Raw genomic sequence first — 115,343 nt, forward strand, 5'->3', positions numbered from 1 at the left:
GCCGGGTCACTCACGCTGCCGGTGGCGGCACCGGAGCGCGCCTCGGCGAGTACGAGGGCGCGAACGGCGGGGTTCGAAGCCGTGAGCGACACTCCGTTTCCTCGCCAGAGCGTGGCGTTGACTGTGTCGTTCGTCGGGTCGCCATCGAGGACGAGGATGCGTCCGGCGCGCGGCGAACGCTGCGCCTGCGAGGCGACGGCGGAGACGATGGGCGAGGAGAGCGCCGAGACAGTCTCACGCTGGGACATCGTGAAGGTCGGAATGTCGTCAGGGTTGGATCGACCAGCGACGGCGGCCACGCTCGCGGCGGACGCAGATCCGGCAATCGCGACGGCGATGAGGGCGCCCAGGGCTCGCAGCGCGAAGGGCCGGGAGGCGTCCCACGCGGCGGCGTCAGCGGCGGCATCGGCACGAACGAGGTGACCCGAGCAGGACAGGACGACCAGGATCATGAAGGCGAGGGACAGGGCGGGCGAGGCCCACGCCGAGGCCACGGACGCGCCGGACATACCAACGCCGATGTGCGAGGCTCCCCACGCGAGAGCGGAGGCGATGAGAGCCCACCCGTATGCAATGCTGACGGCGCGCGAACGCGCGCGCAGGAGGGCGATTGTCCCGAAGAGCGCGGCGCCGCCGCCGATGATTCCGAGCGCCACGGCCTCGAGCATGCTCGACGGGGCCGCGGGCATACCGAGGGCCGCCATCCACGAGGGCGCGCGGGTGTATGCGTGCACTCCCCCGCTCGTCGAGGCAAGGGCGGGCCACGCCGCGGGGCGCGCGAGGATGGAGACGTAGGTGGGCACGAGAAGCGTCAGAGCGGGCAGCGCCACGAGGAGGCGGCGCCGGGACCGCCACGCGAGCGCGAGTGCGCCAACAGGCAGCAGCCACGGGGCGCAGCACGACAGAACAACGAGCGCAAGCGCCGCGCACCCCGCGTTCACTCCGCGGGGCTGCAGGGGTGCGGCCTCAACGCCGGATGCACCGGCCACGTACAGAGGCCGGGGCATCCCGAGGCAGAACGCCGCGAAGACGGGCAAGGCGATGTGGGCGAGAACGCCCGCGAGGACACCATGGGTCGCGCTCAGGAGGAGTGCGGGGGCGAATGCCCACGCCAGCGACGCCAGGAAGCGCACGCGCAGCGACGTGGCGAGTGAGCGGCTCGGAATCCATGCGATGACGGCCGCGATCGGGCTCGACGCCACGAGCAGGAAAGTCGCGAATGCCCCGGGGGTAATGCCGAGCGGCGCGACGGGGGCACTCAGGAGGGCAAGCAGAATCGTCAGGGGGTCCGCGCCACCGGCATAGCCGTCTCCACCGGGCACCCACGCGGCCCACGCGGCGTTCCACAGCTCGGTCCAGGTCGCGGGCAGCGACACCCATGCTCCGCCGACGAGGCCTGCGGAGGTTCCCCACCACTGCGCGCCAGCAATCAGAGACGTCACGATCGCGAGCCCCAGGCCGACGGAGGCAGAACGGAGTCGGTAGCGCCGCATCGAAGCGACGATGAGCGGATCGATGCGCTCGCCGTTCTCGTCCTCATCCACGCCGGCCGGTTCCTTGCGCAGCGAGGCGGGTGCCGTCTCGAGGCCACGCAGGGCGGATCGGGGAACGGAACGGGACTGAGCGGCGCGGGCGCGACCGGCGAGCAGGCGCGGGGTCGCTGCCATCAATGAGACGAGGGCGCCGATTTCGGGCAGCGCCAGGGACGCCCGCCCCGTGAGGATACGTCCCAGCGCGCGCGCCGGACTCCACACGAGGAGCCACAGGGCCAGGAAGGGCAGGACGAGGGTCGGCACGGCCTTGCACCAGTTGTACATCTGGGCGTAGCGGCGCTTGCGGAAGGATCCGTCGGTCGCGGCGTTCCCGTCGATAATCGCGTCGGACACGTCGCCCGTCGGCTCATTGCGATCCGACTCTGGCCCGGAGTCGAGGCCCGAGTACAGGGAGACGCGGGCGTGACGCACGCGCGCCTTGGGCGCGACGATGACGCGGTACCCCGCGAGGTGGAGCCTGCGCCCCAGGTCCAGCCCGTCGCCGAAGGGGCCGAGAGCGGTGTCGAATCCGCCGACGGCCTCGTAGGCCTCGGCGCTGATGAAGAGCCCGGCGGTGCCGACGCCGAGGACATCGCTCGTTCCGTCGTACTGCCCCTGGTCGATGTCGTCGTCGCCGACGCGTTCGAGCCGTCGGGCGCTCGCCGTGGCGAAAATACCCAGTTCGAGGAGTCGGCTCCCGTCCCAGCTCATCTGCTTGACGCCGACGGCGCCAACGGTCTTGCCGACGGTGGCCGCCTGGATGAGTTCATCGAGACACTCGGGTTCGGGGGCCGAGTCCTCGTGCAGGATCCACCACCAGTGTTCCGAGGTGAAAGCGGCTCCCTGTGCGCGCGCACGCTTGATTGCATCGCCCAGGTTGCGGGCGCGGCCAACGCGAACGAGCTGCGCTCCCTCGGGAACGCGTTCGGACGGGAAGGGGGTGACGTGGCGACCTGCGACGTCAATGATGGTCAACGAGTGCGGGGCCATCGATTGATTCTCGATGGCCCGCAGGACGGACTGAGTGAGCGGCGCCTCTCCCCTCGTGACGAGGATCGCGCCGACGGAGCGCTGCGAGGGGCTCAACCGGCCATACGGCGCAGGCGCCGCCTCTCGCGCTCGGACATGCCACCCCAGATGCCAAAGCGCTCATCGTTTGCCAGCGCGTACTCCAGGCAGTCCTCGCGCACCTGGCAGGCCTGACAAACAGCCTTGGCCTCGCGGGTGGAGCCGCCCTTCTCGGGGAAGAAAGCTTCCGGATCCGTCTGTGCACACAGCGCGTGCTGCTGCCACGCAAGGGGACCGTCAATGCGGGCGTACAGCGCCGCGTCGGCGTCCTCGGACCACTCCAGGGGTCCGTCACCGAAGATGTTCCACATTGCGGGAGCTCCTTATAACGAATCGATCAATACGAGAATTACACGCGTGTCATTGCAGGAAGTCAAGCGGTTTCGCGATATTGAGACCTTTCCCGTAGCACTTGACCCAACGGTAAAACAGTGCCTGTTTTCAAGGACTTCACAGTTACTAAGTACTTGGAACACATAGGACCTTCGATATACTTGAAACCATGAACAATACGTCCTCAGAAACTATGAGCAGGCTCACCCACTGTATCACAGCGATTAACGAATGGTCAGGGCCAGCGCTCACCCAATACGGCCAGGAGCGAGTTGAACTGGGAGGACCCGTGGTCAGCAGGTGGCTATCGAAGATCGCGAACTACCTGACAAACGAACTCGCCACCGATCTGTTCGGCACAGGCGAACCGACACCGACTCGCATCTACACGACTCTTCAACCCTGGCAGGACACCCTCTGGCAGATCGCCGCGCGAGCGATGGGATGGGAGCTCCTCGATACACGACGCCCACTGCCCGGCGACCTTTTCGTCACGAATATTCTCGGCTCCGAAGCCTTTGACGCAATCGACGCTGGAGCACATGTACTCGCCCAGCCCGCACAGTACCTGTCCTTCGCATGGGACGGCCCCTTAGGCGGGGCGCTCGACGGCCTCGCGGAGATCGCCACGCAGCCGGACGCCCTCATCGTCGACACTCCCCCGCTGCTCATGCAGGCCCGGGACGAGGCATTGGCGGGCTCTCACCCGTCAGCCCCGGTGCGCGGTCGCCGCGTCGCGCTGCTGTGGGACGTGCGAACGGGCGCGGGACAGGTGCTCGATCAGTGGATGCAGGGACGTTCGGTCGTCATCATTGATCCGCGCGAGGTCTCCCCTGACAAGTTGGCGCAGATCCTCGCGACGGAGGACGCGGACGGCGGGCTCGTCACCTACCAGAGGTAGTCATCACCACACGCCCAGAACGCGGGCGGCGGCGAGCTTGAGACCCTCCACGGGGTCGCGGCGGATCTGCCGCCAGCGCAAGGCGAATCGCAGCCTTGACAGTGCGCCCTGCCCCTCGAGCTCGCCCAGGATGGCGCGCAGCTGGCGCGCACGGCGCTCATCGAAACTGCCGACCTTCTGGGCGGCGCGGGCCGTCAGGATGAACTGCTTGCGGTAAAAACCATTGCGCAGCTTGGCCATGCGGGCATCGCGTGCGCCGGAACCGGAGTTCGCGCCCTGCACGTTGCCGCCGTGCTGGCGATACTCCAGGGTCGGCTCCTCACCAATGACCCACGTCAGGCCGATCGACCGCGCCAGCGCATAGACGTACCAGTCGTGCACGCCGATGTCGCTGTAGTCAAGGTCGCTTAAGACGCGCACGAGGGTCTCGTGGGCCTTCGGACTGAAGACGTAGGTCGAGCCGGGTCCCGCGGCCTCGAAGAGGAAGTCCCACCCGCGCTGGGGCTGCGATTTACGGATGAGGCGCCGCTCCCCCACCCCGCCGCCGGGCAGCGATTGGAATGAGGTGACGTTCGAGGACACGACGTCGGCCCCGCGCGCAGCCATGAGCGCCAGCTGAGAACTCAGCTTGTCCTCGTGCCAGACATCGTCCTGGTCGGTGAAGGCGACGTAGGAGCCGTCAGGGGTGTGCGTTGTGAAAAGATGCAGGAAGTTGCCCGTCACGCCGGGAGTACCGTCACGCTGGGGCAGGACCGTGATCCGAGGGTCGGCGGCCGCACGCTCCTGAAGGTGCGCGCGCGTCCCGTCGCTCGACGCGTCGTCGGACACGACGAGGCGGACCTCCACGCCCGCCTGGGCGAGCACGGAGTCCACCTGTTCGTCGAGCCACGCCCCGCCCTCGGCCATCCCGTTGTAGGTGGCCATGAGGACGGTGACGCGGGGGCGAGGCGAGGCCTCGTCTCGGGTCACGTCAGCCAAGGAATCAGTGTCCTTCGGCGGCGTACTTCGCCTCGACAGCTTCCTTCAGCGGGGCCCACCACGCCTCGTTCTCGGTGTACCAGGCGATGGTGTCGGCCAGGCCGTCGCGGAAGTTCGTGAACTTGGGCTCCCAGCCGAGTTCGGTGACCAGCTTGGAGTTGTCGATCGCGTAGCGCAGGTCGTGGCCCGGACGGTCGTTGACGTGATCGAAGTCGTCGGGCGCGTAACCCATCAGCTCGTTCAAGATGGCAACGACGTCGCGGTTGTTCGTCTCGCCGTTCGCGCCGATCAGGTAGGTCTCACCGATGCGACCCTTCGTGAGAATGTCCCACACGGCCGTGTTGTGGTCGCGCACGTGAATCCAGTCGCGCACGTTCAGGCCATCTCCGTACAGGCGCGGGCGCACACCGCGAAGGCGGTTCGTGATCATACGCGGAATGAACTTCTCGATGTGCTGGTACGGGCCGTAGTTGTTCGAGCAGTTCGAGATCGTGGCCTCGACGCCGAAGGAACGCACCCACGCGCGCACCAGCAGGTCCGATCCAGCCTTGGACGAGGAGTAGGGCGAGGAGGGGTTGTACGGCGTGGTGGGCGTGAACTTCGCGGGATCGTCCAGCTCAAGGTCGCCGTAGACCTCGTCCGTGGAGATGTGGTGGAAGCGGACCTTGTGGCGGCGCACAGCCTCCAGCAGGGTGAAGGTGCCCACCAGGTTGGTCTGAATGAAGGGCGAGGGATCGAGGAGGGAGTTGTCGTTGTGCGACTCGGCGGCAAAGTGCACAACCGCGTCGGCGCCGGCGACGACACCATCGACAAGGTCCGCATCAGCGATGTCACCCTCAACGACGGTCAGGCGGGCAGCGAGCTCGGCGGGCACGTCGGTCAGGGATGCGCGGTTGCCCGCGTAGGTGAACTTATCCAGGACGACGACATCGACGTCCGGATGATCCTCCAGCAGCGTGTGAACGAAATTCGCTCCGATGAAGCCAGCACCGCCGGTCACAACGATCTTCATAAGGTCTTCTCCTTTGCGCGCCCGTGGGCGTCCGAGGGTGTTACTCACCCAATTCCTGCCCCTATTATGCCGTAGTTCTCACGCTTTCCCTGACACTGGCCTCCACTACCCCGTCGGATACGTCACTATTCGCCACGGCGGAGGTCCCCTGACCAGCCGCTCCACACTGATAAATTGGACGCATCCCCAACAGAAACGGATCCCTCGTGACTCGCCTCGTCCCCTCCCTTGCCTTGCTTGCGCTCTGCGCGCTCGCCACGGCCTCGTGCTCCCTGTCGGAGGACGCCCAGAGCACACAGTCGACTCCTGCTGTCTCTGTTTCACCCGGAGATCCCGGTCAGCCCTCAAGCTCGGCCAGCCCGACTCTGCGCGCCGCGTCGCCCGGATGCGCTGCCATGGACGCGATTTTCACCGAAGCCCTGAACGGCTCCGAGACCGGCCAGGCCTACCGGGCGCTGGCAGCCAAGCGCTCTGGGGAAACCAACGCGGACGAGCGCCACCGCGCATGGGAAGCCTTCGCAGCCGCATTCAAGAACGACTATTCCGACCGTCTCGCCCAGGCAGCCTCGGACGAAACCTCCAAGCAGGCCCTTGACGCCCTCTCGGTGTACGTCGCGCGCAACGCGGCCCTCGACTCCGGCGCCATCCCCGAGTTCGCCGATCAGCAGGCCGCCGAGGAAGCACTCAAGCGCGGCGAACAGCCCGAGACGAACCCCGCCTACACCCAGGCCCTCGCCGAGGCCACGGACGCCCATGCCACGCTCACGACCTGTATGCCGCACTGGCCCGTCGTCTTCTAGCTTCTCCTCCCGCTCGCGCTCACCGGGCAGGGCCCGGACTCGTGTACATTAGACGTACCTATTCCGGACAGATTGGCTCGATTCATGGCACGTGCGTTCGCCGACCACCTTGCCTCTGCGCGAGAGCGTTTCGTCTCCACCGCAGCACGACCCCTCGCCTTCGTCCTCCTGGTCCTCGGCGTCCTCGCCGTGGCCACCGGCTGGATCTTCGCGTCCCCTCCGGGGTCCGCACCCGACGATGACTACCATCTCGTGTCCGCGTGGTGCCCGCGACCCATCGAATCCTCCTGCCAGACGACCATGGTCGAGGGACAAGTGAATGTCCTTGTCCCCGAGACCGTGTCGCATGCGCAGTGCGAGGCTTTCCACCCGGAAACATCTCACGCGTGCGTCAAGAAATACTCGGACGACACCTTGTTCCCGTCGTATCGCTACGATGATGGCCAGTATCCGCCGGGTTTCTACCACTTCCACCATCTGCTGACGGGGCACAACGTGGAGAGCTCCGTGTGGCACATGCGCGCCGCGAACGTTGCCATCCTCCTCATTCTGTTGGGGGCGATCATCGGCCTGTCACGCCGTGAAGTCAGAACCAGTGTTGCGCTGGCAGCACTCATCGCGTGGACGCCGATGGGCCTGTATTTCATCGCTTCCAACAACCCCTCGTCCTGGGCTATCACCGGCGTCTTCTGCTACGGCGCAGCCCTGTATGCCGCACTGCACGCTCAGGGATGGCGACGTTGGACCCTGCTGGGCGTGGCCGGCCTGTCTGCACTCCTGTGCTATGAATGCCGTGGCGATGCGTCCTTCTATGTGTTCGTTGCATCCCTGGGCATCCTGATCCTGCAGGCTCGCAGGCGGCATCTGCCCGAAATCGGGGTTGCCACCGTTCTGAGCGCGATTGGCGTGTGGCTCATGCTCGGCAGCGGCCAAGCATCCAACGTCTCTCACACGAGCGACGCAACCGTGGCGTTGCAGGATCGTATCGATATCGCGGTGATGAACGTGCGCTACCTGCCCGATTACTTCGCGGGCTTCCTCGGACTGTACTCCGGGCCGGGCTGGCGCGACACTCCCCTGCCGGGCTACACGACCATCCTCGGGCTCCTCGTCCTGGGTGCGGTGCTCTTCTACGGCGCGCGCACCGTGAGCCTGCGCAAGGCCCTGGCTGCTTTCATGGTCTTTGGCGCGATGGCGGGAATCCCGCTCTTGATCGCGACACCCACCGCCTTCCCCAACCTCGGCGGGTATCACTCGCGCTACGCGTTGCCTCTGCTGGGCACGTGGCTGATGATCTGGGTGACGTCAGCCGTGAAGAAGCCGTCCCCGACTAAGGGACAGTTCACCTTCTTCGTCGTCTTCCTCAGCGTCGCACAAGCGGTCGCGATGCACACGACGATCGCCCGCTATGTCCGTGGGCTCCTGTGGATTCCCCACATCGGATGGATCGCACCGGGTAATCTGAATGGTGACATCCAGTGGTGGTGGGCCGACATGCCGCTGAGCCCGATGGTCCTGTGGGGCCTCGCCTCGCTGGGATACACGCTTGCCCTGGTGAGTGCCATCTACCTGTTGCGTCACCGCCAGGTGGAGGCGCCCGCCTCGTCCACTCCGAATGAAGAGGAAGAAACCGCATGAGCGCAACAGTCACCGTCGTCGTGCGCACGCGTAATCGCCCGGCGATGCTCACCCGTGCCCTCGCGTCGATCGCTTCGCAGAGCTTTGACGACTACGAGGTGGTCATCGTCAACGACGCCGGCGACGAGGCCGAGGTGCGCTCGATCGTCAAGAAACAGAAGAGCGCCGTGCGTTCGAAGATCACGATCGTCACGAACGAGGTCTCGAATGGTCGCGAGGCGGCGCTCGAGTCTGGCCTGGCCGCCTCGCACTGCACCTACTACGCGGTCCACGACGATGACGACTCCTGGCACCCGCACTTCCTGAAGAAGACGGTCGCCTACCTGGACGAGCATCCGGAGGCGGGCGGTGTTGCGACCCGCTGCGAGATCATCCGCGAACGCGTGCGCGCCGACGGTACCTGTATCGAGATCGAGCGCGAGGTCCTGTCGACGGACAACTACGGCCTGTCCCTCGTGGACATGATGGTGGAGAACTACACGCCACCGATCTCGCAGCTGATTCGCCGTGAGGTCGCGGACCGCGTGGGTCACTGGGATGGGTCGCTGCAGACGCAGGCCGATTGGGATTTCAACCTGCGGCTGTTGGCGGATTCCCCGGTCGGTTTCATCGACGGGGAGCCGCTGGCCTATTGGCATCACCGTGACACGATGGATGCATCGCTGGGCAACTCCGTCGTCACGGACGCGTACCTGCATAAGTGGGATAACCTGCATATCCGCGACCGCTACCTGCGCGCGATGCTGGCGACGGACGATCCCTCGTCCCCGCACTTGGGTCAGGCGCTCCTGTCGGCGGAGTACTACCGCCGTATGCGCGAGGAGCTGGGGCGCGTGGATTCGGGTTTCCATTCCTCGTTGAATCTCGTGCACGTCAATATGCTCAACACGATGACGTCCCTGCACGAGCAAGTGCACGAGCTGCGCGGCGAGGTGAGCGCTCTGCGTGCGCAGCTCGAGGCGGGTTCGGTCCTGCAGCGGTCGCTGCGTCGGACGGTCTCCTTGCCGAAGCGCGTCCTGCGCCGCCTGCTGGGGCGCTGAGCGACGCCACTGCGACGAAGGCGGGCCGGTCGTGGGAGAACCCACGACCGGCCCGCCTTCTTGTCTCTCTTACGGCAGCGGCCGCACGACATCTGACGTCATGCGATCCCACCCGTATCCGGCGGTGATGTGCTGCATACGGGCGGGGCGCCCCATCCAGTCGGTATGAACGATCAAGTCGTCTCCGAGGTAGATGGCAACGTGCGTGACGGTCCCGCTCGTCGTGTAGAAGATGAGGTCGCCGCGCTGGCGCTGAGCGAGGGGCACGTGCTGGAAGTGCGGGTAGGCGTAGAGCTCCTGCGACGTGCGATACGACGGCCATGCGTGCTTGATGACGTTGATGGGCTGGGGGTCCAGTCCGGCAGCGTAGAGGGACTGGAGGACCAGGCCGGAGCAGTCAAATCCCTGGTCGTAGGGGCCGGCCCCTCCCCACGTGTAGGACGATCCCGTCTGGTTCCACGCGTAGCCGATCATGGCCTCGACGCGCTCGTTGCGCGTGGCGGTCAGGGGCAGGGGCGTGGCCTGGTATTGGTCGACGGTCCACGGGTAGCCGGTGTCCATGGCGTCCCAGGTGGCTTTGTCGACGACGCCGGTGACGGGCAGTCCTGCGCGCTGTTGGAAGTTCTTGACGGCGGCGACGAAGGGTGCGTCGACGGAGGCGAGCTTGTTGGAATGCCACAGGCCGAGTCGGACCTGGGCGATGCGCACCTTGGTGCCATTCATTCCCCACGTGAGCGTATTGGTCGCGTCCCCGAGGCCCGTGATGTGGTCCGTGGGCTGCAGGTAGCCGGCCGGGGCCTCGTACCCGCGCCATGCGCCCGAGGCATCGAACTCGTAGCGGCGGCCACCGACCTCCAGGGGCTGCGTGCGCATGACGCCCGTGTTGGGGTCCAGGTAGTACCACTGTCCCCCGTCATGCAGCCAGCCGCCCATCTGCGCGCCGCTGGAGGCGAAGAAGTGCCAGCCGTCGGCGAGGCTGACCCAGCCGGTGCGCATCGCGCCCGAGGAATCCATGTAATACCAGGTGCCGTCCACCCCGGTCATACCCGTGTGCATCACGCCGCTGTTCGGGTCGAGGTAGTACCACACGCCACCGTCATGCAGCCAGCCGCCTATCTGCGCGCCGCTGGACGCGAAGTAATGCCAGCCGTCGGCGAGGCTGACCCAGCCGGTGCGCATCGCGCCCGAGGAATCCAGGTAGTACCAGGTGCCATCCACTCCCGTCATACCCGTGTGCATCACGCCGCTGGTGGGGTCCAGGTAGTACCAGGAACCCCCGTCTCGCACCCAGCCGCCGAGCAGCGTGCCGGAGGACGCTAGGTAGAACCAGTCGTTCCCGTCGCGGACCCAGCCGGTGGCCATGTAGCCGTTGGCGTTGAAGTAGTAGCGGCTGCCCCCGATTGCCACCCACTGGGAGGCGGGGTAGGTGCCATCGGCGCGCCGCCACCACCAGCCGATCGAGTCGCGCACCCACGCTCCCCGACCGGTTTCGTCCGGGGCCGTCATCGTCGGCGCTTCGGTGGTGACCGACGAGGCCTGGGCACCCCGTTCCTGCCCGCTCGCACTGGGGTCGGTGGCCTCGGGCGCGCCCGTGGGCGGGAGGCTGGGCGTCGCGGACGGCGTCGTCTCGCCGGCGGACTGGGCCGCGGTGGAACTCTGTGCGGAGGATTGCGGCGCGGTCTCCTCACCTGCGTCAGCGCGGGCCTGTGCGGGCAGGGCGATGAGGGCGAGGGACAGGGCTGCGATGAGGGCGCGCGCGGAGGCGCGGCGGGCGAGTGTGGGCGTCGGTGCCATGGCTGTGCCTTGTCGCTGGACAACAGTTCTCCTATAAGTGTAGGACGATTGTCGCAGCGCGCGCGGGCGTTTGGGCCCTCCAAGCAGACAAAGGCCGGGCTCAGCGGTATGACTCCGCTGAACCCGGCCCTCCATCGACGTCAGTGGGTCAGTCCTCAGTCTCGAGCGCGTCGGCCTGCTGGGCCTGCATGCGCGCGAGGTGCTCGTAGTCGGCGGCTCCGCGCTTGGGTACGTCGCGCATGGGGCGCGCAGGCGTCAGGCCCGTGAAGGAGGCGCCCAGGTTGACCAGTCCACCGGACTCCATGCCGGGGCCGGGCAGCACGTCGAAGCGGCGCGCCTTCTGGAGGGCGTCGATGACGCCTGTCATGTCGTGGTTCTGGATGGCCGCCGAAATCGTGTAGGCGCCCGGGTTGAAGGTCAGGCGCGGGATCTCGATGTCCAGGTGGCCCGTGCCCGGTTCGATCGAGGTTGGCACGTAGCAGGCATCCATGCCGTGCAGGCCCCACACGAAGACGCCCTCGCGAGTGTCGATGGAGGCGCCGAAGACCGGGGATTCGATGCGTTCCTTCGCGCGGTAGTGCAGGCGCAGGCGCACGGGATCACCCGGGTAGACGAGAGACGTCGGCTCGCCCGAAGCGTTGAGCAGGTCGATGCGCTCGATCATGGCCTCACCGCTGCCAAAACGCGTCCCGCCACCCTCGACCTCGACGGCGTGGTGGGCGACATCGGAGTAGGTGTCGATGACCTCGGCGGCGGCTCCCACGTCGACGAGGGTGCCGTGGTCCAGCCATGCGGCCTGGTCGCAGAAGGTACGCATCTGCTCGAGGCCGTGGGACACGACGACGACCGTGCGTCCCTGGTCTTTGAGCTGGGCGAACTTATCCATGCACTTGTTCTGGAATTCCATGTCGCCCACGGCCAGGACCTCGTCGACGAGGAGGATATCCGGCTCCACGTGGATGGACACGGAGAATCCCAGGCGCACGTACATGCCCGAGGAGTAGTTCTTGACGGGCTGGTCGATGAAGCGCTCAACGCCGGAAAAGTCGATGATCGCATCCAGCTTGGAGTCGATCTCCTTCTTGCTCATGCCCAGGATCGCGCCGTTGAGGTAGATGTTCTCGCGGCCCGACAGCTCGGGGTGGAAGCCGGAGCCGACCTCGAGCATGGCGGCCATGCGGCCCGTCGAGGAGATCCTTCCCTTGTCCGGGGTGAGGATCTTCGCGATGCACTTGAGCAGCGTCGACTTGCCCGAACCGTTGTGGCCGAGCAGGCCGAAGGTCTTGCCCTGCGGGATATCAAAGGAGACGTCGTCGAGGGCCCAGAACTCCTCGAACTGAGCGCGCGAACGCTGCAGGAACGCGCCCTTGAGGGACTGGTTGCGGTTCTTGTAGATGCGGAAGCGCTTGGAGACGCCCTCCACCGAAATCGCGTTCGTCATCAGAGTTCCTCCACGATTCGTGCCGAGAAGCGGCGGAAGATCAGCGAGCCGAGGCCGAAGATACCGAAGGCCCAGGCGGCGCAACCGAGCCACACCTGCCAGGACGGCATCGCGAAGCCGTACAGCGTCGAGCGGTAGGCCTCGAGGAAGAGCTCGGCGGGGTTGAGGCGGAAGATCGTGACGATCGGGAGGGGCTCGCCACCCCAGGTCCAGCCCTTGGCCGCCAGGTCGGTCTGGACCTTGTTGAGCATCGACAGGGAAAAGACGACGCCCGAGGCGTACATCCAGATCTGGTTGAAGATCTGCCACAGGTGCGAGATGTCGCGGAAGTACACCGACGCGATCGACAGGATGAGGCCCATGCCGATGACGAAGAGCATCGCGAGCGCCGTGATCACGATGACCGCGGGGATCATGAGCAGCACGCCGGGGCCACCGGCGATGCACATGATGACGATGATGACGGCCAGCTCGAACGCGAAGTCGTAGGCCAGGGCCAAGACCGAGGAATAGATGAGGACCTGGCGCGGGAAGTAGACCTTCGTCAGCAGACCCGAGTTGCCCACGAGGGAGTCCATGCCGCGCTGGATGCCGCTCGACATGAAGTTCCAGGCGATAACACCCACGCCAATCCACAGCGCGAAGGACGACAGCCCCGAGTTCACGCCCTTGTCGGCCTCGCCGCGGAAGACGACGCCGAAGATCAGCGCATACACGGCGATCGTGGCAACCGGGTTGATGAAGGACCAGAGGCGGCCGAGCGCGGTGCCCTTGAACTCCGAGGAGATCGAGCGCTGCGCCATGCGCATCGTCAGGTCAACGACCCGTTTCGTCTCAGACACGGCTACTCCCATCGCTTCTGTCGTGGTCAGGAAAACTATTCTACTTGCGATCAGCCGGCGTGAGCGCGAGGTAGCGCTGCGTGAACTCCACGATCACGACGCTGGGCTTGTAGGCCTCGATGAGGGAGGCGACATCCGTCGGGTTGTCCGTGTCGAGACCGTGACCGACCTGGATCGTGTACTCGAAGGTCGCTGCGACCTCGGGACCCAGGTTGTTGCCCTGCGAGTCACGCACGATGAGCGCGGTGCCGCGCCCGTTCGGGTTGTAGGTGAGCGCCGGCTTGTTCTGGAAGTCGACGGGGCTGGCCAGGGACACCTCGGGGGCACTCGCCACCTCGGCCAGGCGCGCGGTCGTATCAGCCAGCTCGTCGCGGCTCTCCAGCTGCAGGAGGTGGACGCTGCCCGGGTCCTGCTCGTAAGTGGGCACAGCCCACGGCCCCACCTGAGCGGGGCCACCCAGGGCCTCGTACTCGTTGGGAGCGTCCGCGCTGGTCATGCCTGAGGGCGACAGGGACGGCAGATCCGCGAGCTGCGGGTTGACCGCGCCCAGGCAGGATAGCGTCTGGTTCCACGCGACGTGCGCGGCGTAGGGCGACCAGTGCGGGTTGACCGTCGAGTACAGCGGTGCTTCGCTGCCCGCTCGGGCCTCGCGCAGCCCCTCACGCACATCCACCCAGGCGTGGGTGGGCAGCGCGGAGCGCATGAGGTCCAGGGAGGTCGTTCCCGTCAGCGGATCGGCCCACTGCGGGAGCTTATCGGAGTAGACGTCCCACGTGGCCGGGGCAGGCAGGAACAGCGCGGTCGCCCCCTGCGCGTTGGCTGCGGTTTCGATGCCGCTCATGTAGCGGTCCCACGCGCTCACCTGGTCGGCGGTGGGGCGTACGCGGCCCAGCGCCTGGGAGAAGTTCGCGTTGAAAACGTCGGAGAGGAACAGGTAGCCGTCGCGCCCCTCGACGTAGGTGGTCACGCCGGTCATGCCCTTCTCAAACGAGGCCTGCGCGGCGTCGGTCGGCAGGTATCCCGCGGTGCCCGCAACACCGGGCGTCCAGGGACCGACGTCGGCGCGCGGGGTGGGCGCGCACACCTCGGGCAGGGCCTGGGGCGTGGTGCGTGCAAACGACGAGGCCTGGGCGGCGGGCGCCGCTGCCACCTGAGGGGCCGGGTGGGTGGCCTTGTACCACACGCCGACCGTGGTGGCCGCGCACGCCCCTGCGAGGAGAATCGCGAGGGGCACGTAGTGGAGGCGGTGCTTCCACGAGCCGGTGGGGACTCCCTCGTCGAAGGAGATGTCGCGCAGACCCGACTCGGATTCCTTGAACTGGCCGGTAGCCTTCTTCTCGCTCACTTGGTCTCCCCCTCGGCTTGCGCGGACGCCGCTTCGGCCTCCATGACCGTCGCGATCCTGGTCGAGGACAGGGCCGGCGTCACGATGCGGCGCGCCACGGCCTCGTACGCGGGACGGAAGTGCTCGATGAGCTTGTCCATCCATCCGGGCAGGTAGTTCTTCTGGCTCATCGCGGGCTTCTCAATGAGGTGCCACGACAGGTAGGCCAGGATGTGCACGGTCACGACGACCGTCAGGTGGTAGGCGAGCCAGCCGCGATCCTGCAGGTGGAAGTACGCGGCGAAAGCCATAATCGGCCACGCGTAAATGTAGATGCCGTAGGACAGGTCGCCGTGCTTCTCCCAGTTCTGCAGGGGCAGGCGAATCGCCAGGTACATGAGGAAGTACAGGAAACCGTACTGACCGATGATGTTCCAGCCGCCCGACGCGTAGGACAGGACGCCGAAAATCAGGCCACCCCACGCCAGGCGCGAATCCATGGGGATCTTGTCGCCGTAGAGCGTGAAGAGCATACCGAAGGCGAAGGGCCCCATGAACATGAGCATGTAAGGGTCGCGCAGCAGGTAGTTGACGCTAGCGACCTGCCCCGCGCCCATCCACTGCAGGGCGTTGAGGACGATGAGGGCGAGGGCGAAAGCGCCGCCCACCTTGCGATTGGCCAGCGCCCCGAACAGGCCGAGAATCGCCACCAGGATGTAGGCCTTGAACTCATAGATGAGCGTCCAGGCCGAGCCATTCCAGTCACGTGCGCCGTGCAGGATGTAGTACGGCAGGTTCTCGCCCATTCCGGCGATGTTGCGCTGTCCCAGGTGGAGGAACATGTTGTTCACGAAGTACGTGAGCGGGGACTCGGTGGCCGGGTGCAGGTAGCCGGAGATGTTGTGGAACGTGTGCCAGTAGGCGATCGGAGCGAGGATACCGACCGTGAACAGCAGGGCCGCCCAGAAGGCCGGGAAGATACGCAGGACGCGGCGCCACATGTAGCGCCAGATCGTGGCGCGTCCCATGCGCGAGCGCGTGATCAGGAATCCCGAGAAAAAGAAGAATCCCGCGACGGCGACGCCACCGATGGACTGTTCCTTCGAGATCTGCACGCCCAGGTCCTCGCCGCCGTAAAATCCGGCGATCGGTCCGGCGTGCGAGAAGATGACCATGAAGGCCATCAGCCAGCGCAAGAACCCGATCGAGTTGGACCTGGAGTTGAATGCCTGCGCGACGGACTGGGGCGTGTGCGGGGCCGCAGCCCGAATCGTGGAGGCCAGGCTCATCGCTCACCCTTCATGGATCGGATCTTGTGGGCGAACCCTCGGGCCGCTCGGTACGCCGGCTTGAGAGCGTTGCCCAGGCCGGGGGTACGCACCATGATGTTGGTCTTGACAGCACCCAGCAGGTTCGGGACCGTTCCCATGCGCGCCTTGAGGAAGGGCACCTGGTCGATCGCGAATGCGGGCATCATCGACGAGGTCGCGGCCAGCTTGTACTCGAGGTAGCCGTAGTACACGCCCGCCCACTTCGGGGTCATGACGGGGCGGACGTAGTAGCCGCGCGACAGGACCGCGTAGGCCAGGAGGCGTTCGATGACGTGGGCCAGCGATCCGTCCTTGTAGCCGCCCTCTTCGGGGAAGTCCTCGGGGACGAGGCCGGCGCCGGTCAGCAGGGACAGAGCCTCGGGGCGCGCGATGAACATGGAGCCGTAGGGGGCCAGCGGCTGGTCGTCGTCGAAGGGGACGGTGATGCCGACCCTCTTGGCGAACTCGCGGGCGGGCTGGCGGTTCGCGAACCACGCGTGGCCCATCGTCGGGTACCCCATGTGGGGCATAGGCGCGATGGCCATGCCCAGGCCCGGGTGGGCGGCGAAGTCGGCGAGGATGCCGGCCACGTGATCGGAGGAGGCCAGCAGGTTGTCGTAGAGGTGCTCTTTGAAGAGCTGGGCGGCGTTGTAGTCGTCCTGAACGGACTTCTTCGAGTGGATCTTCACGACGATGTCGTACTCGCCCGACGTGAGCACGTCGCCACAATCCACGAGGAACGCGCCGATGTCGCGGCCGCGGTTGGAGGACACGACGCGCACGTCGGCGTCCACGCCTCGTTCCTGGGCGCGCGCCTCGATGAGCGCCTTGTTCTCCTCGTTCGAGGTCGTGGCCACCAGGTGGTAACCGGCGGGCAGGACGCTCAGGCGGTCGAGAATCTCGTCGGCCATGTCGGCGTAGAAGATGTGTGCGACGGCAAGGACCTTGAGGGAAGCGGCCGCATCCAGGGTCGCCTGGTCGGCGCGCGGCGGGACGACGGTCGTCAGGCCCGCGTTCGTCACGAGGTCACGCGGACGCGAGGTGCGCGCGAGGTTTGTCAGGATCAGGTCGGTGTCGTAGCCCGCCCGCTCGGCCAGCTCCAGCATGTCCGCGCCGATGATGGCGTGGCGGTCCAGGTAGAGCGGGTCGTGGAAGAGGTTACGGCGTTTGAGGATCGGGCAGCCGTCCGCGAGCAGCAGCGAGGCGTTGTCGAAGACGGGGTTACGCGAGGGGTAGTCCTCGCGCGGGTAGGCAACGACATGCGTGTAGCCGAGGTCCCCGAAGTACTCCGTGAAGCGCGACTCGTGCCATTGGATCGAGTCGTTGTAGGAGCGGATCGGGGGCATCTCGTCCCAGTACTTGCGGAAGTCCGGGGAGCTGAGCAGCGGGTTGCGCACGGCGATCCAGTGAGACTGGATGTGCCGGGGCATGCGGGTGGCTGCCAGGAAGGGGTGGGGGCGCACCTCGTCGTGTTCGGTGATGCCCCAAAAATCCACCGCCCCGGCGGCCTCGACGCGGTCGAAGAGGTTCTTCCACGGGTTGATGGGTGCGAAGAAGGTGTAGTTGAAGAGGATCAGCTCGTCGATCTGGCCGAGGCGATCCCAGCCAAAACGTGCGATGCCGTCGCGGTATCCGCCCACGTCGAAGCCGGTGTTTTCCCGCTCGAAGACCTTGGTGGCGCCCTTGAGGAGGCGCTCGCGCGCGGTGTCGTCCAGAGGTGAATTGGAGACGACGAGGATCTCATCGAGGTACTCGCGCAGCGAGGTCAGGCACTCGACGATGTAGTCGTCGACGAGGCCCTGCGGATCAAAGAACAGGAAGATACCGGCGCGCTTCACGGTCTCACTCCTCCGCAGCGTCGACGGCGGCCAGGATCTGGCGGATCTTCGTGGCGTCGCCCCACACACCGGGCGAGTCGTAGGGACGATCCGGGAACGCCCCGTATTCGAGCGTGATGTCCAGGTCGTTCTCGCGGATGTAGGCCTCGACGCGGTCGGCGAGGCTCATGGGTTCACCGCTGCAAATGTTGATGATGCCGTCGATCTCGTCCTGGGAGACGGCGGCGGCGATCTGGTAGGCCAGTTCCTGGATGGAGAGGAAGTCGTAGAGGTTCTTGCCCGTGGTGAAGGGGAAGGTCTTCTTGCCTTCCTGGGCGGCGGCGAGGAGCTTGGAGAAGATCGAGGAGCCGTGCGCGTCATCGCCGACGATGTAGTAGCCGCGCAGCCACTGCATGGTCGCGCCGTGCTGGGCGGTCAGCAGCGTCGTGATCTGTCGCAGCGCGTTCTTGGAGATGCCGTACAGCGATGCGGGGTTGCACGGGGAGTTCTCGTCGATGGCACCCTCCCAGTAGCCGACCTCGTGCATGGAACCCATGACGGCGACGTGGGTGCAGCCACCCTTCAGGAGGTTCTCAATGAAGTGGTAATGGGCGGGCAGGTCCTCAATGTGGGCCGGCGAGTTGTGCACGAAGCCGTCGCGCCACGCGAGGTGCAGGACCACGTCCGGGCGTCCGAGCTGGTCGTAGATGTCAGCGTCTCCGCTGAAAATCTGGGTATCGATGCGTCGCGCGCGCTCGTCGACACCGTCGAGGCGGAAGTCGACGACGCTGACGTCGAGGCCGCGCTCCAGCAGGGCGTGAACAATGTGGCGGCCGATGTAGCCGCCGGCTCCGGTAACGAGGACAGTCTTCACCATGTGAGTCAGTCTATCAAGGCCGTGGCGCTGCGCAGCTCCGCCCCGCGTTGTGTGCCGTGACGCACCCGCCAGCCCAGGCCTCGTTCACGAGGCCGACTCTCCTATCGTCGGGGGCGCGCGGCGGTGCGGTGGCGCAGTGCACGGGGCAGGGCGAGGAGTCCTTGGAGGACTCCGCGGGCGACGGGACCGCGACCGCCCGAGCGCACGGCGCGTGCGATGGAACGCGCAATCGCGCGCGCGACGACACCCCAGGGGGCGTGCTGGGCGGCAACGATGATGCGATTGCGGGCGTTGACCCTCAGGAACATGGGCGAGGACGTCCCCGAGGAGGCGGCGTGCTCGTGGTCGACGATGGCTCCGGCGACGAAGCGCACCTCGTATCCGGCCTCGCGCAGCTTGTAGGACAGATCCGTGTCCTCGTAGTACATGAACAGGTCGGTGCGCACGCCCCCGACAGTGCGCCACGCGTCGGCGTCGATCGCGCACGCGCCGCCACATAGGCCAAAGACCTCGGGCGCAGGCAGCGGGGAATCGGCGGGGGCCAGCCAGGAGCGGTCATACCCGTTGCCCGCATTGTCGACCTCATTGCCGGTGGAGTTAATAAGGACCTGCCCGCCGCCCTCTGCCTCGGTGACGCGCGTCCAGCGACTGCCGTCGCGGGCCACGAGAAACTCTGCGTCGGAGGGGGTGGAGGGGCGCCAGGTACCCGTCAGGAGAATGAGCGCGGTCGTGGCACCCACGGCCTCGCCCAGGGGGGCCAGGAGCGCGTCGAGGAATCCGTCGCGTACGGTCGCGTCGTTGTTGAGCAGGACGACGGCCGACTCGCTCAGGCCGGCCGCTCCGGCCATGACGCCGGCACCGAAGCCGTCGTTCGTCCCTGCGTTCACGAGGGACACACGCGCGGGATTGGCGCCGCCGCGCAGCTCGCCCAGGCCCTCACGCAGGACGGTCAGGGAGTCATCGTCGGATCCGTTGTCGACGATGACGAGGTGGTCCCCCTCCCCCATCTGCGGGGCGATCGAGTGGGCGGCACGCAGGGTGAGCGGCGCGTTCTTCCAGTTGACGAGGATAACCCTCGCGCTGCGCGCCCTCATCGCCCACCCGCCAGGTCTGCGTAGATGGCGGCGTGCGCGGCGGCGGAGGCTTCCCACGTGTAGTCGCGGGCGCGTGTGACACCGGCGGCGGCGAGGCGGTCGTGCTCGCTTCCGGCAGCTGCCTCAAGGGCCTCGGCGAGGGCCGAGGCGTCGGTGGCCGGCACAAGGATTCCCGCGTCGTCTCGCGTAATCTCCGCCATGCACGTGTCCGCGCTGGTCACGACGGGGGTGCCGTGCGCCATGGCCTCGAGGACGGGCAGGCCGAAGCCCTCCCAGATCGAAGGGAACGTGAAGACGCGGGCGCCCGCGTACGCGCAGGCCAGGTCGGCGTCGTCGAGCCGCCCGAGGACGTGGACCCGCTCGGGAGGCAGGGGCGCGTCCGTGGGGTCGGATCCCCACCCGGCGGGTCCAACGAGGACGAGGTCGAGGTCGGTGCCGCCCAGCTGCTCGTAGGCCGCCAGGAGGGTGGGCAGATTCTTGCGCGGCTCGCGCGTGCCGACCCACAGGATGTAGGGGCGCACCAGGCCGTGGCGGGCGCGGAACTCCTCGACCTGTGCCGTCGTGACGGGTGTGTGGCTCAGGCCGTGCGGGATGACGGTGATGCGCGAGGCGTCCAGGCCGGCCTGAACACAGTCGTCGGCGGTGGCCTGCGAGGGGACGATGATCGCGTCGGCGCGCTTCTTCGTGATCTCGAGGGCGCGGTGAAAATAGGCCGAACCGTGGGCCGTGAAGTGGTCGGGGTCGCGCAGGAAGGCGACGTCGTGGACGGTGACGGCCAGAGGAAGCGAGGTCGGCGGGATCGCCCAGGTCGTCGCGTGCACGACGTGGGCTCCCCCGCCCGATCCGACGCCGAGCATCCGGTCCACGCTGGGCATACTCAGGCGGTCCCACGCGGCGTAGAGCGCGCGCCGAGGCAGCGAGGAGTTGAGGACGGGAATGGTCAGTCCCACCTGGCGCGGGGTTGGCTCACCCGCGCCGTGGCGTGCGGCGACACCGATAGCACGCACGCCCTGGTCTGCCAGGCGGGAGGCTACTTCGACGATGTACCGGCCGGAGCCCCCGGGCACCGGCTGCCACATTTGTTCGACGACCATTCCAACGTTGACGCTCATACGCCCAGGGTAGTTCACGGGCGCGCAGGGGCGGGAACAAAAGGATGAGTGAGCGCAAAATGGAATACGATAAAGGGACCAGTTGTTGCTCCCGACCCAATGGGGATGATCGTGGCCCACTTCGCTTCTCACTCGCAGCCGATCCGCGTCCTGCTCGACGGGACCGCGATCCCCGCAGACCTGGGCGGCGTCGGCCGCTACGTGGACGACCTGGTTCCCGAGCTGGTCGAACAGGGCGTGGACCTGACGATGGCCGTCCAGGAGCGCGACGCGGAGCACTTCGCGACCCGCCTGCCCTTGGCGCGCATCATCCCGATCTCTCCGCGTTTCGAGTCACGTCCGGCGCGCATGGCATGGGAGCAGACGGGCCTGCCCAAGCTGATCCGCAAGGTGCGCCCCGACGTCCTGCACTCCCCCCACTACACCTGCCCGCAGTTCCCGGGCGTCCCCGTCGTCATCACGCTGCACGACGCGACCTTCTTCTCACACCCCCAGGCGCACTCGCCTCTCAAGCAGCGTTTCTTCACGGCCGCGATTCGCCGCGCGATTCGCCGCGCGGACGCCCTCGTGGTGCCTTCGCTGGCGACGCGCGACGAGACGATCAAGTACGCGGGTGGGGATCCCTCGCAGTTCTACGTCGCCTACCACGGCGTGGATCGTTCGATCTTCCACCCGGTCTCCGACGCTGAGCGCGAGCGCGTCAAGGCCTCGCTGGGCCTGGAGGGCCGCGACTACATCGGCTTCCTGGGCACGCTGGAACCGCGCAAGAACGTCCCGAACCTGGTGCGCGGCTGGGTCAAGGCCGTCTCCGACCGTCCGAATCCGCCCGCCCTCGTCCTGGCTGGCGGCAAGGGTTGGGACGAGGACATCGACCCGGCCCTGGCCTCGGTCCCCGAGCACTTGACGGTCCTGCGCCCCGGCTACCTGCCCCTGGAGGACCTGCCCGGTTTCCTCTCGGGCTGCGTCATCCTGGCCTACCCATCGATCGCGGAGGGCTTCGGCCTGCCGGTCCTGGAGGCGATGAGCTGCGGCGCCGCGACGCTGACGACTCGCCTGACCTCCCTGCCCGAGGTCGGAGGCGACGCCGTCGCCTACTGCGACATCGACCCGGACTCCATCGCCTCGGCCCTCACGGAGCTGCTGGACGACCCGGCTCGCCGCGAGGCCCTGGGGGCTGCGGCAATTCCGCGCGCCGACGAGTTCACGTGGGCCCGCGCCGCTTCGGTTCACATCGAGGCTTTCCGCGCCGCCGCCCATTCCTGAGTCGACCGCGCCCGAAGGAGGCCGACGCATGCCCACGTCAGCGTCGCAGCGCCGCACGTTTGTCGCCGCGCTCATCCTTGTCGCCGCGGCGATTGTGGCCTCACTGGCGTGGGTCGTGGCATCCCCGGTCGGGTCTTCCCCGGACGAGGACTTCCACGTTGGCTCCATGTGGTGCCCTCCCCCGGTGGACAAGACCGGCTGCCAGATTTCCACCGAAGACGGCGAGAAGGCCGTCATGGTACCGCAGTCGCTGGCCAAGGAGTACGTCACCTGCTACGCCTTCGATCACAATAATTCCGCGCAGTGCACCCTCAACGCCTCGGACGAGGAGCTGGCGCCAACACTGCGCTGGGACGACGGGAACTACCCGTGGGGCTACTACCAGTTCGCCCACCTCTTCGTTCAGCACTCGACGAGCCACGCGGTCCTCGCGCTGCGCACGGTGAACACGCTGCTGGCGATCGGCCTGATCGGCGCGATCATCGCCCTGGCTGATTCGGGCCTGAAGCGCGCGATCAGCGTCGCCGTGACGGTGGCGTGGCTGCCGATGGGCTTCTACTTCGTCACCGGCATGAACCCGTCGTCGTGGGCGATGACGGGCACGTTTGCGTTTGCCGCTGGGCTACTGGCCGCCACCCGTTCGGTGGGGCGACGCCGGGTGGGCCTGATCGCCTGCGCCCTAGCCGGCGCGGTCTTGGCGTGCACGTCGCGCGGTGACAGCGCCTTCTTCCTCTTCGTCGTCACGGTCGCCCTGGCCTTCGCGGTGCCGCTGAGTAAGCGCATCATTCCCGAGGCCGTGGTGGCCTGCGCGGCATCGGTCATCGGCGTGCGAGTGATGTCCTCGACGAACGTCTCAGCAAACCTGGCGACGGCGCAGAAGGGTGTCGTGACCGCCGGTCGGCACGAGATTCTCATGCAGAACCTGGATGCGCTGCCCAACTACCTGCGTGGCTTCGTCGGCCATTTGCTGGGGCCGGGGTGGAACGACGTGTCCTACCAGGGCACCGTGTCCTACGGCGCCTCCGTCTTGGTCGTCGCCGTCCTGTGCTGGTCGCTGCGCTCACTGTCCTGGCGCAAGGCCCTGTCGGCGATCACGGTGGCCGGTGCAATCACTGGCGTTCCCGTGGTGATCGGCCTGCGCGGACACTTCAACAACGTCCTCACCTACCAGCCGCGCTACATGCTGCCGCTCTTCGCGGTATTCCTTCTCATGCTTCTGGCTCCCTCCCCCGCCCGTGCGGACGAGGCGGGGCAGCGCGTGGGAAGCGCCGCCTTCCGCGTCCCCACCAGCTTCGTCGGGCGCGTAGGCACGGGCCTCGTGGCGGCGCTGTGGGCACTCACCAACGCCCGGGCTCTCTACCTCGTCATCGAGCGCTACGCGTTCGGGCGCACGGCTCACGCAATGCCCATCGACCTGTCGATGCGGAACCTCAGCGAGGGGAACGAGTGGTGGTGGCCAACGGCTCCGATCGGCCCAATGGCCGTGTGGATCCTTGGCGCTCTCGCTGGCGCAATCGCGATTGGCCTAGCCGTTGTCCTATGGCAACGCTTCCCCGGAAAGGCGCCCAAGCCTCGTCGATAGACACTTCACACCCAAACTGTTCACAAATCTAATTATGAGTGCTATGCTCGAACATGTAGCACTCAAACAACCTTGTGAACGAAAGGTGGCGGCATGCCCACAACCAATGTCGGCACGCTCAGCGAGCCCCAATTCAACATCCTGACCACACTGGCCAAGGCCGACTCTCCCCTCACGCAGCGGGCATTGTCGGAGGCCACCGGCATGAGCCTGGGGCGCGTCAACACTGCCACCCGCGAATGCGAGGCCGCCGGCTACATTGACGACCGCACAATCACCGATGCCGGTCGCGAGGCACTCGAGCCCTACCGCGTCACGGGCGCCGTCATCATGGCCGCAGGCCTGTCCTCCCGCTTCGCCCCCATCAGCTACGAGCGCCCCAAGGGCACGCTCAAGGTGCGCGGCGAGATCCTCGTCGAGCGTCAGATCCGCCAGCTCCACGAAGCAGGCATCACGAACATCACGCTCGTCGTTGGCTACAAGAAGGAATACTTCTTCTACCTGGCCGATAAGTACGGTGTCGACATCGTCGTCAACCGGGAATACGCCACCCGCAACAACAACGGCTCCCTCTGGCTCGTCAAAGACCGCCTCGACAACACCTACGTGTGCTCCTCGGACGACTACTTCACCACGAACCCCTTCGAGCCCTACGTCTACAAGTCCTACTACTCGGCGAACTACGTCGAGGGCCCCACCGACGAGTGGTGCATCAAGACGGGTCCGGCCGACCGCATCACGGGTGCGACCGTGGGTGGCGCCGACGCGTGGGTCATGCTCGGCCACGTCTACTTCGACCGTGTCTTCTCCGCGACATTCCGCGAGATTCTCGAGCGCGTCTACGACAAGCCCGAGACCGTGTCGAAGCTGTGGGAGTCCATCTACCTGGACCACATCAAGTCCTTCGACATGGTGATTCGCCGCTACCCGGACGGCGTCATCCACGAGTTCGACTCGGTCGACGAGCTGCGCAGCTTCGACCCCCTGTTCATGGAGAACGTCGACTCCGAGGTCTTCGATCACATCGTGGCCACCCTGGGCTGCCAGAAGTCGGACATCCGCGACTTCTACCCGCTCAAGCAGGGCATCACGAACCTGTCGTGCCACTTCGCCGTGGGCGACAACGAGTACGTCTACCGCCACCCGGGCATCGGCACGGAAAAGATCGTGGACCGCAGCGCGGAGTTCGCCGGCCTGCGCCTGGCCGCCGAGCTCGGCATCGACGACACCTTCCTCACGGGCGACCCTGCGGCCGGCTGGAAGATCTCGCGCTTCGTGCGCGACGTGCGCAACCTGGACGTCACCCGCGACGAGGAGCTCAAGGCCGCGATGGAGATGGACCGCGCGCTGCACACCTCCGGTCGCGTGCTGGACCGCTCCTTCGACTTCGTCACCGAGGGCCTGCGCTATGAGGGGCTCCTCAAGGCCTTCGGCCCAATCGACGTGCCCGGATACTTCGAACTGCGCGACAAGGTCCTGCGTCTGAAGGCCTTCGCGGACGCCGACGGCTTCGACAAAGTCCCCTCGCACAACGACTTCTTCCCGCCGAACTTCCTGGTGGACAAGGACGGAAAGATCAGCCTCATCGACTGGGAGTACGCGGGCATGTCGGATGTGGCCGCCGACTTCGGCACCATGGTCGTGTGCACGGCTGAGATGACCCGCGAGCGCGCGGCCGCCGCCCTGGAGTATTACCTGGGCCACGCGCCCAGCGAGGCCGAGGCGCGCCACTTCTTCGCCTACGAGGTGTTCGCCGGCTGGTGCTGGTACCTGTGGGCGCTGGTCAAGGAGGCTGAGGGGGACGACGTGGGCGAATGGCTCTACATCTACTACTCGCACGCGACGCGCACGCTCGATTCCCTGCTCGCTTCGTATGAGGCCGCCTCGGCCTCGGGCGCACAGGCTGTCAAGGAAGGTGAACTGGCATGAAAACTCAGCACGGAGGCAAGCGTTACGGCATCTTCTCGGGCGTCCTGTGGGGCCTCGACACGGTCGTGCTGGCGATCGCGCTGGCCATGATCCCATTTGCCGACTTCGGCCAGTCGGCGCTCGCTGGCGCGGTCCTGCACGACGTTGCGTGCGCCGTGATCCTGCTCGTGTACATGGCGGTTCGAGGCCGCCTGAAGGACACCTGGGCGGCGCTGCGCACGCGCCCGGGCAAGTCGGTGATTGCGGCGGCTCTGCTGGGTGGCCCGATCGGCATGAGCGGTTACCTGATCGCTATCGACAACATCGGCCCTGGCCTGACCGCGATCATCTCGACGTTCTACCCGGCTCTGGGAACGCTGCTGGCGTTCGCCCTCCTGAAGGAGCGGATGGCCCCTCGCCAGATCATTGCTCTGCTGGTCGCGCTCGGTGCCATCGTGGTGACGGGCTTGTCGGCGACCTCCGACCCCGTTGAGGGCGGCAACGCCATCCTGGGTGTCGCCGGCGCGCTGGCGTGCGTGATCGGCTGGGGGTCCGAGGCCGTGATCCTCACATGGGGCATGCGCGACGAGGCCGTGGATAACGAAGTGGCGCTCCAGATCCGCGAGACGACCTCGGCGCTGGTCTACCTCTTCGTTGTCGCCCCGATCGCGGGGGTCTTCGGCTTCACGCTGCACTCGCTCGCTCACCTGTCCGCGGGCGTGGTGGCCCTGGCCGGCCTGGCGGGCACGGCCTCGTACCTGTTCTACTACAAGGCACTGTCGGCGATCGGCGCCTCGCGCGGCATGGCCCTGAACATCTCCTACTCAGCGTGGGCAATCATCTTCGCCCTGGTTCTGCAGGGCACGGTACCCACGGCTACACAGGTCGTGTGCTGCATCGTGATCCTCGTGGGCACGGTCCTGGCGGCCACTCCCTCGTGGGGTGACCTGCTTCCCAGGCGCGCGAGTACCATCACGGACGACAAGGCGTGAGACAATGGCGGGTGGGTGCACGTGCACCCACCCGCTTTCCGCATTCGGAGGACTTATGACGACGCCCCCCAGCGACCTGCGCAAGGTCCACATGCTGCTGACCTACATCCTGTCAGAGTTCGACCGGGTGTGCGGCCAGATCGGCGTGGACTACGCCCTGTACGGCGGTAGCGCCATCGGAGCAGTGCGCCACGGCGGTTTTATCCCGTGGGATGATGACATTGATGTCTTCATGCTCCGCCCGGACTACGAACGATTCCTGCGCGAGGCTCCCGCACATCTGTCTGAGGGTTTCCGCATCGATAACCAGACGAGCGTTCCCAGATACCACCTGCTGTTTTCCAAACTTGGCTTGACTGGAACGGTTTTCCGCTCGCAGGGCGAGGTCAACCCGGACTACACGCCGCCGATCTTCCTCGACATTTTTCCGCTCGATACGGTGCCTGCGGACGCCAAGCGTTTCCGCTCCATGTGCCGCAAAACCTGGTGGTGGGGCCGCCTGCTGTTCCTCTCGGGCATTCCGACCCCCGGTTTGCCCGGCATGGTGGCATGGAAGCGCTCACTCATTCACGCGGTGACACGGAGTGTCAACCTCGCACTACGCGCCGCGCAGATGTCGCCACGCGGACTCTATGCACGGTGGGAGAAGGCGGCACGCAGCGCCGAAGGCGAAGCCACGGGCACCTACGCCGATTTCACGATGCGTGACCCGTGGAATTGGATCGTACACCGCGATGAGTTCCTCCCCACGCGCCGCGTCCCCTTTGAGGCAATTGAGGCCTCAATCCCCCACGATGTCGATGCCCTGCTCACTCGCGGTTACGGCGACTACATGCGCGTCCCGGATCCGGCGGATCGGCGCACGCACCTACCGGAAACGCTAGAGTTTGGTCGTTTCGACCCCGATCAGGGCGGGGTGCCGGATCTTCTGGCTTCCCGCGATGAGGAGGATCCTCGCTCGGAGCCTACGACCGGTCAGGAGCAGTAAATGCGTATCGCTTTCATCGTCAACAGCTACCCGCCGCGTCTGGGTGGCTTAGAGTCGCACATCTACCACCTGTCGGTGTCCCTGGCACAGCTGGGGCATGACGTGTACGTGTTGACTATCTCTGATAAGCCGGGGCATCGACAGGAAGAGGGCGTCGATATTCGTACCGACCGACGTCACTTCCCGGTCGCGGACATCATCAGCTTCCCGGCCCTGGGCGCGACCCGCGCGATCGCACGCTTCCTCCGCGAGCACCACATCGACGTCGTCAGCGTGCACACTCGTTTCTTCCCCATGAGTTTCGTGGGGGTGCGCGCCGCACACAAAGCGGGCATCCCGGTCATTCACACGGAGCACGGTTCCGGTTTTGTCGCTTCTTCCTCTCCGATCATCGCTCCCGCATCGCGCGCAGTCGATGTGACGATGGGCCGTTACGTGCTGCGTCACGCGGATCGCGTGCTGGGCGTGTCTGAGCAGGCCGCAGCCTTCGCGTCGCGGCTGGGCGGCGTTCATGCGGACGTGTTTTATAACGCGATTACTCCCCCACAGCCGCACGCGGAACCGATCGAGGACCGCCACCGTCACCTCGTATTCGTGGGCCGGATGGTGCCCGGAAAGGGATGGGACACGTTCATCGAGGCCGTGGCACAGCTGCGCGCGCAGGGGCAGGAGGTGACAGGTGAGCTGTTGGGCGCCGGCGCTGATCTCGATGCCGCTCGCGAGATGATCGCTGCCAAGGGACTCGATGGTGTCGTGTCTGCACCCGGTCGCGTGAGCGCAGACGAAGTCCGTGGCCGCTTGGCGGGAGCAACCCTCGTCAATCCAACGGTCCTGTCGGAGGGGTTCCAGACGACCCTGCTGGAGGCACTGGCAGAACGAGGGCGCGTCGTCACATTCACGGTGCCCGGCGCGCAGGTCCTCGCAGACCAGGGTAACCCCGTGGTCATTACCGCCGAACGCACGCTTGAGTCTCTTGTGTCAACCCTGCGTGACTTCTTGAACAATCCGCCTGCCCTGGGGGATCCCAGCCTCATCGACGCGTGGACGTGGCCGGTACGAGCCCGCGAGTATGCGAGCATCGCCGAGTCACTGTTGGATGGCCACGCGCCACACTCCCCCGCTCATCACTGACGTTCCCCCTGTTTCCCGAGGAGTAACCATGCCTTTCATCAGCGTCATCATTCCCGTCTACAACGCGCAGGAGTTCCTACCGGGCGCCCTGGAGTCCATCGAGACGCAGGACTTTGCGGACTGGGAAGTGATTCTCGTTGACGACGGGTCGACGGATGGCTCACCCGCCCTGTGCGATTCCTACGCCCAGCGCGACCCGCGTTTCCGCGTCGTTCATCAGGAAAACGCAGGAACGAGCGCAGCACGCAACACAGCCCTGAAGGCTGCGCAAGGCGAGTACATCACGTTCATGGACAATGACGACTGGTGGCGCATCCCCGAGGCGCTCACGCTCGTTCACGAGGCCCTCACAAGGCGCCCCGTTGATCTGCTGTGGCACATGAGTGCGCGCGCCAACCCGGAGGGCACCGAGATCACGGAAGCCGAACCCACGTCGATCGCCTCCACGATTGATTCGCTGAGCACGGACGAGGCAATCCGAACAATCATCGACAACGAGCTGACGACGAGCGCCGTGTGGACGAAGGTGATCCGCCGCGACTTCTTGACCGAACACGGCATCGTATTCCCGTCAGGCATGCGCAACGAAGACACGGATGTGAGCGCTCAGATTATCGCGCACATCGATTCCGTGGCCTGGCTCGACCAGCGTTTCTACGTGTACAGGATGGGTCACCCCTACGCGCAGACCTCGCATTCACTGGCCGTCTCGACGGTCGACGACCTGGAGCACGTACTGCGCTCGAATCTGTCCGCCGCTCGTTCGCTATCCGAGGGACGCCGCGGCGCACTCATGGCATTCCTGGCACGTCCGATGATGGTGTGGGTGGGTCAGGCCTCGGCCCTGGGGCTCCTCGACGAGAAGAAGCACGGGCAGCAGGCGCGCCGCCGCAAGGCGTTCATCAGCCAATTCTTCCTTCCCCTCGTCTCACAGTCGCACACCCGCGAAGCTCGTATCGCCCAGTGGGCATGCCGTCTGCTGGGAGTGCGCGCCTGCGCACAGCTGCTCGGTGTTCAATTCCGACGCATGCATCCCGAGCTGGTCGCCCACTCCACGACCAAGTAGCGGCCCGCTCAGCGGGCTCGCTTCCTCGCGTCATTCACCGAAGGGAGTGTCCGCCACCCACTCGACAGACCGCATGTGGGCGGGCGGGCGCTGATCCTCGGGCGGGACCTCACGCCAGTTGCCGTAGTAGTCCTCGAGCAGCTTCTCGGCCTGCGCAGGAATCGCAAACTCGCGCCCCTCGAAGCTGGCAGTACGCGTCGGGAAAAGCTCCTCAGGCCGGATGATATTACGGCTCATAATGTCATCGAGGAGCAGGACGTAGCGCTCGTTGTCCGGATTCTCAACCGACGAACGGTGGCACGCACGGGCAAGCTCATCCTGCCGACGAGAAATGGCGTACAGGTCTGCGAAGCGGGTCACCGGATAGAGCATGTACTTGATGATGCGGCGTGCCGTGGAGGTTGCGTAGCGCGGGTTAGACGCCGCGATGTACTTCCACCACACAAGTCGGTGCCCCCTGCGCGCGGCACGATGCACGGCAGGGTCAGTAATGTCGACGCGCTCAAGTGGGAAAATATCCACCCACAGCCCGAGGTTTCCGGCAGATTCGTCCAGGAAAGACTCAACCGCCCGGGTTCGGGTATCAACGAGCTTGCAGTAAGAGTTAATCGAGGTGCGATCACGATAACTGACGAGGCTGTAGTGCTCCCCGAGAGCTCCCTGCTTCCACAGGTCGTAGAGCTTCTCGTAGTCATCCCGGGGCATGTAGACATCAATATCGTCATCCCAGGGGATGAACCCACTGTGGCGCATCGCCCCAATGAGAGTGCCGTACGCGAGCGCATAGGAGAGCTGGTGCTCGCGGCACACGCGGTCCAGTTCTGTGAGAATGTCCAGTTCAACCGCCTTCACCTGGCGTGCCTCAAGCTGGGTCATGGAGCCTCTTTCATCGTTCATCCGATGGCTTACGAACTGCCCTCTAGAGTAGTACAAGCTGCGGGTGAGAGGACAGGAGTACGGGCCCGCGCAATAGCCAGTCGCGGGAGCATGATCGCGCACCCCGCCAGATCTCCGTGCGGCGCGAGGCCTGCCCGCCCGCTCGCCGTCCACGCGACCCACCCCGCCAGACCTCCGCACGATGCGAGCACACGTCTTGCTTTCTGTGGCTGCTCTATGCGCCGGTGGGCGACAGACCTCCGACCGCTGCCTTCACACAACGAGCTTCGCTCGGCACACCACCGCCAGACCTCCGCGCGACCCACCCCGCCAGACCTCCGTGCGGCACGAGGCCTGCCCGCCCGCTCGCCGTCCACGCCGCGAGCTTCGCTCGGCACACCCCGCCAGACCTGCGCGCAACGCACCCCGCCAGACCTCCGTGCGGCGCGAGGCCTGCCCGCCCGCTCGCCGTCCACGCTGCGAGCTTCGCTCGGCGTGTCGCCTCGAAGCCCGGCCAGGCCCTGCAGGCCTCGCGCCACCCTCCAGTCGGGCGACCATGACCACCGGCACCGCAACCTCCATCCCAACGAGCTTCGCGCGGCGCACCCCACCAGACTTCCGTGCGGCGCAAGCACACGTCTTGCTTTCTGTGGCTGCTCTATGCGCCGGTGGGCGGCGGCCTGCCCGCGAGATCGCCACACGCGAGCCTTCGGCTCGGAATGATCGATCTCGAGGCCCGCCCTGGCCGTGCCACCGCCCACCGGCACCGCAGCCTCCATCCCAACGAGCTTCGCTCGGCGCGTCGCCTCGAAGCCCGGCCAGGCCCTGCAGGCCTCGCACCACCCTCCGATCGGGCGACCATGACCACCGGCACCGCCGCCGCAACCCCGCAGGCCTCGCGTCCCCTCTTCCTCTGGCTCCCCCGCCTACTCCTGCAACACTAGACAACGGCCGGTAACACGGCTGACGAGACCGGCAAGTAGTCAGGTTCTAAGCGGGACAAAACTCTCCCCGCTCAACACATCGGACGTAGGAACGGGACAAAATTCTCCCCGCTCGTCGTAAAACGCTCATTTTGGCCTGTTTTACGCATGCAGGGAGAGTTTTATCCCGGATATGACATCCGTGGCCCCCAGCAGGGAGAGTTTTATCCCGGAATCCTGGTCGTGCATGGGCCACACCCAGGATCCGCGATGAACATCCACGTGCTCCTCGCGTGACAGCGCCCATGACGCGCATATGCGGATAGGTTATCGCTACGCGGATAGGTTATTCCCACGCGGATAGGTTAATAAGCTATCCGCATGCGCATAACCTATCCGTAACGTCACAACCTATCCACATGTCGCACGTTCATCACTGATCCACGCCGCCCCCACCAGCGCCGCCGCTCGCGGGCGCGCGGAGCGCCAACGCTCACACCCTCCTCAACACAACCAACTGGCAGCGAGTCGGGCGACGTGCACTCCGATGTTGCGGTATCGTCATCAACTCTCCTTCCCGTTCAACAGACAGGTGTGCCCGGTGGAGCAGCCTCCCCACCGGGCACACGGACATGAATTATTCGTTCTCAGGAGTAGTCCTTCTGGAACTTCAGTTCCAGTTCCTCCAGCGAGTGGAACTTCGTCTCGGGGACGACCTTCCAGTAGAAAAGGAACGAGAGGAAGTTAATGGCCGCGAAGATCGCGTACGTGCCAGCGCCACCGACGGTCGCCATGAGCGGCGGGAAAACAACGGCAACGAGCGCGTTGGCAAGCCACAGCGTACCCACCGCGATACCGAGGGCAGTGCCACGGACGGCGGCAGGGTATATCTCGGAGACAAGCACCCAGGACACCGTTCCAGACTGCTTGATGAACACGAAGATACAGACGATACCAAGAACGAGCCAGGGCGCGAAGGTCGGGGCGCCGGAGATATTTCCCTCGCCATCCAGATAGGGGCTGATAAAGACTGCAAACACGGCAGACAGCGCAGCCAGAGAAATCGTGATGCCGAGTTCCTGATACATGCCCACGTGACGGCGAGCGAATCGGGCGACGAGCCACAGGCCCACGGCGGAACCGATCGCGGAGATACCACCGGAAACGACGTTCAGGGTGATGGCGTCTTCCATGGGAACGCCGGCGGCGTTGAGGATCTTCGGCGTGTAGTACATGGCCGTGTTGATGCCGGTCAGCTGGTCGGCGATGCCCAGGACGATACCGATGTAGAGGAGCTTGCGAGCCCACTTCACGGTGAGGATCTGGGACAGCGACCAGTTTTCCTGAGCAGACTCTGCACGCTGGACATCGAGCATCTCGTTGATCTCGCCAGCGACGTCATCCTTGTTTTCGTCGCGCACACGCTTGAGGGAGCCAATGGCCTCGACAATGCGCAGATTGGCGGCGTACCAGCGCGAGGACTCGGGCACAGTGCGGATACCGATCCACAGGGCGATGGCGGGCAGCGAGCACAGGATGAGCATGTAGCGCCAGGTCAGACCATTTCCCGTGCCGGCGACATCCGCAATATTAACGGCGGCCTGGACGGTCTCCCACGCAACGGACGTGCCAGCGTGGCCGAGCACGTGCCCGGAGGCATCCACGGCATCACCGGTCAGGGTGACGGAGGGACCACCCTGCATGTGAGCGATGACAGCGTTCATAGAGAAGGCCAGGAACTGGCCGAAGACGATCATCATCTGATCCGTCGCGACAAGGAAACCGCGCAGCCGCTTGGGAGCAGTTTCGCTGAGGAAGACGGGAACCGTCGCGGAAGCACCACCAACCGCGAATCCGAGGATGATACGCGCCAGGTAGAGGACCCAGATGTTCGGGGCAATCGCGCAGCCGATGGCGCCAAACAGGAAGATGATGGCGAGCAACGTGATGTTATGGCGGCGACCAAAGCGGTCGGAGAGGCGTCCGCCGAAGAACGCACCGGCGGCAGCACCGATGCACAGCAGGCCGCCGACCCAGCCTTCTTCGAAGGTGGTCATGTTCAGGCCACCGGCACCTCCGGGCATGTACATGTATGGCAGGGCACCAGCGACGACGCCGGTGTCATAGCCGAAGAGGAGAGAGCCCAGCGTCGCGATGGCGGCAATTGCGCCCAGGGAGCGCTTCGCACCAGAAGCAGGGGTCTTCTCGACGAGCTCGCGCACCCTGTCGGGTGTGTAGTCGTCAATCGTTGGAGTGTGTGGCATATGGTTCTCCTCTGCACTTCCTCGTCGGAGCGATCCGGATGAACGAGACAGCATCCATAGCATAATGCCGCGCCCGTGCACGCACCGCTTCCCGGCAGATATAACGCAGGCCGCGATCGCCCCCTGAGGATATCAAGGCCGAGGCCCCCGCGAGCACCTCGTCGCCGACGCACTCACGCCCACATCTATGACCGTATAGAGTGGAGGGGTGGGCGCGCCGCGCCAACCCCTCCACTCAGAGAGTTGTCACACTCAGACGTTCGTCGGGAAGTTCATACCAACGTAGCCCACCTTCTCGCCACGCTTGGGCCAGCGTGTCGTGACAACCTTGGCCTTCGTGTAGAAGCGCACACCCTCGGGACCGTGGATATGAGTGTCGCCCAGCAGCGACTCCTTCCAGCCACCGAAGGAGTAGTAGGCGACCGGAACCGGGATCGGCACGTTGACACCAACCATGCCGGCCTCGACGTCAACCACGAAGTGGCGGGCCGTGTCACCGTCGGATGTGAAGATCGCGGATCCATTGCCAAACTCGGAGGAGTTAACAATCTCGATGGCCTCTTCGTAGGTGTCGGCGTGTACGACGACCAGGACCGGGCCGAATACCTCTTCGCAGTAGACGCTCAGGTCGCGATCCACGTTGTCGAGGATAGTGGGGGCCAGCCAGAAGCCATCCTCATACTCCTCACCCTCGGGACGGTAGCCGCGGCCGTCGAGGACAACGTTCGCACCCTTGGCCTCGGCCTCGTCGATCCACGTGGTGATGCGCTCCTGAGAGGAGCGGGTGATAACCGGACCCATCTCCGAAGCCGGGTCGGTACCGGGGCCGACGACGATCTTTTCAGCGCGAGCCTTGATGGCGGGAACCAGCTTCTTCTCAACGCCACCGACAGCGACGATCACGGGCAGGGCCATGCAGCGCTGGCCCGCTGCACCGAAGGCACCGGCGCTGATGTGCTGCGCGGCGAACTCAATGTCGGCGTCAGGCATGACGATCGCATGGTTGTTCGCGCCGCCCAGGGCCTGGACGCGCTTACCGTGGGCCACGCCCGTATCCTGCACGATGTGCGCGACCGGCGAAGAACCGACGAAGGAGATCGCGTCGATGCCGGGGTGGGTGAGAATGTCGGTGACCAGGTGGCGGTCACCGGCGATGACATTGAACAGACCGTCAGGCAGACCGGCCTCTTTGTAGAGGCGTGCGATGATCATCGATGCGCTGGGGACGGTCGAGGCGACCTTGAGGATGAAGGCATTACCGGTAGCAAGGGCGATGGGATGCATCCACATGGGGACCATGGCCGGGAAGTTGAAGGGACAGATACCCGCGACGACGCCAACAGGCTGACGCAGGGTGTGCACATCGACGCCGGTCGAGGCCTGGTCGGTGAACTCACCCTTGAGTGCAGCGTTGATACCGCATGCGAAGTCGACAGTCTCACGACCACGGGCAATCTCACCAAGGGCGTCGCCGTGCGTCTTGCCACCCTCGCGCACGATGGCGTCTGCAATCTCATCCTGATGCTCGATGACGAGCTGGCGGAACTTGAACATGACGTCCACGCGCTTGGCCAGGGCGGTACGCGCCCATTCCTTTTGCGCCTGACGAGCAATCTCGACGACCTGGTCAAGGCAGTGCTTGTCGGCCAAAGCCAGCTGATCGACGACCTTGCCGGTGGCGGGGTTCTCAACGTCAATGGTCTTGTCGCAGTGAGCGACATACTCTTCGCCATTAACCCACAGGTTGATTGTCATTGGTTTACCTTTCTTCCCATTCATCCACGAATGGCGGAACAACTTTGTTCGGACAAACAGTAGCATGTTTCTGGAACCAATGTCGCAATATCAGCAACACCAATACATATCGAAACCCATTTGTCCCGTCTATCAGACACGCTACCCCACCGCGACCACCACCTCATCAACGAACACACCGTTTCACGAAGCGTTTCACAACAAGCCCCACGCGCGCACAGACTTCCAGCAAAGGGGCGGCCCCGGAAAAGTCCGGGGCCGCCCTCACACGCTCAGATCATCACAGGTAGTGACGCTGCGGCTTGCGGTCGCGCTGGTAATCCTCGTAAGCGTGCTGCGTGGACTCCAACTCGGAGACCTGCGAGACGGCCACGTCCCACCAGGAGGATCCGGGCGGGTTGGGGCCCATCAGGTCGGTCTCGATGTGGATCATCGTTGCACGATCCGAGGCGACTGCAGCCTTGTAGGCCTCCTTGAACTCCTCAATGCCGTTGGCCTCAATCACATCAATTCCCCAGGAACGGGCATTCGCAGCGATATCGACGCCGGCGATACGCTCGTTGTCCTCAAGGTGCGAGCCCCCTGCGCGCTGACGGTACTTTGTACCGAAGCGCTGGGAGCCACGGGACTCGGAGAGGGCGCCGATCGAAGCGAAGCCGTAGTTCTGCAGCAGAACGTAGATGACCTTGATACCCTCCTGGGCGACCGTGGCCAGCTCCATCGGGAGCATCTGGTAGCTACCGTCGCCAACGATCGAGACGACCTCGGACTGCGGGCGCGCCAGCTTAACGCCCATGGCGGCCGGCACCTCGTAGCCCATGCAGGAGAAGGCGTACTCGACGTGGTACTGGATGGGGGTCTTCGCCTGCCACAGAGCTTGCAGATCGCCGGGCATCGAGCCGGCGGCGTTGATGACGACATCCTCGTTGCCCATGAGCTCGTTGAGCGCGCCGAAGACCTCGGTCTGTGCGGGCAGCGGGGCGTTGCCCACGTGGTAGCACTGCTCGACCTTGGCAGCCCAGGCCTCGCGCTCGGCAGCAATCTCGGCGGTGTATGCCTCATCGACGCGGTAGTCGGCCAGCTCCTCGGTCAGCGCGACGAGCGCCTCACGAGCGTCAGCCACGACCATCTCGGCGCTCTGCTTGGCAGCGTCAAAAGGCGTGATGTTGATGTTCACGAAAGAAACATCGGGGTTCTTGAACTGCGTCTTCGAGGCCGTCGTGAAGTCGGAGTAGCGCGTACCCACACCGATGATCAGGTCAGCCTTGTCGGCGAGGTGGTTGCCCGAGTCGCCGCCGGTCGAACCGACGCCGCCGACAGAGCACGGGTGATCACAGTTGATGGCACCCTTGCCAGCCTGCGTGTCCGCCACCGGAATGCCGGTCGCCGCCGCAAACGCGCGCAGCTCTTCCGAGGCCTCGGAGTAGATCGTGCCGCCACCAGCGATGATGAGGGGACGCTTGGCGGCGCGGATCTTGGCGACCGCACGCTCGAGGGCGGCGCGCTCGACGGGAGGACGGCGCACGTGCCACACGCGCTTAGCGAAGAACTCTATCGGCCAGTCGTAGGCCTCAGCCTGGACGTCTTGGGGCAGGGCGATCGTGACGGCGCCGGTCTCGGCCGGGTCAGTTAGGACGCGCATGCCGGCCAGCAGCGAGGGAATCAGCTGCTCGGGACGGTTGATACGGTCGAAGAAACGAGACACAGGACGGAACGCGTCGTTGACGGTGACGTCCAGCGACGTCGGGTCCTCGAGCTGCTGGAGGACCGGGTCCGGGATGCGGGTCGCGAACTGGTCGGAGGGGAAGATGAGGACGGGCAGTCGGTTGGTCGTTGCCGTCGCTGCACCCGTGACCATGTTGAGCGAGCCAGGCCCAATTGATGCGGTCGTCATCCAGGTCTGCAGGCGGTTCGTCGTCTTGGCGAAGGCCACGGCGGCATGAACGGCACCCTGCTCATTGCGGGGCATGATGTAGGGCATCGGGCTCTCACCCTCGGCCGGCGCAATTTCGTTCTGCAGGAGGGCCTGGCCGATGCCAGCCACGTTACCATGACCGAAGATGCCAAAGGCGCCCGCGATGAGGCGGCGCTCGACGCCGTCGCGCTCGGTGTACTGGTTGGACAGGAAGCGAATGATCGCCTGCGCGACCGTCAGGCGCACGGTTCCCTTGTAGGCTTCGTTGCTCATGGGTGATCCTTTCGAGGCTTTCTTACTTGTTCATGGGGAGGCGGGGGTCCACTTCCTGGTGTTCCCAGGTCGCGCGGATCCAGTGGTGCGCCGGATCGTCGGGGGCCAGCCACACAAGGTCCTCGTTCGGGCCTGCCATGACGTTCAGGTAGTACATGTCGTAGCCGGGAGCGGCGACGCAGGGGCCGTGATAGCCGTGGGGCACGAGAGCGACATCACCGTCGTGGACCTCGCAGCACAGATCGATCGGGCGGCCGGGGCTGCCGTAGGTGCGGTGCAGACCAAAGCCCTTGGAGCCCTCGGGACCGTCTTCAATCTCGAAGTAGTAGACCTCTTCAAGCTCGCGCTCATCCTCGGAGTCCTGCTCGTGCTTGTGGGCCGGGTAGGAGGACCAGTTACCGCCCGGGGTGATGACCTCGCACGCCAGCAGGTGGGAAGTGGTGACACCTTCGACGGCGAGGGAGTAGTTGTTAACCTGGCGCGAGCAGTCGCCGGCGCCGCGCAAATCCACGCGAACCTGGCTCTTGGGGTAGTAGGCGACGGGGATGTCGCGAGCGGCGAGAGCAGAGGGGAAGGCGAAGCGGCCGCCGCGGGCGGAGGTGATCGTCAGGGTCTTGCCACGTCCCACGTACAGGTAGTCGGTGACGCCAGAGAAGACTCCGCGACGCCCCTCGAGCTCGTAGGTCTGCCCGTCGACCTCGACGGTTGCGCCTCCCGCGAGGGGCAGGACGAGAAGCTCAGCGTCGCCGGTTTCGACGACCTCGGAGGCACCGGCCTCGAGGACGAGGACGCGCAGACCGGAGAAGGTCCAGCCGGCGCGCTGGGGGTCAATATCAACGGTGAAATTGCCATGGCCGGAAGAACCGGCGGGAACGTAAATGTCAGGAAGAGTCATCGTAGTCTCCAGAAGGTTGGGCGTCGGTGCCGGGGAAATAGAAGGGGGAACGAGGCAGGTGCTGGTCGGGTGGATTACGGGAGGGCCCCCGTTTCCATAAAGAAGCCAAGTTGTTCTTGGGTCGGCATGGCGGTCGAACATTCGATGTGCGAACACACGTAGGCTCCCGCGGCCGAGGCGTAACGGATGGTTTGTTCGAGGTCCCATCCTTCGACGAGGCCGTGGATGAGTGCACCACCGAAGGCGTCGCCCGCGCCGAGGCCGTTAACAACGTCGACGTCCCAGGCCTTGACCCACACGCGCTCGTCAGCGGTCTTCGCGAGGGTCCCTTTGGGCCCCTGCTTCACGATCGCGAGGCGAACGCCGCGCTCAAGGAGAGCATCGGCTGCACTGTCAGGATCGGAGACACCCACGGCCATCTCGCACTCTTCGCGGTTTCCGACGGCGACGTCGACGCGGGACAGGACGGCTGCGACACGCGAGCGCGCCTGGGCCATGCTGCTCCACAGATTGGACCGATAGTCGAGGTCGAGGATTGTCAGGCCGCTAGAAGGGCCACGGTGGTCGAGAGCACGCAGGTGCAGATCAAAGGAGGAGTTGCGCGACAGGCCGGTGACAGTGAACCAGAAGATTTCGGCACGCTCGACGGCGCCCCAATCGATCTGATCCTCCCGCAGCTCCAGGTCTGGTGCACTCGGCTCACGATAGAAGTAGAGCGGGAAGGAGTCGGGCGGGAAAAGCTCCGTGAAGGTGACTGGGGTATGGAAGTCGCGCACGGTGACAACGTGGTCCGAGGAGACGCCGAGGCGCTCAAGCTCACGGGTAACGAAACGACCGAAAGGATCGTCCCCCACCCCGGTGATAACACCGGTGCGATGCCCGAGGCGTGCTGCTGCAACTGCGACGTTCGTTGGGCTGCCGCCGAGGAACTTGCCGAAGGTCTCGACATCTTCGAGGTGCACGCCAACTTGGAGAGGATAGATATCGATGCCGGAACGACCCATCGTCAGAATGTCGACATCGCGACGCTCAAGGGGCATGGTGACTCCTTTCCTCTCCATTGGGGTGGCCCATTAGCCTGATGTTTCAAGGATGCACTATCAACAAGCAATCGTCAATCTTTGTCCGTACAATATGTAACAGCACGTCGACCCACTAGCCGACAACAACGCTGATACCATGTAACCGTATTAAATTAATACGACGCCGCGCCGCACATGAAGGTTTGACATGTCCAATGCATCGCCCACTCCGGATAACGCCCCCTACGTTCCGGACATTACCCTGGACCGCTCCTCTCCCGTGCCCCTGTACTTCCAGATCTCGGAGCCCATCGCACAACTCATTAACTCTGGAGCATTACCCGCGGACACACGCTTGGAGGACGAGCTGTCGATGGCGGCAAGACTGCACGTCTCCCGCCCCACGGCACGACAGGCACTCCAGCGCCTCGTTGACCGCGGCCTCCTGACGCGCCGCCGCGGCGTCGGCACGATCGTTTCACCACGCCACGTCCATCGCCCCATGGAACTCACCTCACTCATGCGTGACCTGGTCAACGCCGGCCACAAGGTGCACACGACCATCCAACACTACGAGGCGCGACCAGCCACCGCCCAGGAAGCTGACACCCTGAAGATCACCGAGGGCACCCTTGTTGTCCACATTGAGCGCACCCGCTTTGCCGACAACGAGCCAATCGCAGTCCTCACAAACCTCATCCCGGCCGACATCGCTCCCACAATGCAAGAACTCGAGTCCGCCTCTCTCTACGACCTCATGCGCGAGCGCGGAGTCACCTTAGCCTCAGCACGTCAGATAATCGGCGCACGCAGCGCGACAACGAAGGAAGCGAAGCTCCTGTCTGAACACCGCGGCGCAGCTTTACTGACGAGCCAGCGCACAACATACGACCCTTCAGGTCGCATCGTGGAATGCGGCAATCACATCTATCGCGCATCCAGATATTCATTTGAGGCAAGCCTTTTTGCCCAGTAATTAAGTATTGACGTTTTGTCCTAACAAATTGTTGACAGGCGTAGGCACTCGCCGTAGACTTGTTGTCGACAAAGAAAGTCGAGAGCGATCACAAAGGAGTGCTTCCCGCTATGTCCATCGAGTACACCCCCGGCCCCCTTCTGGACGCCGCGCGCAACACGCCCACCGCCCTGTGGAACGATTCGTCGGACCCGAGCGAGCTGGCACAGTCCATTTCCTTCGGTGGCGTCGGTGCCACCTGCAACCCAACCATTGCCTACACCTGCATCAACCAGCGTCGTGACGTGTGGCTGCCCCGCATCGCCGAGCTCGCCAAGGAAATGCCCGAGGCTACCGAGTCCGAGATCGGCTGGCAGGTCGTGCGCGAGCTGTCACTCGAGGCCGCCAAGCTCCTCGTGCCCATTTTCGAGGCCGAGAACGGCCGCAACGGTCGCCTATCCATGCAGACGGATCCGCGCCTGGCCCGCAGCGCCAAGGCCCTCGCTGACCAGGCCGAGGAGTTCCACAACCTGGCCAGGAACATTATCGTGAAGATTCCCGCCACGTCGGTGGGCGTCGAAGCCATCGAAGAGGCCACATACCGCGGCGTCTCCGTCAACGTGACAGTGTCCTTCTCCGTCGCCCAGGCCGTCGTCACGGGCGAAGCCATCGAGCGCGGCCTCAAGCGCCGCGAGGCTGAGGGCAAGGACACCTCCCAGATGGGTCCGGTCGTCACCCTCATGGTGGGCCGCCTTGACGACTGGATCAAGGAGGTCGCCAAGCGCGATCGCCTGTTCATTGATCCGGGTCACCTTGAGTGGTGCGGCATTGCCGCCTTCAAGCGCGCCTACCAGGAATTCCAGAAGCGAGGTCTGCGCGCCCGCATGCTCTCCGCCGCGTTCCGTAACGTCATGCACTGGTCCGAGTTCGTCGGTGGCGACGTGGTCGTCTCCCCACCATTCAGTTGGGCCAAGCTCATCAACGACTCGGACTACAAGATGGAAGAGCGCATGGACGTCCCCGTGCGCGAGGACATTATGGAGACCCTGCTCTCAATCCCCGAGTTTGTCCGCGCCTACGAGCCCGACGGCATGACCCCTGAGGAGTTCGATACCTTCGGCGCCACCGTGCGGACTCTGCGCGGTTTCCTGCAGGCAGACGCTGACCTCGACGCACTGGTGCGCGACGTCATTATGCCCGCTCCGTGATCTCTCTTGGTGGCCCCGCACGATGCGTGTGGGGCCACCACCGGTCACGGTATTTTACTCTCCAGCACACCCCGCCCAGAAAGAAGCAAAGATGCTCAACATTGCCGTCATCGGCGCCGGCCGTATCGGCCACGTTCATGCCAAGACCATCGCCGCCCACCCCGGCGCCACCCTCGCTCTGGTCGCCGATCCTTTCGGCGATGCCGCACACAAGCTGGCCGAGACCTACGATGCCCGCCACACGACCGACGTTGATTCGGTCTTCACCGACGAGGGCGTCGACGCCGTCGTCATCGGCTCCCCGACGCCGCTGCACATCCCCCACCTGCTCGCTGCCGCCAAGGCCGGCAAGGCCGTGCTGTGCGAAAAGCCCATCGCCCTGGACATGAAGGACGTAGAGTCCGCCCGCGACGAGCTGAGTGCCGTGTCCGTGCCCGTCATGTTCGGCTTCAACCGCCGCTTCGATCCTTCCTTCGCTGCGGCGCACGCCCAGCTCGAGGAGGGCAGGATCGGCGACCTTGAGAACTTGCTCATCATCTCGCGCGACCCCTCCGCTCCCCCGGCCGACTATGTCAAGGTCTCCGGCGGTATCTTCCGCGACATGACCATCCATGACTTCGACATGGCCCGCTTCTTCCTGGGCGATATCGTCGAGGTGCACGCATTCGGTCAGAACTTCAACGAGGAGATCAAGGCGGCTGGCGATTTCGATGCCGCCGTGGTCACCCTGAAGAACGCCGACGGTGTCGTTGCGACGATCGTCAACAACCGTAAGTGCCTGGCGGGCTACGACCAGCGCCTGGAGGTTCAGGGGTCAACGGGTACGCTGAACGCGGACAACATCCGCGCCACGACCGTGCGTCTGTCGAATGCCGAGGTCACGGATGCGGCCGAGCCGTACCTGGACTTCTTCCTGCAGCGCTACGCGGACGCCTACCGCATTGAGCTGACCGCCTTCATCGACGCGGTTGTCTCGGGCACCAAGCCCACGCCGTCCATCGACGATGCGATCGAGGCTCTGCGCCTGGCCGAGGCCGCCACGGAGTCGGCAAAGACCGGCAAGCCCGTGTCGCTCGCCTGATAGCGTCTCGAAAGTCCCGGCGGGGTTCCCTCCCCGCCGGGACCATCTCATTGTCGTAGGCCATCCAAGAAGCCTCTCATTTCTTCATACGGACGCACCGAGGCACCACTGTCGAGTCCTACACTCACGCTGATGGGCACACGTTCACACTCATCAGATACCTCTGAGAAAACTCCCAAATCCCCCTGTTTGTCTGGACAATCAAACAGTATGGAGTAGAATAGCGCTACCGACACACTGGCCCACACATCACCGCAACTCATAGGAGAGCTGCAATGACTCACGTCTACGATCCCGCAACCGCGATCAATGACCCCCACGGCATCACCTGGGGCATGCACCCCATCGCTTGGCGCAACGACGACATTCCCGAGGTCGGCGAATGGAACACCATCGACATCATGTTCGACGACCTGGCCGAGGCCGGCTTCGCTGGCACCGAGGTCGCAGGCTGGTACCCCTCGAAGGAAGAGACGAAGGAGAAGGCTGACGCTGCGGGCCTGAGAATCGTCGCCCAGTGGTTCTCCAGCTTCATCGTTCGCGACGGCGTCGAGGCCGTCATCCCGGACTTCCGCGCCACCTGCGAATACCTGCAGTTCCTAGGCGCCACCCGCATCGTCGTCTCCGAGCAGACCGGCTCGGTGCAGGGCATCCGCGACATCTGCATCTTCGAGAACAAACCCGTCCTCAAGGACGAGGAGTGGCCCATTCTGGCCGAGGGCCTGAACAAGCTCGGCGAGATTGCTCATGAGTACGGCCTTGATCTGGTCTATCACCACCACCTGGGCACCGTCGTCCAGACTAAGGACGAGACGCTGCGCCTGCTCAAGCTGACTGACCCGGACAAGGTTTCTCTCCTCTTCGACACGGGCCACGCTTACGTGGGTGATGGTGACGTCATGGGCCTGCTGCGCGGCGCGATCGACCGCATCAAGCACGTGCACTTCAAGGACGTGCGCCCCTCCAAGATGGAAGAGTCCCGAGCGGCCAAGCGTTCCTTCCTCGACTCCTTCCTCGCCGGTATGTTCACGGTTCCCGGCGACGGCACCATTGATTTCACCGAGCCCTACGCCTTCCTCGTTGAGCACGGCTACAGGGGCTGGATCCTGGTTGAGGCCGAGCAGGATCCGAAGATCGCTCCTCCGCTGGAGTACGCGCACATTGCGCGTGACTATGTGAAGGGCACGCTGCTGGGTCAGTGAGCAGCTTCGCGCGGTTCCTCAACTTCCCGCGCGAATCATGGAGGGGTGGAAGCGACACAGTCGCTTCCACCCCTTATGTGCTGATATGCACGCACCAAGCACGATTGGTGAATGACTCCCCCGACACCTCCTATTGATCCGACGCAAGGAATACTCATGGACCTGTCGACGCTGACTGCCCTCACCTGGATCGCTCTCATCGCGGCCGCCCTCTTCGCCCTTGCCCTACGCGCGAAAGAATCGACGGGCGTCATGCTCATCTTCCTCCCCATCGCGGATGTGATCGCCCTGTGGGCGTATCGGCGCGACGCGAATACGGCGGTCTTGCGGCGCCTCGTGCCGTCAATGCTCGTCGGCGTGTGCCTCGGAGCGCCCCTTCGGGCGGTGAGCGCCCAGACACAGATGCGGCGAGTGATCGGCGCGATCCTCCTACCTACAGAGCGAGGCTCATTCCCCTGTTGCGAAGCATCATAAAGGGATTGAGACACTCCACCCCTAGCGCGACACATGCGTCGGGAATCTTGATCCGCCTCTTCGATCTCGGTGCCGACTTTTCGTGCGTGACAACCACCCATCCGTGAGCCAGTGCGTGCGCGACGATCCAGGAGTCCGCAACGCGTTGAAACTCGACGACCGCTGGCGAATCATAGTTGTTCTTTGCCCACGCGATGACCCGCTGATAGCAGGCCACCACACGCGAATCGGGAGCAATAAAGCGTTGTTTATGCCGCTTCGCCCAGTCCTTGAGAGGATCACCGTCGCCCGCCTCACCCAGTTCGTCGTAGACCGACTTGATACTCACCGCGTGATGCGAGTCGAAGAGCTGAACGAGGAAGTCCCAATATCCGGGAGCCAGATCGAACGCGTAGTACGCGTTTGCCGCATCGATAAAGACGTTCGTGTCAAGGACATACATCTCTCACACCACCTGGAGATGTCTGGCCAGTTCGTCGAACACTTCCCTCTTGTGCGTGCCGATCATACGGAAACTTTCCGTGAATCCCGTACGTCCCTCCAGGGTGGAAGTGACAACCGCGGTCGCAAATGAACGCCCAAGACGCGCGGTCAAGGTGTTGTAATAGTTGCCACCGCCACTACTGCGTTTCTCACCACCGTAGTCAGCCCGCACCGCCTCGAGAAGCGCACCATAGCGCTCCTCGTCGATCCGGCGAGCGCCATACAGTCTGTGGAGCGCGACCTCAGCAGACACCCCAAAGCGCCGCGCGACCGCACGGTAGTCCTGCACAGTTGCCACTCCATCGAAAGCTGTCAGCGCCTCGTCAGGCAGCAACACACATGCAGCGACGCGATTGCACCACGCTTCTTCGCCACTTCCGCCGAGCAAGCGGTCACCGCCAGACAGTGCGCTGTGGCCAAGAAGCAGGTGAGCAAACTCGTGCACGAGGGTGAAGTTCTGCGCGCTATACGGTTCGTCGGCGACGTTGACGAAAATTAAGGGGGCAATGTCGTCGTAGAGGCTAAAGCCTCGGAACTCGCGCGTAGAGAGGCGCCTCGCGTTGTTCGCACCGACGACGCCGCTCCTCATAACGAGCACACCCACATCTTCAAGTGCGGCAACGATGTCGTGGCGCCATTGTTGAGTCCCGGTGGCGGACACACGATCGAGGTGCAGGAGAGAACGCACACGGCGAGCAACTGCCCGCGGGGAATCCTGCACGTTCGCCGAGCCTAGGAACGGGAGTTTCTCCGCTCCCTGTTCAAGGGCGTAATCGTGATACCAATCCTGGAACTGCTGATACCGGTCGATCGTGTCGAGAAGGTTCCCGGAGGGACGCTCGATAGCGGCACTCTCACGGGTACGCATGTCGGCGATAGGCAGCGTCTCATCGGGCGGATCAGGCATGATGAGCGCACCGAGGGACGTGTGGGTGAAAGCCGCAAACTTTTCGAGATCGCGAAGAGTCGGCTGGTCACTTCCGTCCATCCAGTCCCCAAGTTTCGGGAACTTCGTCAGCGCTTCCTCAAAGGTACGCTCAGAACGCTGGAGGGCCCACGAGAGCACTGGCCGGCTGACGGCGATTCGCGTGCTCATGGCGTTCCTCCTCCCACGCACATACCGATGTCACTATCGTACAGTGGGCCCCTTCATTTCCGTCTCTTTGGGGTGTTTTCTCACCCGTATCACCCTCGCCAAACGAGAGTCTCCTGCTATCGCACTCGTCATCAGGACAACCATCGTGGCGACGGTGCCGCTACTCCCTAAAAAGGGTGTCGGCGCGAGCCTCAGGCCCGCGCCGACAACTTCATCTCACGCCCGTGGGGCGGTGATGACCAGCGGCAGAGCGTCGCCGCGAGCATCGCTCGGAGGCTGCTCCCCCGCCTGCAGGGTCAGACTCTGCCCATCCCACAAGCACGCTGCACCTGGCGTGAGAATCGTGGAACGCGAGTAGTCGAATCCGCTCGGCAGACCCGACACCTGCGTCACGGACGCATCCGCCACCACCGCGACATGGTCCTCGTGAACGAGGAGGCGGACCCAGGCCTCGTCTCCCGCGGACTGCGCACTGACGGCCTCGAAGTCCTTGGCCGACAGCGCACGCACGCCGCGCAGCTCCTCGCCGTACAGGTCATTCCAGACGCCCAGGCCCTCCAGGCACTCGCGCTGCTCGCGCGGGATCGTACCGTCGGCGCGCGGGCCCACGTTGAGGAGGAGGCGCCCGCCGCGCGAGACCACGTCCACCAGGTGTCGGACAGCAGCCGCACCGCTGAGGTACTGGTGCTCGCTCTCGGCACGATTGTAGCCGAAGGACAGGCCGACACCTCGGCAGTTCTCCCACGGCTTGCCGCTCGTCTCCGAGTCTCCCATGTGCTGATACTCGCTGGTCAGGTAATCCGCGTGGACACCGCCGTAGCGGTCGTTCGTGACGCCCTCGGGGCGCTTCGCGTAGAAATACTCGAAGAGCGTCCCCAAGCCGTAGGGACCGAAGTTCTTCCCCTCATCGGGCCAGTCAATGTCGTTCCAGATGACGTCGGGCTGGTAGCGGTCAATGAGGTCTCGCACGTGCACGAAGCAGTAGCGCGCGTAGTCGGCGTCCTTCGGGCGACACAGATCCTTGCAATCGTCCTCGGAGAGGATGGGACGCGCTGGCCGATAGTGCCAGTCCAGGCCACCGGAGTAGTACAGGCCCACTCGCAGCCCCTCGTCGCGCGCGGCGTCCGCAAAGCCGGCCACGAGGTCGCTACACGGGCCTCGTCGCACGGTGTTGCGCGTGCCCGTCTCGGGGGCATCCCACAGGGTCACGCCGTCGTGGTGCTTCGTCGTCAGCACCGCATACCCGGCGCCGGCGCGATGGAAGAGCCGCATCCACTCGGCCGGATCCCACGCGTCAGGGTCCCACGCATCCAGGAAGGCGTCGTACGAGGCCGCACCGTACAGGTCCTTGTGGCGCAGCGCGGCCGGGGAGCCTGGGATACGAATCGTGTTGAAATACCACTCTGCGTAGGAATTGTGAGTAAACCAGGCCTCCCAGTCCTCCTCGACGCCCAGCTCGCCGTGGTCCTCAGCCCACGCGGGCACTGAGTAGGGGCCCCAGTGAACGAAGATCCCCAGCGGGGCGTCCTCGAACCACTGCGGGGTCGGGCGAGCCAGCGAGCTCCAGCACTCGGAATCGTTCATCGTTTCGCTCATATTCGTCACCGTCCTCCGAAGGCGCCCAGGGTGACGCCCTTTTCCAGCTGCTTCTGCAGGAACACGACCAGCAGGATCGAGGGAATCGTCGTCATCGTCACCGCGGCCATCAGCGGACCCCAGTCGGTGCCGCGCTCGCCCGAGAACATCTGCAGGCCCAGCGGGATCGTCGCCAGCGACGAATCATTGACCACAATGAGGGGCCACAGGAAGGAGGACCAGTAGTCGATGAAGGCGAAGACGCCCACGACCGTGATCGGCGCCTTCAGGAGGGGCAGCAGGACCTTCGTGAGAATCTGCCAGTCACTGCACCCGTCGATGCGTGCCGCCTCCTCAAACTCGAGGGGCAGGGACAGGAGGAACTGACGGATCAGGAACGCGCCAAACGCGCCGAAGGCGAAGGGCACAATCAGCGCGAAGTAGGAGTTCACCAGGCCCATGCGCTGCATGCCGATGTACAGGGGGATCACGAGGACTTCCTGGGGCAGGACGAGCGTACCCAGGAACAGCATGAACAGGTGATCACGACCCTTGAAGCGCAAGCGCGCGAACGCGTAGGCCGACAGGACCGACACGACAACCACGAGGGCCGCACCTGCCAGCGACACGATGAACGAGTTGAGGACAACTCGTCCAAACGGAATAGAGTTAAGAGCAGACGGATAGTTATCCCAGGCGATTCGACTGCCCGTCGGGCTCAGGCTGAAGACCTCTGTCGTGGGCTTGAGGGAGGTCGCGACCATCCACACGAAGGGGAAGAGGAACGCGATCGCGATCAGGCTTAGGATAACGACCGAAATCGTCGTTGATACGCGCTTGTTATGCATCGTAATTCACCCACTTCTTCTGGCCAGCGAACTGCAGGGCCGTCACCGTCATGACAATCACGAAGAGCACCCACGCCATCGCGGACGCGTACCCGAGCTTGTCGAAAGAAAAACCATTGCGGTACAGGGCCAGCACGATCGTGTTAGTCGCCTCGCCCGGGCCGCCCAGCGTCAGGAAGTAGGGCTGAGCGAAGACCTTGAAGGCGCCGATGACCGTCATGACCGTGCAGAAGAAGACGGTCGGCGAAATCATCGGGAAGACGACCTTGAAGAAGCGCTGAACGCCGTTGCAGCCGTCAATCGTCGCGGCCTCGAGCACCGAGGTGTTCAGGCCATTGAGGCCTGCCGTGAGCACGACGATGTTGTAGCCCAGACCCTGCCAGAGGCTCATCATGAGCAGCGAGCCCATCGCGAGAGCCGGGTGGTTCAGGAATGGGATGTGCTCGATCCCGAAGACGGCCAGGGCCGAGTTGACCACGCCGTTGTCGGAGAGCATGAGGCGCCAGATCAGCGCGTTACCGACCATCGGCGTGACAACCGGGATGAAGAAGATGACGCGCAGGACGCGGCTGAGCCACTCGGGAACGCGCTGGAGCCAGTAGCTCAGGCCGATCGAGATCACCAGGTTCAGTGCCGTGTAGCAGGCGGCGAACACGATGGTGTTGCGCATGACCGTCCAGAACGCCGGGTCCTCGCCGCTGAGCATGCGCCGGTAGTTTTCCACTCCGATGAAGCGGCCGCCACCGAAGATCGACCAGTCGAAGAAGGAGATCACGAGGGACGCGATCAAGGGCAGGACGATGAAGAGAAGGAAGCCCGTCATTCCGGGCGAAAGATAGACGAGGGCGCGCAGGCCATCGCCCCGCCGACCCTCAGCGCGCACGGATTCTTTGCCGCGCTTGGAGGCCTTCGCCTCCCCCGCGCCCGCAGCGCCCGAGGGCGCGTCGCGGCCGGGTTTCACAGTGTCAACGCTCATAAGCTATGCACACCTTTCCGTCGAATGTCAGTGGGTTCCACAGACGCACTCACGCCGTCGTTAGCGTTAACGGGAAGGAACCCACGAAACGAGGCCGGGGAACCGAGCGGACCCCGGCCTCGTTCAGGGGGAGCTGGGATCAGCCAGCGGAGTTCTGCAGATCGGTGAGGATATCCAGCGCGGTCTTCGTGCCGCGGAAGCCCTCAGGCGAGTACTGCTGGAAGGACGTGTTGATCTGGTTCCACGTCGTGGTCGTCACGAGCGGGGTGCCGTTCTCGAGGAGGACACGCACGGCCTCGGCGCTGTCCTCAGGCTTGTTGGCAGCCCACTTGTCCATCGCGGACTCGACGGAGGGGACGGTACCCTGCTTGTCAGCAACCGTACCGATGACCTCGGGGGTCACGAGCTCCTTCAGAACGTTGAAGGCCGCCTGCTTGTCCGGGCAGGACTTCGAGATGCCGAAGCCGGAACCCTGGATGACCGCGCGGGGCTGGCCGGTGGGGGTCGGCAGAACCGCGACGCCAAGCTTATCGCCCAGCTCCTTCTCGAAGGAGCCGTACATCCACGGGCCGTCCACGATCATCGCGGCGGTGCCGGAGGTGAAGGCCGTCTGCGCCGGGCCGTCGTTGTCCGCAGCGTTCGGAGCAACCGCGACCTGCTCCTTGTGGACCAGGTCGAACGCGAACTGGACGCCCTCGACGAACTTGGGATCCGTCAGCGTGTTCTTGCCATCCTTGGAGACCTGTCCACCAAAGGAAATGCCGAAGTCACCGGGCGCGTTGCCCAGGAGGAGCGGCTTGACCGCCATGCCATACTTGCCGTCCCCCGTCAGAGCCTTGGCATCCTTGAGGAACTGGTCGGTCGCGTAAGAGGTCGAGGGCGCCTGCAGGCCGGCCTTCTCGAACATTTCACGGTTGTAGTACAGGACGTCGGGCTCGGCGTCGTAGGGCAGGGCCAGGACCTTGCCATCGACCGTCATGCCCTGCATCATCGCAGCGTTGTAGTCGGAGGCTTTAATGCCAGCGGCTTCCATGTAGGAGTCGAGAGGCTCGAGGAGGCCGGACAGCTCCTGCGCACGGGCTGCCTGCGTGGTCAGGATGCAGGGCGCATCCGAGGCGACCATTCGAGTCTTGACCTTGGTCCAGTAGTCGTTGAAGGCCGGGCCGTCGAAGGTCAGGGTGAAGTTAGGATCCTTCTCCTTGGCAGCATCGATGAAGGACTGCCACTGGGCGCGGTCGTTGTCCGTGGAGACCCAGGTGTACATCTGGTGGACCTGATCGGAACCGGAACCACCGCTGGACGAGGCGCTTCCCGATCCGCACGCGCCTGCGAGCAGGGCGAAGGCCGAGGCAGTCGCACCGAGTGCGAGGAACTTGGAGATAGTGGGGCGCACGATGCGCTCCTTCCTTGTCAGGGCACCGGGAGTTCCAGTGGTCGCGTCGCCTCTCTGTAACGCGGTTCCGGGAACGTTCCCGCAAGTGCCGTCTCTCGTCATTGAAATTGACAGGACAACTATACCATTCCCCAACCTGGGCACACAACCCTGATTTTAACTTTGATCACATTCACCCATTAACTCTGACTATCCTATGAAACTTCGTAAGAACGCAGGCAACAGGGTTTTCAATCGTTTCCGTCAAACTCTTGCCAGCCTGTCACCCGTCCAGGTGGATTAAACAGGGATTTCAGTCAGCGAGCACTTCCTTCAGCGCCTCATCCAGGGAAACTTCCGCTCCGGCGATCATGTCTTCCAGGTTCTCGAGCGTATAGTGCGAGGGGCCCGCCAGGAATGCGACCATTGCGCCGACGTCAGAAGCGTCCACTCCCATGCGGGCCGCCCACGCGCGCCGGTACAGGCGCAGCTGAGTCACAAAGTACGCGACCTTGTCCGGCTTGGTCGTGGCAGTCACCGGGCGGCCGCTCTTCCAGTCGACGACCAGGTAGCGCGGCCCATCTCCACTGACCCTTTCAAAGACCGCGTCAATACGGCCCTGGACGGACACGCCGCCCACCTCCACCGAGAAGGCCTCCTCGATCGCGACGGCCCGGTAGTCCGCGAGCTCGTCCGCAAGGAACGCGCGGAAATTCTCGCGCAGCCGCTCAAGGCGCTCGCGTTCACCATCCGTCAGCAGAGCCTCGTCCGCCGCGTCGTGGCCGCCAGCCAGCGCGCTGTCCTCCCCCGCGACTACGTCGGCGCCCGCAGCGATCTCCGAGGCCGGGTCCGCGGAGGCCAGGTGAAGCTCGCGCTCCACCCACGCGTGAAACACCGTGCCCAGCGCAGAGAACGAGCTGGGACGCGTCGGCATCGGGCGGCGCATGTCGCGCGCAAACTCCTGGGCATCTTGCAAAAGCGCCGACACGGACGTCGCAGGAACGCGCTCGGCCCACAGGTCCACGACCGGCGTCTCCAGCCCCAGGTGATACTCCTCGATGAGGGCGACCGTATCGCGCACCGCGGGGTCATCTCCCAGCTGCGCCAAGGCCTCGTACACGTCCTGATCCTGCGCCAGATCGCGGATCTGCGCCTCGACGGCCTGAGCTGCCGCGGCGACCCGCTGGCGAGAGGGCCCAGGTTCCTCCGGGAAGGTCTCGAACACCCGCGCACCCGCGCCCTGATCACTGCCCTCCTCGGCCTGAGGGACAGGCATCATCAAGCACCTGCCCTCCCCCACCGAGGACTTCACGGCGTGGTCACGCCACCGCCCGTTGGACCACATCTGCGGGTCTTCGATGGCACCGACCGTACCCGAAGAGACACCAGGCGTGTGCTCAAAGAGCTGGGCGCTGGCATCCATCAGGTAGCGCGACGGATGCGTCACCTTCTTATTGAACCCAGACGTCCAGGAGCCCACCAACAGCTGAGCGCTGCGCGCACGCGTCATGGCCACGTAGGCCAGGCGACGCTCCTCACGCTCCGCGTGCTCCCCGAGGGAAGCACCGTACTCGCCCTCCAGCCACTGCTTGAAGGCAGTCGACGGATTCTTTGCCCCCTCAACGTCGAACTCAAAAGGCGGCAGATCTGCTCGATCCCCTCGCAACGGATGCGGCAACGAGCCGGCGTCGGTCACCCATGCCTTGTTCGTGGGAGGATCATCCGTCCACGGTCGGCTCTTGCTCTTGTGCAGGGGGAACGAGCCATCGGCCAGCCCAAACACCACAACCCCATCCCATTCAAGGCCCTTCGAGCCGTGGACGGTCAGGATCTGCACGGCGTTCGGGTCCGGTTCGCCCAGCGGTGCATCCAACCCATCCTCGCGTTTCTCTGCCATATCCAGATACGCCAGGAAAGACCCGAGGGACGCACCCGGGGTTTCCTTCTCGTAGGCCGCAGCGACAGAAATGAACTCATCGAGCGCCGCACGCCCACCCATCGACAGCGGATCCGCGATCACATCGTCCAGGGTGCCCATGATGAGGATCGCCCGCTCGACCTGCTCGGTAATGGAACGCCCCACACCCTCGCGAACCTGCCGCAGGCGTTCACCAAGCAGCCGCACGCGGCGCACGGCCTCCTCGCTGATCGCGGGCCGCCCCTCGGCCGCCCACCCGGGCTTCGGAGGGGAATCCACCGCATCCAAAAGGATCGCCTGATGAGGGTTAACACCCTCCTGACGTGCCAGGAAACGTGCCCAGTCGCCCAGCGCCATCAGGTCGGCTGCACCCAAGTCAATGCCAGCCAGCAGGCGAGCCAGCCACGGGGATGCCTCCACGTCGTATGCCAGTTCCAAGGCGGCGCGCACATCCTGCACGGCAGGCTGATCGAGCAGACCACCCAGGCCCACGATCTCCGTCGGGATCCCAGCCTCACGCAGGGCATCGTCGATCAACGGAAAGTCCCGACGCTGCCTGCTCAACACGGCGACGCTGCGCCGCTTGCCGTCCTTAACCGGCTGCGAGCGCACCCGCTGCACGAAATCGACCATCGCGCCGAGCGCCTCATCGTAATCCTGCGTGAAAGCAATGTCGACGGCTCCGGGCCCCGCCCCACCCCTGGGAACCAGGACGGGGGACTGCGCCTTGAGCTCCTGCTTGCCCACCTGGAAGGAGGGCACCTCCCGCAGGGGTGCCGCCACCCTGTTCGCAGCCTCCAGGATCGACACATCGTTGCGCCACGCGGTCGACAGCGTGAGCGTCTGTCCTTCTTCGGACGTGCCCGTCTGGAAACGATCCAGGAAGGACTCCAGGGACGAGGCCGAGGCTCCCCTCCAGCCGTAAATCGCCTGATTCGGGTCTCCCACTGCGGTGACCGCATGATCTGCGAAGAGCATTGACAGCAGGTCCATCTGGATCACCGAGGTGTCCTGGAACTCGTCGAGCAGGACCGCACGGAACTCCTCGCGCAGGGACGCACGAACCGCCGGTGCCTCGCGCACGATGCGCGTGGCCAGGACCAACTGATCAGAAAAATCCAGGACGCCCATCTCGCGTTTTCGCTGCTGGTAGGCGGCGATCGGGCCCAAGAAGGCGATGCGACGCGAATTCACGTCCATGGCCTTACGAGACTCCTTGTTCCCGCGCCCCACCTGCTCGAGCTCGCGTCCAAATTCCTCCAAGACCTCACGCGCACGCTCCACCGTGTAGCCGTGCTCCGAAATTTCGCCCGCGAGGTGCAGGACCTGTCCGACGACGCCAGCCGGTGTGAGCTCATCGTCCAGGTCGGTGGGCCACGACTCGACGATCTGAGTCATCAGGTCGATCGCGCCAGCCTCCGAGAGCATCGAGAAATCGGGGTCGAGGCCGATGCGCATCCCGTGCTCGGACACGATGCGTTCCGCAAAGGAGTTGTAGGTGAGGGACACCGGGTCTTCGTCGAGGCGCTCACGCAGCTGCGGCATTTCGCGCGACAGCAGGCGGATGCGTTCGCGCAGGCGTTCCCCCAGCTCGCCGGCCGCCTTGCGCGTGAAGGTGAGACCCAGGATCGAGGAGGGACTCAAGTCGGGGTGATTGGCCAGGAGCCACAGCACGCGCATCGACATGGTCTCGGTCTTGCCCGACCCTGCGCCCGCGACGACGAGAAGCGGGCGGCGCGGAGCCTCGACCACGCGCACCTGCTCGGGCGTCGGCGTCTTCGTCGCGTCGACGATCGCCTGGATCTGCAGGGCGCCAAGATTCATCGCACTGTCCTTTTCCACGTCACTCCACCACCTTGTGGCCGCGCTCGCGTGCCGGGCACAACCGATCAAAAGAACAGTACGCACAGGCCGTATCCGAGGGACGCGCCTCAAAGTAGGGGCCTCGCGCGGACACAGCGACCTCGCGAACCTTGTCGTGCCAATCCTCCAGGGCCTGCCCCTCGAGGCGCGGCTGATCGAAATACTTCGGCTTATCGTCGCCAAGCAGGGCGATGCGCGCTCCCGCGACCCTCTCGCCCGAGGCAAGCAGGGCCATCTGGTACGCCGCCAGCTGCGGATTATCGGGGACGGTCTTCGCCGAATATCCGCTCTTTCCGGTCTTCAGGTCGGTGACGCGCACCCCCTCGTCGACATGCTCGAGGCGGTCCATACGCCCCCGAATGGTCACACCCTCAACCTGAGCGGACACTGTCTGCTCAACCTCAACAGGTCCGGGAATACCCTCCAGGTAGGAGGCCAGGTTATTCACGATGTCGCGGGCGTGCCGGTCGGCGACTCGCCCCGCCCACGTGTCCAGGTTGTAGCCCAGCTCCTCGATGCGCGCTTCCAGCGCCTCTGTGAGCTCCTCGGGGGTCCCGTGCGGGTGTTCCTCGGCGACCGCGTGGACGAGGGTGCCGAGGCTGGCTGCCGCGTTCGATGGGCCGTCCGCTCCGATGGTGGTGAGGAACCAGCGCAGCGGGCACGCCAGCGCGCGCTCGAATTGCGAGGGAGACAGCGTGAGCTCACCCGTGTACTCCTCGTCAGTCGTGGGCGTACCGCCTGCCCCCAGCCAGCGGTCCGGCTGCGCCGAAAGCACACCTTCGCGCGCCATGAGAGCCAGCAGGGTAGCGGCCAGCTGCGCGTCAGTCGGCTCATCGGGGTTGGCGGCGCGCGCACGCAGGTCCGCGATGTGACCGGACAGGGACAGAGGCGCCTCCACCGTATCCACCGGCACGATGTCGTTCTCGCGCGGCGTGCCCGCCAGGCGCGCCACCAGATCGAAAAACACCGAGGGGGCCGCGTCCTCCGAGCGCACCGCTCCGGCGTGCACGATGCTGCACGAGCGCGTCACGGCCGCGACGAACAGGCGATACTCGTCGTCCAAAACCGCGCGCCGAGCAGCCCGCGTCGAGTCGACAAGCTCCTCGCGCCCATCCTCACCCACGGCAACGCGACCCGCGCCCGCGTCCGCGAGCAGGTCGGCGCGTAGGATCCGGTCGCGCAGGCGCAGGTTCGGCCAGGCCCCGTCCTGCAGGCCCGCGAGGACGACGACCTGCCAGTGCCGGCCCATCGCCTGCGCGGGGGTAAGGACCTCGACGCCACCGGGGCGCACGCCCACGCGCGAAATCGTGTCGATGGGAACCGAGCCGGCCAGCAGCTCGGACGCGAAGCGCACGGCGGAACCCGCTGGGTTGCGCTGCTCCCACACGTCCGCGACGCGTAGGAGCGCCACGACAGCGTCTAGCTGATCGTCGTACCAGCCCGACGACTCATCCGACGCGATGGCCCGCGAGCGCCACTCGCCAGCCACCCCGGAGGCCTCCCAGAGGGACCACAGGCGTTCCTGGGGGCGCGCGCTGCCACTGCACCCCAGCTCCCACAGGCGTACGGCGGTCTCGAGGGGGCGCGCGAGCATGGCGGCGGCGCGGGCGCGCCTACCGCCCGCCTGCTCGACCTGCTCCAGGGAGGGCCTCCACGTCTGCGGGTCGCTGACGAGGTCGGCAGCCGTCAGCGGGATCGGCGGGGCCTCGTCACCCGCCTCCTCGGCGGCCTGGGCGCGCGCGGCGTTCAGACGGCGCAGCAACCGGTGAGCGGCGAGCGCGTCGGCGCGCACGAGGGGCGAGGGCAGCAGGCGCTCGGCAAGTTCGCGGCGCGCGGTCGCCTCCGTGTCACTCTGTCCCGTCGGCATGGTCACCAGGTCAAGCAGCAGGCGCGTCGTCGGCTGGGTCGCGAAGTCGAAGGCGCGACTGCCGCCCGCGACGGGCACGCCGCCGCGCGCCAGGTAACGGCTGGTTTCGGCGACCATCGAGGAGCTGCGCACGATGACGACCTGATCCGAAAAATCGATGCCGTCGTGCAGGTGGTGGGCTCGCAGGGCGCGCGCGATGAGCGCACCCATCTGCGAGGGCGTGGCACCCAGGTGCGTCACCAGGAGCCCCTGCGGCGCATCCTCCGAGACCCCGGCCTCGCGCCGGGCGGGCGATCCCGACTGAGCGATGCGCGCGCAGGCCTGGCGCGCCAGCTCACGCACGGCACGGGACATGTCGTAGACCTGGCCGAGCTCAACAATCTCAACACCGAGGAGGGAAGCGAGCCTACGGTCCAAGTGCGGTTCGCCGCCGCGATAACCGGCCACGGCCACATCGGAATCAGAAAAAGCGACGATCCGCGCACCCGCGTCGCGGCACGCTTCCAGAAGCCTCAGCGTCGAAGGCGTGCAATCCTGCAGGTCATCAACGATCACCACGTCGGGCACCGGGCAGGGCGCCTGCACCCCGCGAGAGGGCGCATCCTTCTCCCACGCATCGATCAGCTCAGCCGCGAGCGCCTGGATGCGCGACAGGTCTACACGCAGGGTCTGCGGATACTCCGGGGAGTGCTCGGGCCCCTCCTCCAGCGCGGCGATGATCGCGCCCGCACCCTGCCACTCCGGACGGCCAAACCTGGCCCCGGCCTCGGACAACTCGGCCGCGTCCATCCCGGCCTCGCCCGCGCGAGCCACCAGGTTGCGAAGCTCCGCGCGGAAGGCTGGCATCGCGCGCATCTGCGGGCCAATGTCCTCGGGCCACGGGGCCTCCACGGACTCCAGGGCCTCGGCGAGCATCTGATCCTGAGCCGCACCCGTCACCAGCTCCACGCCCTCCAACGGCACGTCGCGCTGGGTGCGCCACGTGGCCACCACCTGATAGGCGAAGGAGGCGGGCGTGCGCACCGGGCGCACCACGTCCGGGCCGAGCCCCTGGGCGCGCGGAGTCAGCACATCGGCTCGCGTGCGATCGGGAGCGAGAATCAGGGCACTGCGCCCCCGGGAGGCCGCCTGCTCAAACACGGCCAAAGCACACGTCGAGCGCCCCGACGACGGTGCGCCGCGCACAATCACGTCGCCCGAGCGCGCCGCCTCCACGACCGCGCGCTGGCGGGCGTTCAGCTCCGGCAGACGCCACCAATCGGCGCCACGGCTGCGCAACCTGACCTGAATTTCGCTCATAACGCAATACTCGCAGACCCCACCCACATCTGCGGCACATATGATGGGCGTGACGACATTTACCAGCAAGGAGTCATCATGGAGATCTTCATCGGCATCCGCGACAACACGCGTCAGCTCGGTCTCGACGTCGACATGACCGAAAGCGAGCTCACGGCCAAGGTTCACGAGGCCCTTGCCGCCACCAACGGTATCCTCGACCTCACCGACACCAAGGGCCAGCGCACCCTCGTTCCCGCCCAGGCCCTCGCATACGTCCAGGTCGCCGACAAGTCCGAACGCCGCGTCGGCTTCGCGATTCACTGAATCGCGCCCAGACGAACGAGGCCGGGGAACCCGAGCGGTCGTGATACCGCCCGAGGAACCCCGGCCTCGTTAATCCTGCGGCCTCAGGCCTTCAGGTGAATGTCTGTCATGCGTTCCCCGTGGCGCTTGATCACGTACTCCGTGATCTCGTCGACGTTCTCCGGGGACGCAGCCGGCGACGGGTAGGTGAACAGCGTCGCGCGCACGAGGCCGAGGGCCTCGCCTGCCACCCGGCGACCCCACAGGGACAGACGCGACGACAACTGCTCGTCTGCCTCGATCTGCGGACCCAGGTGCGCGCGCACCCAGTGCCCCTGCTCGAAGGGCCACACGTCCTCGATCCCCTCGAACAGGCCATGCACCTGCGCGACGCGGATCAGCATGTCGCCCAGCATGCCGCGCGTAATGAACGTCTTGACGGCTCGCTCAGCGAACGTCGTGGGCCGCGTGCGCGCATCCAGGTCGTCGTACGCGCCAGAGAACGCATCGGCGGCCGCCAGCAGATCAAAGCCGCGGTGCTCGCTCCACACCTCAAGCTGCTGGTAGAGCTTGAAGCACCGCGCCGCCATACGCGCGTGCTCCACGTGGGCCTCGAACGTGGGGGCCTGCTCGCCGTCCTTCGCCAGTCGCGTCATAAACGCGAGCGACGAATAGGCGAGAATACCAAGGACTTCGGCGTCGTCGGCGGGGACGGAATCAAACTCGTGTGCCATGGCTCCAGCATAGTGCCTGACAAGCTCGACGGCCCGCCCTTGGGATCCTGTTCTTCCCGATTTGCGACAGTCCCTGTGACCAGCCCCTCCCCCGCGAACTGCTCCCACACGATTACACTGAAAGACGACCACCGGACGACCGGTCGCATTTTTGAATAAGTAACACGTACGCGCGGACGAGAATCCCCGCGCCAGATAATGCGCGATCGGCACCGACCCCAACCCCGGAATAGCCCGGGAGACAAGGCAGATCGTGACCAACACGAGCACTGAGGCAACCGCGCCCACCCCCGACGTCGACGCCACCGAAAAGGCCACCCCGGCCTCGTCCGTCGAATACTCCGCAGGCGTCGTCCGCCTCGGCAACATCAAGCCCGCAGCCCCCGAGGTCGAAGAGGCCACCCCGGACATTACCGGCAAGGGCGAGGACCTCGACAAGAAGTCCTTCGCGGACTTCGGCGTCACCGACCCCATCGTCGACGCCCTCGAAGACAAGGGCATCACGCACCCCTTCCCGATCCAGGCCCTCACCCTCGGCCCCGCGCTGGACCGCCACGACATCATCGGCCAGGCCAAGACCGGCACCGGCAAGACCCTCGGCTTCGGCATCCCCGTCCTCGAGGACGTCATCGCGCCCGACGAAGAGGGATACGAGGACCTGCTCAACCCCAACCAGCCGCAGGCGCTCATCATCCTGCCGACCCGCGAGCTCACCAAGCAGGTCGCCCAGGACCTGCGCGAGGCCGCCAAGTACCTGTCGACCCGCATCGTCGAAATCTACGGCGGCGTCGCCTTCGAGCCCCAGATCGAGGCCCTCCAGCGTGGCGCAGACATCGTCGTGGGCACGCCCGGCCGCCTCATCGACCTGCTGCGCAAGGGCCACCTGCACCTGTCCGGCGTGGAGACCGTCGTCCTCGACGAGGCCGACGAGATGCTCGACCTGGGCTTCCTGCCCGACGTCGAGACGCTGCTCAGCCGTGTCCCCGAGAACCGCCACACCATGCTGTTCTCCGCGACCATGCCCGGCCCCGTCGTGGCCCTCGCCCGCCGCTTCATGGTCCAGCCGACCCACATCCGCGCGCAGGATCCCGACGACCAGAACCAGACCGTCAACACGGTCAAGCAGGTCATCTACCGTGTTCACGCCATGAACAAGGTGGAGGTCGTCTCCCGCATCCTCCAGGCCGAGGGGCGCGGACGCACCGTCATCTTCTGCCGCACCAAGCGCACCGCCGCCCGCCTGGGCGAGGACCTGACCGCCCGCGGCTTCGCGGTCGGCGCGCTGCACGGCGACCTCGGTCAGGGCGCCCGCGAGCAGGCTCTGCGCGCGTTCCGTAACGGCAAGGTCGACGTCCTGGTCGCCACCGACGTCGCCGCGCGAGGCATCGACGTCGACGACGTCACGCACGTCATCAACTACCAGTGCCCCGAAGACGAGAAGATCTACATCCACCGCATTGGCCGCACGGGCCGCGCCGGGCACTCTGGTACGGCCGTCACCTTCGTCGACTGGGACGATACGCCGCGCTGGTCGCTGATCTCCAAGGCCCTGGGACTGGGCGTGCCGGATCCGCTCGAGACCTACCACACCTCCCCCCACCTGTTCACCGACCTGGACATCCCGGAGGGCACGACCGGTCGCCTGCCGCGCGCCAAGCGCACGCGCGCGGGCCTGGACGCCGAGGTCCTCGAGGATCTGGGCGGCTCTGCTCCCCACTCCGATGGACGAGGCCGGGGCGGGCGTTCCGGGTCGCGTTCGGGTTCGCGTGGTGGCTCGCGTGGTGGCCGCGGTCGTTCGTCTCGCGGTGGTTCGGCTGCTTCCTCCGACGCGTCGCGTTCGCGCGGGTCGCGTCGCGGCTCCCAGGACGGCGATCGCACGCTGAACGCCGGCAAGGGCGGCCGCTCCGACCGCGGCACGCGTGGCCGTGGCCGCGGCGAGCACTCGCAGCGTTCCGGTTCGGCTGATGGTGGTGCTGCTGGTGCTGCTGGTGCTGCTGGTGCTGCTTCAGAGCGCGCTCCCCGCGCCCGCAAGCGCATCCGCCGCCGCAAGGGCGGCGAGTGAGGCGATAGAGCCGCTGCACTGATACGACATGAGGAGGGGTCCGAGCCGAAAGGCTTGGGCCCCTCCCTGTTTGGGGCCTCAGGGCGCGGCAAGATTCAACCTGATCGGGAACATTCAACCCGTTAGGGAAGATTCAACCCGATCAGAAGGGGTTGAATCTTCCCGATCGGGTGCAACACCTCATCGGCAACAAGCTTGCGCGCGGGTTTCCTCGCTGACACTGCACATGTTGGCATCCACCAGGCCCAGGTCACGCCGCAATGCACCCGATCCGTCGCGACACACCCGTTACGTCGCGCTACACCCGATCAGAAGGGGTGCAATACCTACGGATCGGGTGCACCACCTCCCGAAACAAGTCCAACCGCGGGCATTTACTCCCGACACACCCAAGCGGCAGCATCAGACGCAGCCAGACAACCTCGAAATACCCGCCCGGCTCCGAACAAGAGGCGCTGCACCCGTTACGTCGCGATACACCCGATCAGAAGGGGTGTAATGCCTACGGATCGGGTGCACCGCTTCATCGATAACAAGCGTGATCGCGGATAACCTTGCCCAGCGCCGGCCACACCGGCATCCAACAGGACCAGGTCACGCAGCATTGCACTAGATACAGCAGCAATGCACTAGATAGGAGAGCATTGCACTGGCTGCTATCCAGTGCAACGCTGCGCTAACTAGTGCAATGCCACTGGCCAACAAGTCCCGTCGCGGCAAAGCAGCTCCATAACAGCTCCAACATGCCTCCAACCAAGCCACAGCTAACAGCCCTGCACCACTTAGGGAGCATTACACCAGTTAGGGAGCATTACACCGCCTCCGAGCTGGTGTAACACCCCGCTAAATGGTGTAACACCACTTAGCAACAAGTAGCGGCGCGGAAACCTGCCTCAACTCGCCAGTCAAAGCGCAAGGCAACGCAGCTCAGCGGCGACTGAAGACACGGTTCGCAACTGAGAAACAGACACCCGCCACGACACCACTCACTGCGGCCCCCATCCACTGCCTAGACAGACCATCACCGCGCGTAGCGCCAACAGCAGGCGGCACAGATTCCGCTCTAGCCATACTCTCCTCTAAGTCCGAAGCACTAGTCGCATCACCCAGGCCACCCGCAGAATCTTCATACAAGCCAGCAGTCACAGGTTGACCAATATTCCGCCGTGCATTACGACTACAAATGAGGCATGGCGTAGTCCCATCAAACAGACCATACAGCCAAGTCCTCCACAAGGGCATAAATACACCCGCCACGAATAAAGCTAACAGAGAGAAAACAAAGGAAGCAGCTATCTCATATTGAGCAATCATCAACAAAAGGTCCGCCCCACAGGAAGCTTCGTAACAATATGCTTGCAAAACTTCATACGACTCCAGTAGTTTTGACATCAAGATACCAACTACCGCCAAACTCCCACCAACGATTAAGTTTGCTTGACGATATAGGCGATCATAGTTAATCAGCGACAATTGGATAATTATAGCTACAAGGCAGATGAGCCATACAAACATTGCCTCATACACAGACAGAACACCAGACTGTCCCCCGCCATAAAAAGTTGCAAGCGACTGCCCCGACAGAAATGAGTATGCAAAAGAAAAGACAGAAAGGAATGTCGCCAACATGAGCAATACTGCGGATACTTCAGCCCATCCAGATCGCTTTCCTGAGCGAAATATAGTGAATGAAAACGTAGAAGACAGAACGACAGGAGCAAGAAGCTCACCAAGTAGCAGCCAAAGCTCACGTCCGAAAAATTGAGTTCTTAAACGCGACTGAAAACACCACAGGGCAACTATGCTAACACCTAATGCGCACACGAAGGTGAACCACCGAAGAAACTTATTCATTCCACATGCACAACTAAACTTTACATCTTCACTCATCCTTGAATGCTAGCGCGAACCACCACACAATTTCCGCTCATCTCACCTTTGACACCAGACATCAAGCATTCCTCTGACGAAACAGTGACGATATCGCACACTGAAGTGACTCATCATCGATGAACATCCACGTCTCACCGCATAATCAAAGCCGATTCACAACTAACCGTGCGGGCGACAGGAATTCCAAACACCTGGCTCCCAGCTCCGCTTCGCAGAACAGCCCAGCTCACTCCCCCTCAGACGACCCGACACCGTACTTCGCACGCTCCGTGAGGACGCGCTCGACGACGCGCGGCAGGCGCGTGGGGGTGTCGCGGTGGCGGCTCATGGTGAAGAACAGACGCGCGCGGGTCAGGGGCGAGACGCGCACGGATTCGGGCCATCGGAGAGCCACGTACTGCACGGCGTCGGCGACCTCGAGGCGCCGCGTCGAGTTGCCGACGCGCACCCACAGCTCGGCCTCGCCCTTGCCCTTAGGACCCTTGAGGTACACGGGGCGCGTGGACGGCGGGATCGTCACCCGGCACACCTCCTGGCGCTCGTAGCCCTCCTGGGGGTCCGAGGCCTCGGCGAAGTCGAGGAGGGGCAGCGCAGCCGCGTTGGTGCCCAGGCGCTGGCCCCACAGGTCGCGGATCCACAGCTCGAAGCGGTCGGCGTCCGGGGTCTTGAGGGTCGCGTAGTCGGGGCCCAGCCCAATGAGGCGACCGTCGTCGTCCACGCCGATGAGGAGGGTGCCGCCGCCGGAGTTCATGAACGCGGCGACCGTCTTCGCGATGACGGTTTCCATGGCCTCGTCACGCTTGCCGGCGCGCATGTTCCAGCGGGCGCTCGACTTGAATTCGAGGGAGTCGGATTCGCCGCGCTTGGCGACCTCGGCGATGGGCTCGAGGCCGGGGCGCGGGTGCAGATAGGCAACGATCAGGGAGACGATAACGACCACGATGGCGGCAACCAGAGCGGCCACGCCGATCATCGCGGGGCGCCACATGTCGGAGGAGGAGAAGATCCAGCCCGCGACCAGCAGGCCGCCCCACAGGCCGCCGAGGCCGGTGAGGGTTGCCGAGGCCGTGGACATCGTCATGCGCGAGGCCAGGAGGCGGCGCACGACCATGCCGATCACCCAGGCAATCGCGAGCAGCAGGACCTGAATGCCGATCCACCGCAGCAGGTCGGGGTTTTGCGGCGTGGCGCTAAACTGCGGTCCTCCAGCGGTCATAAGCGCTCCTCACGGACAAGTCGGCGGCGGGATCGGATGTCACCACCCTATCCCACCGCCAACTGCCGGTCAGCGCATCACGCCTTCAGCGCAAGGACGTGTGCTTCTCGATCGAGCGGGAGGCCCACAGGCCCAGGATCAGGGCGAACAGGGGCAAGAGGACATAGGAGCCGATGCCGATGACGTTCGGTTGCCCCTCGGTTCCCATCGTCGCGCGGTACGAGGTCCACATAATCTCGGTGGAGAAGTGGCCATCAGTCGTGACGGACAGCGGAAAGAAGAACGTGCCAACCGTGGAAAGCACCTGGTTCACGATGTACAGCAGGACGAAACCGATGATGGGCGCGCCGAATCCGAGGTGGTTGAAGCGTCCTTCAGCGCCGATCGTCATGGCGGCGCAGGCCTGCACGACCCACGACATCCACAGGATGATCTGAACGGCGATCATGAGGGCAACGGTGGAGGTGGGAACTCCGGCCACGAGCGAACGCGGTCCGGCCGTGTACTCCGCGAGGCTGATGCCGTCGCTCCACGCGGCGGCCGAAGCGACGGCGAGCATTCCGCCGACGGCCAGGACGAGGGCCAGGAGGCACTCAATCATGATGCGGGTGTTCTTCGCCCAGAAGATGACTTTTCCGGAGATCGGCAGGCTCATCGTGAAGTAGCCGCGCTGCCCGTAGAGGGTCTTCCAGTAGTCGGCCAGGGCCGCGATCGCGCAGGCGACCGGCGTGAGCGCGCACAGGGCGTAGGCGAGGACAGCGGTGGATCCGCTGATCCCCGGCAGCCCCGCGGCGACGATTCCCGCAGCAACCGCGATAACAGCGATGAACGCCCCGAAGGAACGCCCGTCCGTCACGGCGCGCGAGCGGATCTCGTAGACAAGCAGTTTGGCGTACATCAGCGGTACTCCTTCCGGAAGATGGCGTCGAGGGAATCGCCATGGGCGGCCCGCAGGTCGTCGGCGTCCCCCTGGAGGAGGACCTGTCCGTCCTTCATGAAGATCGCGTAGTCGACGAAGTGTTCGATGTCGGAGATGAGGTGGGTGGACATGATGAGCAGCGAGGCGGGGTCGAATTCGCGCAGGATGCCATCGAGGATGACGTCGCGCGTCGCCGGGTCGACGCCGCTGATGGGCTCGTCGAGCAGGTACACGCGGGCGCGCCGGGACATGATGAGGCTGATCTGGAGCTTCTCCCCCATGCCCTTGCTCATCTGGCCGAGGCGACGGTCGGTGGGCAGTCCGAAGAAGTCGACCATCGAGGCAGCCTTGTCGGCGTCGAAGTCGGCGAAGAACGTTGAGTAGACACGGATCGCGTCCGCAGCCGTCCAGTCGGTGTTCAGGAAGTCGGCGTCGGGCAGATAGGAGACGATCGCCTTGGTGGCGACACCGGGCGCGTGCCCATCGATGGTCACGGTGCCCTGGTAGTCGGAGAGGACTCCGGCGAGGATCTTGAGCAGCGTGGTCTTGCCGCAGCCGTTGGGGCCCATGAGGCCCACGATGTGTCCGGATTCGAGGCTCAGGTTGTAGTCGCGCAGGGCTGGGGTCGAGCGGTAGCTCTTCGTCAGGCCGGTGACCTCGACGAGGCCGGGGCCGGCCGCGCTCGCGCCTGTGGGTTGGGTGGTCATGAGAGTGTGTCCTCCTGGGTTACAGGTCCGCGTTCCAGCGTTCATCGACGAGGCCGTGGGCACCTTCGCGCTCAACACCGAGGGCTCGGCAGGCGCGAATGAAGGCGTCGGCCGCAGCGCGCGCATCCTCCTGGCGGAGGGTACGCAGCGCAGTGTCGTCGGTGGCGACATATCGTCCGGCCGTCCGCTTGGGGACGGTGAGTCCTTCGTCGTCGAGGGCGGCGAGGGCTCGCTGGACGGTGTTGGGGTTGGTGCCGGCCTCGATGGCGAGGTCGCGGACGGAGGGGATCTTCTGGCCGGGCTTCCACGTGCCGTCGGTGATACGGGCGCGGAAGCTGTCGGCCAGCTGGATCCAGATGGGGCGGGTGTCATCGATGCGCATCGACGCGTCCCTCCTGTCTTACTGTATTAATACACTAATACAATGACACAGATGCACAACTGTGTCAACCCACTAATACAGTTGGCTCACAGAACGATACAACCACATGTCTTGACACAACAAGGGAGGCCCGGAACCGTGCGTTTCCGGGCCTCCCCTACGCGATTGCGTCAGTCGATCGGCTCACCCTCGATGTGCCAGACCTCGCGAGCGTAGTCGGAGATCGTACGGTCCGAGGAGAAGCGGCCGGAGCGGGAGATGTTCGCCCACACGCGCTTATTCCAGGCCTTCTGGTCGCGGTAATCGGCGGCCATGCGATCCTTGGTCTCGCGGTAGGAGGCGAAGTCGCCCAGGACGTAGTACACGTCGGCCGGGTCGTAGCCGCCCTCGAGGATCGAGTGGCGGATGTCGTGGAACCAGCCGGAGTTGGAGTCGTCGAGCGTGCCGTCGGTCAGGGCGTCGATGACGCGCTTGAGGCCGGGGACGTTCTCGTAGTGCCAACGGGGGTCGTAGTGGCGACGCAGCTCGGGCAGCTCATCGTCGGTCGCGCCGAAGATGTAGGCGTTGTCCTCGCCCACAGCCTCGAGAATCTCAACGTTCGCACCATCCAGCGTGCCCAGGGTGAGGGCGCCGTTCATCATGAACTTCATGTTGGACGTGCCCGAGGCCTCCTTGCCGGCCATCGAGATCTGCTCGGAGACGTCGGCGGCAGGGATGATGTGCTCGGCGGGCGAGACGTTGTAGTTGTGGACGAAGACGACCTTGATGCGGCCGTTGATGTCCTCATCGTTGTTCACCAGCTCCGCGATGGCGTTGATGAGCTTGATGATGGCCTTGGCGCGGATGTAGCCGGGGGCGGCCTTCGCACCGAAGATAAACACGCGGTTGGGGGTGTCCAGCGTCGGGTCGTCCTTCATGCGGAAGTACAGGTCCAGGACGTAGAAGGCGTTGAGCAGCTGACGCTTGTACTCGTGCAGACGCTTGATCTGGACGTCGAAGATCGAGTCGGGATCGATCTCGACACCCTCGCGCTCCTTGACCCACGCGGCGAAGTCGACCTTGTTGGCGTGCTTGATCTCGCCCAGGCGCTTGAGCACATCGTCGGTGCCAGCCTCGGTGAAGTCAGAGAGCACGGTGAGGTCGCGGACCCACGCGTCAGAACCGGTGACCTCGTCGAGGAGGGCGGCCAGGCGGGGGTTGCACTGCTTGAGCCAGCGACGCGGGGTCACGCCGTTGGTCTTGTTGTTGAAGCGCTCGGGCCAAATCGCGTACCACTCCTTGAGGGTGTCGCGCTTGATGATCTCCGTGTGGAGGGCGGCGACGCCGTTGATGGAGTAGGACGCGTAGCAGGCGATCCAGGCCATGCGCACGGTGTTGCCGGCGACGGGGGCCATGTAGTCAATGGTGCCCTGGTCGAGGCCACGCTCAGCCATGTCGATGCGGAAGCGACGGTCGATCTCGCGGACGATCTCGGCGATACGCGGGAACAGGCGGTCGAAGATATGGATGTCCCAGGTCTCGAGGGCCTCAGCCAGAACCGTGTGGTTCGTGTAGGCGAAGGTCTTGGAGACGACCTTCCAGGCCTCTTCCCAGCCGAGGCCATGCTCGTCCATGAGGATGCGCATGAGCTCGGGGATGGCGAGAACCGGGTGGGTGTCGTTGAGCTGAACCGCGTTGTACTCGGCGAAGCCGTTCAGGTCGGTCCCATGGTGACGCACGTAGTTCTCGACGATCTCCTGCAGGGAGGCGGAGCAGAAGAAGTACTGCTGGCGCACGCGCAGGACCTTACCCTCGAACGTGGTGTCGTTGGGGTACAGGACGCGGGAGATGTCCATGGTGCGCTCACGGTCGACGATGGCGTCGGTGAAGCGCTGGGAGTTGAAGGCGTCGTAGTCGAATTCCTCGATGGGCTCGGCCTTCCACAGGCGCAGGGTGCCCACGTTCTTGGTGCCGTAGCCGGTGATCGCGATGTCGTAGGGGACGGCGCGCACGGTCAGGTCGGCGTAGGAGACGATGCGGGAGCGCTCTTCGCGGCGGGTGACGAAGGGGTAGCCCTCCTCCATCCACGGGTCCGGATGCTCGGTCTGGAAGCCGTTGTCGAAGAGCTGCTTGAACAGGCCGTAGCGGTACAGGATACCGTAGCCGCGCACGGGCAGGTCGAGGGTGGCGCAGGAGTCGAGGAAGCAGGCGGCGAGGCGGCCGAGGCCACCGTTACCGAGAGCGGCATCCGGCTCTTCTTCGAGGACCTGACCGAGGTCGAGGCCGTAGGCGGCGAGGGCTTCGCGAGCCTTCTCGACGAGGCCGAGGTTCGACAGGTTGTTGAGCAGGGCTCGACCCATGAGGAACTCGGCGGAGAAGTAGTGTTCCTGACGGCCCTTGGCGTAACGCTCCGTGGTGGCAGCCCAGTTATCCGCGATCTGATCGACGATTGCGGCGGACAGGCCCTGCCACACCTCCATCAGGGTCGAATCTTCAACGGGGCGTCCAGAGGTCGCACGCACATGAGAGGGCAGCGACTGCGTCAGATCCAGCGTCATACGATTTCCTTTTTTGTAACTGCGCCATGCCCACCGCGAGCGGCGAGCGCCCCGGGTCGGGGCTGGCCTCAACTCTAGAGGGTAGCGATTGTGCAGCTCAATTCCCTCCTCTGACACAGCACTGGGAGAAACCCCACCCCCACCTACGTGACGGAATACACCCCCATGAGCGCACCCATGACCAAAGGCCCAGATTGGCACCAATTTGCGGGCCCGAAACAAACCCCACCAGCACGAAGACGGGCCAGATTCATTCAATAACTTTTCGCAAACGTAGGACACGGTCAACATTCATCCACTAAGGTTCTCTTGTAACCAATGCTGACCGAACTAACAATAGACCGAACGGCCAGTACTCTGTGGACTGAACGAATACCACCCTGAGGACAACGATGAAACCAATGCATAGGCTGACCATTTCAACAGCCCTGACTGCCGCCGTTGCGACGGCCCTGATCGCAGGCCCCGCCATGGCCGCGACCTCTCACGATAACCAGCCCCCGAGCCCCGGCACCGCCAACGGCGACAAGTCCACCTCGTGCCGCGCCGACTGGACCGCCGCCGCGATCCTCGACACGGACATCCTGGCCCACCACCCCGATCTGGTGAACCCCGCCGACATCACCCTTAACGCCGACGGCACCGTCAACAAGATCGCCACCGGCTCGAACAACGGCTACACCTCGAAGATCTCGACGAATTTCAACACCGAGACTTACAAGGCTCCGGGCATGTTCGAGGCCAACCACTGGATCGCCGGTTCCACCCAGAACTGGCGTTTCCCCGTGGCCACGAAGAACAAGCTGGCCGCCGGCACGACGATCACCGTCGACCTGCCCGACGACATGGCCGACACTAAGTTCATCGGCAAGCTCGAGACCCGCGCGGGCCTCAACGCGTACATGCAGGCCTGGGGCCCTCGTGAAGCCGAGTACACGTGGAACGACGGCGACTTCACCGCCACCTTGACCGACGCCGCGAAGAACATCTGGACCATCACGCTGAACAAGGGCCTCGACGCCAACACCGGCACGATCTTCCAGTTCACGGGCACCTTCCCCGAGGGCGCCGAGTCCTCGACCGCGTCCGCCAACCTGGTCGGCGCCCAGTTCCCGGCCAATGGCCAGGTGTGCGGCGACCTGCCCACCCCCGAGACCCCCGAGCTCACCAAGTGCCAGGTCACGACCGTGGACCGCACCGTGTGGAGCCCCTACTCGCGCGACATCAACGAGCGTTCCAAGTACTCGGGCTCCTGGGGTTCCGAGGAACCCAAGTGGGGCGAGGCCAACGCTGACGGCTGGTTCACTTCCCGCGGCGAGGCGAAGGTCGGCGACTCGCGCACCCTGCGCCTGTACGGCGCAACGCACAAGGACATCACCAACGCGACGCTGACGATCAAGGCCGTCCAGGGCCTGAAGTTCGACGCCTCCACGATCAACACGATTTCCAACCCCGGCGCCGGCGCGCTCCAGGGTAACGGCTTCACGAACACCGTCGAGGGCCTGGGCGACATCAAGGTCAGCGAGGACGGCAAGACCATCACCGTCACGATCGAGCACATGCCCGCAAACTCGAGCTTCTCCTTCAACATCAACGGCACCCTGACCGGCGAGACCCTCGAGGGCTCCCCGATCCTGGCCCCGATCGTCCTGCACAACTGGCTGACCGGCACGGACAGCGAGTGCACGGTTCCCACCGAGGAACCCAGCACCCCGGCACCGTCGGATTCCCCGACGCCCGAGGCGACGACCCCGGCTCCTGCCCCGTCCGCGACCCCGAGCGGCAACCTCGCTCGCACGGGTGCGGATACCCCGATGCTGGCTGGAGCCGCCATCATGGCGGGCCTGGCAGGCCTGGGAGCCCTGGCTCTGCGCCGCCGTCAGCGCTAAGCACTAGCCCCTGCGAGGGAGCGCCCCTGCGGGGGCACTTCCCGCAGGGGCGCATCAACAGGAAAGTGGCACCGCTCTTGATGAGTGGTGCCACTTCCCATCACCGGTTCATCATGAGGGCTCAATTCATGGTGACTTTCGGTAGTTCCATTGTGCATGTGATGCACGCATCAAATCAAGGCGAAACGATGATTTTTCGGTGCAAATTCGCGGTTTTTAACTGCACGTTCGTGCACAACTATCGCGCGATCTGCGCAAACTAGACAAAACGCGGGCCCGCTCGAAACGAGCGGGCCCGCGGTGCTTGTCAGGCGAGGACGCCTCAGTGACGCTTGCGAGCGACCACGAGAGTCACGCCACCAGCCAGAGCGATGACGCCAGCGCCAGCGGCGATCGAAGCGGCGGAACCGGTGTTCGCCAGGGTCGGGGCAGCCCCACCCTGGGCGCCGGACGAAGCCGGGGCGTTCGTGTTGCGGATGCCGCCACGAGCGGAAACGGGGGCCGGGCCATTGCCGGTCGCGATCTGGCCGCGGGTGGACACGCCAGCGTTGCCGACGGGGCCGGAGGCCGCGCCTGCGCCACCCTGATCGGCGACGGGGGCGGGAGCCGAAGAATCATCGGCGGGGGTCGGGGTCTCAGCGGAACCACCGGTGTTGTTATCGCCCGGGGTCGAGGGCTCGGGGGCCGGCTCCTCGGTGACCGGGGCCGAGGGCTCGGGGGCCGGATCCTCGGCGGCCGGGGCCGAGGGCTCGGGGGCGGGGGCCTCGGTAGCCGGGGCCGAGGGCTCGGGGGCGGTGGGGGTCTCGGCGGCGAAAGCGACACCAGCCGAGGCAGCGATCAGGCCGAGCGCCGCGGTCGCGGCGAGCAGAGACGAGGTCGTCTTCTTCATTGTTACTCCTGGTACGGATGTGGTGAGGGATGAATGCGTGACCCTGACCAGTTCGGGCCGTGTCGTGTCACGGCGTTCTCCTCCACCCTACAACACTTCCTGACCGATACGCACAGATTTTCGCAAATCACCCCTCGGCGCGTCGCACGTCACCATAACGAGCCAGTCTGACGAGCATGGATCGAACAACAAATGCCCAGGTCAGCCCAGGTGTGCAGCCGCGATGAACTGGAAGATTCCCTCCATGATGAGCTGCGTCGCAATGGCTGCCAGCAGCAGACCAGAGATCTTTGTCAGCAGCATGATGCCGCCGGGGCCCAGGAACCGGGAGACCACCAGGGAAAAGCGCATCGTCAGCCACATGACGACATGGGCCAGGACCACGGCGACAATGACCGCAATCCACGAGCCGACGTTTGTGCCGGCCTGCCCGACGGCCACCATGACCGCAACGATCGAGCCGGGCCCCGCCAGGAGCGGCGTCCCCAGCGGCACGAGCGCGACGTTCACGCCCTCGTCCCCCGTATCGGGCGTCGAGGAGTCGGTGCCCATGAGGAGTTCCATGGCGACCAGGAAGAGCAGGACGCCGCCCGAGAGCTGGAGCGCCTCCATCGAGATGTGGAGGAGGCGAAGGATCTGCCCGCCGAGGATCGCGAACGTCAGGATGACACCGAAGGAGACCAGCGTGGCCTGGATGGCGGCACGACGCTGCTTCGGCTGCGTAAAGCGCGAGGTAAGCCCCAGGAAGATCGGGACGGTGCCGACGGGGTCCATAATGACCGTCAGCGTCGCGAAGGCGGTCGCGAAGAGGGTGACGTCGAAGAGACTCACGGCTCGACCACCTCGATGCAGCCCTGCGCGACGACCTCGGCGATGACCTGCGGGTCCGTCGTATTTTCGCCGATGCGATTCGGTTTGCCCGTCCCGTGGTAGTCGGAGGAGCCGAACATCGCCAGGCCCATCTCCCGGGCCATGCGCTCGACGTCGGCGCGGTCCTCGGGCGCGTGGTCGCGGTGGTCGCGCTCGATGCCAAAGAGGCCGGCCTGTGCCATCTCGGCGATAACAGCCTCGGGCAGCAGGCGCTGGCGCTTGCGAGCGCGGGGGTGGGCCAGGACGGGCACTCCCCCGGCCTCGCGCACGCAGCGCACGGCCTCGACCGGGTCGGGCGCCCAGTGGTGCACGTAGTACGGACCTGACGGGTGCAGGGCCTTGACGAAAGCGGCACTGCGGTCGGGGAAGGCACCGGCGGCGACGAGCGCGTCGGCGATGTGCGGACGCCCCACGGGCCCGCCCTCGGGTGCGAAGGAAAGGACATCCTCCCACGTGATCGGGTAGTCCGCGCTCAGGTTCTCCACCATGCGCAGGGCGCGCGTTTCGCGATCCTCGCGAGTCCGGCGGAAATTATCGACGAGGCCGGGGCTGGCCGGGTCGAAAAGGTAGGCCAGCAGGTGCACGGTGATCCCCGAGGACGAACACGACATCTCGGCACCCCGGATGAGGCTCACGCCGGTGCTCGCGACAGCTGCTGCGGCCTCGTCCCATCCGGTCGTCGTATCGTGATCGGTCAGCGCGATGGCGTCCAGCCCGGCCTGCGCGGCGATTGCCAGGAGCTGGGCGGGCGTATCCGTCCCATCGGAATACGCGCTATGAGTATGGGGGTCAATTCGCTTCACCATTTGAGATTACCCCATTAATCCCATCACACAACCGCGTACACGAAAGGCCGCCGCGAGCGCCTCACAGCCTCGTCAAAATACCGGTTTTTGCCCGATCTTGACCGTATTTTTTGCACGTTCTCTCACCGCGTCCCACACGATGGTGACCACCGGCTCACCTGCAGCGGTCAGCTGCCGACTGTAGGAAACTGACATCACACGGCCGTTTGGCCTCCCTCAACACCGATTGGAGTACATGCGTGTCTGACAAGGATCAGACCCAGGTGTCCACCGCGACCGACGCGGGAGATGCCGGGTACAACAAGGCTCTGAAAAACCGACACATCCAGATGATCGCCATCGGCGGCTCGATTGGCACCGGCCTGTTCCTGGGTGCGGGCGGCCGTCTGGCCCAGGGTGGCCCCGCGCTGGCCTTCGCCTACGCGGTGTGTGGCGTCTTCGCGTTCCTGATGGTCCGCGCCCTCGGCGAGCTGGCGGTGCGCCGTCCCTCCTCGGGCGCGTTCGTGTCCTACGCCCGCGAGTTCCTGGGCGAGAAGGGCGCGTTCATCACCGGCTGGTTCTTCTTCCTGGACTGGGCCGTTACCGTCATGGCTGACATCACCGCGGTGGCGCTCTACATGCACTACTGGACAATGTTCCAGGGCGTCCCGCAGTGGGTCATCGCCCTCGTCGCGCTGGCCCTCGTGTTCGTCCTGAACATGCTCAGCGTCAAGGCCTTTGGCGAGGCCGAGTTCTGGTTCGCGATGATCAAGGTCGCCACGATCCTTATCTTCATGGCTGTCGCCATCTGGGCGATCATCACGCAGGCGCACGTCGGCGATTACAGCGCGGGCGTCCACAACATCTCCGAGTCCGGCGGCTGGTTCCCCGAGGGCCTGGCCCCCGTCTTCGCCCTGACGCTGGGCGTTGTCTTCGCCTTCGGCGGCACCGAGATGGTGGGCGTCGCGGCCGGCGAGGCCAAGGATGCTGCCAAGATCCTGCCCAAAGCCATCAACTCGATGGTCATCCGCATTTTCTTCTTCTACGTTGGCTCCGTCGTCCTCTTCGCCCTGGCGCTTCCCTACAACGCCTACTCGTCGAACGAGTCCCCGTTCACGACGTTCTTCTCCGGCCTCGGTGTGCCCCACGCGGGCGACATCATTCAGGTGGTCGTCCTGACCGCGGCCCTCTCCTCGCTCAACGCCGGCCTGTACGCGACCGGCCGCACGCTGCGTTCGATGGCGCTCGTGGGCGAGGGCCCGCGCTTCGCGTCGCGTCTGAACAAGAACCACGTGCCCTACGGCGGCATCATCATCACCGCGTCGCTCGGCCTGCTGGGCGTTCTGCTCAACGCTTTCGTTCCGGAGAACGCCTTCAACATCGTCATGGACCTGGCGGGCATCGGCATCGCCGGCACGTGGGCGATGATCCTCATCTCGCACCTGGCGTTCCTGCGCAAGGTCAAGCGCGGCGAGGCGGAGCGTCCCTCGTTCCGTATGCCTGGCGCGCCCTACACCAACTACCTGGCGCTCCTGTTCTTCGCTGTCGTCGTGGCCTCGAACGTGACCTCCGAGTCTGGCCGTTGGACCCTCGCGCTCTTCGGCGTGGTCGTCGTCCTGATGGTCGCCGGCTGGTACTTCGTGCGCGGGCGCGTCGGCAACCTGACTGACGAGGCCGCCGCCTCGCTCCAGGGTGACGAGACCCTGGTGTCGGGCGACTGATCGAACGAAAGGACTGACCGTGCGTCTTCACGTCACGTATGCCGGTGGAACCATCGGCATGGTCGATTCCCCGGAGGGTCTGCGCCCCGGCGCTGACCTGCAGGGTTGGTTTGGTTCCCAGCTGGAAGGCATCGAGCTGGCGTCGAACATTTCGATGTCGACGCTGGACCCGCTCATCGATTCCTCGGAGGCCACCCCCGAGGACTGGCAGGCCATTATCGACGACATTAACGCGCACGCCGACGAAGCAGACGCCTTCTTGGTCCTGCACGGCACGGACACGATGGCTTACTCGGCCGCTGCTCTGTCCTACGCGCTGGCGAGCATGGGTAAGCCCGTCGTCCTGACCGGCTCCCAGTACCCCCTCGGCGTCGTCGGCTCGGACGCGTCGGCGAACGTCACGGGTGCGCTGCGGGCGGCGATTTCGCGCCACGCTCGCGGGGTCATGCTGTTCTTCGGCCACAAGCTCCTGGCGGGCAACCGTGCCACGAAGACCTCGTCGTGGGCCTTCCGCGGCTTCGAGTCGCCCTCCGTGTCCCCCATGGCACGCACGGGCGCCCCGTGGCGCTGGTACGGCGCTCCCCATCCCGGTACCGGCTGGCAGGATCCCAGCCCGTACACGCGCCAGGACGTCGCCGTCATCGACGTGGTTCCCGGCATGAGCGCAGCGCGCCTGCGCGCGATGACGACGCCCCACCCGGACGCGGTCATCCTGCGCACCTTCGGCGTGGGTAACATCCCCGCGTCCGAGCCGGGCCTCGTGGATGTCCTGACCGAGCTCGCCAACGCCGATGTGCCGATCATCGTCGCTTCCCAGTGCTACCAGTCCGAGGTCATGCTCGGCCACTACGAGGCCGGCAACGCCCTGGCGCGCCTCGGCGCGATCGGCGCGCACGACATGACGCTCGAGGCTCTCTACGCCAAGACCGTCTTCCTGCTCTCGCAGGGCAAGCGCGGCGCGGACTTCAAGCGTTGGATGGACCTGTCCATCGCGGGAGAGCTCACCCTCCAGGACTGATCTTCTCCCACCCGACCTGCCCCGTCCTCGTCCCAGCGTCCATCGCATGACCTGGGAACGAGGCCGGGGTTTGTCATGACCATCGGGTCCTCCCCTGGGCCGAGGGGCCGTAGAATAGTGACCATGAGTGAAGAAGCCTCCCAGTCCATGGCCGACCGCGGCCAAAACCGATCCCGCCAACCCCAGTCCTCCGCGTTCCGCGACTTCATTGGCACCGGGTGGGGGCCTCGCCCCTCCGAGATGCCCGAGCGCGAACGTGTCGCCGACTTCCTGACTGACCGCGCCCTCAAGGCCGGTGCTCCCTTCCCGGGCGAGCGCCTCGTCGTGCCTGCGGGCCCCTACAAGGTCCGCTCGAACGACTGCGACTACCGTTTCCGCGCGCACTCCGCGTTCGCGCACCTGTCTGGCCTGGGCGGCGAGAAGGAGCCGGACACCGTCCTGGTGCTGGAGCCAAACGAGGATGGCACGCACACTCCCCTGCTCTTCTTTAAGCCCCGCGCGTCGCGTTCCTCCAAGGAGTTCTACGCGGATCCGCGCTACGGCGAATTCTGGGTGGGCGCGCGCCCCTCGCTCGAGGAGCTAAGCGCGCAGACCGGCCTGGAGACCCGCCACATCGACACGCTGCGCGACGTGCTGGCAAAGGACGCCGGGACCGTGCAGCTGCGCATCGTGCGCGGCGTCGACGCCAACGTCGAGGCGATGGTGAACGAGGTGCGCACGCAGGCTTCGCTGCCCGCGGGAGAGGATGCGCGCAAGGAGGACGAGGCCCTCGAAGAACATCTCTCGGAGATTCGCCTCATCAAGGATGCCTTCGAGCTTGAGGAAATGATCCGCGCGGTCGAGGTCACCAAGGCCGGCTTCGAGGACATCATCCGCGTCCTGCCGCGCGCTGTGGGCCACCGTCGCGGCGAGCGCGTGATTGAGGGCGCATTCCGAGCGGTCGCCCGAGAAGAGGGCAACGGCGAGGGATACGAGACCATCGCGGCCTCGGGCAACCACGCGAACACCCTGCACTGGATCGACAACGACGGAACGGTCCGCGAGGGCGACCTGGTGCTCGTCGACGCGGGCGTCGAGGTCGACTCCCTCTACACGGCCGACATCACGCGTACGCTGCCCGTCAACGGTCGTTTCACCGAGGTCCAGGCCCGCGTCTACCAGGCTGTCCTCGACGCCTGCGAGGCTGCCCTGGCCCGCGCCAACGAGCCGGGCTGCCGCTTCAAGGACGTGCACGACGCCGCCATGAAAGTCATCGCCGCTCGACTGTATGAGTGGGGCATCCTGCCCGTCACCCCCGAAGAGTCGCTGTCCCCCGAGGGCCAGCAGCACCGCCGCTGGATGCCGCACGGCACCAGCCACCACCTGGGCCTGGACGTGCACGACTGCGCGAAGGCACGCGCGGAGCTCTACCAGGGCGCACTGCTGGAGCCGGGCATGGTCTTCACGATCGAGCCGGGCCTGTATTTCCGCGCCGACGACCTGCTGATCCCCGAGGAATACCGGGGCATCGGCGTGCGCATCGAAGACGACGTCGTGGTGAACGCCGACGGCACGGTCACGCGCATCTCCGAGGACATCCCGCGCACGATCGCGGATGTCGAGGAGTGGATCGCGCGCGTTCAGTCCCGCTGAGGGGCGCGAAGACGCTGAGGTTACGCCTCGGTCTGGTCCTTTTCGGGGGACGAGGCCGGGGCGTCCTCGTGTCCGGACGCCGCACTTTCGGGGCTGATCGTTGCAGGGGCCGAGGCCTCGGGCGCGCTCACGGGAGCGTGGGTCTGGGTGGACATGGCCTCGGGCGTCTCACGACCACCGGGCACCTCCCCGTCCTTGGTCGCTGCACCGAAGCGGGGGCGGCCGTCGGGGAAGAAGCCGACGGAATCCTTCTTGGGACGCTCCTGCTCCGTACGCGGGCGCACGACGCGCGCGCGGTTGCCGGGGGTGCGCTGCAGGATCTGATAGGCGCGGTCAATGTCGGCCGAGGCCAGGACCGCGTAGCGCTGCGCGACAACCTGCTGAGAGGACACGAGGTCGCGGCTGCGTCCGCGAATGATGAAGGACAGGGCGGACAGAGCCATACCGATCAGGGCGCCAACGATGATGCCGCCGACGACCCACGAACCCGTTCCGCCCGCGCTCTGTCCGGCGGACATGAGCATGCCACACAGGGCTCCCCACAGTCCGCCGCTGGAGGCGCCCGAGAGGGACGCGCGGGCGATCGTCAGGCGTCCTTTGACGCGCTCGACGAGGTGCAGGTCGGAGCCGACAATCGTGATCGCGGAAACATCGAAGCCAGCATCCGACAGGAAGTCGACACCGGCACGGGCCTGCGCGTAGGTCTCGTACGAGGCGACCTCGGTGCCCGTGGGCATCTGCGGGTCCATCACGACAGCCATTTCTTCTCCTTCGTCCCCGGCCTCGGTGGCATGGAACGCATTGTTCATGCGGCGACCGGCTCATCAGTACGCATCTGTGGTCACCAGCCTAAGATGGAAGAGTGAGCATTGCATCTATTGAACTAGGCACCAAGGGCCGCCGCGTCTACATCGGAAAGCTCGCTGGCACTAGTGTTTTCGACCCTTTGGGCGACCAGGTCGGCAAGATCCACGATGTCGTTGTCATCTTTCGGCTGAAATCCGAGGCCAACGTCATCGGCTTCGTCGTCGAGGTCGGCCCGCGTAAGCGTGTCTTCCTGCCGCTCACTCGAGTGACCGCGATCGAGTCCGGCTCGGTCATTACGACGGGCCTGCTCAACATCCGTTCGTTCACCCAGCGTCCCATCGAGACGCTCGTCCTCTCTGAGCTCTTCGATCGCGTCGTCACCATGAACGATGGCTCCGGCCAGGTGCGTATCCTCGACGTCGCGATGCGTCAGCGCCGTCCCAAGGACTGGGTGATCTCCACGCTGCACGTCCAGCGCGTGCGCACGTCCTCCCTCGGTTTCACGCGCAGCGGCGAGACCCTCACGGTCGACGTGTCCGAGGTGTCGGGCCTGCTCAAGACCGACTCGAACCAGGCGGCGACCGCGCTCGTGCAGTACACGGAGGACATGCGCCCCGCCGACCTGGCGGACTTCATGCACACGCTCCCCCAGGATCGCAAGATGGCGGTCGCCATGCAGCTGACGGACGCGCGCCTCGCCGACGTGCTCGAGGAGCTGGGTAACGACGACCGTATCGCGATCGTCTCCGCGCTGGAAGCCGCCCGAGCCGCCGACGTCCTGGACGTCATGCAGCCTGACGACGCGGCGGACCTCGTTGCCGAGCTGCCCGCCGCGAAGGCTCAGTCCCTGCTGGCCCTCATGGAGCCCGAAGAGGCCGAGGACGTGCGTCGACTCATGACCTACGACGAGTCGACCGCGGGTTCGCTCATGACCACCGAGCCCGTCATTTTCGGCCCCAACGCGACCGTCGCACAGATGCTCGCGGCCGTGCGACGCGAGGACATCCCGGCCTCGATCGCGACCGTCGCCTTCATCGCACGCCCGCCCCAGGAGACCCCGACCGGCCAGTACCTGGGTATGGTGCACATCCAGCGCGCGCTGCGCGAGCCCCCGCAGACTCTGCTCGGTACGATCCTGGACCGCGACATCGAGTCCGTGGATCCCAACGCGCACATCGCGACCGTGACGCGTCTGCTGGCGACCTACAATCTGACGGTCCTGCCCGTCGTCGACGAGGACGGGCACCTGCACGGCGCCGTCTCGGTCGATGACGTCCTCGACGAGCTGTTGCCCGAGGACTGGCGTGACTTCGACGACGACGTGACCGACCGCATGATGGCAAGGAGCATCGATGGCTGATCGCCTGGATAACCCGATCGACAAGCGTCAGTGGTTCTTCCGCCGCTCGTCAGGCGGCGGCGACGGCTTCGGCCGCTTCGCCGAGGCCACCGCCCGTTTCATGGGCTCGCCCCGCTTCGTCCTCTACATGACGATCTTCGTCATCGCGTGGATCGGCGCGAACCTGATGCTAGCCGGTATCAGCGAGAAAGCCGCCTGGGACCCCTACCCCTTCATCCTCCTGAACCTCGCGTTCTCGACCCAGGCCTCGTACTCGGCCCCGCTGATTATGCTCGCGCAGAACCGCCAGGACGCCCGCGACCGCGTCGTGGCCGAGCAGGACCGTATTCGCGCGGAGCGTAACCTCGCCGACACCGAGTACCTCGCGCGCGAGATCGCCGGCCTGCGCCTGGCGCTCCAGGACGTCGCGACGCGCGACTTCGTGCGTTCTGAGCTGCGCGACATGCTGGAGGACCTGCGCGCGGAGATCGCCGCGGACGCGGCCAACGCCTCGTCGAACGAGGCGGATGCTGAGGCCGAGGCCGATGGTGCCCTTCGTCCCCTAGAAGATGGGCACACCGGCCAGTAGAGTGGAGTCCATGCCAGTCACGCTTGATTCCGTCATGGAGGCTCTCGGCCAGGTCATCGACCCCGAGATCCGCCGCCCCATCACCGACCTCAACATGGTGACCCCCGACCTGGTCACGATCGACGGTTCCTCCGTCGCCGTCAAGGTCCTGCTCACCACCGCTGGGTGCCCCCTGCGCACCCAGATCACCAAGGACGTCACCGAGCGCGTAAGCGCCATCGACGGCGTCGAGAACGTCTCCGTCGAGATGGGCGTCATGGACGAGGCCCAGAAGAAGGCGCTGCGCGAGAAGCTCAACGGCGGTCGCCCCGAGCGCGAGATTCCCTTCTCCCGCCCCGACTCCCTCACGCGCGTCATCGCCGTCACCTCCGGTAAGGGCGGCGTCGGCAAGTCCTCCATGACCGCGAACCTGGCCGCCGCGCTGGCCGCGCAGGGCCTCAAGGTCGGCGTCATGGACGCGGACATCTACGGCTTCTCCATCCCGCGCATGCTCGGCGTGGACCACGACCCGCAGGTCATTGATGGCATGATGATCCCGCCCGTGGGCGCGGGCGGCGTCAAGGTCATCTCGATCGGCATGTTCGTGCCCGACGGCCAGGCCGTCATCTGGCGCGGCCCCATGCTCCACCGCGCCCTCCAGCAGTTCCTCGCGGACGTGTTCTGGGGCGACCTGGACGTCCTGCTCATCGACATGCCTCCGGGAACGGGCGACGTCGCGATCTCGATCGCGCAGCTGCTGCCCAACTCGGAGATCCTCGTCGTGACGACCCCGCAGGTCGCGGCCGCCGAGGTCGCTGAGCGCGCCGGTTCCATCGCCTCGCAGACGAACCAGAAGGTCATCGGCGTCGTCGAAAACATGTCGTTCCTACCCCAGCCCGACGGCTCGCGCCTGGAGATCTTCGGCGCGGGCGGCGGCGAGTCCGTCTCGCAGCGCCTGACCGCGCAGCTGGGCTACTCCGTGCCGCTGCTGGCCCAGGTGCCCATCGACATTGCGCTGCGTGAGGGCGGCGACCGTGGCGAGCCCGTCGCCGTCGCCTCGGGCCCCGCCGCCGAGGAGCTCACGGCCCTCGCCAAGCAGCTGTCGTCGGCGAACCGCGGCCTGGCGGGTCGCCCGCTCGGTGTCTCCCCCATCCAGCACTGAGTCCACACGACTCTCCCCGGCCTCGTCAGCCTTGCACGAGGCCGGGGTTTTGTCTGCTCGTCACGCGCTGTTTTCGCTGGGAATCGGAGTGCCACCGCGCCCTGACGTCACGCCGCCTGTACGCTGATGCGTGGGGAGGGCGCAGCGCGTGCGCGCCTCTCGCCGAGGCGACCAATACGACGTGAGGATCAAGGCGATGGCGGACAAGGCCCAGACGTGGGTGTACACCGAGGACTATGTTGCGGAGAGCGACGCGCTGACCGCCGCACGCGCCGTCGCCACGGAAATGGGCGCCACTCCTGTCTCCCCGGGGACGGGTGCCGCCCTGCGCATGCTCGCCGCCGTGTCGGGCGCGCGTGCTGTCCTCGAGATCGGTACCGGTGCTGGCGTTTCAGGGCTGTGGATCCTCGATGGTATGGCCTCCGATGGCGTCCTGACGACGATTGACTCCGAGTCCGAGCTCCTGGGGCATGCACGTCGCAACTTCGCCGCAGCGGGTCTTTCCTCCCACCGCACGCGCCTGATCGCCGGGCGCGCTCTTGATGTGCTGCCGCGCATGGCCGCCCGCGGCTACGACATGGTCGTCCTCGATGGCGATCTGGAGGAAACCCCGCAGTACCTCGACCACGCTGTTCGCATCCTGCGCCCCGGTGGCACGATCGCCTTCGTGCACGCACTGTGGCACGATCAGGTTGCTGATCCGGCGCGTCGCGACGCGCACACCGTTGTCGCACGCGAGGTCGTCAACTACCTGCGCGATTCCGAGGAGTTCGTGCCCGCGCTGCTGCCCGTCGGCGACGGCCTGGCGGTCGCGGTCAAGCGCTGAGCCCCGAGACTACAAGGAAGCGGTGGGACAGGAGAACCTGGCCCACCGCTTCTATGTATTGGATCAGATGGCTGCGCCGAGCGCTCTGGCGAGTTCCGCAGCTTCGTCCGGAGTCATCTCGATGACGAGACGCCCGCCCCCTTCCGTGGGAATCCGCATGACGATACCGCGACCTTCAGCACTGACTTCCAGGGGGCCGTCCCCCGTACGAGGCTTCATTGCTGCCATGAGAGTACTCCTTCTCAGAGTTATGCCCGCGCCTCCACAGGCGGGGTAACATACCCATTTTACCGGAAAAGCGCCATTTTTCCTTAACAGCTCGCAAAGAGAAATCAAAAGAAAATAGGCCATCCGATCAATTAGGCCGATTATCGCAGCATTACGCGCAATTCTCGAACCCTCAGAAAGAGGAACTAACTACTAGGCACCCGTCGCGAGACGAACCGCTTCCTCCGGATCATCAACGACGCGCAGCAGGTCCACATCGCCCGGAGAGATCATTCTGGCCTCGACCATCGAGGAACGGATCCACTCCACCAGACCCGACCAGTACTGGGTGCCCACGAGAACCAACGGGAACGAACGAATTTTCCCCGTCTGCACCAGCGTCGCGGACTCGAAGAGCTCATCCATCGTGCCGAAGCCGCCGGGCATCACGATGAAACCCTGGGAGTACTTCACGAACATCGTCTTACGGGCGAAGAAGTAACGGAAGTTAACACCCAGGTTCACCCACTGATTCATCCCCTGCTCGTGGGGAAGCTCGATACCCAGCCCCACGGACGTGCCGCCGGCCTCCCAGGCGCCCCGGTTCGCTGCCTCCATCATGCCGGGACCACCGCCTGTGACGACCGCGTAGCCACGCTCGACGAGCAGGTGGCCGATCCGCTGAGCGCACTCGTAGAGGGGCTCCTCGGGACGCGTCCGTGCGGAACCGAAGACGGAGATGGCGGGACCGACCTCGGCCAGCGCCTCGAAGCCCTCCACGAACTCGGACTGGATGCGCAGGACGCGCCACGGGTCCTCGTGCTTCCAGTCGGCGCTCTGCTCGGACTGAAGCAGGGACGCGTCTGCCGTCAGGCGCGGAATCTGGTCCCCGCGTAGGACGACGGATCCGCGGCGATAGGTGTGCGTCGGCTTGGTCATTCATGCCTCCTCGTGTGTGTCGGCGTCATCGCCGATCGATGCGAGCACGAACGCGCGCAGCGTGTCGTGCACTCTGACAATATCCGATACGGGCGCGTGTTCGTCGCGCGTGTGCGCCAGCAGCGGATCACCGGGGCCAAAGTTCATGGCGGGTACACCGACCTCACTGAAGCGCGCGACATCGGTCCACCCAACCTTCGCGCTGAGCTGGAGCTCGCTGCCCTGCGCGCGGGCGACGGAGCGCGCGACGGACAGGAACCGCTGGGCCAGGGGTGAGTCCGCGCCCGGCCTGGCCCCCTCGCACAGGTCGTCGACCTCGATCGTGGCGCCCGTCCCCTCGAAGAGCCCACGCACCCACTCCAGGGCATCCTCGGCACGCGTGGAGGGGGCGAAACGGTAGTTGACGGTCATCGACGCGGCCTCTGGAATCACATTGTTGGCGATGCCGCCCTCGACGCGCACGACGGACAGGGACTCTCGGAATTCGAGACCGTCGACCGTGACGACGGGGTTTCCGTACTCGGCGATGCGCTCAATGACGGGAGCCATCGCGTGAATCGCGTTGACCCCCATCCACGCGCGCGCCGAGTGAGCCGCACGCCCCGGGAAGTGCGCGATGACGCGCAGCGTGCCATTGCAGCCGCCTTCCACGTGAGCGGCGGTGGGCTCACCCAGCAGCGCCAGGTCGCCCGCCAGCCACTCGGGATGGTTGCGCTGGACGCGCCCGAGGCCGTTGAGATGTGAGGCGACCTCCTCGTGGTCGTAGAAGATCCACGTGACGTCGGCATCCAGCGTGGCGTCGTTGCCCTCGCGGATGGCCGCCCCAACCTCGCAGGCGAGCGCGAGCGCCGCCGCGCAACCGCCGAGCATGTCGACCGACCCGCGCCCCCACAGGACCGTGACCCCGTCGCGCTCCTCGAGGCGGCCAGGGACGTTATCCGCGATCGGAACGGTGTCGAGGTGGCCGGCGAGGACCACGCGCTGGGCGAGGCCGAGCCGGGTCCGCGCGCACACGGCATCCCCGTCGCGCAGGATCTCCAGGGCAGGGACCGACCCGAATCCGGCGCCTCGCAGGGCTTCTTCGACGGCGTTCGCCAGGGGGCCCTCGTCCCCCGACACCGAGGGAATGTCGACCATCTGGCGCGTCAGCTCAACGGCATCCATCACGTTCGTCAGCTGCATGATTCCTCCTTCATGGATGCCTCCAGGATACCGGCGCGCTCCCCCACCTGCGTCTTCCCGCCGTCGCATCAGGGCACGCCCACGCCTCGTTCCTGATACCGGTTTTTGCGCGAGGCACCCACAGTGTTACCCTCAGCACATGACACGCTGTGCTAGCCCGTCGCTGTTTGCGGGTATCGCTTCTTTCCTGTCCGCGCGTACCGGCAGCCGTTTCCGCCTCATCATTGGCTTCGAAGCCCCCGAGAATCAGGACAGCGCGCGCGACGGCGCGGCGATCATCGAAGCAGCCGGCGGACACGCCCTCCTCATGCCGCGCGCGCTCCCCGCTCCCCTCACGGCGTTTTCGGTGCGCATGGTCATGGCGGACGGCGCCGTGTACGTGCGCGCGTCGGGCGAGGCGCTCATCTACCTGGGTGGGCGCGCGATCGACCGCTCGCGCGAGGGCGCGCTGGCCCCCGACGCCGAGCTCGCTCTCATCGACGAGGCCGTGGCCGCCTTCGGGGATGAGCCGTCCCTCCCGCGTGCCGAGGACGGCTGGGAGTCCGTGGGAGACGGAATGATCGACGCTTACGTCGACCGCTGCGCATCGCGTATCGCATCTGTGGAGGCGTCCGGCACGCGTCCGGCATCCGTGTCGGTCTCCGAGGCCTCGGGCCTGCTGGTGACTCTCCTGGAGCGCCTGGGCGTTCCAGTCGTCGAGGAGGGCGCCACCCTGTCTCTGTCCATCTCCGCAGATGGGCGCACCCTCACGACGTCCCTCCCTGAACAGGATGTCCGCACAGCGCTGGCCGATGCTCTCACCACCTCGCCCGCCGCCCCACACGGTCCGGGCCTGTACTGCGTGGACCCAGCCTTCGTCCTCGACGCGGACGGTTTGAGCGCGGGGGCGGCACTGGCCGCGCTGGGGACGAGGTAGTTCTCTTCGAACAGCGCCACGCGAAGACGCAGATGAGCATGGCTGATCGTAGCCTGCTCATATGAGTGAGAACACCCCTGCGACCGAGAGCGCGCGGCGCTTCGACCTGCTCCCCGCATCTGCCATTCCCCTACAATCATCCGGTAGACACAGTGGCGGAAGGTGGAACATGGCTCTGACATCGATTGAGATCTGTGCCGGTGCAGGTGGTCAGGCCCTCGGCCTCGAACAGGCAGGTTTCGAGCACCTCGCTGTCGTCGAAATCGATCATCACGCCTGTCAGACCCTTCGAGAAAACCGGCCCGACTGGAATGTCGTCGAGGGGGACGTTGTCCCCTGGATCAAGGAACACGCACACGAATACCGCGGTGTTGATCTGGTTGCGGGAGGCGTCCCTTGCCCGCCCTTTTCTTATGCCGGAAAGCAACTCGGGGCTGACGATGAACGCGATCTTTTCCCCGCGATGATTGAGCTCGTCAACGTGGTTCGACCGCGCGCGATCATGATCGAAAACGTGCGCGGACTCCTCGATCCGAAGTTTGCGGCCTACCGCACCAGCGTCGAGGAACACTTGGCGCAGATCGGCTACTCCCTTCAGTGGAAGCTTCTGCAGGCCTCCGATTTCGGCGTTCCCCAGCTTCGTCCTCGTGTCATCGCGGTTGGTTTCCGCAATGATATTGCCGTTTCTTTTGAATACCCGTCACCTTCACCGCACCCTGCCCCCACGGTGGGAGAGACCCTCGTCGATCTCATGGCTGAGCGCGGGTGGAAGGGTGCACAGGCCTGGGCTGCTCGGGCGAACCGTATTGCGCCCACGCTCGTCGGCGGTTCCAAGAAGCATGGAGGCCCGGATCTGGGGCCAACCCGCGCCCGGCGCGCATGGGCTGAACTTGGTGTGAATGGATCGACCATTGCGCCACAGGCTCCCGACCCTGACTTTTCTGGTGATCCTCGCCTGACTGTCCGCATGGCTGCTCGCATCCAGGGTTTCCCTGACGATTGGGCGATCACCGGAGCGAAGACGCATGCGTATCGTCAGGTTGGGAATGCTTTCCCGCCTCCGGTCGCCCAGGCTGTCGGCCTGCAGATCGCGTCGGTGTTGGCGCGCGCAGATAAGTCCAGCGAGGCCGTCGCATGACTCTGAATCTCTCGCATGCGCGGGCGTTATTCCACCGCGAGCTCATCGAGACGAACACACTGTCCATCGATGCGTCCGGTGTCGCGAGCAATGCTGACAAGTCGCAGCAATTGTCGTGTGAACTTGCGCTGTCTATTGCTCGGTCATTAGGCGCATCACGAGGCGTTGGGAAGTTGAAGGCACAGAGTTCGGGTCGTCTCTTCGAATGTGCGGTGACCTCATTCCTTACGCGCACATTTCCTCTCCTCGCCCCTCTACGCCCCGGTGACTGGGACGTTCAAAACGTTGGCAGTACGCGCAGGGGTCATTTTCTCTCCCAGTTTGAGCCTTATCGCCACCTCGACGAATTAGCCGAGGCCATCACAGCGAAGCCCGCTCTCGCAGCCGTCCTCGGTAATTCCTACGACATTTCCCCGGACGTCCTCGTCGTGCGTCAGCCAATCAGTGCGCAGGAGCTGGGTGATTCTGGGATCGTCGTTGACGGGGTTGCCTCATATTCCCCGTTGCTGGCCTGTAACCAGTCCTCTCCGATCATTCACGCGGTTGTGTCGTGCAAGTGGACACTGCGTTCGGACCGGGCTCAGAATGCCCGTTCAGAAGCCCTGAATCTGATCAGAAACAGGAAGGGGCGTACGCCGCATATCGTGGTTGTGACAGGCGAGCCGACACCCTCGAGGCTTTCTTCACTCGCGCTGGGAACCGGCGACATCGACACCGTCTACCACTTTGCGCTCCCGGAACTCATCGAAGCAACACATGCTTCTGGCAACGACGAGGCGATACGCACTCTCGACACGCTGATTAACGGGCAGCGCCTGCGCGATATCGCAGATCTTCCGCTCGACCTGGCTATCTAGATCCCTTCTGACGGGCATATTAGTTGTGCCCCGGGGACACATCCCCGGGGCACACCCGTCTATTCCATCAGCTCACACGTCGAAAGGTGTGGAGATGACCATGCCGCCCGTCTCGATCTGTCCGGCCATGTCGGACAGGCCCAGCTTCAGATCGGAGGAGAGCATCGGTGTGTAGGCGCCGAAGCCGGTGAGGAGGACGCCGCCGGAGGCCAATGACACCGGAACGACGGACGCCTTCTCACCTGCGCTGGCCTGGGCAATGAGAGTGTCCATCGCGGTCTTGTAATCCACAACGATGCCCGTCAGCACGGGCGCGCCGATGGCTGAGCGGACCTCGTCGGAGATCTGGATGTAGCTGAACGCGTCCGCGAAGGACTGCGTGTCCGGCTGCTGCGTCACCGGCGCGCCGGACTGCCCGGACATCGGCGCGGTCTCTGCCGACTGGGCCTCGTCGCGGGTCAGGCCCTTGAGATCGGCCTTCGTCAGGCCCGACCACACGAGGCGAACCATTGGGTTCGCCGCCTCGGTGACAGCTCGCGCGGCGCCCTCGTTCGCATCACCGGCGAAGGGCACGATGATGTCGGCCCCCCGGGCGATGAAGTCGGCGGCCGCGCCGCGTACCTCGTCGGCACTGCCCGCGTAGGTGCCGTCGCTCGTCGCGGGGTTCCAACCGAGCACGCTGATCGACGTTCCGTTGGCGAGGTTGTAGGCGTCCACGCCCTGGGAGAATGCGGACATCTGCGAGCTCGTTACGTTGTCGCGCGCGCCACCGATGACTGCAAGCGCGCCCGTGGTCGTCATGCCCGCGGACGCGTAGCCGGCCAGGTAGGCGGCCTGCGAGGCGTCTACGTCGACGATGGACCCGTTCTTCAGGGAGGTTGCAGCTCCCTTGCTATCGACGAAGGAAGCTCCCACGAGGGCGAAGCGCACCTTCGGATTGGCGCGTGCGGCCTCGGAGATCGACGATGCCATCGTCGAATCCGCACCCACGATCAGCGTGCAGCCGGAGGCCACCAGCGAGGCGGGTGCCTCCGCGCCACTAGCCGCATCGAAGGCGACCGATGCATCGTTCGCGGCACCGGCGAGGGCCGTCGCGACGGGGTCCGTGGCGGCGTCGCCGTGGGCTCCTGAGATGGCGGCACAGACCTTCGCGGAGGCTGCGGGGGTGGCGGTGGGCGCGGTCGAGCAAGCTCCGAGGGCCACGGTGACCGCGGTCGCGGTGGTTGCGAGGGCGGCGATGGTCCGCTTGTTCACGTGTGATGCCTTTCGTCGGGGCTTCTTGCTGCCCAACACGCTACCAGTCTCATGGCCTCAGGCGGCGGGCGGGGCGGCGCACCTCACCCGAGAGCGAACGCGGCGCGACGAGGCCACCCCTCGCGGGAGCTAAGCCGGGGTATGCGTGAGTCAGCGTGGAAACGACGCGTCAGAGCAGGTCGAAGCGTCCCTGTTCGGCGAGCTGGTCGACGACCGCCTTCACCGACTGGGCGTGGTCGCGGCGCGTGACGAGGATAGCGTCAGGGGTGAGCGCGAGCGCCACGTCGGGCACACCGACGAGCGCCACGAGCGGCCCCTCACCGTTCTCCCCAAGGGCACCGAAGACCGCCGCGCCGTCAGAGTCAACGCGCAGCGCCTCGCCCAGGTTGCCCGCCTCCGCGACAATGCCGGTCAGGGCCTCGAAATCACCCAGGTCCGTCCAGCCCAGCTGCGCGTCGGCGGGAACGACGGCCACTCCCCCGTCGGCGGCGACGGGTTCAGCGATGGCATGATCGATCGCAATCTTCGTCAGATGTGGCCAGTTCTCCGCCAGCGTCTCCTCGAACGCGGGGGTGCCCCACGCGCGCGCAATCGTCTCCAGGCGTGCGTGCATGTCGGGCAGCAGGCGGGCCAGATGGGAGGCGAGCACACCCGCCGACACGATGAACATGCCCGCGTTCCACAGGTAGCCCGCGGCCACGTAGCGGGCAGCGGTATCTGCGTCCGGCTTCTCCACAAACTCGGCGACCCGGCGGGCGCCGCGCTCAGCGTCGGCTTCCCCGGCCTCGTCAGAGAGGGCCGGGCCGGGCGCGATGTACCCGTAGGCGGTCGAGGCCTCGGTGGGCGTCAGGCCGATCGTCACGACGTAGCCGTCGCGGGCGGCGCCGATCGCCGTCTCGACGGCGTCACGCAGCAGCTCGGGGCGGGCGATCAGGTGGTCGGCCGCGAAGGAGCCGACGATCGCGTCATCCCCGAAGCGTTCGCGCACGACGTAGGCGGCCAGGCCGATCGCGGCCATAGAATCGCGGCCCGACGGCTCGATGAGGAGCGTGCGATTATCCGACGAGGCAAACTCGGGAAGCTGCGCGAGCACGCCGTCACGGTGCGCCTGGCCGGTCACGATACTCACCGACGAGGCCAGCTCCTCCAGGCGGTCCACCGTGCCCTGCAGGAGGGTGCGTCCCGTGCCCGCCAGATCGAGGAGGAACTTGGGACGACGGCGCCGCGACAGCGGCCACAGGCGGGTGCCGGCTCCGCCGGCGGGAATAATCACGTGGAGGTCACTCATGCCCCCAGTATCGCAGATACGACGAGGGGGCGAGGCCCCAGCCCCGCCCCCTCGTGGAAAGCGTGTGCTACGCGAGTGTCACTCGGCGTCGCCCTCGGCGGCGGCCTCAGCCTCGCCCTCAGCGGCTTCCTCGGGCTCCTCGGGGGCGGCTTCCTGAACGGCGACGATAACCGTCTCGGCATCGAGCTCGACCTCAACGCCGGCGGGCAGCTTCAGGTCGGAGACGTGGACGGCGGAGCCGGCCTCGAGACCCTCGATGGAAACCTCGAGGTTCTCGGGGATGGAGGTGGCGGGGGCCTTCACCAGGATGGTGAACTCCTCGAGCGAGTGGACGGTGCCGGGGGTGGGCTCGCCAACGACGACGACGGGGACCTCAACGTCGACCTTCTCGCCGGCCTTGACGGCCAGGAAGTCGGCGTGCAGGATGTCGCGGCGCACGGGGTGAACCTGAACGTCCTTGACGAGGGCCAGCTGGGTCTTGCCGTCGATCTTCAGCTCAACGAGGGCGTTCTTGGAGCCGCGGACGATGAGGAAGAGGTCGTGGCCGGGAACGTCCAGGTGACGAGGCTCGGCGCCGTGGCCGTAGAGGACCGTGGGGACCTTGCCAGCGCGGCGGGCGCGGCGGGCAGCACCCTTACCAAACTCGGAACGCTCTTCGGCAAGCAGGACGGGGTTGTCGCTCATGTGTCTTTCCTTCGTTTCTCAGGTCCGGCGTCGGTGTCGGCAGAGTGAAGGAAACGCGAGGCATTTCAATTCAGGCCCTGTCGATAACGGCGGATACGGATCCGCCCTCGCCGGAGCAACCCCAATAGGTTACCTCACGACGAGGGCGGATGTGAAGCGGGAGCCGCTCAGTTAAAGAGCGATGTGACCGAACCGTCTTCGAAGACCTCGCGGATCGCGCGAGCCAGGAGCGGCGCGATGGAGAGGACGGTGAGCTGATCGAAGCGCTTCTCAGCGGGGATCGGCAGGGTGTCGGTGACGACAACCTCGGCGGCGCCGGACTCGGACAGGCGACGGGCCGCCGGGTCAGAGAGGATACCGTGCGTGGCCACGACGATGACCTTCTTCGCGCCGGCGTCCATGAGGACCTTGATGGCTTCAGTGATCGTGCCGGCGGTGTCGATCATGTCGTCCACGAGGACGCATTCCTTGCCTGCGACGTCACCAACGACGCGGTTCGCGACGGCGACGTTCGGGCGCGTGGTATCGCGGGTCTTGTGGACGAAAGCCAGGGGCGTGCCACCCAGCTTCTTCGACCACTTCTCGGCGACGCGGATGCGGCCCGCGTCCGGGGAGACAACTGCGGTGTTGGACAGGTCGACGCGGCCGCGCACGTAGTCCACGAGGACCGGCATGGCGAAGAGGTGGTCGACCGGGCCGTCGAAGAAGCCCTGCTCCTGCGACGCGTGCAGGTCGACGCTCATGATGCGGTCGGCGCCGGCAGCACGGTACAGGTCAGCCATGAGGCGAGCAGAGATGGGCTCGCGGCCCTGGTGCTTCTTGTCCTGACGCGAGTAGGGGTAGAAGGGAGCGACGACGGTGATGCGCTTGGCGGAGGCACGCTTGGCAGCATCGATCATGATGAGCTGCTCCATCACCCACTTGTTGATGTCGCCCGCGATGGACTGCAGGACGAACACGTCGGCGCCACGAACGGACTCGTTGAAGCGCACGTAAATCTCGCCGGAGGCGAAGTCGTAGGCCGTCACCGGCGAGACCCCACATCCGATTTCCTCGCCCACGGCGTGAGCCAGGTCCATGTGAGCTCGTCCAGAAACGAGGACGAGGTTCTTCTCTCCGGTGGTCACCAGTCCGCTCATGCGGTTGTCTCTCCTTGTGTTGGATCAGGCGCGAGGCGCCGCGATCAATGTGCCGATGGTGCTATATGGCGCAACCATCGTATCGGCTGCAACGCAGCCCTGGCCGATCCACGCGGTGGGAACCACACTGCGGTCCCCGATTTCCGCATCAATCAGCGTGGCGCTAGGACCGATTTCACAATCGGACCCAACGACGGTTGTCCCCCGCAGGCAGGTACCGGGGTAGATGGTGGTGTCCGCGCCGACGCTCACGTCGACGTCGATCCAGGTGGAGGCCGGGTCGACGATCGTCACACCGGCGCGCATGTGCACCTCGCAGATGCGACGGTTTATCTCGGCGCCCAGCTCGGCCAGCTGAACGCGGTCGTTGGCGCCCGCGCTCTGCCAGTGGTCGGTCAGCTCGAGGGCACCCGCGGTGCGTCCGGCCGGGGCGGCTGCCGCGAGGACGTCGGTCAGGTAAACCTCGCCCTGATCGTTGTCGGTGCCCAGCGAGGCCAGGGAGGCGCGCAGGAAATCAGCATCGAAAGCGTAGATGCCCGCGTTGATCTCGTTAATCGCGGCCTGCTCGGGCGTCGCGTCGCGCTGCTCGACGATCGCGGTGACCGTACCCGAGGCATCGCGGATGATGCGGCCGTAGCCGGTGGGGTCCTTGACGCGCGAGGTCAGGACGGTGACGGCGTGGCCAGCGGCCTCGTGGGTGGCGACCAGCTCGGCCAGGGTCTCCGTGGAGAGGAGGGGGACGTCGCCGTAGGTGACGACGATGGTGCCGGAAACGGGCTCGACGGCCTGATCGAGAGCCTCCAGGCCACACTGGACGGCGCGGCCGGTGCCGGGAATCTCGTCCTGGTCCGCGATGATGGCGCTGGGCAGGACGCGCTCGATTTCGGCGGCGACGACCTCGCGCTGATGACGGACGACGGCGACCAGATGCTGGGGGTCGAGGCCGTGGGCGGCGCGCAGGGCGTGTCCGATCATGGACAGGCCAGACAGGGGGTGAACGACCTTCGGGAGAGCGGATTTCATGCGCGTTCCCTGACCTGCGGCCAGGACGATGACGGCGGCGGGGCGAGACATGTTCCTCCTCGGGGTCTGCGGTCCCATCGGGACCGGTCGCTCCGCCCCTAGGATTCGAACCTAGACTAAAGGCACCAAAAACCTCTGTGCTGCCGTTACACCAAGGCGGAATGCGTCCACTGTGATGATACCTGCACCCCGCGTGCGCTTTCAAACGCGGCCTGGCGCCCGCGGCGTGGTCTGCACGTGGCCCAGCCCAGGCCTCGTGTGATACTGGGGTCATGGCTGAGAAGAGGACACGAATGAGCGGCTTCGCACGCCGCGAGCAGCTGGTGGCCGTGGGGCGCTCTCTGTTTGCCGAAAAGGGCTTCGGCGCGACCAGCGTCGAGGAGATCGCGGCCCGTGCGAAGGTCTCCAAGCCCGTCGTCTACGAGCACTTCGGAGGCAAGGAAGGCCTGTACGCGGTCATCGTCGACCGCGAGGTGCAGGCACTCATCTCCTCCCTGCAAACGTCCCTGGAGTCCTCGCAGCGCCCGCGCCTCATCCTGGAGAACGCGACCCTGGGACTGCTCGACTACATCGAGCGCAACACGGACGGCTTCCGCGTCCTCGTGCGCGACGCCCCCTCGGACCGCACGGCGGGTTCTTTCTCCTCCGTCATGGGCGACGTGGCGACCAGCGTCGAGCACATCATCGCCGAGCAGTTCAAGCGCTCGGACTTCGATGCGACCTGGTCACCCCTCTACGCCCAGATGCTCGTCGGGCTTATCGCGCAGGTCGGCCAGTGGTGGCTCGATGACCGGCGCATGAAGAAGGACGAGGTCGCCGCCCACGTCGTCAATCTCATTTGGAACGGCCAGCGCGGCCTGCGCCCCCACCCGACGCTGAGGGTGCGATCGGGCGACGGACGCTGAGTCTTTCTTTCCATACGACGAGGCCGTGGCGGGTCATCCCTGCCACGGCCTCGTCTGTGAGTGAGGCTCAGCGCGCCTCGAAGGAGAGGCAGTCAGCGGTGCCCGCGCCGACCGAGATGGCGGCGGCGGTGCACTCAAGCGCGGAGTTGTGGACGCAGTCGGCCTTCTGGCAGGCGCCAACGAAGGTCTCGGACTTGCCGAGGCCGCCCTTGACGGTCAGCGGAATGAAGGTCGTGCAGGAGGTCGAGTAACCGACGGTGATAGCGGCGGCTCCGCAGTTCTTCTCCTTGTTGTAGGAGCAGGAGGTGACGGAGCAGTCGAGGATGCGGGGCATATCTGCCATGAGAGTGTCCTTTTCAACGTGGCCCCGTGGGGCCTGAATGTAGCCGGTCGCGACCGGGTTGGCCGCGCTGTTGACACCAGTGATACGCCTTTTCGCAACACTTCCCAAACGAGGCGAGTTTTCGTTGCGATTCCAACGATGCTCCCGGGGTATGACGAGGTTATTTTCGCATTCACACCGTCACTAATTACGCAAATAAATGCGGCATTTCTTTTGCGTAATTCGGGTAGGTGAGCCTGCGCTGTACCGGTATGGCACACCTACCCCGATGCACGTCAGGGCAAGGAAACGCCCGCACCACCACAAGGCAGGGCGGGCGAATCCAACACAGAGCCGCTGATCAGGAAACGATCACTTCGCAGACCAGAAACGGACCACAATCGTGGTGCCATCGTCGGCCGGCTGCGAGCGCTCCAGGTCCGCAACATAGTTGTAGGAACCAGAGAAATCAGTCGTCGAGACGGGCAGGTACTCGGGCAGGTCGCCGAGCGTCACGTTGTAGACCCGCTTGCCGCCCTCCACGGAGTACTCCATGTCGGGGGTGATGGTCAGGCCATCCGCCTTGGACACCCAGTAGCGGTTGATCGTGCCATCGTTGCCGCGCTCGTCGCGCTGGTACCAGTAGAGGCTGTAGTTCTCAGACTCGGGGACGGTACGCACCACCTGGTCGCCCACGAGCACGTAGTTAACAACCTTCGCCTGCGCGGTGTCCATGGCCTCGTCGTCACGCTTGTTGTCGCGCAGCGTGATGCCACGAGCGGACAGGGCATCCTGACCCAGACCGAAGTCCGCGCGAATCTCCTCGGCGTAGGGGCGCACGATGAGGTTGTCCGAAACCGTGACGTTACGGATTTCGCCCTTCGCTTCCTGGAAATCAATCGCGCCGCGAGTCTTTCCATAGAAGTCATCCGTCGTACCGGAACGCACCAGCTTGTTGTGGGCGATCGTAATGCCCTGATCCGTGTTGAGGTCGAAGTTATGGCCATCAAACACAGTGTTCAGGCGAATGCCCGCGCCGGAGAAGTTGTTGACAATGAGGTTGTCCTTGATGACGTGGGACTTGCCACCGAAGATACCAATGCCCGAGGCTCGCCAGCCCAGTTCAACCGTGTTGCCAATGAAGGAGTTGCCCTCAGCGATACGCGCCTCACTGTGCGAATACGTGTCGATGCTCGACCAGGAGGCCAGGCCATCGTCACCATTGCCACGCACGGAGGAGTTACGAACCGTGGAGTCCTTGGTGCCCTGCGCGAAGTTCACGCCATCGGCAAGGTTGTTACGGATGCGAGCGTTCTCGATGACCATGCCGTTGGTGTAGAGCATCTGGCTGGCGTCCACGTAGTCGCCCATCCAGAAGCCACACTCAAAGTGCTCGACCCACACGTTGGCAACTCGGGTATCGTCACCGGCTTCACCGGAGAATCCCTTGTACTGAGCCTCCTGGTTGTAACGAGACTTCAGGTTCGAGGACATGGCGAAGTCGGTCAGCGTCTCATTGCTCGCGCCATGATTGAAGACAATGCCACCGCCCTTCGCCTGATCGGAGGTGAAGAAGATGTTGGTGTACCACAGGCCCGCGCCCTGGAAGGTCAGACCGGGGTGGCTAATGCCAATCTTGCCAGAGAATTCCCAGGTTCCTGCGGGAATGTAGACCGTCTTGGACGCGGTGTTCGCAGCCGCGTCCATGGCGGCGGCGAGAGCCGCGTCGTCAGCAACGCCATCGCCGGGTCGCGCATCGTTGTAGTCGGCGATACTCACGGCACCTTCGGGACGCTCGATGGCCGGTGCGGCCTGCTCGAGCTCGATGAAGTCGATGCCGTAGGAGTTCTGATCGTCGCCGACCTTGACAATCTGAATATGATCACCCTTCTGGACCTGACGGCCGAGCAGAGTGTGAACCTCGTCAAAACGGAAGCGCGCCCTCAGGCCTGCTCCCGACTCGTCGTACACGCTGCTGCCGCCAACGTACTGCCAGGCGCTCTCGGAGGAGAGGTCGAGGGTAGCGACCGTCTCATTGTTGACGCGCACATCAACGCGACCGGAGGTGTGATCCGGCAGCGTAAAACGCAGATCGAGAGCATTGGCAGCAGACGTCGCCGTGAAGTCCACAGAGGAGTTCTTGTTGTTCAGGGCCACATAGGACTGGTCCGAGGCCTCGATAGCCGTCGACTCGAGGTCGTCGGAGCGCTCGAGCGTCGTCCCGTCGGAGCGGCTCGCCTCCTCAGCCTCGTATCGCGTGTAGGGGACACTCGCGCCGTACTGGTCGTCGGCAGCAACCGCGCTGGGGACGAGTGCCGGCACCAGCGCAACAACGCCGAGCAGAGCCGCCCCTGCGATGAAGGGTCCTCGTTTCATATGTCTCTCAAGCCTCTTTTCATGCCCTGAAGCGCGCTCACGGCGTCGCTTCGCTCCTATGCTCCGCCCTATCGACGGAACCCGGGCACATAGTAGCCGATTTTTACCACTGTCAAAGAGTTGCTGAGAAATTTTCCCAGTCAAGAACCGTGCAATAGCGGAGAATGAGCCACATGCCAATATTTGCACTGTAAATATAATTTTGAGATTTCGATAGCGTGACAGGGATTGAGGGCGAGGCGCCGAGGCCTCGGCCGCAGCTGCGCTAGAGGCGATTGCCGCCGGCGCGACGCGTCAGCGACGCCGCGCCGGACAGGCTCGCCGTGACCCCACCGACGCCAACGATGTCAGGAAAGCCACTGACGCAGGAGAGGGCCCCCTGATGGATCCATATATCCGGCAAGTAGCTCATCAAAATCAATTTGCATCACCTGGGAGAGTTGATTGAGTTCCGGATGCACAGGAAAAATTGTGCGCACCTCCATCGGAATATGTGCACCATCCAAGGTCAGGCGGCCAGTGATAGGGGTGAGCTGTTCGAAACCCCACTGGGGCGAGACACTTTCAAGCCCCGAGGGCACATCGATTCGCGGCCACCCGCGACGCCACCGCGCCTTTTCGCCGATACGCATGATCGCCCATTTCAACATGATCTCGCCATAGTCGCTAATCATGGTAGGAACACGAGCTTCTAAATACTCACTCTCACCATAGAACGCTTGAGGACGACGCGAGTTCTTCGTGTCCCAAATGTGCTGCCAGCTTCGTCCTGAATCCCAAGTGAGCGCAATTCCGTCACCCTTGTAGACCGACGAAATCGCACCGCTAGTCCGAGCAAAATCAACCAGATCGACTGTCACAGACATCAGTTACTCCCTTTCGCTTCAAGTATGCCAAGTTGCAAACACTCACTCGCAGTGAGCGGGTAGTCACCAAGCATAAATTGCACCTGCCGCGCTCCCCCCGGCATCGAGAACTGCGGAACATTAATTCCCGTTCGAATAGAAAAACCGGTCGGCAACGTCACAATCCGATACTGATAGTAGGGATCATTCATCGCAAGAATATCGAGAGCTCGCTCTTCCAATGAAAAGGGGCTCCCATTTTCGGGCAGCTGCCAGAAATACTTTCCGTACGGGAGCCCAAGCCGATCCACGTAGGGACTAAATGTCTTCGTATAGGCAAGAAAACTCGTATAGGTTTTCACAGTGCTTCTATCCATTCGGGCGAGCACTGTCGGCCCATCCGGCATCCATTTCAAGACTCCCGAATTGGGAAAGTTCGGCGAGTGAACATCAGGGATCTGACTGGCGTCCATCTTTCTATTCCTTTCTACTCCATTCACTTGCGCAAGCTTATATACTCACGCACTTCATTGATACTCATACACGCGAGACTCTCATCGAACATAGGGCCTCCCAAGCCATCGCCGAAGCAATGGGCCACCGTCGGGAAGCATGTATGCGTGCAGCAGCTCAGAAGGAGAAACGTCGTAAAGCCACGCTAACGGAACACATAGGCGCTCGTCAGAAGCCTCAAAATCCAAATGCTCACCATTGGGGCCATCAAGGGCAACATAGCGCCATATTGGGGCTTCTTGAAGCTGCCAACCATTTGGCAATTGATCTTCCTCCATTGGTAGACCTAGCCACTCAAACCCGAGAGTGTGTCGCAAGATCGACACCGTATAGTTCAGCATCACCTTCTGCGTCAAATCGATCGAAGGTGAATTGAACATCCCTCCGCTCCGCACCTCCCCACGCTCCTCTATATCAAAACAATATACACCGTGGTCACACCAGAAGCGCATGTAAGAATGATTGCCATAATCAATACAACATTGACACTCCTTGCTATGGGCACCCACAAACACTTTCAAGCAAGCATACTTCTCCATAACAGACTTGTATTCATCAAGAAAGTCCAACAGGATGCTCCTTTCCTTTAAGAATCTTGTGCTTAATCAAGTCATTGACTGACGCAAAACTACCGTCGTCCTTAATCACCTGCAGCTGCGTTGCCCCACCCGGCTGTTGCCCCCAGGGAGCGACCTTCCCCGACTTGATGGTCCACCCTTCTGGTAAAGGATTCTCAGTGAACTCATACTGGTAATAGTGATCGTTCACCGAGTCCGGGCGCAGGGAGCGCTCCTCGAAGGAGGCGGGATGGCCGTCCTCGATGGCACCCAGGTAGTTACCGTCAGGATGCCCAATACGATCCACATCCCTACCGTAGTCCCGGATGTATTCCTCGACCGAGGAATACATAGTCGGCTCCCCGTCGTACCCGCCGTTCGGAGGCCAATCAATGATTCGTTCCTCAGTTCCGTCGGGCATCACTTTGATATACGAGTGCGCTTCCTCCCATTCGGCGTACGTACGCGAACTCCCATCCGGATTCACGCCCAGGACCAGCTCGCGTCGGCGTGCCATGTCCGCCCCCATCACGTCATCTACCAGCCCTTCATGCGGCGCAGGCTTGCCATCCAACTGATACGAATTAAGCGGCACCCTCGATGCCAGGTCCTCCGCACTTCGGGGAACGACACGTAGTCGTTTCTCCTTCCATTCATCGGCGAGATCTTCCATGCCGTGCGTGCGCAGATAGTCGTCCAGATGCGACGACAATCTTCCTACGGCCCCATCCGCGCCAATACCAAGACGACCCGCACCCTTCAGAGCAAGAGTGCCTAGCCCCATTCCCATATCCCGCAGCATCATGCCCTCGCCAATGAGAGGGAGGGATTCAAGCACTGCAGCAGCCCGAGCCGCATTTCCACCGCCGGCAGTAAGCGCAGCTAGAACTGCAGCCGGAACAAGTTCGCCGAGTGCGGCGCCGGGATCGTCTTTCCAGCCTTCGACATTGATCAGTGCTTCCCACATTTTCTTCGCGAAGCCTGCCGGGTCTGCCATAATCGCGTCACGTAGCGCAAACAAGTCCTCAAGTGAGATTTTGTTCTGCTTCTGCTTCGCTTGCAATTCGTCCCAGGTGATCCACCCCAGCATGTACCGCCCATAGTCACGCATCCCCTCCAGAGCTAATCCATACTGCATGGAGAGTAGGCCCCAAACGCCGTCAAAGATGCCCGCTACGGTACGTTTCGCAAAATGAACGGGGGCCCACGACGGATCCGGAGAACGGTTAGCCTGTTCGTACAAAGTCTGAGCAAGAGTCTCACCAGCAGCATCCGTGTCACTCACTGCTGCTTCGAAGTCGGCAACCGCTTGCGCTTTCATTGCCTCGCCGGGACGCGTGTCGCGCTCAGGATGGTAGGACAGGTCAAACACGGGCATTCCAAACATATCCTGCTTCGGATGCGCTGCTGCCCATTGCTGCTCGGCAAGTGCCGCGTCCACGGAAGCAACACCTGCCTCGTATGAAATCTTCGCCTGCGCAGCGCGTGCTTGCGCGTGCTCGAGCGTCGAGGCGTAGTTCTCCCACGCATCAGCCGCCCGCCCGAAAGTCGCTGAGGCGCACCACCACTTGTCCGGCTGCAGCTTGAAATGCTCCTGGAACTGATCGGCCGCACGTCCACTCCATCCGGATACTGAAATCTCCTGGAGCGACCACGCGATGCTCTCACAGTCGGATGCCCGGTCACGCATCACCGCAATACGTCCTCGAATGGAGCCGGGATCGCCCTCGATCTCGAACACGGGAGCCCCCGTGTGTCTCACGCTCACGTCAGCCTCCCAACACCAGTTGTTGCGTCGAGATACCAGCTGCTGCATCGCGAGCACGCGTCATCGCTTCCTCGCACGCGTCCATGTAATCCGAATAGATCCCCGCAACTCTACCTAATCGTCCGGAGGCCTCAGAAATATCTCGGAGCATTCCATTGAGTCCCTGATCCCACTTCGTATTAAAGCTCTCCAGCGCTCCAGCTACGACGGGATCGCCAACCATTCCAGAGTTGGGCGTATAGTCCGCGACATCATACGTTCTATTGCGTTCCTGCAGGTCACTCAATTCCGATACCGCAGTACCCAACGCCTCAAGATCGACTTCAAAATCATGACTTCCCATGCCACTTCACCCTAATCAACGGCAGCGAATGCACGGGTTTCCGCGTCAATGCCCGCCTGACGGATTTCTTCGAATGCCTGCTTCAGGGAATCCAAGGCACCGGCCATGTCATCCACTCGAGCGTCCATACGTTGCGCGCATTCCATTTGCGCCTGCCGCGCCTCGGAGCTATCCGTCCATTCGATAAGCTCATGCTCCACGAGGTCCGACATCTCGGTGCCCCCTTCCCGCAGTTTCAACGCCGCACGCTCGACATCATCCATGATGTAATTGACAGCAGTCTCATTGAAGACAAGGTCGTTCCCACTCATGATGCGCTCCTGAAGCTCAGCGCGATGTCGTTCAGATCCCCGCTCGCATCTTCCTCTGCTGCCACAAGCGCTTCATCGACTGAGATCAGTGCCTGCGTATAGCGCTCCAGGTCGGCCTGATGTGCGTTTGCGCCCTCACCCCACCGTTGTAGGGCGTCACTCAGAACCGATACATAGGGCCCATTCACTCGTGCAACGTCATCGAGAATGCAGGACTCAAGCATGTCTGCTACATCCATGAGCTTACTTTCGAAGTCAACCACATAACCAGCAGCCTTCGTTTGCGCACCAATGACAAGTCCAAAGCCAGGTCCACTCACAACACGCTCCTCCTCCATCGGAGAGAGAGCGGCTAACACCACTCGTTCAACCACTTGTTCAGTTGAACATCGTAGTCAATCACAGCACGACTCACTCGAGCAAATCAGCTGCCTCGAGCCATGCCTCCTCCAGCTCGTCCATCTCGGCCAGGACGTCCTGGTGGGCCGCGGAGACCTTCGTCAGCTCGGACACCGCCGAAGGATCCGTCGCCACCTGGATCGACAGCTTCTCCAGCTTCGCCTCCAGGGACGAGGCCTCGGCCCGCAGGCGCTCCAGCTTGCGTTCGATGCGGGCCACTTCCTTCTTGGCCGCGCGCCGCGCCGCAGCGTCACTCACGCCACCGCGAGCACTCCCCTGCCCAGCGCCCGCCTCGCCTGAGGAGGCGTCCGCGGAGGGAACGGCAGAGCGGGAGGCGGAGCCGGCCTCGTCGGCGCGAGAGGACGAACCAAACGCCCCGAAGTCGCCGGAGGCACGCATATCGAGGTACTGCTCGACGCCACCGGGCAGCGCGCGCACCTGGCCGTCGCCGAGGAGGGCGACCTGGTGGTCGGTGACCCGCTCGAGGAGGTAGCGGTCGTGGGAGACGACGATGAGGGTGCCCGGGAAGGTGTCGAGCAGGTCCTCCATGGACGCCAGGGTGTCGGTGTCGAGGTCGTTCGTGGGCTCGTCGAGGAGCAGCACGTTCGGCTGGCTCATGAGCAGGCGCATGAGCTGGAGGCGTCGGCGCTCACCGCCCGAGATTTCGCTGATGCGCGTGTAGGCGCGGGCGCGCGTGAATCCCATGCGTTCCGTCATCTGGGAGGCGCTGACCTCCTTGCCGTCCACGACGACGGTCTGGGCGACATCGGCGACGGCCTCGACGAGGCGCATGTCGGCCAGGGCGTCGAGCTCGTGCGTGTCCTGGGAGAGGGTAGCGACCTTGACGGTCTTGCCGCGCTTGACGCGCCCAGAGGTGGGCGCGAGGTCGCCGCGCAGCAGGTTGAGGATCGTCGTCTTGCCGGCGCCGTTGACGCCAACGATGCCGACGCGCTCAGCGGGGGCCAAGCGCCACGTGACGCCCTCAAGGATGCTCAGGCGCGAGCCGTCGGGGCGCGTGAAAGACACGGAGACGTCCTCGAGGTCGATGACGTCCTTGCCCAGGCGCGCGGTCGCCATCTTGACCAGCTCGACGGTGTCGCGCGGCGGTGGCACGTCGGCGATAAGCGCCTCGGCTGCGGCGATGTGGAACTTCGGCTTGGAGGTGCGGGCGGGGGCCCCGCGGCGCAGCCAGGCGAGCTCCTTGGTGAGCAGGTTAGCGCGCTTGGCGGCGGCCACGTCAGCCTGGCGCATGCGCTCAGCGCGGGCCAGCGTGTAGGCGGCGTAGGAGCCATCGTAGATTTCGACGTGCCCGGCGATCTGCGGGCGGTCACCGCCCGGGTCGACGCCGGGGACGACCTCCCAGATGTGCTCGCACACGGCGTCGAGGAACCAGCGGTCGTGGGTGACGGCCAGGAGCGCGCCGGACGCGCCGGGGCGGGCGAAGCGGGCGTTCAGGTGCGCGGCCAGCCAGGCCACGCCCTCGACGTCGAGGTGGTTGGTGGGCTCGTCCAGGCACACGATGTCTGCGGTGGCCGCGAGGACTCGGGCGAGCGCGACGCGGCGGCGCTGACCGCCCGACAGGGTGCCGACGAGGGCCGCGGGGTTAATGTCGGAGAGGAGACCGACGTGGATGTCGCGCACAGCCGGGTCGGAGGCCCATTCGTACTCCTCCATGCCGGGGTGAACGGCCTCGATGACGGTGTCCTCGGGGTTGAGGGTGTCCGCCTGGGTGAGGACGGCGACGCGCACGCCATCGCGTCGGGTCACCACTCCCCCGTCGGGTTCCTGCGTGCCGGCGACGATGCGCAGGAGCGTAGACTTTCCGGCGCCGTTGGGGCCGAGGATGCCGACGCGGCTACCGTCGTCGAGGCCGACCGTGACCCCTTCGAGGAGCTTGCGGGACCCCGCGAGGGCTCCGACGTTCTGAGTTCCGAGCAGGTGCGCCATCAGATGGCCTCCGTCGATTCAATGCGGGCACCGCACACGGGCCCGTGGGTGGGGATCGCGCGCGCGACCGTGGGCGCGTCGCTGAGGGTGGCTGCGAGGGCTTGGGCGTGCTCGGCGTCGCGCGCAAGGGCCGCGACGGTCGGGCCGGACCCGGACAGCGTAACGGCCAGTGCTCCCTCATCCTTCGCGGCACCGATAGTCTCGGCCAGCTCAGGGCGCAGGCGCAGGGCGGGCGCCTGCAGATCATTGACGAGGCAGTGGCGCAGTTCCTCAGGTTCCCCGCACAGGGCGGCGACTTCCTCGGGTGTGGGTTCAGCGAGGGCGGGCGCGCCGGCCGCGTCGACTCGGTCGAACTCGCTGAACACCTCGGGGGTGGACAGGCCCTCGCGGGACAGGAGCATGACCCAGTGGTGCTGCGCCCCGGCCTCGTCCCCTTCGCGCAAGACGCTCATGTGGTCACCGCGCCCGGTTCCCAGCGCGATGCCGCCCGCCAGACAAGCGGGGACGTCGGCGCCCAGCGAGCGGCCGATCGCCTCGAGTTGTTCGGCGCCCAGGCCCAGCTCCCACAGTTCATTGCAGGCCACCAGGGCGGCGGCCGCGTCCGCCGATCCGCCGGCCATGCCACCGGCGACAGGGACGCGCTTGTCGACGCGAATGCTCAGGCCCGCGGCGGTGGACGCCCAGGGGCCAGCGGCAGCAAGGCGCTGGAGGACGCGCGCGGCGCGCACCGCCAGGTGGGTCTGCGGGTCGAGGTCAGCCATCGCGCGGGTCGTGGCCTCGTCGATGCTCCCGTCGGGCAGGTACGCGATCGTCTCGACGCGCACGCCCGGCGTCTTGGAGGTGCGCACGGTGACGGTTTCGCGCAGGTTCAGGGCCTCGAAAACCGTGACGAGGGGGTGGTAGCCGTCGGGCGTCGGTGCGCCGACGCGCAGGGTCAGGTTGACTTTTCCAGGCGCACTGGCGCGCACTTCACGCATGACGTTCCTTCTTCCTGCCGTTTGTCTTCCCAGCCGCCGTCAGCGGGCCGCGGTCGACGCCTCGAGGGTGCCGTTGGCGCGAGCCTCGATAACGGCGCGTCCCAGCTCGACGAACTCCTCGATCGAGAGAGTCTCGCCACGACGCGTCGGATCGATACCCGCGGCGGACAGGAGAGCTTCGGAGGCCTCGGGGCCGCCCGCCCAGTTCTTCAGGGCCGCACGCAGGGTCTTGCGGCGCTGCCCGAAGGCCACGTCGGTGACCTCGAAGGTGGCGCGGCGCAGCTCGTCGTCCCCGCGCGGGGTCTCCAGGCGCGTGAGGCGCACGAGGGCACTATCGACGCCGGGCACGGGCCAAAACACCGAGCGACCAATCGTCCCCGCGCGCTCAACCGAGCCATACCAGGAGGCCTTCACCGAGGGCACGCCGTAGGTGCGCGATCCGGGGTCGGCGGCCAGGCGGTCCGCGACCTCGGCCTGGACCATGACGACGACGACCTGGATGGAGGGGAAGGCCTCGAGCATGTTGAGCAGAACCGGCACAGCCACGTTGTACGGCAGGTTCGCGACAAGCTTCGTGGGGGCGGGCCAGTCCACGCCGAAGTCATCGACGCCGCTGATCTCCGTGGCATCCATGGTGACGACATGGAAGCGGTCGGCGGCCTCACTCATGCGGGCGCGCACGGTCTCGGGCAGGGCTGCGGCCAGGGGCGGGTCGATCTCGACGGCACGCACGCGCGCGCCCACTTCCAGGAGTGCAAGCGTCAGGGAGCCGAGGCCAGGGCCGACCTCAACGACCTCGTCACCTTCTTCGACGCCGCCGGCGGCGACGATCTTGCGTACCGTGCCAGCGTCGTGCACGAAGTTCTGGCCCAGCACCTTCGTGGGGCGGATACCGAGCGCCTCGGAGATGGCCTTCACTTCAAGGGGGCCGAGGAGGCCCGTCTCAGAGGGGACGGCGCCCTCGGGCAGGGTCGGGTCGAGGCGGCGCGAATCGCGCTGGTTGCGGGGAGTGGAGGATCGGCTCACGGTGGCAAGTCTAGTGCACGGGGCCGACGAGGCCGGGGCAAGGTGCCCTGTGAGGCTCGGAGCGTCACGGGGCTTGCCACAAACTCACCTTCCCCGACAATGTTGCATGCAATTTAATCTGGTCAGATTTTAGGTATGGCCCAAAACCGCATGATTCCAACGACCGTAGTTCAGATCATGAAATACTCGACGGGGAATTGCATGCGAAATTGCGACAGGACGGCACTGGAATACGTCATGAATCCACTCGGCGGGCGATAGTGATCGCTCTACGCGGACAGGTTCCAGGCATCCGGATAGGTTAGCCGCATCCGGATAGGTTAATAAGCTATCCGGATGCTCATTACCTATCCATATCTTCACAACCTATCCGCATGTGTGCGCCCCGAGGGCCAGCCCTTCGCTCATCACATCCCTGACAGCAACGATGGGCATGGCGCGAGCCGCAGCGCGAGGCTCCGGCTAGGTGCCCTGTGAGGCTCAGAGCGTCACGGAGCGGGGGCAGGGGCAACGACGACCTCCACCTGATACTTGGCGGCCCGCTCACCAAGGACAGCGTTCACCTGCCCCTTGACTACCTCCCCCAACCGATTCTGAGCTTTATTCAGCAGGCCGTGTGCGACGGCCTCGTCTTTCGCAGCAGCCTCCCGATCCGCCAGGAAGGTCGTCACGTCGCCAACCTCAATCTGGTTAACGAGGGAGAAAGACTGGTCGTAGGTCTCAACAGACGCGGGATCAATCGATGAAGAGAGGACCTCAACAGCGGGGACGGTGACTGTTACAACATGAGCCTGTTCGTCAGCCTGAACTTGAATGCGACTCACGTCGGTCAGCCCAGCTTTCACCTCGCCCGAATAGGTGATGAGATAATGGGCGCCGGTACCCGGCACCTCCATGCCGAAGATCTTGGTTCCTTCCTCGGAGTATTTGCCCACCTGAGTGAAGTTATACGACTCAGTGGCAAGCTCACCGATGTCGGCAAATGAGTTTTTCACAAGAGTCGTATCTACCGTGACGACAGGAGCAGGCTCCTCCTGCGACGCACCGAGACCAAGCATCGGCCCAATGTTCGCTCCACCTGCAAAGCATGCAATGGCGCCGATAACGGCCCCACCAGTTTTAACAACTCCCATCAAACCCACAACAACCTCACTGACATCAACGGGATAAGTGTTGAGTGACCTAATGCGCTTGATTGTACAGTAAGCGTCAATGGGCGACAAGGGATGTCTCTTCGCGCGCAACTGCCGCAGTTACGCGGATAGGTTAGCCGCATCTGGATAGGTTATCCGTGTGCGGATAGGTTATCGACATGCGGATAGCTTATTTTCCTATCCACATGCGCATAACCTATCCGCATCTTCATAACCTATCCACACGCCAGCGGTGAGCCAGATTCTCACCTTCCCCAACAATCTCGCACGTAATTTAACCTGTTCAGTTTCTAGCCACGGTTCAAAACCGCATGATTCCAACGATGCGATTTCAAATCTTGAAACAGCTGATAGGGAATTACGTGCGAAATTGCGGTGGGAGCGCACCGACGCACCACCACACCGACGCACCTCCGACACAAAGGGCCGGGCCCGACAACTGTCGTTGTCGGGCCCGGCCCCACGCAGCTCTCAGGCTTAGTACCAGCCCACGGCGTTCGAGTGCGCCCACGCGGAACACGGCGTGCCGTAGCGGCCCTTGATGTAGCCGATACCCCAGTTGATCTGGGTGATCGGGTTGGTGCGCCAGTCGGCACCGGCCGAAGCCATCTTAGAACCGGGCAGGGCCTGCGGGATACCGTAGGCACCCGACGAGGCATTCTCGGCGTAGGGGTTCCACTGCGACTCACGGTTCCACAGGAGGACCAGGCACTGGTATTCGCTGTCGCCCCAGCCCTGGGCTGCGACGAGAGGCTTGGCCAGCGAACGCGGATCTTCGCCCGAGTAGGTCGTCGGCACAGCACCCGCCGCGGCGGCAGCAGCCGCAGCAGCAGCGGCAGTAGCGGAATCCGCGTTCTTCGTGTCGGCAGCGATCGCGGCGATCTCTTCCTTCGTTGAGATCGTGCCGAGCTTCGCGCGATAGCGCACGGAGGTGGTGCCGTCCGCCTCGGTTTTCTCCTCAAGGGTGGCCTTGGGATCAATGCCCGCGGCAACGAGGGCGGCCGGGGTCGCCTCCTTCGTTCCTTCACTGCGCACCTGAGTGACGGGCTGCGAGGTGGAATGCTCGGTGATCGGCACGGAGGTCAGGACCTCGTCACCGTTCTTTTCCTGCCACACGGTCCACGTCGTCGCACCATTGACGCCGGCAGTGGTCACCTGGGACTCGCCCACGAACAGGTCGGCGCTGGTCGTCGTCGTCTCGCTGAAGGGAATTTCAACGGTTTCGGTGGCTTCGCCGCGGGTCACGCGACTCACGTTGATCGTGAGTTCGCCAGTGGGGCCGTTGGAGACGGTGACGCGGTCCAGGGGGTGCACGGAGACTCCGGCGGCCTCGAGGATGGCGCGCGCGTCCTGGCCGGGACGTGCGGCGACCTCGCGGGTCGAGCCGTCCACCGTGACCGAGACGTTGCGGGCGCGCGAGACGAGCGGGGTCAGCTCATCGCGGGACGAGGAGCGGTCCGCCGCGAGCGAGACAGCCGAGCCGAGCGGCGCAGCGTCGGCGAGGATACTGTCCGCGGAGGAGGCCGTGGTCCACAGGGTGCGTGTCTGCCCGTCGACGTTCACTGTGTAGGCCTTCGAGGTACGCACGACGATCGTGTCGCCGTCGCGCACGGCCTCACCCGGGCCGGGCTGCACGAGGTCGTTGCTGCCAACGCTCACGCCGGCGGCCTTGAGCGCATCGCCGACAGTGTTGCCCCACGAGGTGACGGGACGGGACACGCCGTTCACCTCAAGCATGACGGAGGTGTGCGAGGAGGCGACGCCGACGCCGGCGATGCCGAAGACACCCGCCGAGGCCAGGGCCGCGACTCCGAGAACGGCGCGCGGAGAGGGGGTAAAGGAGCGCAGCCGGCCACCGAGGACGTGCAGGGCGCTGGCGGCGGACGCACTCAGGGAGGTGCTCAGATGATGGCTCACAATTCTCCAGTTACTCGCTATTGGTACTGCTGGTCAGCTTAGCGTGAGCGCCCGCTGGCACGCCAGAGTCCTGGCGCGCCAGCGGGCAATGTCACGTCAGACGAGGCCGAGCTTGTAGGCGCAGCCCCACTGGCCCCAACCGGAGCGCTGCTGGAGCATGCGCGCACGCATGGTCTGCTCCTCGGCGGAAGCATCGGAGGGCAGGCCGGATCCGCCCACGGAACGCCACGTCGGCAGCGAGAACTGATACATGCCGTAGTAGCCGTTACCCGTGTTGATCGAGGGGTTACCGCCGGACTCGCACTGAGCGATAGCAGCCCAGATCGCCGCATCGTCGCCGGAGACGGCGGCGGGAGCAGAGGCGGACGAAGAGGAAGCGGAGGAACCTGAAGAATCAGACGAGGAGGACGACTTCGAGGCAGCATCCTCGGCCTTCTTGGCCTTCGTGCCCTTCGACACGATGCGCTTGGTGGGCTCGGTGCGCGTCGTAGACAGGACGGCGGAGACGGTGACGTTGCCGTCGACGGTCTCCTGATAGGTCTCGGTCACCTCAGACCCGGCCACGCCCTCCTGGACGGTCTTCTCGGTGCCTTCTTCGGCCTCGGCGTCCTCACGCTCTTCGGTCTCGTAGGGGATCTCGGTCGTGGAGGACACGTTGCCGCGCACGACGCGCGCGACGCGCAAGGTGGCCTCGCCGCCGTTGTGTTCCAGGGTCACACGGTCAATCGGACCGGCGCTGATACCGGCCTTCTCGAGGATCGCGGTCGTGCCTTCGTCGGAGGAGGCGACGACGTCGGTCGTGGCGCCGTCGGCGATGACGTGGATCGTCTCTCCGGCCTCGGCAACGGGCATCTCGGCGCGGGTGTAGGAGCGGTCGGCGGCCATCGACGAGGCGGACGCCGGCAGGGCCGCAAGCACGCCGTGGATGGACGAGGCGGTGGACCATGCGGTGGTCTGGTTGCCGTCGACGGTCACGTTGTATTCGGTGGCGGTACGCACGACGACGGTATCGCCGTTCGCAACGCTCTGATCGGAAGCAGGGGCGACGAGGTCATGGGCGCCGACGGAGACACCGGCCGTGCTCAGGGCGTCGCCTGCGGTCGTGAAGAAGCCAGACACGTCGTGGGTGACGCCGTCAACTTCGACGGTCACGTGACGATAGGAGGTGCCGATGGCGGTAGCAGCGGTGCCGGCCACCAGGAGGGCCGTCGCGGCGGCGACGGAAATAACGGTTGTGCGGGAGGGCTGAACGCTCACGTGTCTCCAGACGTTGAAGGTTCCGCTTCGAGGGTCGTATCGACGCATGTGCCGCAGGACGGGGCGCGTACGGACGAGTCGCTCGAATTGGACTGACACACCCACCGTAACCAATTTGTTACCGTTATGCGACCACTTTGACGCAATTCACCAGCATGTGGGCACCGTTCGACACGACGCGAAGGCCTCGTCAAACCCGCGTCATCACGGGCAAAAGGTCCCTCACCAGGTGCCGTAGACCGCCTCAGTGTTCGCCCTCAGCTGGTCGCACGCCACGGCTTCGCTGACGCCCCACTGGTCCGCAATGAAGCGGACCGTGTGCGCCATGACGTAGGAGGCGTTGGGGCAGCCACGCCACGGCACGGGCGTCAGGTAGGGGGCATCGGTCTCGACGAGGACGAGCTCTCGCGGCAGGACCGCGAGCGCGGCGCGCAGATCGGAGTTCGCGGGGTAGGTGATGGGGCCGGCGAAGGAGGCGTACCAGCCGCGTTCGGCGAGGCGCTGCGCCATGGCGGCGTCCCCCGAGTAGCAGTGGAAGACGATGCGCTGGTCTGAGCTGGCGCACTCGCGGAGGATCTCCAGCGTGTCCTCGTGGGCGTCGCGGTCGTGGATCTGGAGGGGCAGGTCGGCGCGCTGCGCCATCTCGATGTGTGCGCGGAAGGACTCCTTCTGCGCCTCGCGGCCGGGTTCGGCCGTGCGGAAGTAGTCCAGGCCGCTCTCCCCTACCGCGACGACCATCGGGTCGCCGAGGCGCTTCTCGACCTCAACCAGCGCCTCGACGAGGGGCACGTGGTAGTCGCGCACCGTGGGGACCAGCCCGTCGGGCGAGGGGTCGGCGCAGCCCGCGTGCAGGGCCGCGTCGTTGGGGTGGATCGCGATCGCGACGCGCACGCCCTCGTGTGCGCGGGCCAGCTTGATCATCGGGTCGAAGTCGGGCAGCTCGCAGGCGCTCGAAATCATGCGGGTGACGCCCACCTCGCGGGCACGGTCCAGCTGCTCCTCGAGGCTGAGCGCCACGCCCTCGCGCTTGGGGATCTCGCCGACGTGGGTGGGCAGGTGCGTATGGTTATCCACCACGGGCGCCGCCAGGGGAGCGGGCGCGTCGGGCCAGGGACGAGGCTTACGCGGGCTCATGCGAGAACAGTGACCTTTCGGGGAAACGAGGCGAGGGGGACGCAGGGGACCTCAGCGTGTGAGCACGACGCCGCGGGAGACCTCTTCGGCGGCCTCGTCGCCCAGGAGCTGGCGCACGAGTTCGATGCCGAGTTCGAGGGCGGTTCCGGCGCCTCGGCTGGTCGTGATGAACTCGTCGGCGACGACCGGATTCTCGTGAACGATCGCACCGCCCTCGGCGATGGCCTTAATGAACGCGGGGTTGGCGGTCGCATGGCGGCCGTCGAGGACGCCCAGCTCAGACAGGATCGAGGGGGCCGCGCAGATCGCCGCGATGGGCAAAGATTCGTCAGAGCGACGCAGCACCTCGGTCTGGATCGCGGGCGTGGCCTTCAGGTTCAGGGTGCCGGGCATACCGCCGGGCAGGAAGAGGACGGTGTAGGTGGACAGGTCCACGTCCTCGAGCATGAGGTCGGCGACGACTCGGATGCCGTGCGAGCTGGTCACGTGGCGCGCGTCGGTCACGGAGATCAGGTCCGAGCGCACACCGGCGCGGTACAGGACATCGGCGACGGCCAGGGCCTCGACCTCTTCGAAGCCTTCGGCCAGCATGATGGCGACGGTCGCGTCGGTGGCAAGCTTTTCGGGAGTGGGCATGGTTTCTCTTTCCTCAGGGCAACGGCAACAAGCGTTACGTCCAGGTTAGCGCAGGCGAGCCTGCCCCGAAAACGCGCCACGGCCTCGCCCCACAGTGGGACGAGGCCGCGTGTCTCACTCGGAGCGCAGCGCTTCGACCGGGTCCTGACGCGAGGCGCGCGAGGCCGGGATAATGCCGGCGATGACGGTCAGGCCGACGGAGACGCCGATCAGGACGAGCGCTGTCACGGGTGAGAGCTGAGCGATGTTGTCCACGTTGAAGGAGGAGTGAGCGATACCGTTGGCGATCGCGCACAGCCCGTACGTCACGCCCACGCCCATCACGCCAGCCAACAGGCCTTCGATGACGGTCTCAGCGTTGAAGACGCGCGACACGTCGCCCTTCGAGGCACCAATCGAGCGCAGGATACCGATTTCCTTACGGCGCTCGAGCACCGAAATGTAGGTGATGATTGCGATCATGATCGAGGAGACCACGAGCGAGATCGACACGAAGGCGATGAGCAGCCAGGAGATGATGTCAACGATCTTGGTCACTGAGCTCATGAGCGCACCCATGACGTCGGAGTAAGTGATGACCTTGTCGGTCGCGCCCGCCGCCTTGTTATCGGCGTTGTAGGCGTCGAGGGCGGCCTTCACCTTGTCCTTGTCCGCGAAGGACTTGGGGTAGATCGAGATGTTCGACGGGGAGGCGATATCCGCCCATCCCAGGTTCCTCAGGTTCGTCTCCAGGGTCGGCACGTTCGTGGAGAACATGGTCGCCATGAGGGCCGCGAGGGACTTCTCGTCCAGGTTGGAGTGGAAAGCATCGGCGAACGCCTGCGGATCCATGGAGAAGGCGCTCGACATGTTGGTGGCGAACTGCTCCATGGTGGCACCAATCTGGTTGCCGATCGTGGTCGACAGCTGCGTCATCATCGAGGTCATCGCGTTGGTCATCGCTTCCTGCATGACCTGGCCGATGACGGCGCTCACCCCCTGCGTGAGGGTGGTCCCCAGCTGGGCGGCGATCTGCGCGGAGATCGCGTTCATGACCTGGGTGGACACGTCGGTGCCGACCTGGGCCAGGGCGGGGTCATCCCCGAGCGCCTTCGTCAGGTTCGCCGCGAGTTTCTGGGAGTCGACGACCTGGTCTGAGGAGACGGCCGCTCGCAACTGCTCCATCACCTGGGGCTGGGAGAAATAGGCCGAGGCCAGGGTCGCGAAGTCCGTCGAGCCTCCCGCCTCGATCTGCTCGCGGGCGTAGTCCTGGAACCCCTGGGCGATCTGGGACGCCTGCGCGCTCAGGTAGTCGGCGGCGCCATCCTTGACGGCACCGTCGGCCAGGGCCGAGCGAATAATCGTCGGGAAGTCCACGTTGGCTAGCTGCGGCAGGTCCTTGCTCAGCTCCCCGAAGTCGAGGCCGGACAGATTAAAGGTCATGCCCGACTGGGCGCCCGACTGGGCACCGGACTGCGCGGCGAGGGCCGACAGGTCGATGGTGGACAGGTCCAGGCCCGACATGTCGAGGTTCGAAAAATCGAGGCCCGACAGGTCCATGCCGGAAAAATCGAGGCCCGACAGGTCCATCTGCATCTTCTCGGGGTCGATCTGGAAGGCAGCGGAAAGCTTGGACTCGTCCACCGTGAACAGGGAGGACATGTCGAAGCCGCCGGACTGGCTCTTCTGATTGTCCGCCAGTTCCTTGAAGGTCTTGCCAGTGAACACGTCGACGTCGGGCTTGGCTCGCTGCGCCTTGACGATCGGGCTGGCGGCCGCCTCCTCGATGATCTGGTAGGTCAGGGCAGGCGTGTAGGCGATGCCCTGACGCAGGGCGCCGCCCTTGTCGGAGTTGGGCTTGACGATGCCGGAGATCGTCAGCTGCTGGCCACCATCCACGAGCTTCTTCATGAAGTCCGCGTCGGAGGAGCGGTCGGTCCACACCTTGTAGGTGTCGTCCCACGTGTACTTGTCGAAGGCGTTGACGCGGCGGAAGGTGGTGCCCAGGATCGTAGAGTAGTCGTAGGTGGCGGTGCTCGCCCCCGACTGGGTGCCCGACTGCGCGCCGGACTGGCTCTTGCCCGTGAGAGCGCCCTGATAGTACTGACGCATCAGGTCATCGAATTCCTTGTGGTTCTTCAGGCCAAGCGTGTACTCGAAGACGTTGGGGATATTACCGTCCTCATCGAGGACGAGGACCACCTGGTTCGCGCCGGTCGGCCAGGAGCCGGCGACCACGTCGTACGCGGAGGTGTACAGCGAGGTCGTGGCGGGCATCTGGTAGAAGGCGTTCGTCTGTACCATCGACCCGAAGGCACCCCCGCCGAAACCCGCCTCCATCTGCTTCATCGACTGGTCGGGGCTGACCTGCACGGTCTCCTTGGACGTGTCGGACTGGTAGATCTGCGGGACGATGTCGTAGTCGTATTCGATCGCGTTGACCATCGTGTTGATGTCGCCGCCGTTGTTGTCCAGGTAGGTCTTGAGGGAGGCGAGGTCGTTCGTCTTCGCGTCGCGGATCGTGTCGGCGAAGGTACGCAGCTTGGAGACGCCGACCTTGCCGTCGGGCGCGGGCTGGGAGTCCTTCGAGTCCGAGGCCGACACAGACAGGGCGGCCGTCATGTCGATGCCGGTCTTTTGGATCGTCAGCGGATACGCGCCCAGCGTCTCCTCTTCGGTTTTGGCGATATAGGCATTGGTTCCGTTGGCCAGCGCGAGGATCGCGGCGATACCGATGATGCCGATGGACCCCGCGAAGGAGGTCATGAGGGTGCGGCCCTTCTTCGTCATCAGGTTGTTGGCCGACAGGGACAGGGCCGTCAGGAAACCCATCGAGGTGCGGCGCGCGGGCTTAGCCTCGCGGCGGTCTTCGGCGGCGGGAACGAAAGGATCCGAGTCGGCGACGATGCAGCCGTCGGCCAGCTCGACGATGCGGGTCGCGTACTGGTGGGCTAGCTCGGGGTTGTGCGTCACCATGATGACGAGGCGGTCGCGGGCCACGTCGCGCAGCAGGTCCATGACCTGCACGCTCGTCTTGGAGTCGAGGGCGCCGGTGGGCTCGTCGGCCAGAAGGATCTCGGGGTCGTTGATGAGGGCGCGCGCGATGGCGACGCGCTGCATCTGGCCGCCCGACATCTGCGAGGGCTTCTTGTGGACGTGTTCCTTCAGGCCGACGCGCGTCAGGGCATCGAGGGCGCGCTTGCGGCGCTCGGAGCGCGAGACGCCCGACAGGGTCAGGGCCAGCTCGACGTTGGCCAGGACACTCTGGTGCGGGATCAGGTTGTAGGCCTGGAAGACGAAGCCGATGCGGTTGTTGCGGTAGGCGTCCCAGTCGCGGGCTTTGTAGTCCTTCGTCGAAATGCCATCGATGACCAGGTCGCCGCTCTGGAAACGGTCGAGGCCACCGATGACGTTAAGCATCGTCGTCTTACCGGAGCCGGACTGGCCCAGCACGGCCACGAACTCGTTATCACGAAACGCCACGGAGACCTTGTTGAGCGCCACCTGCACGAGGTTGGCGGTCTGATAGGCCTTGACGATCTCCTTGAGCTCTAGCACGCTTCTTCCTCACATCTGCTGTTGATTCCGCAGACAAGTCTAGGTGAGTGACCGTCGCTCAAGACCGATGCTGTTCACTGACTGACCCCTGATCGTCCCCTGACCCGACCCTGACGACAGTTCCGCACGCCACAGTCCCTTGGTCGAAACCCCGCCCCGGCCTCGTTCATTGGGCCCGCTCCCCGGAGGCGACAGACCGAGCGAGTAGACTGGTTCCATGACCGACCTCACCCAGATTCCCGTGCCCAACGAGGGTCCGATCGCCGACAAAGTTACGGAAATCTACGAGCGGTCCTTCCCGCCCGAGGAACAGGTCCCCCTTCCCGAGCTGGCGCAGAGCGCCATGCGCGACGAGGTCGATTTCCTTGCCTGGATCGACCCCTCCCTCCCTGCGGGCGAGGACGGGGCGGGCAACGTGGTCGCCCTGACGTTCTCCTTCGCTTTCCCGGACCTGTTCTACCTGGGCTTCCTCGCGGTGGACGGGTCCGTGCGCAGCGCGGGCTACGGCTCGCGCATCCTCACGCACATCCGCGAGCGCTACGGCGACGTGCCGCAGCTGCTCGAAATC

General features: G+C 65.0%; 95 protein-coding genes and 1 tRNA gene (2 of these 96 only partly in view). 31 read left to right on the forward strand and 65 right to left on the reverse strand.

What is annotated here, in order from left to right; genetic code table 11:
• Both QP415_RS02435 and QP415_RS02440 read right to left on the reverse strand, forming a co-directional pair.
• Nucleotides 1-2,618, reverse strand: partial view of a glycosyltransferase family 2 protein gene (locus QP415_RS02435; RefSeq protein WP_285098427.1) — the 5' portion only. The gene continues 544 nt to the left of window position 1, outside the view; the window shows 2,618 of its 3,162 coding nt (coding positions 1-2,618); it begins with the start codon at nt 2,616-2,618; its stop codon lies off the left edge, out of view.
• A complete protein-coding gene (locus QP415_RS02440) occupies nt 2,615-2,911 on the reverse strand; it encodes a WhiB family transcriptional regulator (protein WP_016461390.1) in 297 nt (98 codons plus the stop codon). The genes QP415_RS02435 and QP415_RS02440 overlap by 4 nt, the downstream gene beginning before the upstream one ends.
• A 311-nt stretch (nt 2,912-3,222) precedes the next feature.
• Here QP415_RS02440 and QP415_RS02445 point away from each other — a divergent pair, with 311 nt between their 5' ends.
• On the forward strand, nt 3,223-3,834 hold the full coding sequence (locus QP415_RS02445; RefSeq protein ID WP_016461391.1) for a hypothetical protein: 612 nt from the start codon (nt 3,223-3,225) through the stop codon (nt 3,832-3,834).
• A gap of 3 nt (nt 3,835-3,837) precedes the next feature.
• Here QP415_RS02445 and QP415_RS02450 read toward each other — a convergent pair whose 3' ends face one another.
• Together QP415_RS02450 and rfbB are read right to left on the reverse strand one after the other, a co-directional pair.
• Nucleotides 3,838-4,812 (reverse strand): glycosyltransferase, encoded by a 975-nt coding sequence (locus QP415_RS02450; RefSeq protein ID WP_285098430.1) that lies wholly within the window; start codon nt 4,810-4,812, stop codon nt 3,838-3,840.
• A 4-nt stretch (nt 4,813-4,816) separates the two neighbouring features.
• A complete protein-coding gene (gene rfbB / locus QP415_RS02455) occupies nt 4,817-5,824 on the reverse strand; it encodes a dTDP-glucose 4,6-dehydratase (RefSeq protein WP_285098432.1) in 1,008 nt (335 codons plus the stop codon).
• A gap of 206 nt (nt 5,825-6,030) precedes the next feature.
• Between rfbB and QP415_RS02460 the strand changes: the two genes are divergently transcribed.
• The 3 genes from QP415_RS02460 (at nt 6,031) to QP415_RS02470 (ending at nt 9,302) form a co-directional block, all read left to right on the forward strand.
• A complete protein-coding gene (locus QP415_RS02460) occupies nt 6,031-6,624 on the forward strand; it encodes a hypothetical protein (protein ID WP_285098434.1) in 594 nt (197 codons plus the stop codon).
• Nucleotides 6,625-6,708: 84 nt separating this feature from the next.
• Nucleotides 6,709-8,262 carry a DUF2142 domain-containing protein gene (locus QP415_RS02465; protein WP_285098437.1) on the forward strand — a complete coding sequence of 518 codons (1,554 nt, stop codon included), beginning with the start codon at nt 6,709-6,711 and terminating at the stop codon, nt 8,260-8,262.
• The gene (locus QP415_RS02470; protein ID WP_082157680.1) at nt 8,259-9,302 is read left to right on the forward strand and encodes a glycosyltransferase family 2 protein; all 1,044 of its coding nucleotides are present in this window, start codon (nt 8,259-8,261) and stop codon (nt 9,300-9,302) included. Before QP415_RS02465 ends, QP415_RS02470 begins: the two co-directional genes overlap by 4 nt.
• 69 nt (nt 9,303-9,371) lie before the next feature.
• On the opposite strand, the gene QP415_RS02475 is transcribed toward QP415_RS02470, so the two are convergent.
• The 9 genes from QP415_RS02475 to QP415_RS02515 all read right to left on the reverse strand — a co-directional run bounded on the left by QP415_RS02475 (nt 9,372) and on the right by QP415_RS02515 (nt 20,913).
• Nucleotides 9,372-11,096, reverse strand: coding sequence for an NlpC/P60 family protein (locus QP415_RS02475; protein ID WP_285098441.1), 1,725 nt, complete (start codon nt 11,094-11,096; stop codon nt 9,372-9,374).
• A gap of 148 nt (nt 11,097-11,244) precedes the next feature.
• Nucleotides 11,245-12,537, reverse strand: coding sequence for an ABC transporter ATP-binding protein (locus tag QP415_RS02480; protein ID WP_285098442.1), 1,293 nt, complete (start codon nt 12,535-12,537; stop codon nt 11,245-11,247).
• Nucleotides 12,537-13,379 (reverse strand): ABC transporter permease, encoded by an 843-nt coding sequence (locus QP415_RS02485; RefSeq protein ID WP_016461399.1) that lies wholly within the window; start codon nt 13,377-13,379, stop codon nt 12,537-12,539. Before QP415_RS02485 ends, QP415_RS02480 begins: the two co-directional genes overlap by 1 nt.
• 40 nt (nt 13,380-13,419) lie before the next feature.
• Nucleotides 13,420-14,724, reverse strand: a complete 1,305-nt coding sequence (locus QP415_RS02490) for an alginate O-acetyltransferase AlgX-related protein (protein ID WP_285098445.1) — start codon at nt 14,722-14,724, stop codon at nt 13,420-13,422.
• Nucleotides 14,721-15,992, reverse strand: a complete 1,272-nt coding sequence (locus tag QP415_RS02495) for an acyltransferase family protein (protein ID WP_048675113.1) — start codon at nt 15,990-15,992, stop codon at nt 14,721-14,723. The genes QP415_RS02490 and QP415_RS02495 overlap by 4 nt, the downstream gene beginning before the upstream one ends.
• Nucleotides 15,989-17,851 carry a rhamnan synthesis F family protein gene (locus tag QP415_RS02500; RefSeq protein ID WP_285098448.1) on the reverse strand — a complete coding sequence of 621 codons (1,863 nt, stop codon included), beginning with the start codon at nt 17,849-17,851 and terminating at the stop codon, nt 15,989-15,991. The genes QP415_RS02495 and QP415_RS02500 overlap by 4 nt, the downstream gene beginning before the upstream one ends.
• A 4-nt stretch (nt 17,852-17,855) precedes the next feature.
• The gene (locus QP415_RS02505) at nt 17,856-18,707 is read right to left on the reverse strand and encodes an NAD-dependent epimerase/dehydratase family protein (protein WP_016461403.1); all 852 of its coding nucleotides are present in this window, start codon (nt 18,705-18,707) and stop codon (nt 17,856-17,858) included.
• A gap of 101 nt (nt 18,708-18,808) precedes the next feature.
• On the reverse strand, nt 18,809-19,801 hold the full coding sequence (locus QP415_RS02510; protein ID WP_285098451.1) for a glycosyltransferase family 2 protein: 993 nt from the start codon (nt 19,799-19,801) through the stop codon (nt 18,809-18,811).
• Entirely contained in the window at nt 19,798-20,913 is a 1,116-nt protein-coding gene (locus tag QP415_RS02515; protein WP_285098454.1) for a glycosyltransferase family 4 protein, read from the reverse strand. The genes QP415_RS02510 and QP415_RS02515 overlap by 4 nt, the downstream gene beginning before the upstream one ends.
• Nucleotides 20,914-21,012: 99 nt before the next feature.
• Here QP415_RS02515 and QP415_RS02520 point away from each other — a divergent pair, with 99 nt between their 5' ends.
• From QP415_RS02520 to QP415_RS02550, 7 genes are all read left to right on the forward strand, one after another.
• The gene (locus tag QP415_RS02520; RefSeq protein ID WP_285098455.1) at nt 21,013-22,176 is read left to right on the forward strand and encodes a glycosyltransferase family 4 protein; all 1,164 of its coding nucleotides are present in this window, start codon (nt 21,013-21,015) and stop codon (nt 22,174-22,176) included.
• 28 nt (nt 22,177-22,204) lie between these two features.
• Entirely contained in the window at nt 22,205-23,758 is a 1,554-nt protein-coding gene (locus QP415_RS02525) for a DUF2142 domain-containing protein (protein ID WP_048675128.1), read from the forward strand.
• Between the two features lie 93 nt (nt 23,759-23,851).
• The gene (locus tag QP415_RS02530) at nt 23,852-25,687 is read left to right on the forward strand and encodes a phosphotransferase (RefSeq protein ID WP_285098457.1); all 1,836 of its coding nucleotides are present in this window, start codon (nt 23,852-23,854) and stop codon (nt 25,685-25,687) included.
• Nucleotides 25,684-26,658, forward strand: coding sequence for a DMT family transporter (locus QP415_RS02535; protein ID WP_048675135.1), 975 nt, complete (start codon nt 25,684-25,686; stop codon nt 26,656-26,658). Before QP415_RS02530 ends, QP415_RS02535 begins: the two co-directional genes overlap by 4 nt.
• A 55-nt stretch (nt 26,659-26,713) precedes the next feature.
• Nucleotides 26,714-27,646: a LicD family protein gene (locus QP415_RS02540; RefSeq protein WP_285098460.1), complete on the forward strand. Its 933-nt coding sequence runs from the start codon at nt 26,714-26,716 to the stop codon at nt 27,644-27,646.
• Nucleotides 27,647-28,777, forward strand: coding sequence for a glycosyltransferase family 4 protein (locus tag QP415_RS02545; RefSeq protein WP_285098462.1), 1,131 nt, complete (start codon nt 27,647-27,649; stop codon nt 28,775-28,777).
• Nucleotides 28,778-28,805: 28 nt separating this feature from the next.
• Nucleotides 28,806-29,843: a glycosyltransferase family 2 protein gene (locus tag QP415_RS02550; RefSeq protein ID WP_285098463.1), complete on the forward strand. Its 1,038-nt coding sequence runs from the start codon at nt 28,806-28,808 to the stop codon at nt 29,841-29,843.
• Between the two features lie 30 nt (nt 29,844-29,873).
• Here the strand turns inward: QP415_RS02550 and QP415_RS02555 are convergent, their stop codons facing one another.
• The 6 genes from QP415_RS02555 to iolC all read right to left on the reverse strand — a co-directional run bounded on the left by QP415_RS02555 (nt 29,874) and on the right by iolC (nt 39,784).
• Nucleotides 29,874-30,719, reverse strand: coding sequence for a LicD family protein (locus QP415_RS02555; protein ID WP_285098464.1), 846 nt, complete (start codon nt 30,717-30,719; stop codon nt 29,874-29,876).
• A gap of 1,570 nt (nt 30,720-32,289) precedes the next feature.
• Nucleotides 32,290-33,906 (reverse strand): MFS transporter, encoded by a 1,617-nt coding sequence (locus tag QP415_RS02560; protein ID WP_285098466.1) that lies wholly within the window; start codon nt 33,904-33,906, stop codon nt 32,290-32,292.
• Nucleotides 33,907-34,158: 252 nt separating this feature from the next.
• Complete coding sequence (locus tag QP415_RS02565; RefSeq protein ID WP_285098468.1) at nt 34,159-35,661, reverse strand: CoA-acylating methylmalonate-semialdehyde dehydrogenase; 1,503 nt, start codon at nt 35,659-35,661, stop codon at nt 34,159-34,161.
• Nucleotides 35,662-35,941: 280 nt separating this feature from the next.
• Nucleotides 35,942-37,849 carry a 3D-(3,5/4)-trihydroxycyclohexane-1,2-dione acylhydrolase (decyclizing) gene (gene iolD, locus QP415_RS02570; RefSeq protein ID WP_285098470.1) on the reverse strand — a complete coding sequence of 636 codons (1,908 nt, stop codon included), beginning with the start codon at nt 37,847-37,849 and terminating at the stop codon, nt 35,942-35,944.
• Between the two features lie 22 nt (nt 37,850-37,871).
• Nucleotides 37,872-38,744 carry a 5-deoxy-glucuronate isomerase gene (gene iolB, locus QP415_RS02575; protein WP_285098471.1) on the reverse strand — a complete coding sequence of 291 codons (873 nt, stop codon included), beginning with the start codon at nt 38,742-38,744 and terminating at the stop codon, nt 37,872-37,874.
• A 74-nt stretch (nt 38,745-38,818) separates the two neighbouring features.
• Nucleotides 38,819-39,784 carry a 5-dehydro-2-deoxygluconokinase gene (iolC, locus tag QP415_RS02580; protein WP_285098472.1) on the reverse strand — a complete coding sequence of 322 codons (966 nt, stop codon included), beginning with the start codon at nt 39,782-39,784 and terminating at the stop codon, nt 38,819-38,821.
• A gap of 190 nt (nt 39,785-39,974) precedes the next feature.
• Here iolC and QP415_RS02585 point away from each other — a divergent pair, with 190 nt between their 5' ends.
• The 5 genes from QP415_RS02585 to QP415_RS02605 all read left to right on the forward strand — a co-directional run bounded on the left by QP415_RS02585 (nt 39,975) and on the right by QP415_RS02605 (nt 44,686).
• Nucleotides 39,975-40,742 (forward strand): GntR family transcriptional regulator, encoded by a 768-nt coding sequence (locus QP415_RS02585; protein WP_285098474.1) that lies wholly within the window; start codon nt 39,975-39,977, stop codon nt 40,740-40,742.
• Between the two features lie 110 nt (nt 40,743-40,852).
• A complete protein-coding gene (locus QP415_RS02590; protein WP_285098475.1) occupies nt 40,853-41,929 on the forward strand; it encodes a transaldolase family protein in 1,077 nt (358 codons plus the stop codon).
• 91 nt (nt 41,930-42,020) lie between these two features.
• The gene (gene iolG, locus QP415_RS02595) at nt 42,021-43,010 is read left to right on the forward strand and encodes an inositol 2-dehydrogenase (protein WP_285098476.1); all 990 of its coding nucleotides are present in this window, start codon (nt 42,021-42,023) and stop codon (nt 43,008-43,010) included.
• Nucleotides 43,011-43,285: 275 nt separating this feature from the next.
• Nucleotides 43,286-44,212, forward strand: coding sequence for a myo-inosose-2 dehydratase (gene iolE, locus QP415_RS02600; protein ID WP_285098477.1), 927 nt, complete (start codon nt 43,286-43,288; stop codon nt 44,210-44,212).
• 111 nt (nt 44,213-44,323) lie between these two features.
• The gene (locus tag QP415_RS02605) at nt 44,324-44,686 is read left to right on the forward strand and encodes a hypothetical protein (protein WP_285098478.1); all 363 of its coding nucleotides are present in this window, start codon (nt 44,324-44,326) and stop codon (nt 44,684-44,686) included.
• Here the strand turns inward: QP415_RS02605 and QP415_RS02610 are convergent.
• The 8 genes from QP415_RS02610 to QP415_RS02645 all read right to left on the reverse strand — a co-directional run bounded on the left by QP415_RS02610 (nt 44,646) and on the right by QP415_RS02645 (nt 57,983).
• The gene (locus tag QP415_RS02610) at nt 44,646-45,128 is read right to left on the reverse strand and encodes a DUF4411 family protein (RefSeq protein WP_285098480.1); all 483 of its coding nucleotides are present in this window, start codon (nt 45,126-45,128) and stop codon (nt 44,646-44,648) included. The two genes, QP415_RS02605 and QP415_RS02610, sit on opposite strands and share 41 nt — an antisense overlap.
• A gap of 3 nt (nt 45,129-45,131) precedes the next feature.
• A complete protein-coding gene (locus QP415_RS02615) occupies nt 45,132-46,265 on the reverse strand; it encodes an ImmA/IrrE family metallo-endopeptidase (protein WP_285098482.1) in 1,134 nt (377 codons plus the stop codon).
• A 216-nt stretch (nt 46,266-46,481) separates the two neighbouring features.
• Nucleotides 46,482-47,861 (reverse strand): alpha-L-fucosidase, encoded by a 1,380-nt coding sequence (locus QP415_RS02620; RefSeq protein ID WP_285098484.1) that lies wholly within the window; start codon nt 47,859-47,861, stop codon nt 46,482-46,484.
• 5 nt (nt 47,862-47,866) lie between these two features.
• Nucleotides 47,867-48,688, reverse strand: coding sequence for a carbohydrate ABC transporter permease (locus tag QP415_RS02625; RefSeq protein ID WP_285098485.1), 822 nt, complete (start codon nt 48,686-48,688; stop codon nt 47,867-47,869).
• Nucleotides 48,681-49,664, reverse strand: a complete 984-nt coding sequence (locus QP415_RS02630) for a carbohydrate ABC transporter permease (protein WP_285098487.1) — start codon at nt 49,662-49,664, stop codon at nt 48,681-48,683. Before QP415_RS02630 ends, QP415_RS02625 begins: the two co-directional genes overlap by 8 nt.
• A 139-nt stretch (nt 49,665-49,803) precedes the next feature.
• Complete coding sequence (locus QP415_RS02635) at nt 49,804-51,057, reverse strand: ABC transporter substrate-binding protein (protein ID WP_285098488.1); 1,254 nt, start codon at nt 51,055-51,057, stop codon at nt 49,804-49,806.
• Between the two features lie 292 nt (nt 51,058-51,349).
• Nucleotides 51,350-54,778 carry an ATP-dependent DNA helicase gene (locus tag QP415_RS02640; RefSeq protein ID WP_285098490.1) on the reverse strand — a complete coding sequence of 1,143 codons (3,429 nt, stop codon included), beginning with the start codon at nt 54,776-54,778 and terminating at the stop codon, nt 51,350-51,352.
• A 19-nt stretch (nt 54,779-54,797) separates the two neighbouring features.
• Entirely contained in the window at nt 54,798-57,983 is a 3,186-nt protein-coding gene (locus tag QP415_RS02645) for a UrvD/REP family ATP-dependent DNA helicase (protein ID WP_285098492.1), read from the reverse strand.
• A 78-nt stretch (nt 57,984-58,061) separates the two neighbouring features.
• Here QP415_RS02645 and QP415_RS02650 point away from each other — a divergent pair, with 78 nt between their 5' ends.
• Nucleotides 58,062-58,289 (forward strand): DUF3107 domain-containing protein, encoded by a 228-nt coding sequence (locus QP415_RS02650; RefSeq protein ID WP_016461419.1) that lies wholly within the window; start codon nt 58,062-58,064, stop codon nt 58,287-58,289.
• Between the two features lie 83 nt (nt 58,290-58,372).
• Here the strand turns inward: QP415_RS02650 and QP415_RS02655 are convergent, their stop codons facing one another.
• Nucleotides 58,373-59,002: a ferritin-like fold-containing protein gene (locus QP415_RS02655; RefSeq protein ID WP_285098494.1), complete on the reverse strand. Its 630-nt coding sequence runs from the start codon at nt 59,000-59,002 to the stop codon at nt 58,373-58,375.
• 253 nt (nt 59,003-59,255) lie between these two features.
• Here QP415_RS02655 and QP415_RS02660 point away from each other — a divergent pair, with 253 nt between their 5' ends.
• Nucleotides 59,256-61,064, forward strand: coding sequence for a DEAD/DEAH box helicase (locus tag QP415_RS02660; RefSeq protein ID WP_285098495.1), 1,809 nt, complete (start codon nt 59,256-59,258; stop codon nt 61,062-61,064).
• Nucleotides 61,065-61,991: 927 nt separating this feature from the next.
• Here the strand turns inward: QP415_RS02660 and QP415_RS02665 are convergent.
• The 6 genes from QP415_RS02665 to QP415_RS02690 form a co-directional block, all read right to left on the reverse strand.
• Complete coding sequence (locus QP415_RS02665; RefSeq protein WP_285098496.1) at nt 61,992-62,954, reverse strand: hypothetical protein; 963 nt, start codon at nt 62,952-62,954, stop codon at nt 61,992-61,994.
• A 229-nt stretch (nt 62,955-63,183) separates the two neighbouring features.
• Nucleotides 63,184-64,173 (reverse strand): AlbA family DNA-binding domain-containing protein, encoded by a 990-nt coding sequence (locus QP415_RS02670; protein WP_285098498.1) that lies wholly within the window; start codon nt 64,171-64,173, stop codon nt 63,184-63,186.
• A gap of 85 nt (nt 64,174-64,258) precedes the next feature.
• On the reverse strand, nt 64,259-65,071 hold the full coding sequence (locus tag QP415_RS02675; protein ID WP_285098499.1) for a hypothetical protein: 813 nt from the start codon (nt 65,069-65,071) through the stop codon (nt 64,259-64,261).
• Nucleotides 65,071-65,799: an ABC transporter ATP-binding protein gene (locus tag QP415_RS02680; RefSeq protein WP_285098501.1), complete on the reverse strand. Its 729-nt coding sequence runs from the start codon at nt 65,797-65,799 to the stop codon at nt 65,071-65,073. The genes QP415_RS02675 and QP415_RS02680 overlap by 1 nt, the downstream gene beginning before the upstream one ends.
• 19 nt (nt 65,800-65,818) lie before the next feature.
• Entirely contained in the window at nt 65,819-66,181 is a 363-nt protein-coding gene (locus tag QP415_RS02685; protein ID WP_048676576.1) for a GntR family transcriptional regulator, read from the reverse strand.
• Between the two features lie 170 nt (nt 66,182-66,351).
• A complete protein-coding gene (locus QP415_RS02690; RefSeq protein WP_285098502.1) occupies nt 66,352-68,718 on the reverse strand; it encodes a glycogen/starch/alpha-glucan phosphorylase in 2,367 nt (788 codons plus the stop codon).
• A gap of 401 nt (nt 68,719-69,119) precedes the next feature.
• On the opposite strand from QP415_RS02690, the gene QP415_RS02695 reads away from it, so the two are divergent.
• Nucleotides 69,120-70,607: a hypothetical protein gene (locus QP415_RS02695; RefSeq protein ID WP_285098503.1), complete on the forward strand. Its 1,488-nt coding sequence runs from the start codon at nt 69,120-69,122 to the stop codon at nt 70,605-70,607.
• 322 nt (nt 70,608-70,929) lie between these two features.
• Here QP415_RS02695 and QP415_RS02700 read toward each other — a convergent pair whose 3' ends face one another.
• The 3 genes from QP415_RS02700 to QP415_RS02710 form a co-directional block, all read right to left on the reverse strand.
• A complete protein-coding gene (locus QP415_RS02700) occupies nt 70,930-71,496 on the reverse strand; it encodes an LPXTG cell wall anchor domain-containing protein (protein WP_016461431.1) in 567 nt (188 codons plus the stop codon).
• A 201-nt stretch (nt 71,497-71,697) separates the two neighbouring features.
• A complete protein-coding gene (locus QP415_RS02705; RefSeq protein WP_016461432.1) occupies nt 71,698-72,327 on the reverse strand; it encodes a MarC family protein in 630 nt (209 codons plus the stop codon).
• On the reverse strand, nt 72,324-73,172 hold the full coding sequence (locus tag QP415_RS02710; protein WP_285098507.1) for a PHP domain-containing protein: 849 nt from the start codon (nt 73,170-73,172) through the stop codon (nt 72,324-72,326). The genes QP415_RS02705 and QP415_RS02710 overlap by 4 nt, the downstream gene beginning before the upstream one ends.
• A 239-nt stretch (nt 73,173-73,411) precedes the next feature.
• Here QP415_RS02710 and QP415_RS02715 point away from each other — a divergent pair, with 239 nt between their 5' ends.
• The 3 genes from QP415_RS02715 to QP415_RS02725 all read left to right on the forward strand — a co-directional run bounded on the left by QP415_RS02715 (nt 73,412) and on the right by QP415_RS02725 (nt 77,522).
• A complete protein-coding gene (locus tag QP415_RS02715) occupies nt 73,412-74,872 on the forward strand; it encodes an amino acid permease (protein WP_285098508.1) in 1,461 nt (486 codons plus the stop codon).
• Between the two features lie 19 nt (nt 74,873-74,891).
• The gene (locus QP415_RS02720) at nt 74,892-75,890 is read left to right on the forward strand and encodes an asparaginase (protein WP_285098509.1); all 999 of its coding nucleotides are present in this window, start codon (nt 74,892-74,894) and stop codon (nt 75,888-75,890) included.
• A 123-nt stretch (nt 75,891-76,013) separates the two neighbouring features.
• Nucleotides 76,014-77,522: an aminopeptidase P family protein gene (locus QP415_RS02725; protein ID WP_285098510.1), complete on the forward strand. Its 1,509-nt coding sequence runs from the start codon at nt 76,014-76,016 to the stop codon at nt 77,520-77,522.
• A 20-nt stretch (nt 77,523-77,542) separates the two neighbouring features.
• Here the strand turns inward: QP415_RS02725 and QP415_RS02730 are convergent, their stop codons facing one another.
• Nucleotides 77,543-78,283, reverse strand: coding sequence for a general stress protein (locus QP415_RS02730; protein ID WP_285098596.1), 741 nt, complete (start codon nt 78,281-78,283; stop codon nt 77,543-77,545).
• Nucleotides 78,284-78,384: 101 nt separating this feature from the next.
• Here QP415_RS02730 and QP415_RS02735 point away from each other — a divergent pair, with 101 nt between their 5' ends.
• The 4 genes from QP415_RS02735 (at nt 78,385) to QP415_RS02750 (ending at nt 82,224) form a co-directional block, all read left to right on the forward strand.
• Nucleotides 78,385-79,689, forward strand: a complete 1,305-nt coding sequence (locus QP415_RS02735; RefSeq protein WP_007589602.1) for a magnesium transporter MgtE N-terminal domain-containing protein — start codon at nt 78,385-78,387, stop codon at nt 79,687-79,689.
• Nucleotides 79,682-80,257, forward strand: coding sequence for a DUF1003 domain-containing protein (locus tag QP415_RS02740; RefSeq protein ID WP_285098512.1), 576 nt, complete (start codon nt 79,682-79,684; stop codon nt 80,255-80,257). The genes QP415_RS02735 and QP415_RS02740 overlap by 8 nt, the downstream gene beginning before the upstream one ends.
• Nucleotides 80,258-80,267: 10 nt before the next feature.
• A complete protein-coding gene (locus QP415_RS02745) occupies nt 80,268-81,398 on the forward strand; it encodes an Mrp/NBP35 family ATP-binding protein (RefSeq protein ID WP_285098514.1) in 1,131 nt (376 codons plus the stop codon).
• Between the two features lie 196 nt (nt 81,399-81,594).
• Nucleotides 81,595-82,224, forward strand: a complete 630-nt coding sequence (locus QP415_RS02750) for an O-methyltransferase (RefSeq protein ID WP_034475367.1) — start codon at nt 81,595-81,597, stop codon at nt 82,222-82,224.
• Between the two features lie 63 nt (nt 82,225-82,287).
• Here QP415_RS02750 and QP415_RS02755 read toward each other — a convergent pair whose 3' ends face one another.
• The 3 genes from QP415_RS02755 to dapE all read right to left on the reverse strand — a co-directional run bounded on the left by QP415_RS02755 (nt 82,288) and on the right by dapE (nt 84,552).
• Nucleotides 82,288-82,452: a DUF3117 domain-containing protein gene (locus QP415_RS02755; RefSeq protein WP_016461442.1), complete on the reverse strand. Its 165-nt coding sequence runs from the start codon at nt 82,450-82,452 to the stop codon at nt 82,288-82,290.
• 192 nt (nt 82,453-82,644) lie between these two features.
• A complete protein-coding gene (locus tag QP415_RS02760) occupies nt 82,645-83,370 on the reverse strand; it encodes a TIGR00730 family Rossman fold protein (protein ID WP_285098515.1) in 726 nt (241 codons plus the stop codon).
• Nucleotides 83,371-84,552, reverse strand: a complete 1,182-nt coding sequence (dapE, locus tag QP415_RS02765) for a succinyl-diaminopimelate desuccinylase (protein WP_285098517.1) — start codon at nt 84,550-84,552, stop codon at nt 83,371-83,373.
• Nucleotides 84,553-84,691: 139 nt separating this feature from the next.
• Between dapE and QP415_RS02770 the strand changes: the two genes are divergently transcribed.
• The 3 genes from QP415_RS02770 to QP415_RS02780 all read left to right on the forward strand — a co-directional run bounded on the left by QP415_RS02770 (nt 84,692) and on the right by QP415_RS02780 (nt 87,463).
• Nucleotides 84,692-85,468, forward strand: a complete 777-nt coding sequence (locus QP415_RS02770) for a phosphomannomutase (RefSeq protein ID WP_048676602.1) — start codon at nt 84,692-84,694, stop codon at nt 85,466-85,468.
• Between the two features lie 169 nt (nt 85,469-85,637).
• Entirely contained in the window at nt 85,638-86,606 is a 969-nt protein-coding gene (locus QP415_RS02775) for a DNA cytosine methyltransferase (RefSeq protein ID WP_285098519.1), read from the forward strand.
• Nucleotides 86,603-87,463, forward strand: coding sequence for an NgoMIV family type II restriction endonuclease (locus QP415_RS02780; protein ID WP_048676605.1), 861 nt, complete (start codon nt 86,603-86,605; stop codon nt 87,461-87,463). The genes QP415_RS02775 and QP415_RS02780 overlap by 4 nt, the downstream gene beginning before the upstream one ends.
• Before the next feature lie 72 nt (nt 87,464-87,535).
• Here the strand turns inward: QP415_RS02780 and QP415_RS02785 are convergent, their stop codons facing one another.
• From QP415_RS02785 to QP415_RS02810, 6 genes are all read right to left on the reverse strand, one after another.
• Complete coding sequence (locus QP415_RS02785; protein WP_285098521.1) at nt 87,536-88,717, reverse strand: BMP family ABC transporter substrate-binding protein; 1,182 nt, start codon at nt 88,715-88,717, stop codon at nt 87,536-87,538.
• Between the two features lie 169 nt (nt 88,718-88,886).
• Complete coding sequence (locus QP415_RS02790) at nt 88,887-90,005, reverse strand: mannose-1-phosphate guanylyltransferase (RefSeq protein ID WP_285098523.1); 1,119 nt, start codon at nt 90,003-90,005, stop codon at nt 88,887-88,889.
• Between the two features lie 78 nt (nt 90,006-90,083).
• The gene (locus tag QP415_RS02795; protein ID WP_048676611.1) at nt 90,084-90,689 is read right to left on the reverse strand and encodes a 50S ribosomal protein L25/general stress protein Ctc; all 606 of its coding nucleotides are present in this window, start codon (nt 90,687-90,689) and stop codon (nt 90,084-90,086) included.
• 167 nt (nt 90,690-90,856) lie between these two features.
• On the reverse strand, nt 90,857-91,828 hold the full coding sequence (locus QP415_RS02800) for a ribose-phosphate diphosphokinase (protein ID WP_016461451.1): 972 nt from the start codon (nt 91,826-91,828) through the stop codon (nt 90,857-90,859).
• Nucleotides 91,829-91,852: 24 nt separating this feature from the next.
• A complete protein-coding gene (locus tag QP415_RS02805; protein WP_016461452.1) occupies nt 91,853-92,902 on the reverse strand; it encodes a bifunctional UDP-N-acetylglucosamine diphosphorylase/glucosamine-1-phosphate N-acetyltransferase GlmU in 1,050 nt (349 codons plus the stop codon).
• A gap of 39 nt (nt 92,903-92,941) precedes the next feature.
• Nucleotides 92,942-93,012: transfer RNA gene (locus QP415_RS02810), tRNA-Gln, on the reverse strand.
• 111 nt (nt 93,013-93,123) lie between these two features.
• Between QP415_RS02810 and QP415_RS02815 the strand changes: the two genes are divergently transcribed.
• The gene (locus QP415_RS02815; protein ID WP_285098527.1) at nt 93,124-93,756 is read left to right on the forward strand and encodes a TetR/AcrR family transcriptional regulator; all 633 of its coding nucleotides are present in this window, start codon (nt 93,124-93,126) and stop codon (nt 93,754-93,756) included.
• A 67-nt stretch (nt 93,757-93,823) separates the two neighbouring features.
• Here the strand turns inward: QP415_RS02815 and QP415_RS02820 are convergent, their stop codons facing one another.
• From QP415_RS02820 to QP415_RS02905, 18 genes are all read right to left on the reverse strand, one after another.
• Entirely contained in the window at nt 93,824-94,099 is a 276-nt protein-coding gene (locus QP415_RS02820) for a DUF1540 domain-containing protein (RefSeq protein WP_016461454.1), read from the reverse strand.
• A gap of 351 nt (nt 94,100-94,450) precedes the next feature.
• Nucleotides 94,451-96,454, reverse strand: a complete 2,004-nt coding sequence (locus QP415_RS02825) for a glycosyl hydrolase family 28-related protein (RefSeq protein ID WP_285098528.1) — start codon at nt 96,452-96,454, stop codon at nt 94,451-94,453.
• A 347-nt stretch (nt 96,455-96,801) separates the two neighbouring features.
• Nucleotides 96,802-97,320: a hypothetical protein gene (locus QP415_RS02830; RefSeq protein WP_285098530.1), complete on the reverse strand. Its 519-nt coding sequence runs from the start codon at nt 97,318-97,320 to the stop codon at nt 96,802-96,804.
• Nucleotides 97,320-97,772, reverse strand: coding sequence for a glycohydrolase toxin TNT-related protein (locus tag QP415_RS02835; RefSeq protein ID WP_285098532.1), 453 nt, complete (start codon nt 97,770-97,772; stop codon nt 97,320-97,322). Before QP415_RS02835 ends, QP415_RS02830 begins: the two co-directional genes overlap by 1 nt.
• An 81-nt stretch (nt 97,773-97,853) precedes the next feature.
• Nucleotides 97,854-98,381: a glycogen debranching protein gene (locus QP415_RS02840; RefSeq protein ID WP_285098534.1), complete on the reverse strand. Its 528-nt coding sequence runs from the start codon at nt 98,379-98,381 to the stop codon at nt 97,854-97,856.
• Nucleotides 98,368-100,110: a TNT domain-containing protein gene (locus QP415_RS02845; RefSeq protein WP_285098536.1), complete on the reverse strand. Its 1,743-nt coding sequence runs from the start codon at nt 100,108-100,110 to the stop codon at nt 98,368-98,370. Before QP415_RS02845 ends, QP415_RS02840 begins: the two co-directional genes overlap by 14 nt.
• Before the next feature lie 28 nt (nt 100,111-100,138).
• Nucleotides 100,139-100,480: a lactate dehydrogenase gene (locus QP415_RS02850; protein WP_285098537.1), complete on the reverse strand. Its 342-nt coding sequence runs from the start codon at nt 100,478-100,480 to the stop codon at nt 100,139-100,141.
• 11 nt (nt 100,481-100,491) lie between these two features.
• Nucleotides 100,492-100,791 carry a pyrroloquinoline-quinone synthase gene (locus tag QP415_RS02855; RefSeq protein WP_285098539.1) on the reverse strand — a complete coding sequence of 100 codons (300 nt, stop codon included), beginning with the start codon at nt 100,789-100,791 and terminating at the stop codon, nt 100,492-100,494.
• Nucleotides 100,788-101,111, reverse strand: a complete 324-nt coding sequence (locus QP415_RS02860; protein ID WP_285098541.1) for a hypothetical protein — start codon at nt 101,109-101,111, stop codon at nt 100,788-100,790. Before QP415_RS02860 ends, QP415_RS02855 begins: the two co-directional genes overlap by 4 nt.
• Before the next feature lie 91 nt (nt 101,112-101,202).
• On the reverse strand, nt 101,203-103,137 hold the full coding sequence (locus QP415_RS02865) for an ABC-F family ATP-binding cassette domain-containing protein (RefSeq protein WP_285098543.1): 1,935 nt from the start codon (nt 103,135-103,137) through the stop codon (nt 101,203-101,205).
• Nucleotides 103,137-104,114 (reverse strand): 4-(cytidine 5'-diphospho)-2-C-methyl-D-erythritol kinase, encoded by a 978-nt coding sequence (locus QP415_RS02870; RefSeq protein ID WP_285098545.1) that lies wholly within the window; start codon nt 104,112-104,114, stop codon nt 103,137-103,139. The genes QP415_RS02865 and QP415_RS02870 overlap by 1 nt, the downstream gene beginning before the upstream one ends.
• A 39-nt stretch (nt 104,115-104,153) precedes the next feature.
• Nucleotides 104,154-105,140 (reverse strand): 16S rRNA (adenine(1518)-N(6)/adenine(1519)-N(6))-dimethyltransferase RsmA, encoded by a 987-nt coding sequence (gene rsmA / locus QP415_RS02875; RefSeq protein ID WP_285098546.1) that lies wholly within the window; start codon nt 105,138-105,140, stop codon nt 104,154-104,156.
• Nucleotides 105,141-105,628: 488 nt separating this feature from the next.
• On the reverse strand, nt 105,629-106,198 hold the full coding sequence (locus QP415_RS02880) for a DUF4230 domain-containing protein (RefSeq protein ID WP_285098548.1): 570 nt from the start codon (nt 106,196-106,198) through the stop codon (nt 105,629-105,631).
• Between the two features lie 573 nt (nt 106,199-106,771).
• Nucleotides 106,772-108,211 carry a ubiquitin-like domain-containing protein gene (locus QP415_RS02885; RefSeq protein WP_285098549.1) on the reverse strand — a complete coding sequence of 480 codons (1,440 nt, stop codon included), beginning with the start codon at nt 108,209-108,211 and terminating at the stop codon, nt 106,772-106,774.
• 96 nt (nt 108,212-108,307) lie between these two features.
• The gene (locus QP415_RS02890; RefSeq protein WP_285098550.1) at nt 108,308-109,468 is read right to left on the reverse strand and encodes a transglycosylase family protein; all 1,161 of its coding nucleotides are present in this window, start codon (nt 109,466-109,468) and stop codon (nt 108,308-108,310) included.
• Between the two features lie 222 nt (nt 109,469-109,690).
• Nucleotides 109,691-110,602, reverse strand: coding sequence for a TatD family hydrolase (locus QP415_RS02895; protein ID WP_285098553.1), 912 nt, complete (start codon nt 110,600-110,602; stop codon nt 109,691-109,693).
• A 51-nt stretch (nt 110,603-110,653) separates the two neighbouring features.
• Entirely contained in the window at nt 110,654-111,238 is a 585-nt protein-coding gene (locus QP415_RS02900) for a DJ-1 family glyoxalase III (RefSeq protein ID WP_285098555.1), read from the reverse strand.
• Between the two features lie 114 nt (nt 111,239-111,352).
• A complete protein-coding gene (locus tag QP415_RS02905; protein WP_285098557.1) occupies nt 111,353-114,775 on the reverse strand; it encodes an ATP-binding cassette domain-containing protein in 3,423 nt (1,140 codons plus the stop codon).
• A 217-nt stretch (nt 114,776-114,992) separates the two neighbouring features.
• On the opposite strand from QP415_RS02905, the gene QP415_RS02910 reads away from it, so the two are divergent.
• A protein-coding gene (locus QP415_RS02910) for an N-acetyltransferase (protein WP_285098559.1) crosses the window boundary here: on the forward strand, nt 114,993-115,343 show its 5' portion. 222 nt of this gene lie beyond the right edge of the window; only the first 351 of its 573 coding nucleotides appear in the window; the start codon lies at nt 114,993-114,995; its stop codon lies beyond the right edge, outside the window.

It is taken from the genome of Pauljensenia sp. UMB3104, from assembly GCF_030217285.1.
Taxonomy (GTDB): domain Bacteria; phylum Actinomycetota; class Actinomycetes; order Actinomycetales; family Actinomycetaceae; genus Pauljensenia.

Excerpts from the sequence above, each read along its gene's own strand:
- QP415_RS02440 (WP_016461390.1), bottom strand. The coding sequence starts at position 2,911 with ATGTGGAACATCTTCGGTGACGGACCCCTGGAGTGGTCCGAGGACGCC.
- rfbB (WP_285098432.1), bottom strand. The coding sequence starts at position 5,824 with ATGAAGATCGTTGTGACCGGCGGTGCTGGCTTCATCGGAGCGAATTTC.
- QP415_RS02465 (WP_285098437.1), top strand. The coding sequence starts at position 6,709 with ATGGCACGTGCGTTCGCCGACCACCTTGCCTCTGCGCGAGAGCGTTTC.
- QP415_RS02470 (WP_082157680.1), top strand. The coding sequence starts at position 8,259 with ATGAGCGCAACAGTCACCGTCGTCGTGCGCACGCGTAATCGCCCGGCG.
- QP415_RS02475 (WP_285098441.1), bottom strand. The coding sequence starts at position 11,096 with ATGGCACCGACGCCCACACTCGCCCGCCGCGCCTCCGCGCGCGCCCTC.
- QP415_RS02480 (WP_285098442.1), bottom strand. The coding sequence starts at position 12,537 with ATGACGAACGCGATTTCGGTGGAGGGCGTCTCCAAGCGCTTCCGCATC.
- QP415_RS02495 (WP_048675113.1), bottom strand. The coding sequence starts at position 15,992 with ATGAGCCTGGCCTCCACGATTCGGGCTGCGGCCCCGCACACGCCCCAG.
- QP415_RS02505 (WP_016461403.1), bottom strand. The coding sequence starts at position 18,707 with ATGGTGAAGACTGTCCTCGTTACCGGAGCCGGCGGCTACATCGGCCGC.
- QP415_RS02510 (WP_285098451.1), bottom strand. The coding sequence starts at position 19,801 with ATGAGGGCGCGCAGCGCGAGGGTTATCCTCGTCAACTGGAAGAACGCG.
- QP415_RS02515 (WP_285098454.1), bottom strand. The coding sequence starts at position 20,913 with ATGAGCGTCAACGTTGGAATGGTCGTCGAACAAATGTGGCAGCCGGTG.
- QP415_RS02520 (WP_285098455.1), top strand. The coding sequence starts at position 21,013 with ATGGGGATGATCGTGGCCCACTTCGCTTCTCACTCGCAGCCGATCCGC.
- QP415_RS02525 (WP_048675128.1), top strand. The coding sequence starts at position 22,205 with ATGCCCACGTCAGCGTCGCAGCGCCGCACGTTTGTCGCCGCGCTCATC.
- QP415_RS02530 (WP_285098457.1), top strand. The coding sequence starts at position 23,852 with ATGCCCACAACCAATGTCGGCACGCTCAGCGAGCCCCAATTCAACATC.
- QP415_RS02535 (WP_048675135.1), top strand. The coding sequence starts at position 25,684 with ATGAAAACTCAGCACGGAGGCAAGCGTTACGGCATCTTCTCGGGCGTC.
- QP415_RS02540 (WP_285098460.1), top strand. The coding sequence starts at position 26,714 with ATGACGACGCCCCCCAGCGACCTGCGCAAGGTCCACATGCTGCTGACC.
- QP415_RS02545 (WP_285098462.1), top strand. The coding sequence starts at position 27,647 with ATGCGTATCGCTTTCATCGTCAACAGCTACCCGCCGCGTCTGGGTGGC.
- QP415_RS02550 (WP_285098463.1), top strand. The coding sequence starts at position 28,806 with ATGCCTTTCATCAGCGTCATCATTCCCGTCTACAACGCGCAGGAGTTC.
- QP415_RS02555 (WP_285098464.1), bottom strand. The coding sequence starts at position 30,719 with ATGACCCAGCTTGAGGCACGCCAGGTGAAGGCGGTTGAACTGGACATT.
- QP415_RS02560 (WP_285098466.1), bottom strand. The coding sequence starts at position 33,906 with ATGCCACACACTCCAACGATTGACGACTACACACCCGACAGGGTGCGC.
- QP415_RS02565 (WP_285098468.1), bottom strand. The coding sequence starts at position 35,661 with ATGACAATCAACCTGTGGGTTAATGGCGAAGAGTATGTCGCTCACTGC.
- iolD (WP_285098470.1), bottom strand. The coding sequence starts at position 37,849 with ATGAGCAACGAAGCCTACAAGGGAACCGTGCGCCTGACGGTCGCGCAG.
- iolB (WP_285098471.1), bottom strand. The coding sequence starts at position 38,744 with ATGACTCTTCCTGACATTTACGTTCCCGCCGGTTCTTCCGGCCATGGC.
- iolC (WP_285098472.1), bottom strand. The coding sequence starts at position 39,784 with ATGCCCCTTGAGCGTCGCGATGTCGACATTCTGACGATGGGTCGTTCC.
- QP415_RS02585 (WP_285098474.1), top strand. The coding sequence starts at position 39,975 with ATGTCCAATGCATCGCCCACTCCGGATAACGCCCCCTACGTTCCGGAC.
- QP415_RS02590 (WP_285098475.1), top strand. The coding sequence starts at position 40,853 with ATGTCCATCGAGTACACCCCCGGCCCCCTTCTGGACGCCGCGCGCAAC.
- iolG (WP_285098476.1), top strand. The coding sequence starts at position 42,021 with ATGCTCAACATTGCCGTCATCGGCGCCGGCCGTATCGGCCACGTTCAT.
- iolE (WP_285098477.1), top strand. The coding sequence starts at position 43,286 with ATGACTCACGTCTACGATCCCGCAACCGCGATCAATGACCCCCACGGC.
- QP415_RS02605 (WP_285098478.1), top strand. The coding sequence starts at position 44,324 with ATGACTCCCCCGACACCTCCTATTGATCCGACGCAAGGAATACTCATG.
- QP415_RS02610 (WP_285098480.1), bottom strand. The coding sequence starts at position 45,128 with ATGTATGTCCTTGACACGAACGTCTTTATCGATGCGGCAAACGCGTAC.
- QP415_RS02615 (WP_285098482.1), bottom strand. The coding sequence starts at position 46,265 with ATGAGCACGCGAATCGCCGTCAGCCGGCCAGTGCTCTCGTGGGCCCTC.
- QP415_RS02620 (WP_285098484.1), bottom strand. The coding sequence starts at position 47,861 with ATGAGCGAAACGATGAACGATTCCGAGTGCTGGAGCTCGCTGGCTCGC.
- QP415_RS02625 (WP_285098485.1), bottom strand. The coding sequence starts at position 48,688 with ATGCATAACAAGCGCGTATCAACGACGATTTCGGTCGTTATCCTAAGC.
- QP415_RS02630 (WP_285098487.1), bottom strand. The coding sequence starts at position 49,664 with ATGAGCGTTGACACTGTGAAACCCGGCCGCGACGCGCCCTCGGGCGCT.
- QP415_RS02640 (WP_285098490.1), bottom strand. The coding sequence starts at position 54,778 with ATGAATCTTGGCGCCCTGCAGATCCAGGCGATCGTCGACGCGACGAAG.
- QP415_RS02645 (WP_285098492.1), bottom strand. The coding sequence starts at position 57,983 with ATGAGCGAAATTCAGGTCAGGTTGCGCAGCCGTGGCGCCGATTGGTGG.
- QP415_RS02650 (WP_016461419.1), top strand. The coding sequence starts at position 58,062 with ATGGAGATCTTCATCGGCATCCGCGACAACACGCGTCAGCTCGGTCTC.
- QP415_RS02655 (WP_285098494.1), bottom strand. The coding sequence starts at position 59,002 with ATGGCACACGAGTTTGATTCCGTCCCCGCCGACGACGCCGAAGTCCTT.
- QP415_RS02665 (WP_285098496.1), bottom strand. The coding sequence starts at position 62,954 with ATGAGTGAAGATGTAAAGTTTAGTTGTGCATGTGGAATGAATAAGTTT.
- QP415_RS02670 (WP_285098498.1), bottom strand. The coding sequence starts at position 64,173 with ATGACCGCTGGAGGACCGCAGTTTAGCGCCACGCCGCAAAACCCCGAC.
- QP415_RS02675 (WP_285098499.1), bottom strand. The coding sequence starts at position 65,071 with ATGTACGCCAAACTGCTTGTCTACGAGATCCGCTCGCGCGCCGTGACG.
- QP415_RS02680 (WP_285098501.1), bottom strand. The coding sequence starts at position 65,799 with ATGACCACCCAACCCACAGGCGCGAGCGCGGCCGGCCCCGGCCTCGTC.
- QP415_RS02685 (WP_048676576.1), bottom strand. The coding sequence starts at position 66,181 with ATGCGCATCGATGACACCCGCCCCATCTGGATCCAGCTGGCCGACAGC.
- QP415_RS02690 (WP_285098502.1), bottom strand. The coding sequence starts at position 68,718 with ATGACGCTGGATCTGACGCAGTCGCTGCCCTCTCATGTGCGTGCGACC.
- QP415_RS02695 (WP_285098503.1), top strand. The coding sequence starts at position 69,120 with ATGCATAGGCTGACCATTTCAACAGCCCTGACTGCCGCCGTTGCGACG.
- QP415_RS02700 (WP_016461431.1), bottom strand. The coding sequence starts at position 71,496 with ATGAAGAAGACGACCTCGTCTCTGCTCGCCGCGACCGCGGCGCTCGGC.
- QP415_RS02710 (WP_285098507.1), bottom strand. The coding sequence starts at position 73,172 with ATGGTGAAGCGAATTGACCCCCATACTCATAGCGCGTATTCCGATGGG.
- QP415_RS02725 (WP_285098510.1), top strand. The coding sequence starts at position 76,014 with ATGAGTGAAGAAGCCTCCCAGTCCATGGCCGACCGCGGCCAAAACCGA.
- QP415_RS02730 (WP_285098596.1), bottom strand. The coding sequence starts at position 78,283 with ATGGCTGTCGTGATGGACCCGCAGATGCCCACGGGCACCGAGGTCGCC.
- QP415_RS02740 (WP_285098512.1), top strand. The coding sequence starts at position 79,682 with ATGGCTGATCGCCTGGATAACCCGATCGACAAGCGTCAGTGGTTCTTC.
- QP415_RS02745 (WP_285098514.1), top strand. The coding sequence starts at position 80,268 with ATGCCAGTCACGCTTGATTCCGTCATGGAGGCTCTCGGCCAGGTCATC.
- QP415_RS02750 (WP_034475367.1), top strand. The coding sequence starts at position 81,595 with ATGGCGGACAAGGCCCAGACGTGGGTGTACACCGAGGACTATGTTGCG.
- QP415_RS02755 (WP_016461442.1), bottom strand. The coding sequence starts at position 82,452 with ATGGCAGCAATGAAGCCTCGTACGGGGGACGGCCCCCTGGAAGTCAGT.
- QP415_RS02760 (WP_285098515.1), bottom strand. The coding sequence starts at position 83,370 with ATGACCAAGCCGACGCACACCTATCGCCGCGGATCCGTCGTCCTACGC.
- dapE (WP_285098517.1), bottom strand. The coding sequence starts at position 84,552 with ATGCAGCTGACGAACGTGATGGATGCCGTTGAGCTGACGCGCCAGATG.
- QP415_RS02770 (WP_048676602.1), top strand. The coding sequence starts at position 84,692 with ATGACACGCTGTGCTAGCCCGTCGCTGTTTGCGGGTATCGCTTCTTTC.
- QP415_RS02775 (WP_285098519.1), top strand. The coding sequence starts at position 85,638 with ATGGCTCTGACATCGATTGAGATCTGTGCCGGTGCAGGTGGTCAGGCC.
- QP415_RS02780 (WP_048676605.1), top strand. The coding sequence starts at position 86,603 with ATGACTCTGAATCTCTCGCATGCGCGGGCGTTATTCCACCGCGAGCTC.
- QP415_RS02790 (WP_285098523.1), bottom strand. The coding sequence starts at position 90,005 with ATGAGTGACCTCCACGTGATTATTCCCGCCGGCGGAGCCGGCACCCGC.
- QP415_RS02795 (WP_048676611.1), bottom strand. The coding sequence starts at position 90,689 with ATGAGCGACAACCCCGTCCTGCTTGCCGAAGAGCGTTCCGAGTTTGGT.
- QP415_RS02800 (WP_016461451.1), bottom strand. The coding sequence starts at position 91,828 with ATGAGCGGACTGGTGACCACCGGAGAGAAGAACCTCGTCCTCGTTTCT.
- QP415_RS02805 (WP_016461452.1), bottom strand. The coding sequence starts at position 92,902 with ATGTCTCGCCCCGCCGCCGTCATCGTCCTGGCCGCAGGTCAGGGAACG.
- QP415_RS02815 (WP_285098527.1), top strand. The coding sequence starts at position 93,124 with ATGGCTGAGAAGAGGACACGAATGAGCGGCTTCGCACGCCGCGAGCAG.
- QP415_RS02820 (WP_016461454.1), bottom strand. The coding sequence starts at position 94,099 with ATGGCAGATATGCCCCGCATCCTCGACTGCTCCGTCACCTCCTGCTCC.
- QP415_RS02825 (WP_285098528.1), bottom strand. The coding sequence starts at position 96,454 with ATGAAACGAGGACCCTTCATCGCAGGGGCGGCTCTGCTCGGCGTTGTT.
- QP415_RS02830 (WP_285098530.1), bottom strand. The coding sequence starts at position 97,320 with ATGTCTGTGACAGTCGATCTGGTTGATTTTGCTCGGACTAGCGGTGCG.
- QP415_RS02835 (WP_285098532.1), bottom strand. The coding sequence starts at position 97,772 with ATGGACGCCAGTCAGATCCCTGATGTTCACTCGCCGAACTTTCCCAAT.
- QP415_RS02850 (WP_285098537.1), bottom strand. The coding sequence starts at position 100,480 with ATGGGAAGTCATGATTTTGAAGTCGATCTTGAGGCGTTGGGTACTGCG.
- QP415_RS02855 (WP_285098539.1), bottom strand. The coding sequence starts at position 100,791 with ATGAGTGGGAACGACCTTGTCTTCAATGAGACTGCTGTCAATTACATC.
- QP415_RS02865 (WP_285098543.1), bottom strand. The coding sequence starts at position 103,137 with ATGGCGCACCTGCTCGGAACTCAGAACGTCGGAGCCCTCGCGGGGTCC.
- QP415_RS02870 (WP_285098545.1), bottom strand. The coding sequence starts at position 104,114 with ATGCGTGAAGTGCGCGCCAGTGCGCCTGGAAAAGTCAACCTGACCCTG.
- QP415_RS02880 (WP_285098548.1), bottom strand. The coding sequence starts at position 106,198 with ATGCTTGGTCTCGGTGCGTCGCAGGAGGAGCCTGCTCCTGTCGTCACG.
- QP415_RS02895 (WP_285098553.1), bottom strand. The coding sequence starts at position 110,602 with ATGAGCCCGCGTAAGCCTCGTCCCTGGCCCGACGCGCCCGCTCCCCTG.
- QP415_RS02900 (WP_285098555.1), bottom strand. The coding sequence starts at position 111,238 with ATGCCCACTCCCGAAAAGCTTGCCACCGACGCGACCGTCGCCATCATG.